The organism is Chryseobacterium sp. G0201 (assembly GCF_003815655.1).
GTDB lineage: Bacteria > Bacteroidota > Bacteroidia > Flavobacteriales > Weeksellaceae > Chryseobacterium.
Window position 1 is genome coordinate 3,344,942 of sequence record NZ_CP033917.1, and the last position, 115,343, is coordinate 3,460,284.

General features: G+C 33.8%; 115 protein-coding genes (2 of these 115 running past the window's edge). 66 read left to right on the forward strand and 49 right to left on the reverse strand.

Annotation, left to right across the window (positions count from 1 at the left end; translation table 11 throughout):
* A protein-coding gene (locus tag EG348_RS15040) for a DUF4268 domain-containing protein (protein ID WP_123983812.1) crosses the window boundary here: on the reverse strand, positions 1–31 show its 5' end (the start). It extends 398 nt beyond the left edge of the window; the window shows 31 of its 429 coding nt (coding positions 1–31); it begins with the start codon at positions 29–31; its stop codon lies off the left edge, out of view.
* 142 nt (positions 32–173) lie between these two features.
* On the opposite strand from EG348_RS15040, the gene EG348_RS15045 reads away from it, so the two are divergent.
* The 6 genes from EG348_RS15045 to EG348_RS15070 all read left to right on the forward strand — a co-directional run bounded on the left by EG348_RS15045 (position 174) and on the right by EG348_RS15070 (position 4,895).
* Positions 174–581, forward strand: coding sequence for an RrF2 family transcriptional regulator (locus EG348_RS15045; protein ID WP_123983813.1), 408 nt, complete (start codon positions 174–176; stop codon positions 579–581).
* Positions 582–669: 88 nt separating this feature from the next.
* Positions 670–1,362 carry a phosphoadenylyl-sulfate reductase gene (locus EG348_RS15050; RefSeq protein ID WP_123983814.1) on the forward strand — a complete coding sequence of 231 codons (693 nt, stop codon included), beginning with the start codon at positions 670–672 and terminating at the stop codon, positions 1,360–1,362.
* A gap of 21 nt (positions 1,363–1,383) precedes the next feature.
* The gene (gene cysD / locus EG348_RS15055; RefSeq protein ID WP_123983815.1) at positions 1,384–2,292 is read left to right on the forward strand and encodes a sulfate adenylyltransferase subunit CysD; all 909 of its coding nucleotides are present in this window, start codon (positions 1,384–1,386) and stop codon (positions 2,290–2,292) included.
* A 92-nt stretch (positions 2,293–2,384) separates the two neighbouring features.
* Positions 2,385–3,626, forward strand: a complete 1,242-nt coding sequence (locus EG348_RS15060; protein ID WP_123983816.1) for a sulfate adenylyltransferase subunit 1 — start codon at positions 2,385–2,387, stop codon at positions 3,624–3,626.
* A gap of 1 nt (position 3,627) precedes the next feature.
* The gene (locus EG348_RS15065) at positions 3,628–4,515 is read left to right on the forward strand and encodes a sulfite exporter TauE/SafE family protein (protein WP_123983817.1); all 888 of its coding nucleotides are present in this window, start codon (positions 3,628–3,630) and stop codon (positions 4,513–4,515) included.
* An 89-nt stretch (positions 4,516–4,604) separates the two neighbouring features.
* Positions 4,605–4,895, forward strand: a complete 291-nt coding sequence (locus tag EG348_RS15070) for a putative quinol monooxygenase (protein ID WP_072412514.1) — start codon at positions 4,605–4,607, stop codon at positions 4,893–4,895.
* 211 nt (positions 4,896–5,106) lie between these two features.
* Here the strand turns inward: EG348_RS15070 and EG348_RS15075 are convergent, their stop codons facing one another.
* Positions 5,107–6,378 (reverse strand): T9SS type A sorting domain-containing protein, encoded by a 1,272-nt coding sequence (locus EG348_RS15075; protein WP_123983818.1) that lies wholly within the window; start codon positions 6,376–6,378, stop codon positions 5,107–5,109.
* Between the two features lie 230 nt (positions 6,379–6,608).
* Positions 6,609–7,409: a T9SS-dependent choice-of-anchor J family protein gene (locus tag EG348_RS15080; protein ID WP_123983819.1), complete on the reverse strand. Its 801-nt coding sequence runs from the start codon at positions 7,407–7,409 to the stop codon at positions 6,609–6,611.
* A gap of 94 nt (positions 7,410–7,503) precedes the next feature.
* Here EG348_RS15080 and EG348_RS15085 point away from each other — a divergent pair, with 94 nt between their 5' ends.
* The 9 genes from EG348_RS15085 (at position 7,504) to EG348_RS15125 (ending at position 16,992) form a co-directional block, all read left to right on the forward strand.
* Positions 7,504–9,639, forward strand: coding sequence for a TonB-dependent receptor plug domain-containing protein (locus EG348_RS15085; RefSeq protein ID WP_123983820.1), 2,136 nt, complete (start codon positions 7,504–7,506; stop codon positions 9,637–9,639).
* A gap of 9 nt (positions 9,640–9,648) precedes the next feature.
* Positions 9,649–10,734, forward strand: coding sequence for an HmuY family protein (locus EG348_RS15090; protein WP_123983821.1), 1,086 nt, complete (start codon positions 9,649–9,651; stop codon positions 10,732–10,734).
* Positions 10,735–10,757: 23 nt separating this feature from the next.
* Positions 10,758–11,636, forward strand: coding sequence for a hemin ABC transporter substrate-binding protein (locus EG348_RS15095; protein WP_123983822.1), 879 nt, complete (start codon positions 10,758–10,760; stop codon positions 11,634–11,636).
* A complete protein-coding gene (locus EG348_RS15100; protein WP_123983823.1) occupies positions 11,620–12,660 on the forward strand; it encodes a FecCD family ABC transporter permease in 1,041 nt (346 codons plus the stop codon). The genes EG348_RS15095 and EG348_RS15100 overlap by 17 nt, the downstream gene beginning before the upstream one ends.
* Positions 12,660–13,433, forward strand: coding sequence for a heme ABC transporter ATP-binding protein (locus tag EG348_RS15105; RefSeq protein WP_123983824.1), 774 nt, complete (start codon positions 12,660–12,662; stop codon positions 13,431–13,433). The genes EG348_RS15100 and EG348_RS15105 overlap by 1 nt, the downstream gene beginning before the upstream one ends.
* A gap of 2 nt (positions 13,434–13,435) precedes the next feature.
* Positions 13,436–14,086 (forward strand): class I SAM-dependent methyltransferase, encoded by a 651-nt coding sequence (locus EG348_RS15110; RefSeq protein ID WP_123983825.1) that lies wholly within the window; start codon positions 13,436–13,438, stop codon positions 14,084–14,086.
* A 5-nt stretch (positions 14,087–14,091) separates the two neighbouring features.
* Positions 14,092–15,120, forward strand: coding sequence for a hemin-degrading factor (locus tag EG348_RS15115; RefSeq protein ID WP_123983826.1), 1,029 nt, complete (start codon positions 14,092–14,094; stop codon positions 15,118–15,120).
* 192 nt (positions 15,121–15,312) lie between these two features.
* Positions 15,313–16,185 carry a ChaN family lipoprotein gene (locus tag EG348_RS15120; RefSeq protein WP_123983827.1) on the forward strand — a complete coding sequence of 291 codons (873 nt, stop codon included), beginning with the start codon at positions 15,313–15,315 and terminating at the stop codon, positions 16,183–16,185.
* A gap of 177 nt (positions 16,186–16,362) precedes the next feature.
* Positions 16,363–16,992 carry a peptide deformylase gene (locus EG348_RS15125; RefSeq protein ID WP_123983828.1) on the forward strand — a complete coding sequence of 210 codons (630 nt, stop codon included), beginning with the start codon at positions 16,363–16,365 and terminating at the stop codon, positions 16,990–16,992.
* Between the two features lie 50 nt (positions 16,993–17,042).
* Here EG348_RS15125 and EG348_RS15130 read toward each other — a convergent pair whose 3' ends face one another.
* The 16 genes from EG348_RS15130 to EG348_RS15205 all read right to left on the reverse strand — a co-directional run bounded on the left by EG348_RS15130 (position 17,043) and on the right by EG348_RS15205 (position 28,918).
* Complete coding sequence (locus tag EG348_RS15130) at positions 17,043–17,279, reverse strand: FUSC family protein (RefSeq protein ID WP_123983829.1); 237 nt, start codon at positions 17,277–17,279, stop codon at positions 17,043–17,045.
* A 175-nt stretch (positions 17,280–17,454) separates the two neighbouring features.
* Positions 17,455–17,877, reverse strand: a complete 423-nt coding sequence (locus EG348_RS15135; RefSeq protein ID WP_123983830.1) for an organic hydroperoxide resistance protein — start codon at positions 17,875–17,877, stop codon at positions 17,455–17,457.
* Positions 17,878–18,312 carry a MarR family winged helix-turn-helix transcriptional regulator gene (locus tag EG348_RS15140; RefSeq protein ID WP_123983831.1) on the reverse strand — a complete coding sequence of 145 codons (435 nt, stop codon included), beginning with the start codon at positions 18,310–18,312 and terminating at the stop codon, positions 17,878–17,880.
* A 28-nt stretch (positions 18,313–18,340) separates the two neighbouring features.
* Positions 18,341–18,973 (reverse strand): NAD(P)H-dependent oxidoreductase, encoded by a 633-nt coding sequence (locus EG348_RS15145; RefSeq protein ID WP_123983832.1) that lies wholly within the window; start codon positions 18,971–18,973, stop codon positions 18,341–18,343.
* A gap of 186 nt (positions 18,974–19,159) precedes the next feature.
* Entirely contained in the window at positions 19,160–19,891 is a 732-nt protein-coding gene (lipB, locus tag EG348_RS15150) for a lipoyl(octanoyl) transferase LipB (RefSeq protein ID WP_123983833.1), read from the reverse strand.
* Positions 19,892–19,969: 78 nt separating this feature from the next.
* Complete coding sequence (gene trpA / locus EG348_RS15155) at positions 19,970–20,704, reverse strand: tryptophan synthase subunit alpha (protein ID WP_123983834.1); 735 nt, start codon at positions 20,702–20,704, stop codon at positions 19,970–19,972.
* 179 nt (positions 20,705–20,883) lie between these two features.
* Positions 20,884–22,062 (reverse strand): tryptophan synthase subunit beta, encoded by a 1,179-nt coding sequence (gene trpB, locus EG348_RS15160; protein WP_123983835.1) that lies wholly within the window; start codon positions 22,060–22,062, stop codon positions 20,884–20,886.
* Between the two features lie 12 nt (positions 22,063–22,074).
* Complete coding sequence (locus EG348_RS15165; protein ID WP_123983836.1) at positions 22,075–22,611, reverse strand: hypothetical protein; 537 nt, start codon at positions 22,609–22,611, stop codon at positions 22,075–22,077.
* Entirely contained in the window at positions 22,595–23,119 is a 525-nt protein-coding gene (locus EG348_RS15170; RefSeq protein WP_123983837.1) for a hypothetical protein, read from the reverse strand. The genes EG348_RS15165 and EG348_RS15170 overlap by 17 nt, the downstream gene beginning before the upstream one ends.
* Before the next feature lie 9 nt (positions 23,120–23,128).
* Positions 23,129–23,767, reverse strand: a complete 639-nt coding sequence (locus EG348_RS15175; RefSeq protein ID WP_123983838.1) for a phosphoribosylanthranilate isomerase — start codon at positions 23,765–23,767, stop codon at positions 23,129–23,131.
* Complete coding sequence (trpC, locus tag EG348_RS15180) at positions 23,764–24,540, reverse strand: indole-3-glycerol phosphate synthase TrpC (protein WP_123983839.1); 777 nt, start codon at positions 24,538–24,540, stop codon at positions 23,764–23,766. Before trpC ends, EG348_RS15175 begins: the two co-directional genes overlap by 4 nt.
* Before the next feature lie 20 nt (positions 24,541–24,560).
* Positions 24,561–25,547: an anthranilate phosphoribosyltransferase gene (trpD, locus tag EG348_RS15185; protein WP_123983840.1), complete on the reverse strand. Its 987-nt coding sequence runs from the start codon at positions 25,545–25,547 to the stop codon at positions 24,561–24,563.
* Positions 25,548–25,585: 38 nt separating this feature from the next.
* Complete coding sequence (locus tag EG348_RS15190) at positions 25,586–26,200, reverse strand: anthranilate synthase component II (protein ID WP_123983841.1); 615 nt, start codon at positions 26,198–26,200, stop codon at positions 25,586–25,588.
* A complete protein-coding gene (locus tag EG348_RS15195; RefSeq protein ID WP_262696683.1) occupies positions 26,201–26,539 on the reverse strand; it encodes a four helix bundle protein in 339 nt (112 codons plus the stop codon).
* 52 nt (positions 26,540–26,591) lie between these two features.
* The gene (locus tag EG348_RS15200) at positions 26,592–28,022 is read right to left on the reverse strand and encodes an anthranilate synthase component I family protein (protein ID WP_123983843.1); all 1,431 of its coding nucleotides are present in this window, start codon (positions 28,020–28,022) and stop codon (positions 26,592–26,594) included.
* A 251-nt stretch (positions 28,023–28,273) separates the two neighbouring features.
* On the reverse strand, positions 28,274–28,918 hold the full coding sequence (locus tag EG348_RS15205) for a hypothetical protein (RefSeq protein WP_123983844.1): 645 nt from the start codon (positions 28,916–28,918) through the stop codon (positions 28,274–28,276).
* A gap of 252 nt (positions 28,919–29,170) precedes the next feature.
* Between EG348_RS15205 and EG348_RS15210 the strand changes: the two genes are divergently transcribed.
* Genes EG348_RS15210 through rlmF form a run of 3 tightly spaced genes read left to right on the forward strand, consistent with a single transcriptional unit; the run spans position 29,171 to position 30,692 of the window.
* On the forward strand, positions 29,171–29,392 hold the full coding sequence (locus tag EG348_RS15210) for a hypothetical protein (protein ID WP_123983845.1): 222 nt from the start codon (positions 29,171–29,173) through the stop codon (positions 29,390–29,392).
* The gene (locus tag EG348_RS15215) at positions 29,392–29,763 is read left to right on the forward strand and encodes a c-type cytochrome (RefSeq protein ID WP_123983846.1); all 372 of its coding nucleotides are present in this window, start codon (positions 29,392–29,394) and stop codon (positions 29,761–29,763) included. The genes EG348_RS15210 and EG348_RS15215 overlap by 1 nt, the downstream gene beginning before the upstream one ends.
* A 2-nt stretch (positions 29,764–29,765) precedes the next feature.
* The gene (rlmF, locus tag EG348_RS15220; protein WP_123983847.1) at positions 29,766–30,692 is read left to right on the forward strand and encodes a 23S rRNA (adenine(1618)-N(6))-methyltransferase RlmF; all 927 of its coding nucleotides are present in this window, start codon (positions 29,766–29,768) and stop codon (positions 30,690–30,692) included.
* An 80-nt stretch (positions 30,693–30,772) separates the two neighbouring features.
* Here rlmF and EG348_RS15225 read toward each other — a convergent pair whose 3' ends face one another.
* Positions 30,773–32,368, reverse strand: coding sequence for a beta strand repeat-containing protein (locus tag EG348_RS15225; protein ID WP_123983848.1), 1,596 nt, complete (start codon positions 32,366–32,368; stop codon positions 30,773–30,775).
* Positions 32,369–32,533: 165 nt separating this feature from the next.
* Between EG348_RS15225 and lysS the strand changes: the two genes are divergently transcribed.
* A complete protein-coding gene (gene lysS, locus EG348_RS15230; RefSeq protein WP_123983849.1) occupies positions 32,534–34,234 on the forward strand; it encodes a lysine--tRNA ligase in 1,701 nt (566 codons plus the stop codon).
* Positions 34,235–34,349: 115 nt separating this feature from the next.
* On the forward strand, positions 34,350–35,162 hold the full coding sequence (locus EG348_RS15235) for an OmpA family protein (RefSeq protein WP_123983850.1): 813 nt from the start codon (positions 34,350–34,352) through the stop codon (positions 35,160–35,162).
* Between the two features lie 38 nt (positions 35,163–35,200).
* Here the strand turns inward: EG348_RS15235 and EG348_RS15240 are convergent, their stop codons facing one another.
* Both EG348_RS15240 and EG348_RS15245 read right to left on the reverse strand, forming a co-directional pair.
* Positions 35,201–36,205 carry a cytochrome d ubiquinol oxidase subunit II gene (locus EG348_RS15240; RefSeq protein WP_123983851.1) on the reverse strand — a complete coding sequence of 335 codons (1,005 nt, stop codon included), beginning with the start codon at positions 36,203–36,205 and terminating at the stop codon, positions 35,201–35,203.
* Positions 36,202–37,545 (reverse strand): cytochrome ubiquinol oxidase subunit I, encoded by a 1,344-nt coding sequence (locus EG348_RS15245; RefSeq protein ID WP_123983852.1) that lies wholly within the window; start codon positions 37,543–37,545, stop codon positions 36,202–36,204. The genes EG348_RS15240 and EG348_RS15245 overlap by 4 nt, the downstream gene beginning before the upstream one ends.
* Positions 37,546–37,778: 233 nt before the next feature.
* On the opposite strand from EG348_RS15245, the gene gyrB reads away from it, so the two are divergent.
* The 7 genes from gyrB (at position 37,779) to EG348_RS15280 (ending at position 47,439) form a co-directional block, all read left to right on the forward strand.
* Positions 37,779–39,713 (forward strand): DNA topoisomerase (ATP-hydrolyzing) subunit B, encoded by a 1,935-nt coding sequence (gene gyrB, locus EG348_RS15250; protein WP_123983853.1) that lies wholly within the window; start codon positions 37,779–37,781, stop codon positions 39,711–39,713.
* Between the two features lie 156 nt (positions 39,714–39,869).
* On the forward strand, positions 39,870–40,739 hold the full coding sequence (locus EG348_RS15255; protein ID WP_123983854.1) for a hypothetical protein: 870 nt from the start codon (positions 39,870–39,872) through the stop codon (positions 40,737–40,739).
* 111 nt (positions 40,740–40,850) lie between these two features.
* On the forward strand, positions 40,851–42,743 hold the full coding sequence (locus EG348_RS15260; RefSeq protein ID WP_123983855.1) for a DUF3857 domain-containing protein: 1,893 nt from the start codon (positions 40,851–40,853) through the stop codon (positions 42,741–42,743).
* A 2-nt stretch (positions 42,744–42,745) separates the two neighbouring features.
* The gene (locus EG348_RS15265; RefSeq protein ID WP_123983856.1) at positions 42,746–44,680 is read left to right on the forward strand and encodes a DUF3857 domain-containing protein; all 1,935 of its coding nucleotides are present in this window, start codon (positions 42,746–42,748) and stop codon (positions 44,678–44,680) included.
* A 120-nt stretch (positions 44,681–44,800) separates the two neighbouring features.
* Complete coding sequence (locus tag EG348_RS15270; RefSeq protein ID WP_123983857.1) at positions 44,801–45,628, forward strand: RsiV family protein; 828 nt, start codon at positions 44,801–44,803, stop codon at positions 45,626–45,628.
* A gap of 71 nt (positions 45,629–45,699) precedes the next feature.
* Positions 45,700–46,512, forward strand: coding sequence for an RsiV family protein (locus tag EG348_RS15275; protein WP_123983858.1), 813 nt, complete (start codon positions 45,700–45,702; stop codon positions 46,510–46,512).
* A 75-nt stretch (positions 46,513–46,587) separates the two neighbouring features.
* The gene (locus EG348_RS15280; RefSeq protein WP_123983859.1) at positions 46,588–47,439 is read left to right on the forward strand and encodes a diacylglycerol/lipid kinase family protein; all 852 of its coding nucleotides are present in this window, start codon (positions 46,588–46,590) and stop codon (positions 47,437–47,439) included.
* A 285-nt stretch (positions 47,440–47,724) separates the two neighbouring features.
* Here EG348_RS15280 and EG348_RS15285 read toward each other — a convergent pair whose 3' ends face one another.
* Both EG348_RS15285 and ggt read right to left on the reverse strand, forming a co-directional pair.
* On the reverse strand, positions 47,725–49,005 hold the full coding sequence (locus EG348_RS15285; protein WP_123983860.1) for a dicarboxylate/amino acid:cation symporter: 1,281 nt from the start codon (positions 49,003–49,005) through the stop codon (positions 47,725–47,727).
* Positions 49,006–49,133: 128 nt separating this feature from the next.
* Positions 49,134–50,819, reverse strand: coding sequence for a gamma-glutamyltransferase (ggt, locus tag EG348_RS15290; RefSeq protein WP_123983861.1), 1,686 nt, complete (start codon positions 50,817–50,819; stop codon positions 49,134–49,136).
* 90 nt (positions 50,820–50,909) lie between these two features.
* Here ggt and EG348_RS15295 point away from each other — a divergent pair, with 90 nt between their 5' ends.
* Together EG348_RS15295 and EG348_RS15300 are read left to right on the forward strand one after the other, a co-directional pair.
* A complete protein-coding gene (locus EG348_RS15295; RefSeq protein WP_123983862.1) occupies positions 50,910–51,875 on the forward strand; it encodes an NAD-dependent epimerase/dehydratase family protein in 966 nt (321 codons plus the stop codon).
* Between the two features lie 85 nt (positions 51,876–51,960).
* Positions 51,961–52,713, forward strand: a complete 753-nt coding sequence (locus EG348_RS15300) for a polysaccharide deacetylase family protein (RefSeq protein WP_123983863.1) — start codon at positions 51,961–51,963, stop codon at positions 52,711–52,713.
* A 56-nt stretch (positions 52,714–52,769) separates the two neighbouring features.
* Here EG348_RS15300 and EG348_RS15305 read toward each other — a convergent pair whose 3' ends face one another.
* Entirely contained in the window at positions 52,770–53,975 is a 1,206-nt protein-coding gene (locus EG348_RS15305) for a metallophosphoesterase (RefSeq protein ID WP_123983864.1), read from the reverse strand.
* Positions 53,976–54,042: 67 nt separating this feature from the next.
* On the reverse strand, positions 54,043–55,110 hold the full coding sequence (locus EG348_RS15310; RefSeq protein ID WP_123983865.1) for a 3-oxoacyl-ACP synthase III family protein: 1,068 nt from the start codon (positions 55,108–55,110) through the stop codon (positions 54,043–54,045).
* Between the two features lie 102 nt (positions 55,111–55,212).
* On the opposite strand from EG348_RS15310, the gene EG348_RS15315 reads away from it, so the two are divergent.
* The 8 genes from EG348_RS15315 (at position 55,213) to EG348_RS15350 (ending at position 61,479) form a co-directional block, all read left to right on the forward strand.
* A complete protein-coding gene (locus EG348_RS15315) occupies positions 55,213–55,782 on the forward strand; it encodes a hypothetical protein (RefSeq protein WP_072411544.1) in 570 nt (189 codons plus the stop codon).
* 65 nt (positions 55,783–55,847) lie between these two features.
* Complete coding sequence (gene ubiE, locus EG348_RS15320) at positions 55,848–56,510, forward strand: bifunctional demethylmenaquinone methyltransferase/2-methoxy-6-polyprenyl-1,4-benzoquinol methylase UbiE (RefSeq protein ID WP_410494150.1); 663 nt, start codon at positions 55,848–55,850, stop codon at positions 56,508–56,510.
* 3 nt (positions 56,511–56,513) lie between these two features.
* On the forward strand, positions 56,514–57,296 hold the full coding sequence (locus tag EG348_RS15325; RefSeq protein ID WP_123983867.1) for a porin family protein: 783 nt from the start codon (positions 56,514–56,516) through the stop codon (positions 57,294–57,296).
* Between the two features lie 138 nt (positions 57,297–57,434).
* The gene (locus EG348_RS15330) at positions 57,435–57,737 is read left to right on the forward strand and encodes a hypothetical protein (protein ID WP_072411550.1); all 303 of its coding nucleotides are present in this window, start codon (positions 57,435–57,437) and stop codon (positions 57,735–57,737) included.
* On the forward strand, positions 57,737–58,024 hold the full coding sequence (locus EG348_RS15335) for a cell division protein ZapA (RefSeq protein WP_123983868.1): 288 nt from the start codon (positions 57,737–57,739) through the stop codon (positions 58,022–58,024). Before EG348_RS15330 ends, EG348_RS15335 begins: the two co-directional genes overlap by 1 nt.
* Before the next feature lie 225 nt (positions 58,025–58,249).
* The gene (rny, locus tag EG348_RS15340; protein WP_123983869.1) at positions 58,250–59,818 is read left to right on the forward strand and encodes a ribonuclease Y; all 1,569 of its coding nucleotides are present in this window, start codon (positions 58,250–58,252) and stop codon (positions 59,816–59,818) included.
* A gap of 73 nt (positions 59,819–59,891) precedes the next feature.
* Positions 59,892–61,133 carry an MFS transporter gene (locus EG348_RS15345; RefSeq protein WP_072411556.1) on the forward strand — a complete coding sequence of 414 codons (1,242 nt, stop codon included), beginning with the start codon at positions 59,892–59,894 and terminating at the stop codon, positions 61,131–61,133.
* A gap of 160 nt (positions 61,134–61,293) precedes the next feature.
* Complete coding sequence (locus EG348_RS15350; RefSeq protein ID WP_066759412.1) at positions 61,294–61,479, forward strand: hypothetical protein; 186 nt, start codon at positions 61,294–61,296, stop codon at positions 61,477–61,479.
* Between the two features lie 91 nt (positions 61,480–61,570).
* Here EG348_RS15350 and EG348_RS15355 read toward each other — a convergent pair whose 3' ends face one another.
* The 4 genes from EG348_RS15355 to EG348_RS15370 all read right to left on the reverse strand — a co-directional run bounded on the left by EG348_RS15355 (position 61,571) and on the right by EG348_RS15370 (position 64,832).
* Positions 61,571–62,506: a YeiH family protein gene (locus tag EG348_RS15355; protein WP_228414756.1), complete on the reverse strand. Its 936-nt coding sequence runs from the start codon at positions 62,504–62,506 to the stop codon at positions 61,571–61,573.
* An 83-nt stretch (positions 62,507–62,589) separates the two neighbouring features.
* Positions 62,590–63,471, reverse strand: coding sequence for a LysR family transcriptional regulator (locus EG348_RS15360; protein WP_123983871.1), 882 nt, complete (start codon positions 63,469–63,471; stop codon positions 62,590–62,592).
* A gap of 9 nt (positions 63,472–63,480) precedes the next feature.
* Entirely contained in the window at positions 63,481–64,353 is an 873-nt protein-coding gene (locus EG348_RS15365) for a sugar phosphate isomerase/epimerase family protein (protein WP_123983872.1), read from the reverse strand.
* Between the two features lie 11 nt (positions 64,354–64,364).
* Entirely contained in the window at positions 64,365–64,832 is a 468-nt protein-coding gene (locus EG348_RS15370; protein WP_123983873.1) for an acyl-CoA thioesterase, read from the reverse strand.
* Between the two features lie 119 nt (positions 64,833–64,951).
* Between EG348_RS15370 and EG348_RS15375 the strand changes: the two genes are divergently transcribed.
* Both EG348_RS15375 and EG348_RS15380 read left to right on the forward strand, forming a co-directional pair.
* Complete coding sequence (locus tag EG348_RS15375; RefSeq protein WP_123983874.1) at positions 64,952–65,305, forward strand: arsenate reductase family protein; 354 nt, start codon at positions 64,952–64,954, stop codon at positions 65,303–65,305.
* Positions 65,306–65,350: 45 nt separating this feature from the next.
* A complete protein-coding gene (locus EG348_RS15380) occupies positions 65,351–65,692 on the forward strand; it encodes a hypothetical protein (RefSeq protein ID WP_123983875.1) in 342 nt (113 codons plus the stop codon).
* Positions 65,693–65,861: 169 nt separating this feature from the next.
* Here the strand turns inward: EG348_RS15380 and gcvT are convergent, their stop codons facing one another.
* The 5 genes from gcvT to EG348_RS15405 all read right to left on the reverse strand — a co-directional run bounded on the left by gcvT (position 65,862) and on the right by EG348_RS15405 (position 69,331).
* The gene (gene gcvT / locus EG348_RS15385; protein WP_123983876.1) at positions 65,862–66,938 is read right to left on the reverse strand and encodes a glycine cleavage system aminomethyltransferase GcvT; all 1,077 of its coding nucleotides are present in this window, start codon (positions 66,936–66,938) and stop codon (positions 65,862–65,864) included.
* 8 nt (positions 66,939–66,946) lie between these two features.
* Positions 66,947–67,420 carry a hypothetical protein gene (locus EG348_RS15390; protein ID WP_123983877.1) on the reverse strand — a complete coding sequence of 158 codons (474 nt, stop codon included), beginning with the start codon at positions 67,418–67,420 and terminating at the stop codon, positions 66,947–66,949.
* Positions 67,417–67,929 (reverse strand): isopentenyl-diphosphate Delta-isomerase, encoded by a 513-nt coding sequence (gene idi, locus EG348_RS15395; RefSeq protein ID WP_123983878.1) that lies wholly within the window; start codon positions 67,927–67,929, stop codon positions 67,417–67,419. The genes EG348_RS15390 and idi overlap by 4 nt, the downstream gene beginning before the upstream one ends.
* Before the next feature lie 75 nt (positions 67,930–68,004).
* The gene (locus EG348_RS15400) at positions 68,005–68,607 is read right to left on the reverse strand and encodes a Pr6Pr family membrane protein (RefSeq protein ID WP_123983879.1); all 603 of its coding nucleotides are present in this window, start codon (positions 68,605–68,607) and stop codon (positions 68,005–68,007) included.
* Between the two features lie 82 nt (positions 68,608–68,689).
* Positions 68,690–69,331 carry a hypothetical protein gene (locus EG348_RS15405; RefSeq protein WP_123983880.1) on the reverse strand — a complete coding sequence of 214 codons (642 nt, stop codon included), beginning with the start codon at positions 69,329–69,331 and terminating at the stop codon, positions 68,690–68,692.
* A gap of 264 nt (positions 69,332–69,595) precedes the next feature.
* On the opposite strand from EG348_RS15405, the gene EG348_RS15410 reads away from it, so the two are divergent.
* Both EG348_RS15410 and EG348_RS15415 read left to right on the forward strand, forming a co-directional pair.
* Positions 69,596–69,997 carry a phosphoheptose isomerase gene (locus EG348_RS15410; protein ID WP_066750468.1) on the forward strand — a complete coding sequence of 134 codons (402 nt, stop codon included), beginning with the start codon at positions 69,596–69,598 and terminating at the stop codon, positions 69,995–69,997.
* A gap of 103 nt (positions 69,998–70,100) precedes the next feature.
* Complete coding sequence (locus EG348_RS15415) at positions 70,101–71,060, forward strand: D-2-hydroxyacid dehydrogenase (protein WP_123983881.1); 960 nt, start codon at positions 70,101–70,103, stop codon at positions 71,058–71,060.
* Positions 71,061–71,112: 52 nt separating this feature from the next.
* On the opposite strand, the gene mscL (EG348_RS15420) is transcribed toward EG348_RS15415, so the two are convergent.
* Together mscL (EG348_RS15420) and mscL (EG348_RS15425) are read right to left on the reverse strand one after the other, a co-directional pair.
* Positions 71,113–71,493, reverse strand: a complete 381-nt coding sequence (gene mscL / locus EG348_RS15420) for a large conductance mechanosensitive channel protein MscL (protein WP_123983882.1) — start codon at positions 71,491–71,493, stop codon at positions 71,113–71,115.
* Between the two features lie 107 nt (positions 71,494–71,600).
* Positions 71,601–71,981, reverse strand: a complete 381-nt coding sequence (mscL, locus tag EG348_RS15425; RefSeq protein ID WP_123983883.1) for a large conductance mechanosensitive channel protein MscL — start codon at positions 71,979–71,981, stop codon at positions 71,601–71,603.
* Between the two features lie 218 nt (positions 71,982–72,199).
* Between mscL (EG348_RS15425) and EG348_RS15430 the strand changes: the two genes are divergently transcribed.
* On the forward strand, positions 72,200–73,714 hold the full coding sequence (locus tag EG348_RS15430; protein ID WP_123983884.1) for an NAD(P)H-hydrate dehydratase: 1,515 nt from the start codon (positions 72,200–72,202) through the stop codon (positions 73,712–73,714).
* 61 nt (positions 73,715–73,775) lie between these two features.
* Here the strand turns inward: EG348_RS15430 and lgt are convergent, their stop codons facing one another.
* Both lgt and yidD read right to left on the reverse strand, forming a co-directional pair.
* Positions 73,776–74,564, reverse strand: coding sequence for a prolipoprotein diacylglyceryl transferase (gene lgt / locus EG348_RS15435; RefSeq protein ID WP_262696722.1), 789 nt, complete (start codon positions 74,562–74,564; stop codon positions 73,776–73,778).
* Positions 74,565–75,075: 511 nt separating this feature from the next.
* Positions 75,076–75,318, reverse strand: a complete 243-nt coding sequence (gene yidD / locus EG348_RS15440; protein ID WP_066750451.1) for a membrane protein insertion efficiency factor YidD — start codon at positions 75,316–75,318, stop codon at positions 75,076–75,078.
* Between the two features lie 195 nt (positions 75,319–75,513).
* Between yidD and EG348_RS15445 the strand changes: the two genes are divergently transcribed.
* Positions 75,514–76,791 carry a replication-associated recombination protein A gene (locus EG348_RS15445; protein WP_123983885.1) on the forward strand — a complete coding sequence of 426 codons (1,278 nt, stop codon included), beginning with the start codon at positions 75,514–75,516 and terminating at the stop codon, positions 76,789–76,791.
* 46 nt (positions 76,792–76,837) lie between these two features.
* Here EG348_RS15445 and EG348_RS15450 read toward each other — a convergent pair whose 3' ends face one another.
* The 5 genes from EG348_RS15450 to EG348_RS15470 all read right to left on the reverse strand — a co-directional run bounded on the left by EG348_RS15450 (position 76,838) and on the right by EG348_RS15470 (position 82,132).
* Entirely contained in the window at positions 76,838–77,275 is a 438-nt protein-coding gene (locus EG348_RS15450; protein ID WP_123983886.1) for a hypothetical protein, read from the reverse strand.
* 107 nt (positions 77,276–77,382) lie between these two features.
* Positions 77,383–79,614, reverse strand: a complete 2,232-nt coding sequence (locus EG348_RS15455) for a DUF2339 domain-containing protein (RefSeq protein ID WP_123983887.1) — start codon at positions 79,612–79,614, stop codon at positions 77,383–77,385.
* Between the two features lie 111 nt (positions 79,615–79,725).
* The gene (locus EG348_RS15460) at positions 79,726–80,463 is read right to left on the reverse strand and encodes a hypothetical protein (protein ID WP_123983888.1); all 738 of its coding nucleotides are present in this window, start codon (positions 80,461–80,463) and stop codon (positions 79,726–79,728) included.
* 313 nt (positions 80,464–80,776) lie between these two features.
* Positions 80,777–81,625 carry a prephenate dehydratase gene (pheA, locus tag EG348_RS15465; protein WP_123985095.1) on the reverse strand — a complete coding sequence of 283 codons (849 nt, stop codon included), beginning with the start codon at positions 81,623–81,625 and terminating at the stop codon, positions 80,777–80,779.
* A 96-nt stretch (positions 81,626–81,721) separates the two neighbouring features.
* Positions 81,722–82,132, reverse strand: coding sequence for an acyl-CoA thioesterase (locus tag EG348_RS15470; protein ID WP_066750433.1), 411 nt, complete (start codon positions 82,130–82,132; stop codon positions 81,722–81,724).
* Positions 82,133–82,267: 135 nt separating this feature from the next.
* Between EG348_RS15470 and dnaA the strand changes: the two genes are divergently transcribed.
* From dnaA to EG348_RS15490, 4 genes are all read left to right on the forward strand, one after another.
* On the forward strand, positions 82,268–83,722 hold the full coding sequence (gene dnaA / locus EG348_RS15475; protein ID WP_072411595.1) for a chromosomal replication initiator protein DnaA: 1,455 nt from the start codon (positions 82,268–82,270) through the stop codon (positions 83,720–83,722).
* 116 nt (positions 83,723–83,838) lie between these two features.
* The gene (locus EG348_RS15480; RefSeq protein ID WP_123983889.1) at positions 83,839–84,297 is read left to right on the forward strand and encodes a low molecular weight protein-tyrosine-phosphatase; all 459 of its coding nucleotides are present in this window, start codon (positions 83,839–83,841) and stop codon (positions 84,295–84,297) included.
* 39 nt (positions 84,298–84,336) lie between these two features.
* Entirely contained in the window at positions 84,337–85,035 is a 699-nt protein-coding gene (locus EG348_RS15485; RefSeq protein WP_123983890.1) for an SAM-dependent methyltransferase, read from the forward strand.
* A gap of 72 nt (positions 85,036–85,107) precedes the next feature.
* Positions 85,108–85,485 (forward strand): hypothetical protein, encoded by a 378-nt coding sequence (locus tag EG348_RS15490; protein ID WP_123983891.1) that lies wholly within the window; start codon positions 85,108–85,110, stop codon positions 85,483–85,485.
* Positions 85,486–85,538: 53 nt separating this feature from the next.
* Here the strand turns inward: EG348_RS15490 and EG348_RS15495 are convergent, their stop codons facing one another.
* Complete coding sequence (locus EG348_RS15495) at positions 85,539–86,393, reverse strand: DUF4349 domain-containing protein (RefSeq protein WP_123983892.1); 855 nt, start codon at positions 86,391–86,393, stop codon at positions 85,539–85,541.
* A gap of 158 nt (positions 86,394–86,551) precedes the next feature.
* Here EG348_RS15495 and EG348_RS15500 point away from each other — a divergent pair, with 158 nt between their 5' ends.
* Complete coding sequence (locus EG348_RS15500) at positions 86,552–87,619, forward strand: DUF2891 domain-containing protein (RefSeq protein ID WP_123983893.1); 1,068 nt, start codon at positions 86,552–86,554, stop codon at positions 87,617–87,619.
* 86 nt (positions 87,620–87,705) lie between these two features.
* On the opposite strand, the gene EG348_RS15505 is transcribed toward EG348_RS15500, so the two are convergent.
* A complete protein-coding gene (locus EG348_RS15505; protein WP_123983894.1) occupies positions 87,706–88,179 on the reverse strand; it encodes a DUF962 domain-containing protein in 474 nt (157 codons plus the stop codon).
* Between the two features lie 70 nt (positions 88,180–88,249).
* On the opposite strand from EG348_RS15505, the gene EG348_RS15510 reads away from it, so the two are divergent.
* From EG348_RS15510 to EG348_RS15525, 4 genes are all read left to right on the forward strand, one after another.
* Entirely contained in the window at positions 88,250–89,095 is an 846-nt protein-coding gene (locus tag EG348_RS15510; RefSeq protein WP_123983895.1) for a helix-turn-helix domain-containing protein, read from the forward strand.
* Between the two features lie 89 nt (positions 89,096–89,184).
* A complete protein-coding gene (locus tag EG348_RS15515; protein ID WP_123983896.1) occupies positions 89,185–90,495 on the forward strand; it encodes a TolC family protein in 1,311 nt (436 codons plus the stop codon).
* A gap of 25 nt (positions 90,496–90,520) precedes the next feature.
* Positions 90,521–91,648 carry an HlyD family secretion protein gene (locus EG348_RS15520; protein ID WP_123983897.1) on the forward strand — a complete coding sequence of 376 codons (1,128 nt, stop codon included), beginning with the start codon at positions 90,521–90,523 and terminating at the stop codon, positions 91,646–91,648.
* A gap of 90 nt (positions 91,649–91,738) precedes the next feature.
* Positions 91,739–93,331 carry an MFS transporter gene (locus tag EG348_RS15525; protein WP_123983898.1) on the forward strand — a complete coding sequence of 531 codons (1,593 nt, stop codon included), beginning with the start codon at positions 91,739–91,741 and terminating at the stop codon, positions 93,329–93,331.
* Positions 93,332–93,523: 192 nt separating this feature from the next.
* On the opposite strand, the gene EG348_RS15530 is transcribed toward EG348_RS15525, so the two are convergent.
* Both EG348_RS15530 and EG348_RS15535 read right to left on the reverse strand, forming a co-directional pair.
* Positions 93,524–94,978: a sigma 54-interacting transcriptional regulator gene (locus EG348_RS15530; RefSeq protein WP_123983899.1), complete on the reverse strand. Its 1,455-nt coding sequence runs from the start codon at positions 94,976–94,978 to the stop codon at positions 93,524–93,526.
* A 192-nt stretch (positions 94,979–95,170) separates the two neighbouring features.
* On the reverse strand, positions 95,171–96,313 hold the full coding sequence (locus EG348_RS15535; RefSeq protein WP_123983900.1) for a vWA domain-containing protein: 1,143 nt from the start codon (positions 96,311–96,313) through the stop codon (positions 95,171–95,173).
* Between the two features lie 298 nt (positions 96,314–96,611).
* Here EG348_RS15535 and EG348_RS15540 point away from each other — a divergent pair, with 298 nt between their 5' ends.
* From EG348_RS15540 to EG348_RS15550, 3 genes are all read left to right on the forward strand, one after another.
* Positions 96,612–97,160, forward strand: a complete 549-nt coding sequence (locus tag EG348_RS15540) for a hypothetical protein (protein WP_228414757.1) — start codon at positions 96,612–96,614, stop codon at positions 97,158–97,160.
* A gap of 15 nt (positions 97,161–97,175) precedes the next feature.
* The gene (gene glsA / locus EG348_RS15545) at positions 97,176–98,186 is read left to right on the forward strand and encodes a glutaminase A (protein ID WP_123983901.1); all 1,011 of its coding nucleotides are present in this window, start codon (positions 97,176–97,178) and stop codon (positions 98,184–98,186) included.
* Positions 98,187–98,267: 81 nt separating this feature from the next.
* The gene (locus tag EG348_RS15550; RefSeq protein WP_123983902.1) at positions 98,268–98,972 is read left to right on the forward strand and encodes a class I SAM-dependent methyltransferase; all 705 of its coding nucleotides are present in this window, start codon (positions 98,268–98,270) and stop codon (positions 98,970–98,972) included.
* Between the two features lie 106 nt (positions 98,973–99,078).
* On the opposite strand, the gene metG is transcribed toward EG348_RS15550, so the two are convergent.
* On the reverse strand, positions 99,079–101,112 hold the full coding sequence (gene metG, locus EG348_RS15555; protein WP_123983903.1) for a methionine--tRNA ligase: 2,034 nt from the start codon (positions 101,110–101,112) through the stop codon (positions 99,079–99,081).
* 338 nt (positions 101,113–101,450) lie between these two features.
* Here metG and EG348_RS15560 point away from each other — a divergent pair, with 338 nt between their 5' ends.
* From EG348_RS15560 to EG348_RS15610, 11 genes are all read left to right on the forward strand, one after another.
* The gene (locus EG348_RS15560; protein ID WP_123983904.1) at positions 101,451–104,171 is read left to right on the forward strand and encodes a SusC/RagA family TonB-linked outer membrane protein; all 2,721 of its coding nucleotides are present in this window, start codon (positions 101,451–101,453) and stop codon (positions 104,169–104,171) included.
* Between the two features lie 13 nt (positions 104,172–104,184).
* Positions 104,185–105,777 (forward strand): RagB/SusD family nutrient uptake outer membrane protein, encoded by a 1,593-nt coding sequence (locus tag EG348_RS15565; protein ID WP_123983905.1) that lies wholly within the window; start codon positions 104,185–104,187, stop codon positions 105,775–105,777.
* A 19-nt stretch (positions 105,778–105,796) separates the two neighbouring features.
* The gene (locus EG348_RS15570) at positions 105,797–106,873 is read left to right on the forward strand and encodes a SusE domain-containing protein (RefSeq protein WP_123983906.1); all 1,077 of its coding nucleotides are present in this window, start codon (positions 105,797–105,799) and stop codon (positions 106,871–106,873) included.
* Positions 106,874–106,972: 99 nt separating this feature from the next.
* The gene (locus tag EG348_RS15575; RefSeq protein WP_123983907.1) at positions 106,973–109,135 is read left to right on the forward strand and encodes a glycoside hydrolase family 97 protein; all 2,163 of its coding nucleotides are present in this window, start codon (positions 106,973–106,975) and stop codon (positions 109,133–109,135) included.
* A gap of 89 nt (positions 109,136–109,224) precedes the next feature.
* Positions 109,225–109,467: a hypothetical protein gene (locus tag EG348_RS15580; protein WP_123983908.1), complete on the forward strand. Its 243-nt coding sequence runs from the start codon at positions 109,225–109,227 to the stop codon at positions 109,465–109,467.
* Positions 109,468–109,604: 137 nt separating this feature from the next.
* Positions 109,605–110,783: a radical SAM protein gene (locus tag EG348_RS15585; RefSeq protein WP_164463307.1), complete on the forward strand. Its 1,179-nt coding sequence runs from the start codon at positions 109,605–109,607 to the stop codon at positions 110,781–110,783.
* Entirely contained in the window at positions 110,780–111,610 is an 831-nt protein-coding gene (locus EG348_RS15590) for a hypothetical protein (protein ID WP_123983910.1), read from the forward strand. Before EG348_RS15585 ends, EG348_RS15590 begins: the two co-directional genes overlap by 4 nt.
* 3 nt (positions 111,611–111,613) lie before the next feature.
* Positions 111,614–112,489 carry a hypothetical protein gene (locus EG348_RS15595; RefSeq protein ID WP_123983911.1) on the forward strand — a complete coding sequence of 292 codons (876 nt, stop codon included), beginning with the start codon at positions 111,614–111,616 and terminating at the stop codon, positions 112,487–112,489.
* Between the two features lie 14 nt (positions 112,490–112,503).
* The gene (locus tag EG348_RS15600) at positions 112,504–113,661 is read left to right on the forward strand and encodes a retroviral-like aspartic protease family protein (protein ID WP_228414758.1); all 1,158 of its coding nucleotides are present in this window, start codon (positions 112,504–112,506) and stop codon (positions 113,659–113,661) included.
* Positions 113,662–113,835: 174 nt separating this feature from the next.
* Complete coding sequence (locus tag EG348_RS15605; RefSeq protein WP_228414759.1) at positions 113,836–114,885, forward strand: succinylglutamate desuccinylase/aspartoacylase family protein; 1,050 nt, start codon at positions 113,836–113,838, stop codon at positions 114,883–114,885.
* A 145-nt stretch (positions 114,886–115,030) separates the two neighbouring features.
* Positions 115,031–115,343: the beginning of a glycoside hydrolase family 13 protein gene (locus EG348_RS15610; protein ID WP_123983913.1), read on the forward strand. 1,544 nt of this gene lie beyond the right edge of the window; 313 of the gene's 1,857 nt are visible here — the first part of the coding sequence; it begins with the start codon at positions 115,031–115,033; its stop codon lies off the right edge, out of view.

Below are 115,343 nucleotides of genomic sequence, written 5' to 3' on the forward strand. Positions count from 1 at the left end.
TTATTTGTTGTGCCTGTTGTTTACTGAACATGGAGCAAAAATAGGGATTTTGGATGGAAGTTGGAAGTCAGATGTTGGAAGTAGATAATTCAGTTTAAAGGCTTCCAGCAATCATCTTCCAACTTCCAACATCAATATTACACATCTCAAACTATTTTCTTATTTTTGCTGTAATGCTATCTAAAAAATCTCAATATGCTTTTAAGGCGCTTTCATATCTTGTAGAAAAAAGAAATGACGGCCCTGTTCTTATTTCCGAAATTGCGGAACGAAAAAAGATTCCATTAAAATTTCTGGAAAATATTTTGCTTGAATTAAAAAAAGCCGATGTCCTTGATAGTAAAAAAGGAAAAGGAGGCGGATATTTTTTACGGGAACATCCTGAAACAGTAAAACTTGCGAAAATCATTCGTTTGGTGAATGGTCCGATTGCGCTTTTACCTTGCGTAAGTTTAAATTTTTACGAAAAATGTGAAGACTGCAACGAAGATCACTGTAGTTTACATGATGTTTTGATTGAAGTTCGAGACGCTTCGCTTAAAATTTTAGAAGAAAAAAGTTTACTGGATTTGATCGATTGATCTGATCCATTTTTTTTGAATAATTAGTCTACTTATTTGGTAGGATAATTATTTTATTAGATATTTGCATGACTTCAAATGAATAAATATGATTTCAACAGAAGATGCAGATACACTAAAACAGCTTTCAGTAGAGGATGGATTGAAATTTATCTCAGAAAAATTCTCAGACGGAGTTGTTTTCTCAACATCGCTTGGTCAGGAAGATCAGGTGATCACGGATATAATTTTTAATCAAAAATTACCGATCAAAGTTTTCACTTTAGATACAGGAAGGCTTTTCTATGAACATTACGATCTACTTTCAAAAAACAATTCAAGATACAAGATCAAAACGGAAGTTTATTTTCCGGAAAGTTCTGATGTAGAAAAATATGTGAATGAAAAAGGAATCAATGCCTTCTATCATTCCATTGAAAATAGAAAAGAATGTTGTTTTATCCGAAAAGTAAAACCTTTGAATAGAGCATTGGAAGGGGCAAAAGTGTGGATCACTGGTCTTCGTTCGGAACAATCAGAAAATCGTGAAAATATGCCGATCATCGAATGGGATGAAGATCGTAAGTTGTACAAATACAATCCGTTAATTCACTGGACATATCAGGATGTTTTAGATTATTTAGAACAACATAAAGTTCAGGAATTGTCTTTACATAAAAAAGGATTTATCAGCGTTGGATGTCAACCTTGTACAAGAGCGATCGAAGAAGGAGAAGATCCTCGCACTGGACGTTGGTGGTGGGAAAGTTCACACAAAGAATGCGGTCTGCATACGCATTAATTTAAATTTTAAGTAGTAAAAATGAGTACACATAAACTAGACTATCTGGAACAGTTGGAAGCCGAAAGCATTTACATTATGCGCGAAATCGCTGCCCAGTTTGAAAAACCTGCTTTACTTTTCAGTGGCGGAAAAGATTCTATTACATTGGTTCATTTGGCGAAAAAGGCTTTTGCTCCGATGAAGATTCCGTTTCCGTTGGTTCATATCGACACGGGACATAATTTTCCGGAAGCATTACAGTTCAGAGATTATTTGGCAGAAAATATAGGCGCAGAATTAATTGTAAGAAAGGTTGAAGACACCATTAAAGCAAAGAATTTGACCGAGCCTAAAGGAAAATTTGCTTCCAGAAATTGGTTACAAACGCATACTTTATTAGATACGATTGAAGAGTTTCAGTTTGATGCCTGTATCGGAGGTGCGAGAAGAGATGAGGAAAAGGCCAGAGCAAAAGAACGTTTTTTCTCTGTTCGTGATGAATTTGGTCAATGGGATCCGAAATTACAACGTCCAGAATTATGGAATATCTACAACGGAAGAATCAATAAAGGTGAAAATGTACGAGTTTTCCCGATTTCCAACTGGACAGAACTTGATGTTTGGAGCTATCTTAAAAAAGAAAATATTCAACTTCCGCCGATTTATTTTGCGCATGATAGGGATGTAATTGAATATGAAGGACAATTAATTGCAGTTTCCGATTTTATTCAAATTGATGAAAATGATACAATTGTCAATAAAAGAGTTCGTTACAGAACCGTTGGCGATATGACATGTACTGCCGCAGTTGAAAGTTCAGCCGAAACTTTAGATGAGGTGGTGAAAGAAATTACTGCTTCCAAAATTTCCGAACGTGGCGAAACGAGAATTGATGATAAAGTAACAGAAGCTGCAATGGAAGACAGAAAAAAAGGAGGATATTTTTAACATAAATGATAGAATATAATTGATAAATGATTTTAGGTATGCGCAAAGAAGGAATGATTTATCATTGATCAATTATCATTAATAAAATAAATATGGATATATTAAGATTCATCACTGCGGGAAGTGTAGACGACGGCAAAAGTACGTTGATCGGAAGACTTTTGTACGACAGTAAAAATATATTGATTGACCAACTTGAAGCGTTGGAAAAACAATCAAAAAATAAAAACGAAAACGGAATTGATCTTGCGATTCTTACCGACGGTTTAAGAGCTGAAAGAGAGCAGGGAATTACGATTGACGTTGCTTACCGATATTTTTCGACTCCGAAAAGGAAATTCATTATTGCAGATGCGCCGGGACATATTCAGTATACAAGAAATATGATTACGGGAGCTTCAAACTCACAGTTGATCGTGATTTTGATTGATGCAAGACAAGGTGTGATTGAGCAAACAAGAAGACATTCAATCATTGCTTCATTGTTAAAGATGAAAAATGTGGTTGTTGCGATTAATAAAATGGATTTGGTAGAGTATTCCGAAGAAGTTTATAATGATATTAAAGCTCAATATCAATTGGTTGCTGAGAAATTGGGCTTACCGAACGTGAGTTATTTCCCAATCTCGGCTTTTAACGGTGATAATATTGTTGAAAAGTCTGATAAAACAGCTTGGTATAAAGGTTCCACGCTTCTTGATTTTCTTGAAAATGTTGAAGTTAATCAAAATAAAGACGTTGAAAAACCTAGATTTCAGGTGCAATATGTCATTCGTCCACAAACTGAAGAATTACATGATTATAGAGGGTATGCTGGACAGGTCATTTCTGGAATGTATAAAAAAGGCGATGAAATAACGGTTCTTCCTCAAAATATTCAAACCAAAATCTCAAAAATAGAAACAGGTGGAAAAGAAGTGGAATCTGTTTTCACCAATCAGCCTGCCGTTTTGCATATTGAAGATGATATTGATATCAGCCGAGGAGATTTTTTAGTAAAAACTGACGATCTTCCGAAAGTTGAAAATGAAATAGAAGCCGTTGTCTGCTGGCTCGATAAAAAAGAACTGAACGAAGGAAATAAATACTTCATTCAACATAAAAGCAAAGTTTTAAAAGCGATCATCAAAGAAATTGAATATAAAATTGATGTCAATACACTTGAAAAAACACCAATTAATGAAAGTATTAAACTAAATGAAGTGGTAAAAGTTCGCTTGAAAACGGCTTCACCATTGGTTTTTGATAGTTTTGAAGATAGTCGTGATACCGGAAACGCTGTTTTGATCGACGAGACAAGTAATTCAACGGTTGGAGCAGTAATGATTTTATAATATGGTAATTTCCAGGAAAGTTCAGATCAGGTTAAACGTCCTGTTGATAACCGCTGTAATAGTTGCTATTGCAGTTTTTTCCATGTATGAATTTGGTTACCTAGATGAACTTTTAACCATTTTAGAAAAGGATAATCATATTTTTTACTGGATGCTTTTAGTTGGTGTTGTGGCAGAAATTGTAGCCGGATCAATGGGGATGGGTTATGGCGTGATTTGTACGACGACTCTTTTATTTCTGAATATTCCGCCGCATATTGTGAGTGCAAGTATTCATTCTGCAGAAAGTTTTACAACAGCTGCGGGAAGTATAAGTCATTTTAAATTGAAGAATATAAGCGTAAGTTTGGTTAAAAAGTTAGCCATTCCTGCGATTATAGGAGCTGTTATCGGAGCTTTGAGTCTGACGTATGTGGGTGAATATTATTCAAAAATTACTAAAACCGTTATCGCTTTTTATACCTTATATCTTGGAATCCAGATTTTGTCAAATGCTTTTAAACCTAAACAGAATAAAGCTTTGAAAAGAAAAACCAACTTAACAAGATTAGGATTAATCGGTGGTTTTATAGATTCTTTTGCCGGTGGAGGATGGGGACCTTTGGTTACCGGAACTTTAATTAAAAATGCTTTTACGCCAAGATTTGCTGTTGGAAGTTCAACGGTGGCCAAATTTATTTTAACCATAACTGCTGCGATCACTTTCTTTTTTACATTAGGAATTCAACATTGGAATATTATTTTAGGTCTTTTGATTGGTGGGATTATCACAGCACCTTTTTCGGCGATGCTTACCGCGAAACTTCCGGTGAAAAAAATGTTCATTGTGATTGGAACTTTGGTGATTGTGATGAGTTTTATTACAATTTATAAATCTGTTTTCAGTTAAAAAAAACTGTTGATTGTGGAAAACTAAAATAGGTAAAAATGTATTTCAATTTTGAAAATACTTTACTTTTACACCATAAAAAACAGAACATGAATTTACACGTTGTTGCGCTTTTTAAGTTGAATGAAAATTACTTAATGGATGCGGTAGAATTATTTCAAACTTTGGTAAGAGAAACCAGAAAAGAAGAAGGTTGTCTGCAATATGATCTTGTTGAAGATAAAGACAATAAAGGAACTTTTCTAATGGTCGAATTATGGGAAAGCGAAGAACACTGGAGCCGTCATAACGGGCAGGATCACCTTTTGAATTTCAGAAAAGATATTTCTAAAATGCTGGAAAGCTCAACTCAGGTATATAGAGGACGCAAGATTTTGTAGCAGATTTGTAAAGATTTTTGCGGATAGTTTTAAAACTAATTTCTAATATCTAGCTTCTAATATCTAAATTAAAATAAATTTTAAAAGGCTGCTTACAATTTGTAGGCAGCCTTTTATTAGAAAAAATAGAAAGTATTAAAATTTTATTTTTGAAAGTGAATAGTGAATTCACTTTGTTGTCAATTTTTAAATTTCACAATTCACTTTTGCATTATTTTACAATCAGTTTTTTGGTTTCTGTGTTTCCTCCGAAAGTTATTTTCACAAGATAATTTCCTGCGGTAAGGTGAGAAAGATTCAAATCTTGCTTGTAGAAACCTGTCTGATTGGTTAATTCTGCCGTGTATACTTTTTTACCCGAAAGGTCGTATACTTCTACATTACCTTTATTATTCGCTTTTTCTTTAACATCGAATAAGACGGTAACGTGTTTATCAGCAGTTGTCGGGTTTGGATAAATACCGAATGAAGCTTTTTTATTAGCCATATCCGTAACTCCCAATGTTGAAGTGATATTTTTGTATTTGAAATACATATTACCAGTAGATTGACCTCCGTTTGAGACAAAATACATTCTGTAATAGTCATTTCCTTTTTTAATATAGTACACTACATCACTGTAAACTCCTGAAACAGGCTTCCATGAGTGACCGATTGATGTAATATTGCTTGAAAAATTAACTGCTGCAGGAGCCGTAAAAGTAGATGTTGCCTGAGTTTCCGGCTGTACTTTTGCAACTGTGATGCTCGGATTTTGGATAACTCCTGAAAGCGGATACATCATGATGTTATTATAGAAAGTATAATACTTTGTAAACATCAAATCCCAAGCATTTTTTGCAGGTTCCAGATTAGCTACTTTATCATTCGTTGTGAAAGAGAAATAGTTGAAAAAAGCATCGTCTGTTCCGTTTGCCAATGTTTTTGTTTGGGTAGCGTCCCAGGTTGTTCCGTTCCATTTAGAATATTTGAAAGTATAACCTCCAAAATAATCCTGAATGGCAAATTTTATATATGTGTTATTTGGATATTTTAAAACAAATATAATTGTTCCTTCAATGTGGTGATTTGCCCCATTGTACTGTCCCCATCCGTATGGAGCAGAGCCTTGCTCAAAAGCACCTTCCTGAATAGTAGTTGTATTATCCGGATTATAAAGTGGTTCTCCCCAAGTTGATAAATTAGCGATATTGATATTATCCCAGTCTGCAAGGTTGTTTGAAGCCTGATACACCATAATATCTTTAGCATCATTGATTCTTGTTCCGAAATTCATTGCCGAATTTCTAAAAAATGCCACATCCCATGAATTGGCAGGTTGAGAAACAATATTATTTCCGGGTAAACTAAAAAATACACGGTTCTGGTATCCTGAACCCATAGAAAGATCTACCTGTGTATATCCGTTAGCATCTGTTTGAGCCAACACGGTTTGTTGAACTGATAGAGCAAATAGAGAAGATAAAAGTAGTTTTGTTTTCATAATATCTTAATGTTTATTTTTCCTTATTTAGAATGATTCCACAAAACTATATAAATTATTTTAACTATTCTAAATAAAAACATGATATTTATCGTGTTTGCTCATTAATAAATATGAAAACTCATTTAATAATGATCTTTAACAACTTATTTTAATTTTTGTTCATAAAAAAAGCTGATCTATGAAATTCATAAATCAGCCATTTTAAATGTAAGTTAGTCTAATAAATCTTACTTTTTAATAAATTTTGATTTCACTACTGAACCTTCTGCAGTTTCAATAATGATATAGTAAACGCCTGTTTGAAGAGCGCTGATATCGAATGTTTGTCCTTTTAATTTACCTTCAGCTACTTTTTGGCTTCCGGCAGAATAAACCTGAATATTTTTAGGATCTTTCTTAGTTACAAACTGTAAAGCAGTGTTTTCAGCGTTTACAGCGAATTTGATTTCTTCTTTAGATTTTGCAGCATCAGAAACAGCTAGAGTAGAAGCGGTGTTGTAAACTACATTATCGATTTGAAGTGCTGTGTGAGCAGCAGTTGGAGTAAATTTAAAAACAATATATGTAGAAGAAGATGCAGGAACAGGAACTGTTACGTTCTGATACGTTTCACTTGTTAATGAAATTGGAGTTCCTAAAGATACAAATGTTGTCATATCTGTTGGGCTTGATGCCAAACCTACTTCAAGAGTTCCGTTACCTCCTGATCCTGTAGCTTTTGCAGCAACAAAAGTTAACGTTTTGTTTCCTGTTGGAGCAACGATCTGTGGAGCGATCAAATATGAAGGTGCACTTGTGTTGTTTCCAGAATATGCCTGAACTGCTTTATCAGTTGCATTGGTAACGATCATTAGTGGTCCGGGAGGAAATGGCAGAGGATTTGGCGCTATAACAGCTGTCCATCCGTTTTGAGGGAAAGTTGTACTTCCTGCAGTAAACCCGTCAAAGTTCTCATTAATAGTAGCTACTTGTGCATTAGCTGTCATAGCCGTAAGCATTAAAGTTCCAAAAAGTAGTCTTAATTTCATAACGTTATCTTTATTTAGAATTATTCTACAAAAGTAATAAATTATTTTTAATTGTTCTAAATAAAGCCCTATATTTGTCGAAAATTTTGCATCTATGAAGAAGAAAGTGCTTTCTATACTGTCTTTATCCACTGTTTTTTGGATGAGCGCACAGGAAAAAGATTCTCTTAATCAGAAAAAAATAGAAGAAGTTGTCATTACCGGACAATACATGCAGCAATCTATTAATAAATCTATCTATAAAGTTGAGGTTATTGATGCTGAACAGATTAAAAATATGGCAGTTACAACTGCAGCAGAAGTTTTAAATCAAAATCTTAATATATTAATTGAGCCAAGTAGCGGAAGTGGAGATTCTAATGCCAGTATCATGGGGCTTAGCGGCGCTTACACAAAAGTACTTATTGATAACATTCCGGTTGTAAACGACAGAGGAATGGGAAACCAGGTAGATCTTAGTAAAATCAATGTAAATAATATTGAACGTATCGAGATCGTGAAAGGTGCAATGGGTGTAGAATACGGGAATAATGCTGTTGCAGGTGTTATTAACATTATTACCAAGAAAAATTATTCTAAAAAATTCAATGCTACCCTTTCTTTACAGGAAGAAACGATAGGAAAAGATTACGATTGGTTCAAAAAAGGAAATGGACGACATGTTCAATCTTTAAACTTAGGATATAAATTATCCGAAAACTGGACCATCACAGCAGATATTAATCATAATGATTTCCAGGGATATAAGGGTAAATATAACGGGTACAAATATTTCACAGAAGGAAACGACGGAAACAGAGGTTATGAATGGTTACCAAAAGATCAAGTCACAGCCAACGCAGCGATACGTTACGCTAAAAATAATACAACTTTCTATTATAAGGTCAATTATCTGAACGAAGAAGTAAATTTCTACAATCAATTAATAGAAGATTTACCTTTAGGTGGAGGAAACAGAACGTATATTTCTAAAGACAAAGATTATTTTACAAACAGATGGATTCATCAGTTTAATATTCAGACGAAATTAGGGTCAAGAATCAACTATAACGGGGATTTCTCTTACCAGACCCAAGAAAGAAAGTCTCAGGATTATATTTATGATGTCCCAAACAGACAGGAGATTTCCAGAGCAGACAAATCTACTTATTTTGATTCTAAAGTGCTTTATTCAAGAGGGATGTTCAGTAATTTCCTTGATAGCGATAAAATAAACTTTCAGGTTGGTTACGAATTAGACAGGACTAGCGGTTTTGCTAATAACTCGGTTTTCGCAGGGAATACAAATCTTGACAATGTAAACAGAGCGATTTTTAATTATGCAAATTTCGTTTCAGCGGAATGGAGAGTTAATAATTGGTTCTCATTACGTCCGGGAGTAAGATTAGCTTTAAGTGATAAATTCGACAGCCAGTACAATTATTCATTAACTACAAGATTCAATACTACTGCAAATTCTGATCTTCGTGTTGTTTTTGGTTCTTCAAACAGATTTCCGACTTATGAGGAACTTTACACTTATGTAGTTGACAACAACCACGACATCAGAGGGAACGAAAATTTAAAGCCCGAAACAGGATATTCTCTAGGTGTATTCTGGGATTATAAAACGACAACGGCAAATTCTTGGAATTTCAATTTCAGTGCATCGGGAATGTATCTTGATGTGAAGGACAGAATCGAGGAGGTGATCATCAGCAACAGTCCTTTAAGATATACTTATTTAAATATAGATAAATACAGATCTCTGTTATTTGGAGGAGGAATTACTGCTAAAAAAGATCAATTATCTCTAAATGCAGGAGTTTCGGTAATGGGAATTTCTCAGGTTCTAAATGCCGGCGACATTGTATCTCCAAATGATTACAATTTTTATACAGAAGCAAATTTATCTGCAAACTATACTTTAGCCAAAACAAAAACATTATTTGCCCTTTATTACAAATATACTGGAGTCAGAAAACAATATGTTCAGGAAGCTTCATCCAATCTTGCAGCTGATCCGAAATTTATTTTAGGTGAGGTAGGAGATTTTAATATGATGAATTTTACTGTAACACAGCCTTTCTTTAATAATCATTTAGAATTAAGCTTAGGTATTAAAAATATTTTCGATGTGTCAACTGTAAGAAACTCGGTGATCAGTGGTAATGCACATAATGCAGGTGCAAATGATCAAAACCTTTTGTATGGAAGAAGTTATTTCGCACGATTAAATTATAATTTTTAAAATTTTAAAATGAAAAAAATACTATTTGGTCTTTTGATAGGAGCATCTTTTATTTCACAGTCTTGCATTAATGATAATGAAGATCCTGTTGCAGTGTCTCCGATAGAGGGTTCAATTGTAAGTCCGCTAGTAGGTGGTGCTACAGAGCCGAATCAGGTTTGGTTTGATCTGAGTGAAGGAAAAGAAGTTCTTACAAAAAGAACAGATTGGGATCTTGCATTTTATTCAGGAAGCAATTTCAAAGTAGTTTTGAATTCATCAATTATGATTGCTGCAGGAAAAATCCCGAGTGCTACCAATATCGATCAGGTTACAGAAGCTAGTGTGGCTACTTTGAAGACTCAGGTTCAGGTTGCGAATTTCAATCCTGCGAACGAAATTTATATTGATAATGTTAAAGGTAATTTCCCTACAGATTATACAGCGATCGAAGATGTAAAGGCTGTCGATTCTGAAAATGCTATCTACTTAGTAAACATGGGAAAAGAAATTTTCACAGGTGCCGTTCCGATAGGCTCTGTTTCAACAGGTGGTGACAGCAGAGGCTGGATGAAAGTTCAGGTTGTAAGATCCGGAGACGGCTACAAAGTAAAATATGCAGAAGTAGGCGCAACGACTCATAAGGAATTGATTATTGCAAAAAATGCAGCTTACAATTATAATTTTGTGAGTTTAAAGAATAATAAAGAAGTATTTATTCAGCCGGAAAAAAAGAAGTGGGATATCTGTTTTACTGTATTTACTAACATTATTACAGGTGCAGGAAGTTATATCTATGCAGATTTTGTAACTCACAATAATGTAGGTGGAGTTGGAGCATATGAGGTAGTAGTTACTTCGGGGTCAGGTGTAGAAGCTTACAATAATTTCAAATCTTCAAATATCGATCAGTCTAAATTTATTTATAACGATCAGAGAATAATAGGATCAAATTGGAGAAACCCTGTTGGTACAAACGGATTAGAAGTGTATGGTGATCGTTTCTATGTTATTAAAGATACAGATGGGTATTACTTTAAATTGAGATTTACAAGATTAACCGATAGTAAAACTGGTGAACGTGGTTTCCCGCAATTCGAATACAAACCCTTATAAAATAAATCAAATAATAGTATATCATGAAAAAATTCATTCTTGCAGCTTCTGTGCTTGTTGCAGTGTATTCTTGCAAAAAAGAAGAAGGTGCTAAAAAAGAAAATTCTACGGAAGTAAGTTCTGAAACTCCAAAATCTACTCATAAAATTGTTACTCTTAATGGAGGAATTACTGAAATCGTAAGCGCTCTGGGTCACGAAAAAGAAATCGTAGGAACTGATGTTACAAGTACTTACCCGGAATCTTTAAAGGCTACGGCTAAAGATCTAGGTCACGTAAGATCAATGACGATTGAGCCGATCATGGCGGTTTCTCCAACATTAATTTTAGCTTCAGATAAAGATATTAACCCAGATTTAATGGGTAAAATCAAGTCTTCAGGAATCAAAGCTGAAGTTTTTAAACAAGAATTTACAGTTGACGGAACTAAAAAATTGATCGCTGAGGTTGCAAAAGCAATCGGTAACACAGATTATCAAAAATTAAACGATAAAATCGATGCTGATTTAAAACAAGTTCAGCCTATCGCTAAAAAACCAAAAGTATTGTTCATCTACGCAAGAGGAAATATGTTGATGGTTTCAGGTACAAAAACTCCAATGGATGCATTGATAGGTTTTGCAGGTGGTGAAAATGCGGTGAAAGATTTCGAAGATTTCAAACCATTAACTCCGGAAGCGGTTGTTAAAGCTAATCCAGATGTATTATTCTTCTTCTCAAGCGGTTTACAAGGTGCCGGAGGAAACGAAGGTGCATTGAAAATGCCTGGTGTTTCTCAAACAAATGCGGGTAAAAACAAGAAGATTATTGCTATGGATGGAGGCCTGGTTTCAGGTTTCGGACCAAGATTAGGAGAGGCTGCTGTTGGATTAAACAAATTATTAATTGAAAACACAAAGTAAATTATACTTTTATCTTACTATAAGTACCATACTGCTGGTTATCATAGCAGTATGGTCACTTAATACAGGGGTTTACGACTTTGGAGGTAAATCCGCGTTTGAAGTTTTAGGAAAAGTAATACAAGGAGATTCGGGTTTATCATTAAGTGATAAATATGTAGTTTGGGACGTAAGAGCTGCCAGAATTATCATGGCGATTCTTATCGGAAGTATGCTCGCAGTTTCGGGAACGGGATTGCAGGGATTGTTTAAAAATCCTTTGGCGACGGGTGATTTGATAGGATTAACTTCGGGTGCGACATTGCTTGCTGCAATTGCTATCGTTTTAGGAGGGCATTTCAAACAATATCTTCCTGAAGCTGTACAATTTTCACTGGTGGGAATTTCGGCTTTTATAGGAGCTTTTTTATCAATGATGCTGGTGTACAGGATTTCGACAAGCGGAGGAAAGACAAATGTTGTCATGATGTTGTTGACCGGGGTTGCGATCACAGCAATCGGCTTTTCGATTACAGGTTTTTTGATCTATATTTCAAAAGACGACCAATTAAGAGATTTAACGTTCTGGAATTTAGGGAGTTTAGCCGCTGCAACATGGACGAAGAATATTATTTTGACAGTAGTTTTAATCATTTCCTACATCATTTTAATTCCAAAAGGAAAAGCATTAAATGCGATGATGTTAGGTGAAAAAGATGCACAGCATTTAGGAATTAACGTTGAAAGATTAAAGAAACAGATCATTATCATGACTGCATTAATGGTCGGAAGCTGCGTTGCATTTTCAGGAACGATTGGTTTTGTAGGTCTTATTGTACCTTATATTTTAAGACTTTTATTTAAATCAAATTACGCTTTCATTTTGCCGCTGTCAGCCATTTTCGGAAGTATTTTGCTGTTGACGGCAGATACTTTCAGCAGAAGTATTGTTGAGCCTTCAGAACTGCCGATCGGTATTTTGACGGCATTAATGGGAGGTCCGATTTTTATTGCAATTTTGGTTAAATTCAAAAAATCAATGTAATGATTAAAGCAAACCAAATTAATTATAAACATAAAGAATTCCATATTCTGGAGGGCGTCGACGTCTCTTTGGAATATGGGGAGTTCTTGGCAATTGTTGGTCCTAATGGAGCCGGAAAGTCAAGTTTATTAAGTGTTTTGGCGAATGAAGTAAAATCTGGTAAGCAAAATATTTTATTTAAAGATAAACCGATTACGGCTTGGGATATTAAAGAATTATCGAAGCATAAAGCCAAATTTTCTCAGCACAACAGCAATGACATTCCTTTGGAAGTGAAAGACGTTGTCATGATGGGACGTTACCCGTATTTCGATGCACAGCCAAGAAAAGAGGATCTTGAAGCAATGAATAATATGCTGTATGAAACAGATGTTTTTCATTTGAAAGACAGGGAGTACAACACTTTATCAGGCGGGGAAAAACAACGTGTTCATCTGTCAAGAGTATTGGCGCAACTGCAAAATGAAATTGCCCACAAATTACTTTTCTTAGACGAACCATTGAATAATTTAGATGTAAAACATCAATATAAAGCTTTAGAAATAATTAAAAAATTCACTCAAAAGGCTAATTCTGCCATTGTTGTTCTTCATGATTTAAATCTTGCAGCACAATATGCAGACAAAATATTATTAATGAAATCAGGAAGGGTAGCAGCATACGGAACACCGGAGGAAGTTTTCACTGCAAAAAATATCAGTGAAGCATACAATTTCCCATGTACTATTTGCGATCACCCGATTACCAATAACCCAATGATCATTTTTGGATAACCATGGAAAAAGATGAACTAAAAATTCTGGCTAAAAATCTTGCCAATCCACAGGGAGAAAAAGGCAAAGAGATCGGTGAAATGATGAATGCCACCAACATCGGAATGACATTAGAAAGTATCAAAATGCTTTTGATAGAAGACGATGAACACATCCTTGAAATAGGCCACGGAAATGCAGGACACCTGAAAAGTATTTTAAATGTTGCTAATAATTTAAAATATACAGGAATCGATATTTCTGAAACAATGCAAAATGAAGCTATAAATTTAAATAAAGAATTTAAAGATCAGGCCGATTTTGTATTGTACGAAGGTGAAAAAATTCCTTTTGAAGATGAGATTTTCGATAAAATATTTACCGTGAATACCGTCTATTTCTGGAAAAAACCTGTTGAGTTTTTAAATGATATTTACAGAGTTCTGAAAGATAAAGGAACTTTTGTTCTCACTTTCGGACAGAGAGATTTCATGGAAAAATTACCTTTCACACAATTCGATTTTACATTGTATAATACGGATGAAATGGAAGAAACGGTTTCCAAAAGTCATTTTAAAAGAATGAAAATCTCTGAAAAAGAAGAAGAAGTGAAAAGCAAAACAGGAAACGAAACAATAACGAGAAATTATACAGTTTTAACCATAAAAAAATAAAATAAATGAGCACATTAGTAAACGATCTAAAAGGAAAATGGGACGCTCTGAAAGCTGAAAACCCACATTTAAGAATAAGAAATGCTGCCGTAGAGCTGGGCGTAAGCGAAGCTGAATTATTAGCAACAAACATTGGCGAAGGCGTAACCGTTTTAAAGCCGGAATTTAAAGATATTTTAACTGAAGCAGAAAAATTAGGAAAAGTAATGGCTCTTACGCGTAACGAAGAGTGCGTTCACGAGAGAAAAGGGACTTATCTTAATGGAGATTTCAGCAGTCCTCACGCTCAACTTTTTGTAGGTGAGGATATCGATTTAAGAATTTTCCTTAATCACTGGAAATTCGCTTTCGGAGTGGTAGAAGGTGACAAAAAAAGTCTTCAGTTCTTCGGAAAAGACGGATTGGCTTTACACAAAATTTATTTGACAAAAGACAGTAATGCAGAAGCTTTCGATGCTATCGTTGAAAAATTCAAAGCTGAAGATCAAAATCAAGTATTAGAGTTTGAAGCAGTTGCTCCAAAAGCTCCCGAAAAAGCTGATTCTGAAATTGATGCTGAAGGTTTCAAAAAAGCATGGACAGAATTAAAAGATACTCACGATTTCTTCATGATGACACGAAAATTCGGAGTGAGCAGAACTCAGGCGTTGAGATTGGCTCCTGAAGGATATGCTAAAAAAATTGACAGTGCAAAAGTGGTAACAGTTCTTGAAGATGCTTCTGAAAACGGTCTTCCGATCATGGTTTTCGTTGGAAACAGAGGAATTATCCAGATTCATACAGGAGACGTTAAGAAAACACTTTGGCATCAACAATGGTTCAACGTAATGGATCCTGATTTTAATTTACACCTTGATGTAACGAAAATCGCAGAAGCTTGGATCGTTAAAAAACCAACTGAAGACGGTGAAGTTACAGCAATTGAGGTCTTCAACAAAGAAGGCGATTTTATCGTTCAGTTCTTCGGAAAAAGAAAACCAGGAATTCCTGAATTACAAGAGTGGAAAGACCTTGTAGCAGAATTAGAAAAATAATAATTAGATGATTTTTTTAAGGCCGTTTTGGAATTTTCAAGGCGGCTTTTTGTTTCATTTAAACACAATTAACACAAATATTTCCTTACTAATCACACTAATTTTAAAGTTATGTTTAATATTATTTGTGATATTTGTGAAAACAATTCGTGACATTAGTGTCTAAAAAAAATTCATTAAATTTAAATAAAAATGAAAAATATTTTCATAGCTATATTTTTGATAAGCTTCAGTATTATCAATGCTCAAAACTTCAAAGCCTATCAATTTTATGATCAAAAAGGAAAAGAAATCAATACTGATAAGTTAGTTAAAGAGCTGGCTGAATACGATGTTGTTTTCTTTGGTGAAAATCATAACAGTTCGATCAATCACTGGCTGCAATTAAAGATTACTAAAGCATTATATCAATATAAAAAAGGTCAGCTTATTTTAGGGGCTGAGATGTTTGAAAGAGATAACCAATCTCAATTAAATCAATATTTAAACGGAAAATTTGATGCTAAAGCATTGAAAGATTCAGCGCGTTTATGGAATAACTACGCAACAGATTACAAACCGTTGGTTGACTTTGCGAAAGATAAAAAGTTGAATTTTATTGCCACGAATATTCCAAGAAGATATGCTTCTCAAACTTCAAAAGAAGGCTTGGAATCGTTAAATAATCTTACAGCTAAAGAGAAAATGTACATCGCTCAATTGCCGATCAAAGTAACATTGGACACTCCGGGTTACCCAGAAATGAAAAAAATGATGGGTGATCATGCAGAAGAGATGAAAGTGATGAATTTCATTTCGGCACAGGCAACAAAAGACGCTACAATGGCTGAATCTATTCTAAAAAATATTCAGTCCGGAAAGACCTTTATCCATTACAACGGAAATTATCACAGCAAAGAATTTGGCGGAATTTATTGGTATATCAAACAGAAAAATCTAAACCTGAAAATGGCAGTAATCTCTGTTTTTGACTCCGAAGATCCTGAATTGAAAGTTCCTGAGAAAGATTATATACCAACGAATTTTAATCTGATTATTCCGGGTGATATGACGAAGACTTTTTAAAATATAGTGTTTTAATCAATAAAAGCGGGCTTTAGCACGCTTTTTATGCATAATGTTTGTCATTCTGAATGAAATGGAGTGAAGAATCTACTTTAGGAATATAGATTATTCCTTCGTCAGAATAACAAACGCTGTGTTTGAAAGACATTAGCTATATTTGTTTTATATTATTCAAAAATGAAAAAACTATCCTTTCTATTCATACTTTTCATCGGTTTAATGAATGCTCAGAAATTAACTTCAACCGAAATTTCCATTATTAATCAAGGGGATAAAAATTCTGCTTTACCAATTTATCAGACCACGGATTCTGATCAACATAAAACTTTGTTAAGTCTTTCTACAGAAATTGATCCCAAAGATCCCAACACCGCAACTTTGGTTAAAAGAATGAAAGAATCGTTACTTTCAACTGACGGTGGAGTAGGAATTGCCGCGCCTCAAATAGGAATCAATCGAAAAATAATCTGGGTTCAGCGTTTTGATAAACAAGATGAACCGTTGGAATATTTTATTAATCCTATGATCGTTTGGAGATCGGAATTGCAGAATCTTGGCCCGGAAGGTGACTTGTCGATTCCTGAATTTAGAGATCAGTTTTACAGAAGTAAAGTGATTCAATTAGAATATGTTGATCTGAAAGGACAGAAATATTCAGAAATTGTGGAAGGTTTTACAGCAGTGATTTTCCAGCATGAAATAGACCATCTTTTCGGAATTTTAATATCAGATAAAAAGGAAGAAGAGAAAAATAATTCTTATAAACCGGTTGATGCTTATAAGAAAAGTGATTCGATGACGAGATAATAATTATATTTTTAATTGTATAGTTTAATATTTAATTCTTATTTCAAATTTCAGGATTTAATTTCCTTTTCAAGTTCTTTGCTCTCATTTTGGTTTTTTACGATGAAGTAAACGAAAAGTAATGGCAAAAATGTGACAAATCCGAAACCATTTTTTATGACGCTGTAAATTACAACTCCTATTAATACGCCAATAATTACAGCATTTATTATATTGCTGGATTTTAGTTGTTTCTTTTTTGCTAATAATTCCTGATCGCTTAATTGAGCAAATTCATTTTCTTTCATTTATCTAAATGTTTAATTGTTTCAGGTTATTTGTTTTTTTAATTTTTGTTTAAAAGCTCTATAAAATTAAATATTTTCAACTTAATATTAGTTTTATTTTCTCTTTTATATTTAAAAACAAAAAAAATCTGCTTCGAAAAGAAACAGATTTTATTTATAATTAAAAGATTAAAACTTAGTTATTGGTAACTGAAAGTTTTATTTCAATATTATTTCTTGTTGCATTAGAATATGGGCAGATCTGATGAGCCTGATCCGTTAATGATTGAGCTTCTTCAATCGTTACTCCCGGAATATTAACGTCTAATTCTACAGCCAGTCCGAAACCTCCGTTTTCGATCTGTCCGATGCTTACTTGAGCCGTAACAGTTGTTTCACCGGTTTTTGTTTTAGTTAAACTGATAATTCTGTTCAATGCACTGTCAAAACACGCTGAATATCCTGCTGCAAAAAGCATTTCTGGATTGGCAAAATCATCGTTTGCCCCACCTAAAGCTTTCGGCATTTTAACTTCAAGATCTAGAACTCCGTTTTCGCTTTTTACTTGTCCGTTTCTGCCACCTTTAGCAGTAACTTTTGTTGTATATAATGTTTTCATTTATTTTTCTATTTTGTTTAATATTTTTTGGATGCTTTCTTTAAGTTGTATCAGATCTTCCGGTTCAACCCCTATTTTTTCCTGAATTTTACTTGGAATTTCACAAGCCTTTTGTTGTAGCCCTTTTCCAAGTTCTGTAAGAAAAGCTTCTACAACTCTTTCATCTTCTTTTTTTCTTTTTCTTGCGATAAATCCTTTTGCCTCAAGCCTTTTCAGCAGAGGAGTAAGAGTACCGCTGTCGAGGAATAATTTATCTCCAATATGGCTCACGGGAAGTCCGTCATTCTCCCAAAGCACCATCATCACGAGATATTGAGGGTAAGTAATGTCTATCTCATCAAGAAAAGGTCGGTATAATCCCGTAATTTCTTTTGCAATCGCATACAATGGAAAACAAATCTGGTTTTCTAATTTTAACTGCTTTAAATTTTCCATAAGGCTAAGTGATTTGATTGATAAAATATTATTTTTTAATGATAAATTCCTCCATCGGAACTCTCACTTTCTTCATTGTAGAAAGCCAGTCTTTTTCGGCATCTCTGTAACCAAGATATAAAAGGCTTACACTTTTTAGTCCTAATTCTTTAAGGTTAAGAATTTCATCAACAACTTCATTACTGAATCCTTCTGCAGGTGTACTGTCAATTTTCAACTCAGCAGCCTGAGCCATCGCTAATCCTAAAGAAATGTAGGTTTGACGGGCTGTATGCGCAAAGTGTTCTGCAGGAGTCTGAGCTCCGTACAATTTTTTCAGCATATCGGTATAGCTGTTGAAACGTCCTTTTGGCAGATCTCTTACATCTGTATGATGATCGTAAACTTTATCAATTTTTTCGTTAGAATAACTGTCCCAAGCGGCAAATACCAAAACATGAGAACTGTCTCTCATTACTTCAGGGTTTAATGCACCTTGTACCATCTTTTCTTTCAATTCCTGATTTTCTACAACGATAATGCGGAAGGGCTGAAGTCCTGATGAAGTAGGAGCCAATCTCGCCGCTTCTAAAATTTTATATAAATCTTCCTGTGATACTTTTTTTGATGGATCATATGCTTTTACTGCATGTCTCCAGTTTAAATCTTCTATTAATGACATTGTTTGTTCTTATTTTAAATTTCTGTCACAAAGGTATAACAAAATTAAATTGTATACAATTTAATTTTAATAAATATATTTTTGATAAAATCTATAATATATATAGAACTAATGTTGATGCAGAAAAAGTATAAGCCTAACATGTTTAGACAAAAATAAAACCCATTGTAAGAATGGGTTTAAATATTATTTTTTGAATTTTAATTCCGCTTCAAAAACATCTGCAAAATGCTTTCTGATCTTACCTTTAATATCTTCCATTTCTTCGGGGGTCAATTCTCTTTCAAGTTCTCTTTTTAAAGAAGTTACCTGTTTGTCTTTGATACCGCAAGGAACAATGTATTCAAAATAGCGCATATCAGTATTGATATTCAAGGCAAAACCATGTAAAGTCACCCAACGGGAAGCTTTTACACCCATTGCACAAATCTTTCTTGCGTAAGGTTTTCCAACATCCAGCCAAACGCCTGTTTCTCCGGGAGAACGCTCACCTTTCAAACCGTATTCATTGATTGTTCTGATGATTACTTCTTCAAGATTTCGCATGTATTTGTGAATATCCGTAAAGAAATTTTCAAGGTCTAAAATAGGGTAGCCAACGATTTGTCCGTAACCATGATACGTAATATCGCCGCCACGGTTAACTTTTACGAAAGTAGCATCGATTTCCTTTAACTGATCTATTCCGGCCAGCATGTTTTCTTCATGTCCGCTTTTTCCTAAAGTGTAGACATGTGGATGTTCCACCAAAAGAAAGTGATTGGAAGTGGTGATATGTTGTTCAGTAGGTAGATCGCGGTTTTTTATTTTGGTATCAATAATATCTTTCATCAGCTTTTCCTGATAATCCCAAGAGGGTTGATATTCTTTTACGCCAAGATCTTCAAATTCTACTACTTTATTTTGATGTGTATTCATGCTGTCGATGTCTGTTTTCTTTTAATGATAGGGAATCGTGATTTCATATCATTTTTTGACATACAAATTTAGTGAATTTTAACCTTTTATGGAATTAATAAAATCTATGGCATTTATCTTCCAATCTTTATTTTGCAAAAGAATATTCACGAAAGCAGTCCCGATAATTCCGCCATCGGCTTTTTCAGTGACGTTTTCAAAATCTTGCTTTGATTTTATTCCAAAACCAATCATGACAGGATTTTTCAAAGGAAGAGAAGCTAATTTTGAAAGATAATCTTCATTTTTCAATACAGCATTTTCATTTCCTGTTGTAGATGAGGAACTTACCGCATATAAAAATCCTGAACTTAAAGAATCCAGATAAAGAATTCTTTCGTCAGAAGTTTCAGGAGTTACTAAAAACGTGAAATTCAGATTGTATTTTTCTAAAATTTTATGGTATTTTTTTTCGAATTCAATAGGCGGAAGATCCGGAATAATTAATCCAGAAACACCACTTTCTGAGCATTCTTTACAGAAATTTTCAAATCCAAAACTTAAAACAGGATTGATATATCCCATTAAAATTACAGGAATTCGAATTTCATTTTTGATCGATTTTAACTGTGATAAAAGTTTTTCGATCGTCATTCCATTTTTCAACGCCAGTTCATGAGCTTTTTGAATAACGGGTCCGTCTGCAACAGGATCAGAATAAGGCATTCCGATCTCCATCATATCTGCTCCGGCATTTTGAATAAGTTGTATAATATCAGCGGTATCTTCCAGTTGCGGAATTCCTGCTGTGAAATATATGTTTAGTTTTTTCATTTAAATTGTTTAAAAAATTAAAGAAAAATAAGTTTTTAAGTTAAAATTTTTCTTCCTGAAAGTTATTTGAATTGACAAAAAGTTGTTTTGAATCCTACCATGCGATCCGGCTTGAACGGAGCTCTTTTTACGAAGTAAAAAAGCGGGAGTGGAAGACGGAATTTATCGCCAAAATGAATTTATAAATTCTTCAAATACGTCTCCATATCCTTGTCGCCGCGACCACTTAAACAGATGACAACAATGTCATTTTCGTTGAATTTCTTCTTGTCTAAAACGGCCAAAGCGTGGGCACTTTCCAAAGCGGGAATGATGCCTTCTAATTTTGTCAGTTCAAAAGCACATTTTAAGGCTTCATCATCATTGATACTGAAAAACTCAGCACGGTTTTCTTTGAATAAATGCGCATGGAAAGGCCCGATTCCCGGGTAATCTAATCCTGCGGAAATTGAGTGGGGCTCGATGACCTGTCCATCCTCCGTTTGCATCACCAAACTTTTGCTACCATGCAAAACGCCTAAAGTTCCGAGAAAAGTTGTCGCTGCCGACTTTCCTGAATTGACTCCTAAACCTCCGGCTTCTGCGGCGATAATTTTCACATTTTCTTCATTCACAAAATGGTAAAAAGTTCCTGCTGCATTGCTTCCGCCGCCAACACATGCAATTACATAATCGGGATTTTGTCTGCCGATTTGTTCGTTAAGCTGTTCTCTGATTTCCTTTGAAATAATGCTTTGAAATCTTGCCACCAAATCAGGAAAAGGATGCGGTCCAACCACGCTTCCGATCACATAATGAGTCGTTGTTGAATTGTTGATCCAGTCTCTTAATGCTTCGTTTACAGCATCTTTTAAAGTTTTTGAACCTGAAGTTGCCGGAATAACTTCTGCACCCAGCATTTTCATTCTGGCAACATTCGGAGCTTGTCTTTGAATATCGATTTCACCCATGTAAACGATACATTCCAAACCTAGTAAAGCACAAGCCGTAGCGGTTGCAACGCCGTGTTGACCGGCTCCGGTTTCAGCAATAATTCTATTTTTCCCGAGACGTTTTGCCAATAAAACCTGCCCTAAAGCATTGTTAATTTTATGAGCTCCGGTATGATTGAGATCTTCTCTTTTAAGATAGATTTTGGTATTGTATTTCTGACTTAAATTTTTCGCAAAATACAATGGAGTAGCACGTCCTACATAGTTTTTCAAAAGATCTTGATATTCAGTCTGAAAATTTTCTGATTCTATGATTTCAAGGTAGTTTTTTTGTAATTCTTCAACATTCGGATAGAGCATTTCGGGGATAAAAGCACCTCCAAATTCTCCGTAATATCCATTTTTATCAGGATTTTTATAGTCCATTTCTTCTTCTTTTTATTGTATTAAATAAGCATTCTTTTCAGAACTTAACTGATTTAAAAGTTCTTTTTTCTCTTCAGATAAATTGAAAATCAAAATATCGTCATCATCGGATGACACCCATTCGGAGCCGCTTTTTTCTTTGATTAATTTAGCTTTATGCAAAATACTGATGTCACATTTGTCATAGAAAGGTCTTAATTCAGACATGCAAAAACCAATAGTTTCCAGATTTCTTTCGGTAATATTATGAATGATATATTTAATCAATTCTTTGCCATGACCTTTTTTCTTTTGCCCAGAAACCAATCCAACTGCTTCTGCAAAATGATATTTTTTGTCTGAAATCTGTAAAATGAAATCAAAGTTAAGGCGCATCAAAGCCAATATTTTTTCCTCTGAATCAATAAGAAAATGAAATTCTGAATCTTTAAAAAAAGATCGGAAATATGAAGGTTCCATAGAATCCCAATCTGAAATATCCCAAAGATTCAATATAATTTCTATTTCGTTTTCAGTTAATTCATCTGGCTTTTTAACTTGATATTTCATCCGTTAGCTTTTTAATAAATTCAATATTGTAATTATATTGTTGCTTGGTTATGAGTTTTTTATAATGTAATAAATTGATTTTGCTGATCAAATCAAATAAGGTGGTCTTATCTAATTTTGAGTTGTACATGGTAATTGCAATCTCCAGATTATCAATTAAAAAGTAGGAGTCAAAATTTTCATACAGTAAAAAAATCTTAGCATAAATGTTTCCAAAATCATAGGTAACATTTGATTTAACTCTATTATCTAAAAATTTATCGGAAATAATAACAAGATAATAACTGTTCCATAAATTGATTGTATCGAAAAAATGCTGTGTATCTTTTTCATCATAATGTCTAATGATATTGATAAAATCAGTTAATAAGCCATCGAGTTCCCAATGCTCGAAATTATTATCATTTTTAGACACAAAATTATATAAAGCCTGAACTCTTTCGTTTTCAAACTTTGGCGGAAATAATCTTTTATAGAAATTTTTTCTTATTAAATGTATGTTCATCATCCCGTTTTTTTACATTTTAGCTTTAAATAAGCTTATTTTATCTAAATCTTTATTCCCTGCTTTCAATTCAAACTTTGAATTGATATCTAATGCAATGGGTTTTTGATTTAAAATTTTAATATTATCTATATTTTCGTCTGAAATTCCGCCGCTCAAAAAATAGGGAAGTGGAATTTCAATTTGATTTAAAATATTCCAGTCGAACTGTTTTCCTGTTCCTCCGAAAGCTTTGCTGTCTGTATCAAAAAGTAAATAGTTGCTGGTATTTAGTTGGTGGTTGATCGTTTCCTGAATGCTACTTGCGCTTTCCGGTTTCTCATTTCCAATCCTTAAAACTTTTATGATCCCAATTTCAGAATTCAGTTTTTCTTTTAATTCAGAAATAAAATTTTCGCTTTCATCGCCGTGAAGCTGTATAAAATTCAAATTTGCTTTTTGTGCGATTTCAATTATTCTGCTAATCTTTTCATTTACAAAAACGCCAACTTTTCCTCGATGGTTAACATTTGAAATATCTTCTAAACTTAAATGATTCAAAACATATCTCGGTGATTTTTCATAAAATATAAAGCCAAGAAAGTCTGTATTCATGGAAATTAATTCCTGAATCTGATCCAATTTTGTTAATCCGCAGACTTTAAGTTTCATGAAACTGTTTTTATAAATTCTTCAAACGTATTTGCGGGGTTTTTATTTTTCATAAAATATTCGCCCATTAAAAATCCGTCAAACCCTTTTTCTTTTAAATAATTGAAATCTTCAATATTGTAAATTCCGCTTTCTGCGACGGATAAAGCATCTTTTGGGAGTAGATTTTTTAAATTCACAGAATGCTGTAAATCGACTTTAAAATCTTTTAAGTTTCTGTTGTTAATTCCAACCAAATCAATTTTTGAGTTAAAATGTTTCAATTCTTCTTCGGTGTGAATTTCCAATAACACTTCCAAACCCAATTCATGAGAAAGCTCTGTAAATTCCTGAACCTGATTGACTGAAAGACAAGACGCAATTAATAAAATAACATCGGCTCCCATACTTTTTGCTTCATAAAACTGATATTCATCCACCATGAAATCTTTTCGTAAAATTGGAATGTTGATGTGATTTCTTACACTTAAAATATCTTCAAAACTTCCACCGAAAAAATCCTTATCCGTCAAAATAGAAATTCCACTCGCCTCAAATTTTTCATAAGCCGAAGTAACATCTAAAGATGACACCTGATCATTAATAATTCCTTTTGAAGGAGATTGTCTTTTAAACTCGGCAATAACTCCGCTTTTACTTTTTATAGATTCTTTTAAGGAACCAGTACTTCTTCCAAAGAACTCGGAATTCTTCAATTCTTCAATAGAAATTTTTGATTTTGAAGCTGTAATTTCTTCCTTTTTCCTTTCTATTATTTTATCTAATATCGTCATTATTTTGCATTTAAAAGTAATTACTCCAACAACAACTCCAAGCTTTTCAATGCTTTTCCGCTTTCTAAGCTTTCCTGAGCCAACAAAAGACAGTCGTCATAACTTCCGAATTTATTGGTATGATGTAAAGCAACCGCAGCATTAGCTAAGATCACAGAATTTTGCTGTTTTGTTCCTCTTCCTTCCAAAATATCTCTAAAAATCTTGGCAGATTCCTGCGTTGTTTCGCCAGCTTTTATACTTTCTTGGGAGATGGAGTCAAAACCTAAATCTTCCGTTGAATAGATTTCTTCTCCATTTTTAGTGATAATTTTGGTATCGTGGGTCAAACTTATTTCATCATATCCGTCTAAACTATGAACCAAAATGAAATCTCGCTCATCTTTTTGTAACAGATATTGGTAAATTCGGGCAATTTCAAGATTGTAAACTCCGATCATTGAAAATTGTGGCTTCGCAGGATTGACCAACGGACCTAACAAATTGAAAAATGTTCTCAAACCTAAAGACCTTCTCAATGCTCCCACAGATTGTAATGCGGGATGAAAGTAGGGTGCATGTAAAAAGCAGATATTGGCTCTTTCAAGATCTCTATTCAGCATTTCGGAGTCATTTTTAAAGATATAACCCAATTCCTCCATAACATTTGATGCTCCTGTGGTAGTTGATGCTCCGTAATTTCCGTGTTTGGTTACTTTTTGTCCAGCTCCGGCTACTACAAAACTGGCTAGTGTTGAGATATTGATGGTATTTTTACCGTCACCTCCGGTTCCAACAATATCTATTGCGTCATCGGCATCCAGATTTACAGTAGCTGCCATTTGTAGCAAAGCTTCTCTGAAACCTTCCAACTCCTTCAAAGTAATATTTCTCATCAGAAAAACACTGATAAAAGCAGTTACTTCAATCACATTGAATTTATTTTGAGCGATCTCAATCATAATCGCCTTAGCTTCAGATTTTGATAAGGTATGATGATTGAACAGGTATTCCAAGATTTCTTTCATTTGTGGGATTTTTATGGTTGAGGGAAATTCTATTGTTTTCAATTTAAAAGAAAATTTTTAATTATTGCTTCTCCGTCTGGAGTTAAAATACTTTCAGGGTGGAACTGAACACCATGTACATCATAAGTTTTATGTTGTAAAGCCATGATCATTCCGTCTTTGTCTACTGCGGTAATTTCCAGTTCCTGCGGGAAATTTTTGGGATCTACAGCCCAACTGTGATATCTTCCGACTGCTAAACCACTTGGGATATTTCTAAAAAGTTTAGTGTCATTTTTCACTAATTCTGCCGAGGTTGCCACACCGTGAAAAATCTCAGAAAGATTAATTAAGCTTCCTCCAAAAGCTTCTGCAATGGCCTGTTGGCCAAGACAAACGCCTAAAATACTTTTTGTAGGAGCATATTTTTTAATAACTTCCAACAAAATTCCCGCTTCTTCAGGAATTCCCGGGCCTGGAGACAGAATTATTTTATCATATTTATTGATTTCTTCCAAAGAAATTTGATCATTTCTAACCACATCAACTTTTTGATCTAAAACTCTTTCGATGATTTGAACGAGGTTGTAAGTAAAGCTGTCGTAATTGTCGAAAACTAATATCTTAGTTGATGGTTGATTGTCTATTGTTGATTGTCTTATAGTGTTTTCCATTTATTTGTTTCTGTAATAATTAATAAATCCGTTTAACAACTTTTTGCAAATGATTATTTGATTTAAGATCGTTGTAAATTTTTCGTTGTTTAAATAATTTTGGTCTGATGATAAATAAAACTGAGTTTCCAATTCATATAAAGAACCTCTTGCAATAAAAAGAAAATGTATTGTTTCTTTCGATGTATTTCTTCCACAGCCTTCAGCAATGTTAGATGGAACAGAAATGGCACATCTCCTAATTTGATTTGTTAGTCCAAATAATTCTTCTTTAGGATAATTTTTAGTTGAATCATAAACTAGATTAGTAAGCTTTCTTGATTCAATCCAAACATCCAAATTTGTGTATTCTATATATTGTGTTTTTACGTGTAGTATTAACTAACAACAATCAACCATTATCTATCACCAAATTACTTGCTTTTTCAACTGCTTTTTTCAGAGCGTTCAGTTTATTGTTGACTTCTTCCAATTCACTTTGTGGATTTGATTTTGCAACCAATCCGGCTCCGGCCTGATAATATAAAGTATTGTTTTTGCTTAAAAAGGTTCTGATCATGATGGCTTGATTACAGTCACCATTCAACCCGATCATTCCGATGCAGCCACCGTAATATCCACGGGAATCTTTTTCATATTTATTGATTAATTGTAGCGCTTTGTGTTTCGGGGCACCGCTTAAAGTTCCCTGTGGGAAAGTGGTGGCAACCATTTCAAAAGGATTTGTATTTTCAGGTAAATCCGCGGTAACTTCGCTTACCATGTGAATAACGTGTGAGAAAAGCTGGATTTCTTTCAGTTTGGTAACGGTTACATTTTTTCCTAGTTTTCCCAGATCATTTCTTGCAAGATCTACCAACATTGTGTGTTCTGCATTTTCTTTAGCATCAGCTTTTAATTCTTCAATGGATTGAAGATCAGTTTCAAAATGTCCAGTTCTTTTGAATGTTCCTGCAATTGGGTGAATGATCGCTTTGTTGTTTTTAATAATTAACTGACTTTCAGGGCTTGAACCGAATAACTTGTAGTTTCCGTAATCGAAAAAGAATAAGTAAGGGGAAGGATTAATATTTCTTAAAGCGCGATAAACGTTGAACTCATCTCCCTGAAATTTCTGTTCAAATCTTCTGCTTAATACCAATTGAAAAACGTCTCCTCGCATGCAGTGCTTTTGGGCTGTCTCTACTAATTCAAGGTATTCTTCATTAGTAATATTTGAGGTTTCTGCTCCGTTTTTTTTGAAAGGATAAACAACAGAATTTTGATTTTTAATGATGCTTTCCAATAAATAAAGCTCGGATTTCACGCCTTCAATCTGATTTTCAATAATGTACATTTCATCGTTGTAATGATTGATGGCAATAACATATTGATAAAGTCTGTAACGGAGAATTGGAATCTCAACTTCAGGACTTTGAGCTTTAAAATTAACATTTTCAAAGAACTGTACTGCTTCAAAACTTGTATATCCAAAAAGGCTTTGAGCAGTTTGCTCAACAGGATCATTTGTTTTTTCGCATTCGAAAATTTTAGTGAAATCTTCAAAAATGTCAGCAACTTTATGCTCTATAATGAATTGCTTGATGGGTTCCTGTTTCGGAAGTTTTATTTCAAATTCGTTAAGATTTTTGATTTCGATTCCAGCTACAGCGTTGATGGCTATAAATGAAAAGTTATTGTCAATATTCTTAGAATCCGAACTTTCCAAAAGAATAGTATCTCTGAACTTATCACGAAGCTGCAGATAAATATTCATGGGTGTTTTCAGATCTCCCAGCGTTTTTTTGGAAACGGTTTTTATCTTTATTTTTTTGTTAAACATTTGCAGTTTTATTTTTTTTGAATTGATTGTAAATAAAAAAAGACTTCAACGAAAATCGTCAAAGTCTTATATATTGTAGTATATTATTTCGGCTGTTGATTTAGCAACATGATAATAACTTCAGACCCGACGAAGAGTTTGAAAGCCACCACCAAATATTGTTGCTCATATTAAACATGGGACAAATTTAGAAAAAAAATTAATACAAAAATCAAAAAAAGAGAAAATAAAAAAACTTAAAATGGTTGCTATTATTTTAGTTGTTTTAATTCTTTCTTTAATTCATCGATTTTAATTTTATAATTTTCGTCTTCATAAGATTTTAGATAATATTCTAAAGCAAAAATGTATTCTTCTAAGAATTCTTTATTTGTTGGGTCTGCTTCATATTTTATCTTAGCTTTTTGTATTGGGGCTTCTTTTTCGTATTTATTTTGCATTTTTCCTTCATCAGATTGATAATAAAGAATCACAATATTCTTTTCGTATCCGGGAATATACTTTACAGGAAAGGTTTTATTCACTTGCGGAATTCTTATTGCGTTTTCTATAGGATAAATTGCTGCCGTTGTTGTGGAGAAAAAAGTATCAATGTATTTTCCGTCCTGTTTTTTTACAATAGCTTCATAATCATGAATATATTGTTCATTTAACGTAGAATTTGTTTCAACATCGGAAGTGATAATTGCCGTACTTTCAATTCCGTATTTATTTAAAAACCATGCGTTTAGAAATTGTCCGCCAAATCCATTTAAAATTGCCAAAGGAATTATTGGGATCAGAAATAATGCTTTTTTTGTAAGCCAAGAGACTAATCCAAAAAATAAAAAGAGAATGATCACAGTATAAAAACCATGATGACTCGCAAAAAACAGAATTTTTGAAATGATTATCATAGTTTAAATTTAATATTATCTTGGAGATAAATTGTCATCATATATAATTTTTCTATTATTAATTGATGGTAAATGAGAGAATAATCAATAAGTTAATTCAAAATTTACTATAAATATCTTAAAAAAGTGGATATTTTTTTTAATGTTGCTTTTCATTTTCAAAGTATCATCCATAAGAAATATCTTTAAAGTAGAGATTTGTCATTAGCTTGAAAGGTTATTTTTTATATTTTTGCTCTAAATTAGAAAACAATGAAAAAAGTATTAGCAATTGCATTTATCGGAAGTTTATTTGTAGTAAACTGTTCTAAAAAAACTGACCATTCTTTACAAGACAGCAACACAATGCTTGAAGAGCCGGAAGCAACAACTGTAGTAGATTCTACGGCTAAACCTGCTGCTGCACCCGCTGTAACTCCTGCAACAACACCTGCTCCTGAAGCTGCTAAAACAGATTCTACAGCGAAAAAATAATGAAAAAATTATTTTTAACAGGATGCGTAAGTTTACTTATTCTTTCCTGTTCTAAAAAAGAAACTCCAGTTGATGCCACATCTTCTGAAACAACTACCGTTTCGGAACCTGCAAAAACCAATCTTTCGGGCGATCAGATCATCGAAACGTTGGATTGTTCGGGGTGTCACAGTGTGAATGAAAGAATGATAGGACCTTCTTACAAGGAAATAGCAGAAAAATATTCTGAAAAAGATATTGAACTGCTGGCTTCCAAGATCATAGAAGGCGGAAGCGGAGTTTGGGGAGGCGTTCCGATGTCACCTCATCCACAGGTATCTAAAGAGGATGCCAAGAAAATGGTAGAATATATTTTAAGTCAGAAAAAGTAAATATGACTACTGAAAAACTCAGTCTGCACGCAAGAAATCAGCATCGTGATCCTTATGATTTTGGTGAGCTCATTTCCTGCGTGCCAGAACTGAAACAGTATGTTTTTATTAATTCTTATCAAACTGAAACGATTAATTTCAGCATTCCAAAGGCGGTAAAGTTGCTTAATAAAGCTTTATTGAAACATTTTTATAATGTGCAGAATTGGGATATTCCTGACTCAAATCTTTGTCCGCCCATTCCGGGAAGAGCAGATTATGTGCATTATGTTGCAGATTTATTAGCCGAAAAACAAAATGAAATTCCCACCGGAACTTCCATAAAAGGCTTGGATATTGGGACAGGAGCCAATCTTGTATATCCTTTAATTGCCAACAGATCTTATGGATGGAAGATGTTGGGAACCGATATCAATAAAGATTCTTTGGAAAATGCACAACAGATTTTAGATCACAATCCTGATTTATCATCTGTTATTCAATTAAAAAAACAGTCTGATTCTCATTTTATCTTCAAAAATATTTTAGGTCCAAAAGATAAATTCACATTTTCTATGTGCAATCCTCCTTTTCATGATTCTGAAGAATCGGCGTTAAAAGGAAATCTTAGGAAAACAAAAAACATTAACAAATCCAAAGTTCAAAAACCTCTCCTTAATTTTGGAGGACAACAGTCTGAACTGTGGTGTGAAGGCGGTGAATTGGCTTTCATCTCAAAAATGATCGAGGAAAGTTCTCTATATTCCTCACAAATTCTGTGGTTTACGTGTTTGGTTTCTAAAAAAGATAATTTACATAAGCTAACTTCTATTTTAAAGAAAGTCAAAGCTTTAGATTTCAAAACCATTGATATGGCTCAAGGGCAAAAAATAAGCAGAATATTAGCATGGACATTTATTCCTCAAAAAGATCGTAAAGATTGGTTCTGATCAATTTAAATTAATTTTTTTTGAATAAAAAAGCCCTACAAAATTTATCTGTAAGGCTTCTGATTTTTAAATATTTAAGATCAATTATATTCAGCTTTTAAATATAAATTATCTGTTCCGGAACCATAAGTTGCTCGCACAGATTGTGAACTTGAACAAGATACCGAACCGAAAATATCAAGTCTATAGGTTCCTGCCGGAAGATTAATATGAGGATTGGCAGAACTATAATATGCTCCGGTTAAATTTGAGGTAACACTCACACTATTTGAATGTGAAACCGATGATAATCCCATATTATCCTGAATAATAGTAGCTCCCGTAGAATCTGAAATTCTTGCCCAGGTAAATGAAATTCTTGGAGTTCCGTCGGCGATTACGGTTCCTGTTGCTGTTGTAAATGTTGTTGACATTGAGTAAAACATTGAAACAACGGCCGGACGTGTAATGGTAAATGTTGTATTAAATAATGATCCAATTGTAGAACCTATCGCAGCTGCAGTAGCCGTTACAGTTAAGTTTACAGGAGTTGCATTAGGAATAGCATTAGTGTTTGAAATTAGAAGTTCTGAAGATTTTCCTTGATAAATATCACCTGTTGCGGTATCTAATACTAAAGGAACGGAAGTCGCCGGCGTTGTTGGAGTAACGGCCTGTAAATTTGATACTCTTATAGGAGCAGCAGCCGCATTTACATCAAGTTTTCTTGCAGGAGCAGGTTGATTTATTCCTATATTTCCTGCAGGAGCAGTTACAGTTCCATTCATTCCTGTTCCAAAAAGCAAGTTTCCAACATTCATCTGATTGCTTGTTGTTGCAGACTGTATTTGGGTTGTATTTCCTATGGCAATATTATTCCCTCCTGTGGAAATATTATTTCCTGCTGTATCGCCTAATAAAGTGTTGTTTACACCTGTTGTGATTGCGGCTCCTGCATTGATGCCAATTGCAATATTAGAATTTCCTCCTGTATTTGCCAGTAAAGCATTGTCTCCAATGGCAATATTCCTTTGTACTGCAGAAGCACCGGTATTAGAAAGGGCATTTCCTCCGATGGCAATATTGGTGCCTCCGGTTGTAATTCCTCTTCCTGTATTAATGCCTATTCCTACGTTTCTTATTCCTGAAGTTACGGTGCTTAAAGAGTTGTTTCCTAAAGCTGTATTTCCGGATCCTGTTACCGCTGTTGGAATTGAACTTACGCCAAAGGATGTATTGGTTGTGGTTAATAAACCTGCCTGTACATTATTTCTTTTAAAAATAAGGTCTTGATTGTCTGCTGTTCCTAAATAATTGGTAGAAGAATTTGTTCCGGTGTTTCCTAAAATATTCCATGCTAAAGCATTAATAGAGGCGGGGGTTGTTAATTTCTGCCAAACACCGGCTTCAAAATAATAGTAACCCACTGATGTAATGTTTACGGCTTGTCCTGCGGCGGTTCCCGTTGCTGGATCGTTAATGTAAATTAACGTCCCTGTAGGAATGGCAGACATGACCTGCGCTCTTTGCCTGTCTACCCTCGGAGCAATTAATCCGTCTACATTGGTGGTAGTTCCTGTAGCATTTTTTGCTACAATGTCTAATGATGACGTTGGATTTGATGTGTTGATACCAATTTGCGCATTGATGGATCCTGTAGAACCAATTAATGAGATTGTTATAATAATTTTTTTCATAAAATTGAATTAAATGATGTTGGTTTAATAGAATCTATAATTCATATAGATGGGATATAAATATAGCATTATCTTGGCATATACGATATTTTTAATCTGATGGATTTTTTATTGACTCATAAGGCTAAAAACAATTATCTTTGCACGTTATTGAAATATAGAGAAATGCAATTATCAGAACAGGAAATAATACGAAGAGAAAAGCTTAATAAACTTGTTGAAATGGGGATTAACGCATTCCCTGCGGAAGAATATACAATCACAGACACTACAGAATCTATAAAACAGGACTTCGCTGAAAGTAAACACGTGAAGATCGCTGGTAGATTGATGTCCCGCAGAATTCAAGGGAAGGCTTCTTTTGCTGAATTGCAGGATTCTACAGGTAAAATTCAGGTATATTTCAACAGAGACGAGATCTGTACAGGAGAAGATAAAACGTTATATAATGAAGTATACAAGCACCTTTTAGATATCGGTGATATTATCGGTATTGAAGGAGATTTGTTTACAACTCAGGTGGGTGAGAAGACAGTTTTGGTTAAAAACTTTACGCTTCTTACCAAAGCTTTACGTCCGCTTCCTCAAGCTAAAACTGACGAAAACGGAGTAGTGCATGACGCATTCAACGATCCTGAAATGAGATACAGACAGCGTTATGTAGATTTAACGGTAAATCCTCATGTGAAAGAAGTTTTCGTGAAAAGAACAAAATTGTTCAATGCCATGAGAAATTTCTTCAATAATGCAGGATATTTTGAGGTTGAAACTCCAATTCTTCAGTCGATCCCTGGTGGAGCTGCTGCAAGACCGTTTATGACGCATCACAATGCGTTGGATATTCCATTATATTTAAGAATTGCGAACGAATTATATCTGAAAAGATTGATCGTTGGTGGTTTCGACGGTGTTTATGAATTCTCAAAAAACTTCAGAAATGAAGGGATGGACAGAACGCACAACCCGGAATTTACAGCAATGGAGATTTATGTAGCCTACAAAGACTACAACTGGATGATGGATTTCACAGAAAAATTATTAGAATTCTGTGCAACTCAGGTTAACGGAAGTACAGAATCAACTTTCGGCGAACATAATATCAGCTGGAAAGCTCCTTATCCAAGAGTTTCTATGACGGAAGCTATTCAGAAGTTTACAGGTTTCGATATTACAGGAAAAACTGAACAGGAATTGTTTGATTTTGCTAAATCTATCGGAATTGATGTAAACGAAACCATGGGTAAAGGAAAATTAATCGATGAAATTTTTGGTGAAAAATGTGAAGGAAACTTCATTCAGCCGACTTTCATTACAGATTACCCGATCGAAATGTCGCCTCTTACTAAAAAACATAGAAGCAAAGAAGGTCTTACAGAGCGTTTTGAATTAATGGTTTGCGGTAAAGAAATCGCGAACGCTTATTCTGAGCTTAATGACCCGATTGATCAAAGAGAACGTTTTGAAGAGCAGTTGAAATTATCTGAAAAAGGTGATGATGAAGCTGGTCAGTTCATTGACGAAGATTTCTTGAGAGCGTTGGAATACGGGATGCCGCCAACGTCTGGTTTAGGAATCGGAATGGATAGATTAATTATGTTCTTAACAAATAATGCATCTATTCAGGAGGTATTATTCTTCCCTCAAATGAAACCTGAAAAAGCAGTCGTTCAAATTGAATTGGGAGAAGATGAAAATGCAATCCTAGACATTTTAAAAACTCAGGAAGAAGCATTTTCTCTAGCTGAAGTGAAAGAAAAAAGCAAACTTTCCGGTAAAAAATGGGATAAAGCTTCTAAAGTTTTAACTAAAAATAATTTGGTTAAAGTTGAGAAAGTTGATGAAAATGTTTTCATGAAATTGGTTTAAAAATTTAGATCACTAAAAATAAATTATAAAAAAATCCTGAAATTTTTCAGGATTTTTTTTGTTTTTAATAAACTATAAAGTGATATTTTCCGTTTTTCTACAAAACCTAAAACTGATGAAACTCATTCTGTTTTGCCTTCTGATTTTCTCTTCTGTCGGGATTGATGCGCAAATGCTCACATCGGTTTATTTTGAGCATGACAGTTCGGAACTTAATGAAGAATCTAAAAAGAAATTGGATAGTCTGGCTCAATTAAAAACCAATTTAACATTCAGCGTTTTTGGGAATTGTGATCCTTCGGGAAGTGTAGGATATAACAAGGTTTTATCCGAAAAAAGAGCCAATACAGTCAGTAAATATTTACAGGAAAAAATCGGAAATACTATCAATTTGAAAAGTACTGTTGGCTTAGGCGATGAAAAGCAGATCAATGACAGCAGTACAGATGAATTGCGAGGAAAAAACAGAAGAGTAGATGTATTTATTGAACAGGGACAGGAAATTTCACAAAAAGAATTTCCTAGTTTTTTGAATACAAACATTTCAGAAATGAAAGTGAAAGAAACATTTTCGTTGCCTAACGTTAATTTTATTGGAAACCGTCATGTCTGGCTTCCAAACGGTAACGAAAGTGTTAAGCAGCTCTTAAAAATAATGAAAGAAAATCCGACATTGGAGATCGAATTACAAGGTCATATTTGCTGTGATTACGAAAATTTTGATGGTAAAGATATTGATTTGGGAACCTTTAATCTTTCCTGGACGAGAGCTAATGCAATTAAGGAATTTCTACAAATGCAAGGAATCGATTCTAGCCGAATAAAAGCCGTTGGACTAGGTCATCTTAATCCATTAATTTATCCTGAACGTACAGAAGCAAATCGTGTTAAGAATAGGAGAGTGGAAGTTGTTTTGATTAAAAAATAAAAAAACCGCCAAAGTTTGACGGTTTATATCGTGAAATATTATTTTCTCAACTTACTAAATGAAGCCATCAGATAAAACAAAAACGGCAAAATAAATAACGAACCCAGCATCAAAGCCCAACCCAATGCTGAAATTGTTTTTGGGGCAGCTACATGCTGTAGTAATGAAAGATATTGTCCGTTTCCTAATAAAATAATGTTGGGATTATGCTGATAAGTTGCAGCAACTAAGATCATGATAATTTGAAATCCTGCCAAAGCCCTTACCGGAAGCAGTTTTCTGTTGTGCATGGCTTTTAATATTAAGCCTAAAGCAACTGTTGCAAAAACGGTGGCCATAACTCCTAAAGGCTTTGAGAAAACCCACGTTACCAAAGGAATGTCTGAAAGATAAGCCGTTAAGAATACCAAAGCTCCGGTAATCACTACGAAGATCATCGTTTGGTGTGATTTTTTGATCATTAAACCTAATTCCAGTCTGTCGGTTGTTTCTCTCAAAGAAAAAATAGACGCCAGATAGGCACAAAGTGAAACGGTAAATAAACCAACCGCCACTCCAAACCAATTCAGCCAGCTGAAAATATACAGATCTAAAAATGTCGTTGCATCGGGATTGATAGATCCGGAAACCGTTGCAGCAGCAATTAATCCTAAGAAAAAAGGTGTTAAAAGACTCGCATAATAGAAGATCTGAGTGTATAAAACCTGCCAATTATCTTTTACTGCATCATAATGTCTGAAAGTAAAAGCTGTACCCCTTGCAATGATCCCCAAAAGCATTAAAACCAATGGAATATGAAGATAAGTTGACATTGTTGTATAAATCTCAGGAAAACCTACAAAAAGTATCACAATTGCGATAATCAGCCACATATGATTCGCTTCCCAAACAGGTGCGATAGATTCATACATGATTTCTTTGGTTTTGTCACGGGCTCTTTTTTTGGTGAAAAGTTCAACAATTCCTGCTCCGAAATCGGCACCTCCTAAAATCACATACAAACAAATGGATAGCCAGAGAAAGCCTATAACTACGTAAATCATGACTTCATATTTTTATCGTTAAACTGAGTATCGGTAGGGTCATACAGCTTCGGAACCATTTGTATTTGTCTTCTCAAAAGGAAAATAATAATTAATGATAACGAAACGAAAATTGCGGTAAAAAAGTAAAAAGAATACTGTATTCCCGGCATTGGGGTAACGGCATCAACTGTTCTCATAATTCCATAGATGATCCATGGTTGTCGGCCGACTTCAGTTACTGTCCAGCCCGCTTCCAATGCGATATATCCGAAAGGGGTGGCGAAGAAAAATGTTTTTAACAACCAGTTTTTAGTAAGCCATTCCTTTTTAAAGAAAACAGCATATAAATAAACTGATCCTATACATATCATGACAACTCCAAAGAAAATCATGATTTGAAAAGCATAATGAACAACGGAAACCGGTGGCCATTCATCTCTTGGAAAATCATTAAGACCTTTTACTTCGGAATTAAAATCGTTACTTACTAAAAAGCTCAATACTTTTGGGATCTTTATGGCATATTTCACTTCTCCTTTTTCTTCATCCGGAATTCCTCCCAAGACAAAAGCCGCGCCTTTTTCTGTTTCGAAATGGGCTTCCATTGCGGCTAATTTAATAGGTTGTCTTTCTGCGACTGACTTTGCGGCAACATCTCCCGTCAATGGAGCACCAAAAGCACCGATCAATGCAAAAGCAGCGGCAATTTTAAATGCTTTGGTATGAAACTCTACATTTTTCTTTTTCATGATTAAATAAGCATGAACTCCCGCTACCACAAATCCTGTCGCACAAAATGCCGCAACCGTCATGTGTAAAGCCTGCGGAAACCAGGCATCATTAAACATCGCTTTTATAGGATCTATATTGACATATTGTCCATTAATATAATCAAAACCTGAAGGGGAATTCATCCAGGCATTGGCTGCAACAACCAAAATTCCTGAAGCTAAACCACTTAAGCCGACTAAAAATCCGCAAAACCAATGGAACCATTTGTTAAATTTATCCCATCCGTAAAGGAAAAACCCAATGGCGATGGCTTCAATAAAAAAGGCGGTTCCTTCCAATGAAAATGGCATTCCGAAAATAGGTCCGGCATGTTTCATAAATCCGGGCCATAGAAGTCCTAATTCAAATGAAAGCATTGTCCCGGAAACGGCTCCGGTCGCGAATAGAATAGCAACCCCTTTGCTCCAGGCTTTTGTGAGACCTTTATAGATCTCATTATTGGTCTTTAGGTATTTCCAGTGAGCAAAAGCCATTAAAAAAGGCATAACCATACCAACACAAGCAAAAACAATGTGGAAACCTAGAGATATGGCCATTTGTGCACGAGCTGCAAGAAAATCGTCCATAATAATTAATTTTTGAGTAAATAAATTTAAGCATAAATTATTGATGTTTAATATGATTTAAAACAGTATGGTCTGTGCGGAAATTGCTATAACTTTGTTTCTTTTTAATTAAAAAAATCCTGTCCGTTTTTGTTAAAAACTCTACTTTTTTTTGACACTTTTTAACTTTGATAAATCGAAAAAAATCACGATATTTGTAGGTCTTTGCATATAGCAAGATTTTAATATTTAATATGAGTCAAAAACAATATACAGCTAGCAGTATCCAAGCCTTAGAAGGGATGGAACACGTTCGACTAAGACCATCTATGTACATTGGTGATGTAGGAGTAAGAGGTCTTCATCATTTGGTTTATGAAGTAGTAGATAACTCTATTGATGAGGCTTTAGCAGGATACTGTGATACTATTAAGGTAACAATTCATGACGGAGAAAGTATCTCTGTAAAAGATAACGGGAGAGGTATTCCTGTAGATTTCCACGAAAAAGAACAAAAATCTGCTCTGGAGGTTGTAATGACTAAAATTGGAGCCGGAGGAAAATTTGATAAAGATTCTTACAAAGTATCCGGTGGTCTTCATGGGGTTGGAGTTTCTTGTGTGAATGCACTTTCTACTTTATTGGTAGCTACAGTAAGCCTTAACGGTAAATTATATCAACAAAAATATTCAGAAGGTAAAGCGTTGGCAGATGTTGCTGAAATAGGAACTACCGAGGAAAGAGGAACGGAGGTTTTCTTCCAGCCGGATGCTACGATTTTTCAGGAAACAGTTTACAACTATGATACTCTTGCAACGAGATTGAGAGAATTGGCTTTCCTTAATAAAGGAATCACCATAACTCTTATCGATGAAAGAGAACCAAACGAAGACGGATCTTTCCCAACAGAAATTTTTCATTCTGAAGGTGGATTAAAAGAGTTTGTTGAATATATCGATGGAAACCGTGAATCTATCATGGAGAACGTAATATTCATGGAAGCAGAAAGAGATGACATTCCTGTTGAGGTGGCGATGCGTTATAACACGTCATTCAGCGAAAATCTTCACTCTTATGTTAACAATATCAATACACATGAAGGTGGTACTCACTTGGCAGGTTTCAGACGTGCTTTGACGAGAACTTTGAAAAAATATGCTGATGATTTGGGAATTCCTGCTAAAGAAAAAGTAGAAATTACAGGGGATGACTTCCGTGAAGGATTAACAGCCGTGATTTCTGTAAAAGTTATGGAGCCTCAGTTTGAAGGACAGACTAAAACAAAATTAGGAAACTCTGAAGTTTCCGGAGCAGTTGATAAAATCGTTGGGGAGATGCTTTCCAATTTCTTGGAAGAAAATCCTAACGAAGCAAAAATCATCGTTCAGAAAGTTGTTTTAGCGGCAAAAGCTAGACAGGCAGCGAAAAAAGCTCGTGAAATGGTTCAGAGAAAATCTCCAATGGGAGGTTCTGGACTTCCGGGAAAATTATCTGACTGTTCATCTAAAGATCCCGCAGAATCTGAACTATTCCTAGTGGAGGGAGATTCAGCAGGTGGAACTGCGAAACAAGGTAGAGACAGACATTTCCAGGCTATTCTTCCGTTAAGAGGTAAGATCTTGAACGTAGAAAAATCTATGCTTCATAAAGTATATGATAACGAAGAAATCAAGAATATTTACACTGCTCTTGGAGTTTCTGTAGGAACTGAAGAAGACAGTAAAGCCTTGAATATGGCTAAATTAAGATACCATAAAGTTGTGATCATGACCGATGCCGATATTGATGGATCTCACATTTCTACGTTGATTCTTACATTCTTCTTTAGATTTATGAAAGAATTGATTGAGAACGGATATATCTATATTGCTCAACCTCCTTTATATCTATTAAAAAAAGGAAACAAAAAAGTATATGCTTATAACGAAAAAGAACGTGAAGAATTTACTTTAGAAATGTCTCCGGACGGTAAAGGTGTTGAGGTTCAACGTTACAAAGGTCTTGGAGAGATGAATCCTGAACAACTTTGGGAAACAACCCTAAACCCTGAACACAGAATCTTGAAACAGGTTACGATTGATAATGCTGTTGAAGCAGACAGTGTTTTCTCAATGTTGATGGGAGATGAAGTTCCGCCAAGAAGAGAATTTATCGAGAAAAATGCAAAATATGCTAAGATTGATGTATAATTGATCTTGATTTAAATAAATTTTAAAGACTTCAGAAATGAAGTCTTTTTTTATGCATTTTAAATATTTTAATATCGATTTATATCTATTAAAAATTATTTCTTCATAGTATGAAAAAAGTTATATTTGTAGCTGAAAAATACAAATATTACAAACATGAAAAAAATTATTATGCTCGCCTCTTTAGCGGGTTTATTTACGGGTATGAATGCTCAGGTAGGTATTAATACTCCAAACCCAAAAGCATCATTAGATGTTATAGGCAAACCGACTAATCCTTCAAGTTTAGATGGTATTATCCCTCCAAGAATAACAGGAGATCAGTTGAGGGCTAAGACTTACACAGCTGCTCAGACAGGAGCACAGGTGTATGTAACAGCACCAGATAGTGCCCCGGCAGGGCAAACTGTGAATGTGAAAAGTATAGGAAACTATTATTTTGACGGAACTGTATGGAAGTATACAGCGGGAACTGATAATAATTTACCTAATGGTACAGGAACTCTAATTATGATTAATGGAGTTGTGCAGGTAGCACAGGAGATGTCGATGAGATTGGCTAAAGACTGGACAATCCCTACTAGTTCTGACAATCCTGCAGGAGGTGTCAATCGAAATCCTATTGGTCAAATGACTGTTGAATTAATTGATAATTACAATACTTTTACAGGAACTGCAACTACAAATTCATTTAGGGTAAATGCTGATGGTACCTATTTAATTAGTATGAATTTCCCGATACAGGTACAAAGTAATGGCCCATTAAGCGGAAATTTATATTATGGGATATTTAATGTCACAGATAATACATGGAATTCTTTCGGTTTAGATACGGTAAAAGATTTGGGTAATGGGGAAGTGAAAAATTATAGCTATTTAGTAGCAATGGATTTACAAGCTTCTAAAACGTATTCGTTTTATGTAGGACAACAAACCAGTAACACATCTACATTATTAATGAGAGGTTTATCAACATTAAATGGTAATAATTCACTAACATTTTTCTCTGTAAAAAGATTAAAGTAAAACATCTTAAATATCAATTAAAAGGCTTTAGAAATGAGGTCTTTTTTTATTTTTAAAATTTATTTTTAACATTTATTAAGATTTTGTTACCTTTGCATAATTTTAATAACTATGATGAAAATACTTTATATTGGAGCCTTTTCTATAGCTTCCCTATACTACGCACAAAACTATCCTGCTTCTGCAATTCCTGAAAATTTAAAGAAAGATGCAAATGTTGTTATCCGAAAAGATTTTACAACAATTCAGATTAATAAAATTGATGATGTAAAATATCAGTATAACAGAGCTACAACTGTTCTGAGCAAAGACGGAGATGAAAAAGCTGTTGTCTATATTCCTTATGAAAAAGGTGATCAAATATCTGATGTTAAAGTAATTGTTTACGATGAATCAGGGAAGAAAATAAAATCATATTCAAAATCTGATTTTGGTGATTATGCGAATAATTCGCAAGGAGTGTTCTATTCTGATGACCGATTTTTAGGCTTAGTATATACTCCTGCTCAATATCCGTATACGATTGAATATTCTTATCAGATCTCTGATGAAAATACGATTTTCATTCCGGATTTTATGCCTTTTTCAACAACCAATACATCTGTTGAAGAAAAGCAGTTTAAGATCATTAATAAATCGGGGATCGATCTCAGAACAAAAATTTATCCTTCAAAATATAATTACGCGTCAGTAATTGAAAATAATAACGGAACAGAAAAAGTGTATACTTATAAAAATGTTCCTGCAATTGATGAGATTAATTTACTGCCTCAGCCAGAAAAAATATTACCAAAAGTAAGTTTTTCATTGGCGAAATTTAATCTTGAAGGTAAACAGGGAAATCTTACAACCTGGTCGGACTTCGGTTCGTGGTACTACAATAGTATCCTGCAACCGGTTTCTGTGTCTACACCAACCATTAAAGCTGAGATTGCAGGCCTTAATTTGCAAGGTTCTACAGAAGAAAAGGTGAAGAAAATATATCAATATATGCAGACGAAGACCAGGTATATTGCGGTAGCTTTAGGTATCGGAGGCTGGCAGCCAATGACTCCTGATGAGGTTGATAAAAAAGGATATGGAGACTGTAAAGGTCTTACCAACTATATGAGAACTCTTTTAAATGAGGCGGGTATCCCGTCTTATTATTCGGTAATTAATTCAAGTCGTTCTGATATTTCTTTCGATCCTGATTTTCCAAAAATGGGAGGAAACCATGCTATTTTAATGGTTCCTACAGAAAAAGGAAATATTTGGCTTGAAAATACCTCTCAACAGATAGCTTTCAATCATTTAAGTTATAATACAACAGATAGAAATGTGCTTTCAATCAAAAAGGATGGGATTGAGCTTATCAATACTCCTGTTTCTTCAGCAGACAAGAATAAAGAAAAGCAGATTTTAAAAGTTAAAATTAATGAAGATAACAGCTTAACGGGCGTAGGTGAATTTACTTATACAGGAAGTCAGTATGATTATAACATGGGATTTGCTAGTTTATCCCCAAAAGAAAAGAATGAAGCGATAAAAAAACGATTGGATGTTTTGAATTGCGAAAAAGTAGAAATGAAAAACTTCGTTAACGATCGTGATAATGCTTTTGCAGCCTATAATGTTGATTTTAAATCAAATAATTATTCTAAAAATGCAGGAAGTAGCATAATATTCAGAGCTGTGCCGATATTTTCAAATAATATTTATAAAACAGAAGAAAACAGGGAATTGCCTTTTGAAATCGGACAGTCTTTTGAAGATGAATATGAAATTAATTTTACCATTCCGAACAGTTTCAAAATAGACGAAGTTCCTAATGATGTAAACCTTACTTCTGAATTCGGAACTTACAAATTAAGCTTTGTAAAAAATGGAACTGAGCTGAAAGTAAGTAGAAAAATCCGTGTTAATAAAGGAATTTTCCCAAAAGAAAAATACAATGATTATATCAATTTCAGAAAAAAAACTATAGGTAACGATAACTCAAAAATTTTAATTACTAAGATCTAAACATGAGAAAAATATTATTAATCGCCTTTTGCTCAATGAATTTTGTTTTTATTGATGCACAAAAACACGAATATCTAGATCCTCCAAAATTTAATGATGCAGATCTATCAAAGCAAAAATCAGCATTAGATGAAAATGCTCCTGCTGAAATTATATATAGATCTGTACATTTTATGATCGATAATGCTACAGGACAGCTTAATAAAAAATATTTTTATAGAATTAAAATTTATAATAAAGATAAAGCCGAGGATTGGTTGAATCTCGAAATCCCACTCTATCAAAATTCGATTGGAGAGGAAAAATTAAATAAAATAAAAGCTTTTACGTATAATCTTGAAAACGGATCGGTAGTTACAACTAAGGTTGAAAAAAACTCAAAATTTAAAAGCAAAGAAAGTAAGTCTGTTTCAATTGCTAAATTTGCATTTCCGAATGTTAAAGACGGATCTATTATAGAATATCAATACGAAATAGCTTCTCCTTTTTTATATAGAATACAGGAAATCTTAATAGAAACAGACGCACCATCATTATATACGGAATATGTATTAGATACTCCGATTAATATTTCATATAATATCAATTATACAGGGTCTTTGTCTCCCAAATATAAAGAAGTTGAAGAAACAAATTTATATGGTGCGCAGTATAAGACATATAGATTTGCATATGATAATCTTAAGCCTTTTAAGACAGAGAAATTTATTAAAAATGACAGAAATTACAGGACTAAAATAAGTGCAGAAATTCATTCTACAAATAATTATGGCCAATTAACAATGTATTCGTCATCTTGGGAGCAAATAAAAGATAGACTTTATGAAAATGAATATTTCGGTGGGGAACTTAAAAAAGGAAAGCTGGCAAAAGAAAGCATTCCTTCAAGTATTTCAAGTATAAAAAATGATATAGAAAGAGCGAATGCAATTTTTGAATATGTAAAAAAAACATATACCTGGAATAAAAATAGGGATATTTATACTGATGATGGAATTAAAAAATTAATAGATACAAAGACGGGAAATGCAGCTGAAATAAATCTTTTATTAGTTTTAATGCTTCGTGAGTCTGGAATTAAGGCAGAACCTGTTGTTATTTCTACAATTGATAATGGATTAATTAATATCATAGCTCCTAATGTTACAAATTTAAATTTTGTAATTGCCGCTATTGAAACTAAAGATGGTTATCATTTATATGATGCCACTTCCAAGCAATCATCAATGGATCAATTACCTCCAAGAGACTGGAATAGTTTTGGAATCTTATTATCAAAAAGCGAGGTAAAACACATACAGATGGTAAATGCAAAACCAAGTTTTACTTACCTTACGGCCAATGCAAAGATTAATGAAGACGGAAGTATTTCAGGAACTTATTCCGACAAAGATACCGGAAGTTATGCGATGTTCGCAAAGGAAAGTTATGATGATAATAATGACAAATACAAGAAGCAATACAAAGAAAATTTTGCCATAGATTTTACAGGAATCGATTCTAAAGTTCTTGAAAGTGGCGATTTTGAAAGTACAATGAAATTCTCTTCTGATAATCTTATTGACCGAGTTGGGAAGAAGATGATTATTAATCCGATGTTGTTTTTAAACAAAAATTCAAATGAATTTGATCAGACGGAAGAAAGAAAATACACAATCGATTTTATTTCCCCTTATACAAGAGTGAAAAAAGTTGTATTAGAAATTCCTGAAGGATATACAATTGAAGAACTTCCAAAGAGTAAAAAGATTGTTACAGATGACAAAGAAATAGCCTATAGCTATGTTATTGAACAGAAAGGAAATACGCTTGAAATCATCTCAACAACTTCTGTAGGAAGCGCGGATTATCCAAAAGAATATTATCCTGCCTTCAAACAAATTTGGGGAGTAGCTTCAAAAAGTGAAAATCAGGTTATAAGCTTAATTAAAAAGTAAGTATTTGTAAATCAGTTTTTTAATTAAAGTTTTATAGCTAAAATTAATAAAATTTCAAAATTATTTTAAAACCATTCATTTTTTGAATGGTTTTTGTATTTAATAGAAAAAATTAAAATTATGAAAAATACGATAGCTATTGTAGCGTTATCTTCTTTCTTTGTTTTTTCGGCCTGCAAAAAGACAGAGACAACAAATCCAAGCGGTGAGAAAACAGAAGTAATACAACCTGAAAAATTTACGGTTGATTCTGTAAAGGTAGAAGATTCAATAAAACTGACTGATTCTTTACAATTAAAATATAGTTCAAAAATGTTGGTATTTCCTTCAATTAAGGATAAAAAATTATTAGACAGTATTTATTTTGCAAATAAAAATATCAATGATTTCTCTAAAAAAGGGATAGAAAATTTAGTTAAAAAAGAAAAAGACGACTTTTATAATTCTATTAAAAAAGATTCAAAAGACTGGATTTCCGATATAAAGTACTCTCAGGAATGGTATACAAGTTCTTCTATGGATCTTAAATCTAATGTAAATGATTTTATGCATATTCAATATATTTGGGGATCATATGAAGGTGGAGCACATGATAATTATGGCTATAATGAGAGGGTTTTCGATTTAAAAAACAACAAAAAAGTTGAACTGAAAGATATTACTTCAATGCCCAAAAATAAACTTGAGACACTGCTTATGAAGAATATCAATAAAATCAACAGCGGTACAACGGATGAAAATGGAAAAGTAAATAATTCGGACATGCTATTAGTAGACATGATTCCGGCAACAAATAACTTCTATTTTGATGATAAAAATCTATATTTCCATTACAGTCCTTATGAAATAACTGCTTTTGCGGCTGGAGATATTATCATACCAATTTCATGGGAAGAGTTAAAAGGAACTTTAAATCCAGAATTTAAAAATAGAATGAAAATCAAATAATATCAAAGCTCTCTTTACAGGGAGCTTTTTCTTTGGAACATTTTTTGACCTACATAGCAAAACACAGTCGTATGAAAAATGCAGCAATTATTCTGGTCACTTTAGTATTTCTAACGTTTTTCTCCTGTAAAGAGATAGGATTTAAAAATAAACACATAAAATCCAATATTCCGGTAAATTTTACTATTGATTCTGTTATTGAGGAAGATTTTACAAAACTTTTGGACTCTATTACTGTGAAATATTCTTCACAGTTATTGGTATTTCCAACTTTAAAAGATCAAAAACTGCTTCATACCATTTATGAAAAAGACAATATTAAGGACTTTTCAAAAGAGGGCTTGAAAAAATATTTGGAAGCAAAAAAGAACGAATTGTATTCTAAACTTAAAGGTTCAAATAAACTAATTCATTTAAAGCATCTTCAAAAATGGGAGAAAACCTCTCAAATGAATCTTAAATTCAATAAAAACGACTATTTACACATCCAATACTATGAAAGTCTGTTCATTGGGGGAATCTGTAATTATTATACCTACTCTGAAAAGGTTTTTGATCTCAATAATAATAAAAAGCTGAAACTTAAGGATATCACTTCAATTCCGGAAGATAGACTTTCTGAAATATTAAGTAATAATATTGATAAAACAACGATGATGCAGCAGATGAAAAAATACGATGTTGATGAATATAATGCACTATTAGCAGAGAGAATTCCTTTAGCTGAGAATTTCTATTTCGATGAAAATAATCTGTATTTTCATTATAATAAGGATGAAATTAAAAAAGGATATTCAATTGGTGATATTATTATCCCTGTTTCTTGGAATGACCTGAGCGGAACCTTGAATATCGAATTTAAAGACCGAATGATGCTTAAATAACGGGTAGTATTAGATTATAATTAAATAATTTTAAAATACTTCTCAATAACAGCACAATTTTTTACTTTTGTACCAATGGAAAAAGTAGCCTTTATCATCAACCCTTTTTCGGCCAAAAAAAATTACCAGCCATTTCTTAATGAACTGATAAAAAAGGTTGGAAATCCGCTGTATTATGTTTCGGAATCTATTCAGGGAACAGATGATTTTATTCATGACAACTTTAATACAATTGATATTTTTGTAGCGATAGGAGGTGATGGAACGATTTCTACGGTAGCAAAAAACCTTATCAGTACAGAAAAAATTCTGGCTATTTTTCCTGCCGGTTCAGGAAATGGTTTTTCCAATGAAACAAAGTTCAGTAAAAATTTGGATGAACTTTTAGGGAAAATTAAAGAAAAAAAATCAAGAAAAATAGATACATTTACTGTGAATGACAGGCTTTCGATCAACGTTTCAGGAACAGGATTTGATGGAAAAGTAGTCAAAGAATTTGAAAAAACCGACCGCGGATTCAAAAACTATATCAAAGTTTCACTTAAAACTTTCTTCAATTACAAACCGATTAAGGTTAAATTTTCAGATGAAAAATATCAGCAATATAACGGTAAATATTTAATGCTGAATATCGCCAACACACGCCAGTTCGGTAACAACGCATATATTGCCCCAAACGCAAGTAAAAGTGACGGCTTGGTAGATATGGTTTTGGTTAAGAAATTTCCCCTGACTTATTCTGCACTCTTCGCCTACAGAATGTTTACAAAGAAACTGAAAGATGATGATTACGTCACTTATCTCCCTGTTTCTGAAATTGAATTTAAAGTAAACACCAAAAACTGGCATTTAGATGGAGAATTCAACAAAATAAAATCTCCAATCCATGTAAAAGTTCAGCCCTCAAGCTTGAATATTTTGATTTAGGTCATTGCGAGGAGCGAAGCGACGAAGCAATCTCAATAATAAATTTTTACCATAATGTTTGTCATTCCGGAGGAATCTAGACGTGAATCTTTCCATATTATCTTCTAATACTATGGTTAGATACTTTCAGGATGACAAAGTATGTGTTAAGTTTTTATGACGATAATTTAAATTCCGACCAATATCTAGCCCCGATTGGAACGATATCCTTTTTCTGAAATGGTTTTGAAAAAAAAGCGTTGGCGAAAAAAATATAGTGGAAAGCGGGATTAAGCTCCTTAAAAATCAAACTTCCAATTTCTTCTCAATCTCATTTGGATGATCCAGACAATATTGTAACTGATCTTTATCCAATTGCTTTTCCCAATTGGCAACAACTACAGTTGCTACAGAATTTCCGATCACGTTCGTCAAAGCACGACATTCACTCATAAATTTATCAATTCCAAGAATCAGAGTCATTCCTGCAATCGGAATTTCAGGAACAACAGCCAATGTAGCGGCTAAAGTAACAAATCCAGCTCCTGTAACTCCTGCGGCACCTTTTGAACTTAGCATAGCAACCAAAAGTAAAATTAATTGTTTCTCAATTGAGAGATCAATATTTAAAGCCTGTGCAATGAATAATGATGCCAATGTCATGTAAATATTGGTTCCATCAAGATTAAAAGAGTAACCGGTCGGAACTACCAAACCTACAATTGCTCTTGAACAGCCTGCTTTTTCAAGCTTTTCCATAATTCCTGGAAGAGCAGATTCTGAAGAACTTGTTCCTAAAACCAAAAGCAGTTCTTCTTTCAGATAATACATTAATTTGAAAATACTGAAACCATTGTACCACGCTACGGCTCCCAAAACTAAAACCACAAAAAGGGAAGAAGTAATATAAAAGGTTCCGACTAAAAATATTAGATTCAAAACAGAATGAAGTCCATATTTTCCGATGGTAAAAGCCATTGCTCCAAAAGCTCCGATTGGCGCTAGTTTCATCAACATATGAACGATTTTAAAGATCGGAGTAGAAAGATCCTGTAAAAAATCTGTTATTTTTTGGCTTTTTTCTTTCGTTAAAACTAAGGCAGTTCCCATTAAAATGGCCACAAGAAGAACCTGCAAAATATTTTCTCCAACCAACGGACTGAACAACGTTTCAGGGATGATATTCATGATAAAGCCTGTTAAGGTCGTTTCATGAGCTTTCTGCTGATATTGTGAAACATCGCCTGAAAGAGTAGCAGGATCAATATTTAAACCATGTCCCGGCTGCAAAATATTCCCAACAATTAAACCAATAATTAAAGCCAAAGTGGAAAAAGTAAAGAAATAAATCATTGCTTTTATGGCAATCCTTCCCACTTTTTTGAGATCGGTCATATGAGCGATTCCTAAAGTAAGTGTAATGAAAATTACGGGAGCAATGATCATTTTTACCAATTTGATAAATCCGTCGCCTAGTGGTTTCATTTTTTCACCCAGTTCAGGATAGAATCTGCCTAAAAGAATACCTGCAATGATTGCTATAATAACCTGAAAATAAAGCTGCTGATAGATTTTTTTTGCTTTCAAAACGAAAAATTTATGATTTTAAAGGCGGAAAATTAAGCAAATTTATCTTTACAGATGATAAAAGTCATGAAAAGTTTCGGCGGGGCTGAAAGCCCCGCCGAAACAGATATATAATATGGTATCGTAAATTATTCAATCGCTACAGAATCATCGCCACGGCCATCTGCAACAGCATGAATCGTTCCATTGTCATCAATGACGATCATTTCTGTCTTTCCTATATATTTTACTTTTTCAATAACATAATTTTTAGCTTTTAACTCTGAAATGGTAGCTTCCGGGAAATTATTTTCGACAGAAACCGTTTCAGGAAGCCATTGGTGATGAAATTTCGGAGCATTCACGGAGATATTGGCATTTAATTTAAAATCAACAACATCTACGATAGATTGATATACAGAAGTTGGAATTGTAGTTCCTCCAGGAGTTCCAACCACCATATAAGGCTTTCCATTTTTTAGGATAATAGTTGGTGTCATGGAAGAAAGCATTCTTTTATTAGGCTGGATAGAATTAGCTTCACCACCTACAGCTCCAAACATATTGGGAACACCCGGTTTTACGGAGAAATCATCCATTTCATTATTTAAAAAGAATCCGGCACCTGTTACTAATACTTTGCTGCCATAATATCCATTAAGAGTTGTTGTTACTGCTGCTGCATTTCCATCTTTATCAATAACTGAAATGTGCGTTGTTTCGGTTGATTCTTTCGGTTGTTTAATGATTTTTCCAACCTCTGAACTTGGAGTTGCTTTATTAAAACTGAAACTTTTCCATCTGTTTTTTAAATAATCATTAGAAATCAAATAAGAAGTTTTATCCTCAATAAAGTCAGGATCGCCCATATATTCGGCTCTGTCGGCATAGGCTCTTCTTTCAGCTTCTACCATGATCTGTACGGCAGGAGTGGAGTTTTGCTGATATTTTTCTAAGTTTTCAAAAGCAGCCATTCTCAACATTTGAGCTAAAAGAACTCCTCCGCTTGAAGGTAAAGGCATGGTAACGACATTGCTTCCTTTATAATCAAATTCCAGAGCTTTTCTTTCGGCAACTTTATAGTTTTTTAAGTCTTCTAAGGTGATAATTCCGTTTCCTCTTTTCATTTCGGCAACCAAAAGATCGGCTGTTTTTCCTTCATAAAAACCTTTAGCACCTAATTTCTGAATTAATTTTAAGGTTTCTGCCAATTCTTTCTGAACCAAAAGATCTCCGGCTTTCCACGGGGTATCTTTTACAAAAAGGATTGAAGATTTATTATGTTTTTGAAAATGTTCTTTTTGGGAATTCAGCATATCTGCTTCATGATCTGTGATCGCAAATCCTTTTTCAGCCAAATCAATTGCAGGCTGAATGATTTGACTCATAGGAAGTTTACAGTATTTTAAGGTCGCGAAAAATCCGGCAATACTTCCGGGGATTCCAACTGCCAGTCTGCCGTTTTGGGATAAATCGGTGTTTGCTTTACCGTTTTTGTCAAGATACATATCTCTTGAGGCTTTTTTGGGAGCTGTTTCACGATAATCGAGAGTAAATTTTTCTCCATTATTTTTAACTCCGACTAAAAATCCGCCGCCACCGATATTTCCGGCTTGTGGATAAACAACAGCTAGAGCGTATTGCGTGGCAGTAATTGCATCGTAGGCATTTCCACCCATTTTAAGGATTTTTGCACCAGCTTCACTCGCCAATGGATGTGCGGAAACAACGACGCCTTTATTTTTTACTTTAACTTCTTTTACAATGTTGATATCGATGTATTGTGCTGAAACCGAATGAGAAAACAGGATAAGCGAAATAATTAACTTTTTCATTTTTAAAAATTATAATCGAATTTACAATTTTGTTTTAGAATAGGGTCTAAAATTTCTATTTTTGCTTTTGATCATAATAAAAAAGTAAAAATGGAATCCTATACGGAAAGAATACTAATTACGGGTGCTCTGGGACAGATCGGCACCGAGCTTACGAATAGACTTGTAGAGATCCACGGAGCGGAAAATGTAGTTGCTTCTGGATTAGACAGATGGCAAAAAGGCATTACTGCTGCAGGCCATTACGAAAGAATGGACGTTACGAATACTCAGTTGGTAAAACAGGTCATCAAAGATTACGACATCACAACTGTTTATCATTTGGCTTCATTATTGTCGGGAACTTCTGAAAAGCAGCCAATTTTTGCATGGAAATTAAACCTTGAACCTCTTCTTCAGTTTTGTGAAATGGCAAAAGAAGGTCTTCTTAAAAAGATATTCTGGCCAAGTTCTATCGCTGTTTTCGGGAAAGGAATTCCTAAAGAAAATGTTGCGCAGGATGTTGTTTTGAATCCTACAACGGTGTATGGAATTTCTAAAATGGCAGGTGAAAAATGGTGCGAATATTATTTCGACAAGTATGGAGTAGATGTAAGAAGTATCAGATATCCGGGATTGATTTCATGGAAAACTCCGGCAGGTGGAGGTACTACAGATTACGCTGTTGAGATTTTTTATGAAGCAATTGAAGAAGGAAAATACACAAGTTTCATTTCTGAAAATACAGGAATGCCGATGTTGTATATGGACGATGCGATTAACGCAACATTGAAATTAATGGAAGCTCCAAAAGAAAGTTTAACGGTTCGTTCTTCTTATAATTTGGGTGGAATGTCTTTCACTCCAAAAGAATTGGCAGAAGAAATTAAGAAAGAAATTCCAGAATTTGAGATCGATTACAAACCGGATTTCAGACAGGCAATTGCAGATTCTTGGCCGGCATCGATTGATGATTCTGTAGCGAAAAAAGATTGGGGATTAACCTATGATTTCGGAATTTCTGAAATGTCTAAAGACATGATCAAGAACCTTAAAGTGAAATTGAGTAAAGATTAATTTACCTAAAGTTAAACTTTAATTAAAATACATTTTAACATCTGATTATTAATTAAATAGAATTGTTATCTAAAACTTAGTTTAAATGATATTATTCACTTTTAACATTATAAATATTGAAGCAGGAGTGAAAAACGACCTTCAAATCACTGATGAAGAAAGACTGAAAATTACAGAAGATAATACAAAAGCTATTCTTAGAATTTTAGATATTCATGATGTGAAAGCAAGTTTTTTTGTTGAGATTTCCATTACTGAAAAACTTAAAAATCTGATAAAAGCAATTTCATCCCAAGGGCATGAAATTGCTTTTTATAATAAAAATTCCAGTCTTCCGGAAATTGAGGAAGCAAAAAAAAATACACAGGATCTTCTCGAAAAACAAATCCGCGGAATACGCCAAAAAGATTTTAAGCAACCTCAGGAAAGTTTAAAATTGTCGGAATTTAATTATGTTTCCAATATCGATAATGCAAATATTCTTTTCCCGTTTAAACGTCTAAAAAGAAATACAGAAATCACAGAAGAGGACGGATTGAGTATTATTCCTGAAAGTATTTCTCCTTACTTTCAATTGCCGTATAATGATTTTATGTTTCAGATCTTACCGATGAAATATTATAGAAATATGGTTTTTGAAACATTGAAGAATGATGACTTTGTTTTGATCTATCTTAATTCCTGGCAGTTCACCGATTTCAAGAAATATCAGTTTGATATTCCGTATTACAGAAGCTTATTTTCGGGCAGAAAAATGGAGGACAAATTAGATGCCCTCCTTACCTGGATCAACGAGAATGACATGGCCACTTCTCGTATGAAAGATTATATATTTTAATAGGTTGCAGGAATTAGGTTTTAGGGCTTAGGTAAAAACTCTGGACTTTAAATATTTTAAGCCAATTCAAAAAGCGTAATTTCCGGCAAAACTCCAACTCTTCCGGGATAACCTAAAACGCCGAATCCTCTGTTTACATAAAGCATTTTTCCTTCGCTTTCATACAAATCAGCCCATTTTGGGTAACGATATTGTACAGGTGACCATTTTATGTTTTTTAGATCCAATCCAAACTGCATTCCGTGTGTGTGACCAGAAAGTGTCAAATGAACGTCTATCGGGTGTTTTTTAACCACGTAATCGAAATGAGTAGGGTCATGGCTCATTAATATTTTTGTTGCTGATTCCGGAACTCCTTTTAAGGCGTCATCAAGCTTTCCAAATTGAGGGAAAGGTTTTAATCCCCAGTTTTCAACTCCCAGAATGTAGATTTTTTCGCCGTTTTTCTCGATTATCCTATGCTCGTTGCGAAGCATATCAAAACCGGCTTGTTTTTCGTAATCGATTAGTGTATCAAGATTTTTCTTTTTGGCATCTAATGAAGTCCACGTTACATAATCTGCATAATCGTGATTTCCGAGTACGGCAAACTTACCATCCTTCGCTTTAATTTTTGAAAATAAATGAATAAACGGTTTGAATTCATCTGCAACATTATTTACCATATCTCCTGTAAATAAAACTAGATCAGGATTTTGCTCATTAATTAAATCAATCGCATGTTGCAATTTACTTGGATCAGAGAAACTTCCGCTATGAACGTCTGAGATTTGTATGATTTTATATCCTTTAAAGCTTTTCGGAAGATTAGTGAAATTTATTCTCACTCTTCTTACTTTATGGCGGTATTTTCCGAATGTAATTCCATCAATAAACAAAGCTGAAAGTACACCTCCAAGACCAAGTCCCATAATGCTTAGAAATTTTCTTCTTTCCGGGAAAAAGTTCTCAGTTGGTCTCGTTAGTCCAATTAAATAACCTCCTGTTCTGAAAATATCATCAATCAATAAAAACAGAACGATGAAAATTTTAGGCAAAATAAAGATTAAAAATAGCGAGATCATGATTTGTGCTCTCATCGTACTTCTGTCTGATCTTTGGAAGTGGGAAACTTCATAAGCGAAGAATCCGTATATCGCTAAAGATATTACCCAATACCCAATTCTTATCCAGAGATTATCTGTTAACGTTCTTATTGCCTGATAGATATAAACTTCTAAAAATAAGAAGATCGCGGCAATAAATAAAAAATTTCTTTGCATAATAATGTTTAAAAAAAGCACAAAGAATAACTTCCCTGTGCTTTTTATATTTTTTAATTAAATATTCTTAAGGAAATCTATAAACGATAGCATTGATGTTCATTCCGGCACCAACCGAAGCCATAACAATGTTACCTTTATCTTTAAACGAATGACCCTCCATTTTTCCTTTAATTATTAAATCAAATAATGTAGGAATTGTTGCTACAGAAGAATTTCCAAACTTCTGGATCGTCATAGGAGAGATAGAATGGTCGTAATTTTTTACATTATAAAGCCTGTGAAGTCTCTCTATCATCGCGTAATCCATTTTAGCATTTGCCTGGTGGATCAATACTTTGTCGATATCTTCAATAGAAAGTCCGGCATCATCAATTGTTTCTTTGATCGCTACGGGAACATTTTTAAGAGCGTACTCATAAATTTTTCTCCCAAGCATTCTGATATAGAATTTTTCTTGATTCGCTTCTTTGTTAAGAGATCCTCCGCTTACTAAATAATCGAGTTCAGGACCGTTATCACAAATTGTATTGTGGTTAATGATTCCTACATTTTCTTCTTCAGTAGCTGTTACAACAACTGCTCCGGCTCCATCTGCAAAAATCATTTTATTTCTGTCGTAAGGATCTGTAACGCGGCTCAAGGTCTCGCTACCAACAACAAGGATCGTCTTGGCAACGTTAGCTTTAATTAAATTATCAGCCAAAATCATTGCTTCCACCCATCCCGGACATCCGAAAATCATGTCATAAGTAATGCACTTTCTGTTTCTGATGCCTAAGTGGTTTTTTACTCTCGCTGCCATTGTTGGCATGAAATTCACAAGACCAGCTGTACTCACCTCACCAAAATTACTAGCGTAAATGATGTAATCAATTTCCTCGGGATTTACTTTTGCATCTTCAATGGCAATTTTGGATGCCTCGTAACCAATCCTTGAGTTAGAATTATCGTCTTCAATATATCTACGTTCTTCAATTTCTGTAATTTCTACAAATTTTGAGATGATTTCTTCTGCAGGTTTTTCTATTTTTTCACCTTCATCCGTATAGAACTCAGCATCCATGAAATAGTCTCTACCAATAATTCTATTAGGAATATAAGATCCGGAACCAATAATGATCGTATTCGGCATTCGTTTAAATGATTTTTTTTAAAGACGCAAAGTTAATAATTAATATTAATAAGAAAGAATTAAAAATATTATTAAATTTGCAAAAATTGTACTTTACAATCTATGAAAAATAATCCATCTTTAAAAGGTTTAGCGATTGCTGTTGTGGTGTTTATGATGGCCTTTGGGATTTACTTCTTCTTTTTAGCTAAGAAAAATTATTACTTAGTAGATAATCCGACTCCCAATACCTATTATTACAAGATCAACAACGGTTCCGAAGGAATTATTTCTGCAGGACAGTTTGTGCATGTAGATCTTAAACAGGGTAAAAATGCTATTAAAGTTTTTGATCAGAATAAGAAATTACTCTATGATTCTGCATTTGAAGTGAATAAAATTCGTGGGCTTTTGAATATTGCTCATGAAGATTATTATGTTAATCGTCAATATTATGGATACAATCTTAAAAAAGATTCATTACTTTTGGCACTGGATAAGACCGTTATAGACGGAAAACAGTATTTTGGAGCGCCAAAACGCTTCAATAAGCTTTATACAGAAGATTTTTACTACAATGTGGATGAAGATTATGACAAAATGATCAAAAACATCCAACAGGTAGAATCAAGATCAAAGATCTTCAGAAAACAAGATTTCCTTAATTATTATAAAGAATATTACAAGTTTTGACAAACGATATCAACAAAGTGACGCCCTACAACTCTGAGGCTACAAAGAAAAGCCAGGTAGAGGATATGTTCGACAATATTGCACCGAAATATGATCTTTTGAATCATGTTTTATCCATGAAAATTGATGTTTTATGGAGAAATACATTGGTGAATATGATGAAAAAAGATAACCCGCAGGAAGTGCTGGATGTGGCTACTGGAACGGGAGATCTGGCAATTACCATTGAAAAAGGAACCGGTGCTAAAGTAATTGGTTTGGATTTATCGCAACAAATGTTAAATGTTGGCGTTATTAAAATAAAAAAACTTAAATTAGACGGCAAAATTTCCATGCAAAAAGGGGATGCAGAAAATTTACCTTTCGAGGACAATAGATTCGATGCTGTTTCCGTTGCATTTGGAGTAAGGAATTTTGAGAACCTTACCAAAGGTTTGGCAGAGTTAAGAAGGGTAGTAAAGGATAACAAGAGTGTTTACATACTGGAGTTTTCAAAGGTTGAGGGGTTTTTAGCACCATTTTATATGTTTTATTTCAAAAATATATTACCTGCCATCGGCAGACTGGTTTCTAAAGATAATAGGGCATACACATACCTTCCGGATTCTGTGAATGCTTTTCCTTTCGGGGAAAAGATGAGACAGATTCTTTTAGATACAGGATTTAAAAAAGTTGAATATAAAAAACTAAGTTTAGGTATAGCCACAATTTATAAAGCAACAAAGTAACCTATGAATAAATTTCTATTAAAAGCACTGGTTTTAGCCTCAGTAAATATTGCTGTTTTTGCAGACGCGCAATTTAGAACCCGAAACAGAATGGACAAGTTGGAAGATTTCGACCAGCAGGTATTCAGTTGGGGGTTTTATTTAAATGGTAATATAGTAGACTACCGTATAGTTCTTAATCCAAGATACGGTATGGACGGAAACCAAAATCTTGTTTCATCTAAAAATAGTAAAAGTTTCGGGGCGGGATTGATCGCAAAATGGAGACTTAACGATTATTTAGATCTTAAAGTTGAACCAGGCTTGCAATTTGCTCAGAGGGAATTAACTTTTAATACACAGTCAAACGACCAGTACGCTGCAGGAACTTTGACGAATTCACCTTTTATTCCAATTCCGTTGAATGATAAAGACAAAACAAGACAGATTAAATCTACTTTGGTGGATATCCCTGTAATGTTGGAACTTCATGGTCAAAGATGGTATAATTCAAGACCTTACGTTGCTGCCGGTGTGAACTATATTGTAAATTTACAGTCTAATTCTGATTCTACGGATGATAACTTGCAACAAGTGTTCAGATCTACAACGCATAACTTTGCATGGTCTGCTGAGATGGGTATTCAGTTTTATTTCAATAAATTTAAATTGACTCCCGCGATTAGAGGAACATTCATCATGAACAACGAGTTGGTGGCAGATAATGCCAATACACCTCCTTATTGGACGGCTGCAATGTCTACACTACAAACAAGAGCTGTATTCTTTGTATTGAAATTTGAATAAGAAAAATAAGCTTAAAAAATATAAAGGAGGTGTGTTACATCTCCTTTTTTGTTGGAAAATCAAAATATAGGGACTTTTATTTTTGTTACTGTCATTATTTTTTTATTTTTGCTAATAGTTAGAATATAGAAACCTGAAATGCTTCAAGATTTAGAAAACAATTTTTCAGAATTAGAGAAAAAGATTTTGAATTTACAAAAGAACTATCAAAATCTTAATGAAAGATTAACAGAACTAAATACAGAGCATGAAGAATTGAAGAAGAAATACGACGAAGAGAGAAAAAAAAATCAGGTATTAGCAGAAGAACAAAAAAATATAAAACTTTATTCAGCAATATCAGGAAACCCTGAACACAATAGGTTAATGAAAAATCACATCAACAGATTGGTAAAAGAGGTAGATTTCTGTATTGCTCAGCTTCAAAACAGTGGATTATAATGGAGGTAAGAAGAATAACCATCAATATCGCAGGAAGAGTGTATCCGCTGAATGTGCCCGCAGCAGAAGAAGAAACTTTGCGCAAAGTGGGGAAGCAAATTGAGAATATGATTAAAGATTTTGAACAAAACTTCGATGTAAGAGATAAACAAGATGCTTTGGCGATGTGTGCCCTGAAATTGGGAACAAATGCTGAAGTGGTATCTCTGAACTACGAAAAAAATATAAATTCAACCAACGAAAGATTAGTAAGCATTAATCAATCGTTGAATGAAATTGGAAAATAGATTTTTTTTTCCAGAAAACCTGCCTACAATAATTCTAACACATTAAAGGTAAACTCAACGCTAAAAAATTACCGAACAAACATCCATCGAATGGCGCGCCGGTTATCCGGATTACAGACAGTGGAGATCAGTTCAAATCGTGTTGATTAGGAGTTTACTCTATATCACTGGATTATTGTAGGCTTTTTTATTTTAATATTAACATAGACAATTAAAACTCAATATATGACAACAGCCATTATAGTCGGCGTTATTTGTTTAGTAGTTGGTGCAGTGCTGGGAATGCTTTTCTCTAAAAGCTCACTGAATACTAAAGCAAAATTTATTATAGATGATGCACAGAAAAATGCCGAAAACCTTATAGAAAAAGCTAACGTACAAGCCGAATCGATAAAAAAAGAAAAGAACCTTCAGGCTAAAGAAAAATTCCTTGAATTAAAATCTCAGCATGACGCAGATATCCAATCGAGAGAGAAGAAAATGCAGGAGGGTGAAAAAAGGATCAAAGACAAAGAAAATAAGCTTAATGACGAGCTTAGCAAAGCAGGGAAGCTTGAAAAAGACTTGGACAGACAGATCGCTGATTATGCCAAGAAAACCGAAATTCTAGATAAAAAACAACAAGAATTAGACGTAGTTACTTCTAAAAAAGTTGAAATTCTTGAAAAAATATCCAACTACACAGCAGAAGAAGCTAAAGCTGAATTGGTAGAATCAATGAAAGCTGAAGCTAAAACAAGAGCTCAGGCTCACGTTCAGAGCATCATGGAAGAAGCTCAGTTGAATGCTAAAGGTGAAGCGAGAAAAATCGTTATACAAACGATCCAAAGAATCGGAACTGAACAGGCTATCGAAAATTCAGTATCAGTTTTCAATATTGAATCTGATGAAGTAAAAGGTAGAATTATCGGTAGAGAAGGTAGAAATATTCGTGCTTTAGAAGCGATAACAGGCGTTGAAATCATCGTTGATGATACGCCGGAAGCTATTCTTCTTTCATGTTTCGATCCTGTAAGAAGAGAGATTGCAAGATTATCACTTCACAGATTGGTAACAGACGGTAGAATTCACCCTGCAAGGATTGAAGAAGTTGTTGAAAAAACAAGAAAACAAATCGAAGAGGAAATTATTGAAGTTGGTAAGAGAACCATCATTGATTTAGGAATCCACGGTTTACACCCGGAATTGATCAAGATTGTTGGTAGAATGAAATACCGTTCTTCTTACGGACAAAACTTATTACAGCACTCTAGAGAGGTAGCAAATATCGCTGCAACAATGGCTGCTGAACTAGGATTAAATGTAAAATTAGCAAAAAGAGCTGGTCTATTACATGATATCGGTAAAGTTCCGGAGCAGGAGTCTGAACTTCCTCACGCTTTATTAGGGATGCAGTGGGCTGAAAAATACGGTGAAAATGCAGAAGTTATCAATGCAATTGGAGCTCACCACGACGAGGTAGAAATGACATCTTTATTATCTCCAATCATTCAGGTTGCAGATGCTATTTCAGGAGCAAGACCGGGAGCAAGAAGACAGGTTCTTGAATCTTACATCCAAAGATTGAAAGATCTTGAAGCTGCAGCGTTAAGTTTTGAAGGAGTTTCAAGTGCTTATGCGATCCAGGCGGGTAGAGAGTTGAGAGTAATGGTAGAAAGCGGAAGAGTAAATGACGAAATCGCTTCTCAGTTATCTTACGACATTTCTGAAAAAATCCAGAACGAATTAACCTATCCTGGACAGGTAAAAGTAACAGTAATCAGAGAAACGAGAGCTGTGAATATTGCAAGATAATAATCGATCAAAGATATTTTATAAAAACCTTTCAAGAAATTGAAAGGTTTTTTATTTTTATCAAAATTTAAAAATGCAAGAACTGTCATTATCTTCAAAACTGAAGTACATTTTTTCTATTCCCGTAATCATTGCTGCTCTTGGCTATTTTGTGGATATTTATGATCTGCTTTTATTTGGGATCGTTAGAATTCCGAGTTTAAAGGCTTTAGGCTTAAATCCTGATGTAGACGGGACTTTCATCCTCAATTGTCAAATGATTGGATTGTTAATCGGAGGTATTTTCTGGGGTGTTTTCGGAGATAAAAAAGGACGATTATCTGTATTGTTCGGATCGATCTTGGTATATTCTTTAGCGAATATTGCCTGTGGATTTTTACCACATTTTCCAAAAGAGCATTTGGTGTATTCTTATGCCGGATTAAGATTCATCGCAGGAATTGGGCTTGCCGGCGAACTTGGAGCGGGAATTACACTGGTTTCTGAAAGCTTACCAAAGAGTTTAAGAGCGATCGGAACTTCAGTCGTGGCCGGTTTTGGATTAATGGGAGCTGTGGTAGCTCAATTAACCGTAGAATTAGCCGGAGGTTGGAATATTTCTTACATCATCGGTGGAGTTCTCGGAATTATGCTTTTATTTTTAAGAATAAGTGTTTCAGAATCGGGTATTTATAAAAATATTGAGATGAAATCTGTTTCCAAGGGAAATTTTCTCTCTTTCTTCACTAATAAAGATCGGTTCATAAGATATATAAAATGTATCGCTGTCGGGTTGCCAACTTGGTATTGCATCGGGATTCTAGCTGTGTTAGCGAACCAATTTGCCCCTGAATTCGGAATTAAAGATCTCAACCCGGGAAAAGCGATAATGTGGGCGTATGTAGGTATTTCCGTTGGAGATTTAGCGAGTGGATTTATTTCTCACGCATTAAAATCTCGTAAAATGGCTATTTTCTACATGCTGATGTTCACTTTGCTCGGCGTTGCAATTATGCTCTTCGGAAATACGGATACCGAAACAAAATATTACCTTTTCTGCGTCTGGCTTGGTTTAGGAACCGGATATTGGGCGATGTTTGTGACATTAGCGGCAGAACAGTTCGGAACGAATATCAGAAATACGGCGACAACTACGGTTCCGAATATGGTAAGAGGGTTGGTTCCGGTCATGATTTTGGCTTTTGATCTTTTTAAAAATAATTTTTCAGTGATCGTTAGTGCTGCGATTGTCGGTGTCATTGTTTTTGCTTTGGCACTGTATTCTGCATTGACGATTTCCGAGACGCACGACAAAGATTTGGATTTTACAGAATAAGGTGTTTAAATAATATTTCTCTATTTTTATCGTTATTTAAATAGTAATTCAATTGATATCAATGGATTATTAAATAAAAAATAAATTATGTTGCAAATAATATATTTTTGTTTAACTTTGAGATGATTAAACTATATTGTTAACTTCAAAACCAAATCACATGTCAAACAACATTTTAAAAAACGCCAAGAAATTAAGAAAAGATGATCTTAAAAACATCATCGGAGGAATCGGTAAAATAGGAACTCCGGATTTATCGCTTTGCGGATGTAGCTGCACAGGAGCAGTGACAGGACCTAAATATTGCTCACAATATATCGGTTGTCCGCAGGTAATTACTTGCTAAGCAATTTTTAGAATTATTTCAACAAGAAATAAACATTTCCACATTTAATACGCAAGAGCCTTCTGGAATTTTCCAAAAGGCTTTTGTATTTTTAATGGATGATATACAATAAACTACCCACACTTATGGTGATCCAGAGCATGATAGCAACCGCCAAAGGCTTTATCCCAATTGTTTTTAATGTTTGAAGGGATAGGGTAGAACCAATGAAGAACAGCGTAAGATTCAACCCGGATTTTGCTAAAACAGTTATTACAGAACCAAAACTTTCAAAAAAAGGAAAATAGGTATTCAGTAAAATCGCAAGAATAAAGTAGCCGATGAAATAAGGGATTTTAATTTTCGATTCTTTATTTTTAAAAATAAACATCGTCATAATTGATACCGGAATAATCCATAAAGCACGAGCCAACTTTACCGTTGTGGCCATTTTTAAAGCCTCATTTCCATATTTACTTGCTGCTCCTACAACAGAACTCGTATCATGAATTCCAACGGCGCACCACAGCCCGAATTGCTCTTGTGAGAGATTCAGAAAATGTCCGATCGGAGGATACACAAAAAGTGCGACAGAATTTAATGTAAAAATAATGGCAAGAGCCAACGAAATTTGCTTCGTACTAGGTTTGATGATTGGAGAGGTTGCAGCAATAGCGCTTCCGCCACAGATCGCGGTTCCGACAGAAATTAAATAAGATAATGATTTATCCAGCTTAAAGATTTTTCCTAAAAAATATCCTAAAATCATGACGGTTGCAATACTGATGACTGTTAAAACCAATCCTGTTTTTCCGGCTTGTAAGGCTTCATTTAATTTTAATCCGAAACCTAATCCTACAATGGAGATCTGCAATAACAGATGAATATATTGATGCAAATTTTTTTCAAACGGATTGCCTATAAAAACAGCTAAAATAATTCCTAAAGCCAAAGCGATCGGAGATGAAACAAATGGGATCAGACAAAGTATTGCCAATCCAACGAAAATTATTCTCTGCGAAGTTTCATTTTGAATGAAATTCTTCATATTGTAAAGTCTTGAAATCATGCTTCAAAATTCCACAATATATTATTACGATGTAAATCGTATTTTGTTATTAATGATAACTTTTAGTTATAACTAATGAATTTTAAAAACAGTTGAATCAATTCAGATTGTTCACCTTTTGGAAGTATAAAATGGAAGTTCCTTTCGATACTGAAATTTTTAATATCAATGATAGTTAAGATGTTGTTTTTCAATTCGTTTAAGATAGTGCTGATGGATAAGAAAGCAAGACAGTCCGAGTGTAAAAGGTAATTTTTAATACTTTCGCTGCTTCCCAATTGAATGACGGTTTTCAAATCATCAATATTAATTCCTTTTTCTTTTAAACGATTTTGAATAAATTCCTGTGTTCCGGAGCCTTGTTCACGAAAAATTAAATCTAAATTATATAAATCTTTCAGACTTAAGGTTTTGTTGGCTAAAGGATGATTGGTTTTGGCAACAAGTACAATTTCATCGGCTTTAAAAGGTCTATATTCAAAATAAGAAGACTGAGATTCTCCTTCAATGATGCCTAGATCGATCTTACCATTTTTCAAAAGCGCGGAAATACTTTCTGTGTTATGAGTAATCAGTTCGATCTTGATGTCTTTATAATAAGAATTAAATTTCGCCAGAATTTCAGGTAAAATATATTGAGCAATCGTTGTACTTGCCCCAATAATGAGTTTTCCTTTGTGCTGCTGATTGATTTGATTAATCTCAAACTCCAGATCACGATAAATATTTCTGATCTTTTCTGCATATTCGTATAAAATTTTTCCGCTTTGAGTTATTTGGATGGAAGTTCCTTTTCTGTCAAAAAGTTTGGTATTGAGTTGATTTTCAATTTCTTTAATATGTTTGGTTACGGCAGGCTGAGAAATATTCAGCTCTTCCGAAGCTCTTGTAAAGCTCAGTCTGGAAGCAACGGTATGGAAAACTTTTAATCTGTAATCAAACATATCGGGAATTTATTTAAAGAAAAAATTGTGATTATGGATATAATCTCTGCTCATTTTAATGCTTTCAAAAATATCTTTATCACTCGAATCCTGCTCAACAAACCAGTGTTTTAAGCCTGCTTTTTCTCGGGCTTCAAAAATTCTTTTAAAATCAATAATTCCGTTTCCTATTTCAGCAAAATCTTTTGTATCCTTTTTCATGTCTTTCACGTGCCACAAAGGAAAACGGTTGGGATATTTTTCAAAATACAATAAAGGATCAAGCCCAGCTTTCGAGATCCAGTAAAGATCGAGTTCCATTTTCACAAGATCGGATGAAGTTTGATTTAAAATAAAATCATACACACTTTGATTTTCATCGAATTTTTCAAACTCAAAATCATGGTTGTGATACGCAAACTTAATTCCGCTTTTTTTAGTTGTTTCTCCACATTTTTCAAATAATTCGGGCAACTTTTTATAGTTTTCGATGGTTCTTTCTTCATCAAAAAGATAAGAACAGACTATGTATTTTGAGCCGATGAACTGTAAATCTTCAACCGATTTTTCCCAATTGTGTAATAATGTTCCTTTTTCATGATGAAGAATTCCTGTTGTATGATGCGAACTGATAACTTTTAGTCCAGTATTTTTTAGAATAGACTGAAATTCGGCTCTGCTTTTTCCAAAAAAAGTTCCGTTGTAACCATAAATTTCCAAGTCTTGAAAGCCTAAAGCTGCAAGTTTTTCCAAAGCCTTTTCCAGATCATCTGAAATTGCATCACGAATGGTGTAAAGTTGTATTGCCAATGGTTTTTTATTCGTTTTAACAAGAGGAATTCCGCAGGAAAATAATCCTAAAAGTCCAAATGAAGAAAGTTGTATGAAATCTTTTCTAAGCATTTTCTAGCAAACTATAAAAAAGGTTTCATTTCATCTTCGATCTGCGTTCTGAGATCCATCAGGCGTTTTGCATATTGTTCCTGCTGTTTTTCGTGTTCAGTTTCAGGAACCCATTTTGGGACAGGAAGTTTTTTCCCGTTCTCATCTACCGCCACAAAAACAATGATACAGTGTGTTTTCTTATCGAAAGTAGGCTGTTTTAAGTTTCTTGAGAAAACATTGATCGAAATATGCATACTTGAAGAACCTGTGTAAATTACTTGTGCTTCCACCTTTACAATTTCCCCGATTTTGATAGGTTCATAGAAACGTATTCCGCCAACATACACTGTTACGGAATAATTTCCGCTCCATGTGGTTGCGCAAGCGTATCCGGCTTGGTCGATCCACTTCATTACACTTCCTCCGTGAACATTCCCTCCATAATTAACATCTGAAGGCTCAGAAATAAACTGAAAAGTGATTGGCTTGTTATCCATTATTATAAAATTTTAATAAAGGTATTTAATAATTCTTAAAATGGCAGATTAAATCATACTTTTGGAGGTTGGAACTTTCGTAAGAGTTTCATTTAACAAAAAATAACTTAAAAAAATAAATGAAAAAAGTATTTTATCTTAATACATGTGACACTTGTAGAAAAATATTAGCACAGTTTAGTCTTAAAGATTGGGAACTTCGTGAGATCAAAAAAGAGCCTATAACGATTGAAGAATTAGAAGCGATGCATAAAATTGCAGGATCTTACGAAGAATTATTCAGTAAAAAATCTACTCAGATCAAATTGAGAGAGCTAGATCTGAAAACGTTGGGAGAGGAAGATTTTAAGGAGCTTTTGCTTGATCATTATACGTTCCTTAGACGTCCTGTATTCCTTACTGATAAAGAGATCTTTATCGGAAATGATAAAAAAAATATTGGAGAATTGAGAGATCATTTTCACTCAAACTAATATCATTACATCATCATTTGCTGTTCTGATTAGATAAGAATTTCAATGAAGTATTTGGTTTCCATATTGATTTTTATTTCGTTTAGCCTGAGTGGGCAAACGGTTTATAAAATACCTTCAGGGGCAAAATATCATCTGTCTACCTGTAAAATGGTTAATAATTTTTCTTCACATCTTGATGTGGCTCAGGCAGTGAAAATGGGTTTGGAACCTTGCAAAAAATGTCATCCGCCAAGACCATCTGTGTATGGAATTGTTTCTAAACCTAAAAAAGTAAACGGAACCAATAAAGGAAATCGTTGTCTCGGAACCACAAAAAGGGGAACGAGATGCAAATATGATACTCAAATAGGAAACGATTATTGTTTTCAGCATGCACCTAAATAATGTCAGTCTCTCAGACTGACAGCAATTTTCTTGTGAAAAAGATTAATTTTTTAATTAAGAGTTTAAATAAACATCTTAATCTTAAAATTTGCAATGTATTTTATAGAAAATAAAAAACAAAAAAACCGCAGAGCTTTCTGCGGTTTTTATTATTAAGCATATCTTTTAATTATACAAAAGGAGTTTTCACCACTTTTGCAGGGATGTTTTTATTTCTTACCTGAATAAAGATCTCTGAACCTAGTTTGAAGTGAGGCTTGTCAACATAAGCCAATCCTAAACCGATCTTCTTCATTGGAGACTGAGTTCCGGAAGTTACTTTCCCGATCACGTTTCCTTCAGCATCTACAACAGGATAGTCGTGTCTTGGAACACCTTTATCCTGAAGTTCAAAACCTACTAATTTTCTTGTAATACCTTCTTCTTTTTGTTTTGCGAAAAAATCTTTAGACACGAAATCTTTATCAAATTTTGTGATCCATCCTAATCCTGCTTCAATTGGAGAAGTAGTATCATCGATATCCATTCCGTAAAGACAGAATCCTTTTTCAAGTCTCAAAGTATCTCTGGCAGCCAATCCACAAGGAATAATTCCTTCAGATTCTCCGGCTTTAATGATCTCGTCCCACAATTTTTCAGCGCTTTCATTTTGGAAATAAATCTCAAAACCACCGCTTCCCGTATAACCTGTGTTAGAAATAATGACATCATTTACACCTGCTACAGATCCAACTGTGAAGTTGTAGTAAGGAATCTCAGAAAGGTTTGTATCTGTCAGTTTTTGAAGAATTTCAGTAGCTTTCGGCCCCTGAATTGCCAATAACGACATATCATCAGAAGCATTCGTCAATACAGCATCAAAATTGTTGTATTTTACGATGTGATTCCAGTCTTTTTCAATGTTTGAAGCATTTACAACCACGAAATACTTTTCATCTTCCATTTTGTAAACGATAAGATCATCTACAATTCCTCCATTTTCGTTTGGAAGACAAGTATATTGAGCTTTTCCGTTCTCTAAAGCATCTACGTTGTTGGTTGTAACCAATTGCAGAAGATCTTTAGCTCCGGGACCTTCAACGAAAAATTGTCCCATGTGAGATACGTCGAATAATCCTGCTTTTTCTCTTACCGCAAAATGCTCTTCTGTAACTCCGGAATATTGTACAGGCATTTCAAAACCTGCGAAAGGTACTATTTTCGCTCCCAGAGAAGCGTGTTTGTCGTACAAGGCTGTTTTCTTCATATTTATTTCTATTTCTTTATTTTAAAACTGTTAAAAGTATCATTAAAAAGGGTCATGTAATTTCCGTTCCAGTATTTCTGACCACAGTTGATGGAAACAATATACAGATCTTTATCTTTTTGAAAAACTTTGGTGATCCAGAATAATTTTTCTTTTTCATCCAAATATTCGTAAAAATATTCAGTATATCCTTTCTTACCGTTCTTACTTTTTATTTTGCTTTCATCATCACTCGATTTGTAAAGAGCAAGAATGAATTTTTTTGTTCCTGCTTTTGGAAGGTTGAGATCATGATATTCTGAGATCGTGATCGCGCCAATTTCGTTGGTCGGGAAAATGTTGACGATATCGCCTTCATTCATTGCTTTCCAGCCGTCAGGAAGATTGATGGAGTAATTTGGAGCGTCATAAATCTTCTGCTTTTGAGCAAACGAAAAAAATCCCAACAGTAATGTTATGATTAATATTGATTTTTTGATCATTTTAAATTGTCTTTATATTCTTCAAGAATGATTTTAAACCATTCTGTGAAATTTTCAGGATTTTCGGCTATTTCTTTGTTGAGATCTTCCAATGAAATGTATCTCACTTCTTCAACTTCGCTTTTATTTAAATTAAAATCAGATTCGTAGTTTCCTACAAAAACGTGGTCAAGCTCATGTTCCCAAAGTCCACCGCCAACATCTGCTTTATAAATAAAATTAAATTTTTCTGAAAGTTCGGTGTCTATCCCCAATTCTTCTTTTACCCTGCGTTTTGCGCCTTCCAAATAACTTTCGCCATTTCTGGGATGTGAGCAGACTGCGTTGGTCCATTGGTTGGGAGAGTGGTATTTTTCTGATGCTCTTTTCTGTAAAAGCATCTCACCTTTAGAATTAAATAAAAAAACGGAAAATGCGCGGTGTAGCAAGCCATTAATGTGAGCCTGCTGCTTTTCCATTAAGCCTAAAACTTCATCCGCCGGATTTACCAAAACTACGAATTCTTCCATTCCTACAAATGTAAGTTTAATAAATGTATTTTGGAAATTTTTGGTGAAACATCATATTAATCTGCAAGTGGACAATTATTTTTTCAAAGCTTTTCCGATCCTGATATATAAAAATGATATAATGAAAAATAAGATCGTAACAAACAAAGAATTAATTAAAACCTTTTTTAAACCTAAAGCAGTAACATCCACAAAAGGATAAGGATAAAATCCTGAAAAATTCCCTCTGATTAACATAATGATAAGATAAACGATCGGAAATATAGCCCATTTTAAAATTTGACTGTATTTTACATTGGTTTTATTTTCAAATAAATACCAGAAAATTATCGTGAGAACAGGCATTACGCTGTGTAGTAATTCATCAACGATTCTTTGTAGACCTGTCGGCTGCCAAGTTCCTCTCAGTATGATTTGATAAGTGGCTCCCACAATAGTAATATAGACCGTAATTGCTGTTAAATATCCTAAACTTTTTTCCTCAACTTCCTGCTTTTTGAAAACTGTACTTGTGAAGTAAATGGTGACAACTAAATTAACCAGTATCGTAAAATAAGTGAAAAATCTAAAGTTGGCTTCCAGAATAGAACTTGTCCTATTTTCTATGTGTAAATAATATTGAGCAATTAAAGAAAACCAGCCAATCAGTGCAAAAATTAGGGCGATATTTTTTTTCATAGTTTGTAATTAGTTGATATTAATATAAAACAAAAAAGCCATTTTACAGGGCTGTAAAATGACTTTATGTTTTGATATGCTGTTATTTAACGTCTTTCCAGATATTTCTGTTGACTGTTTCTATGATATTTCCTTTGATGACATATTTGTCCGGACCTTTGATGTTGGTACTTTGTCCGTGATTGTATATCAAAAGATCATAATTAACAGTTATTGTATCACCATTTTGTTCAAAAGTAAGATATTCATAATCTGAAAAATTTGAAGCTGTATTAGGACTTTGGTAAAAATCCTGACTGATTAACTGTTCCGCTGCTTTATTATTTGAAAACCATTTTTTCACCAGATCTTTTTGTGCTTGTGATCCTTGTTTTCCTAAACCTAGGGCAGTGGTAAGTTCACAATTTTCTCCACTACAATTTGAACCTCCCAATCCGCTGTATAATGCTGCGATTGCTTTTAAAGGCTCAGAGAGTTTATCGATGTCAGCTTTATTAATATCGCCGGGAGTCTGTTTTGATTTTTTAATTAGTGTAAATTTTTCGTTCATTTCTTTCACCGGAATATTTTCAGGTGATGTAGATTGAGAAGAAAGGCTGTCAGTTTTAGTAATTACAGACAGGCTGTCTGTGTTTTTATTTACAGATTGTGATGTTTTGTTTGATTTATCACATGAAAAAATGATTAGTGATAATACTCCGAGGGTTAAGATATTAAATTTCATAATTTATTTTTTGTGGTATGATCAATAAAGATACCAAATCTGCGTGTAATGTTTGATGGGAAAAGCTTATAAATAATATTCAGTCAATTTTAAAACTTAATATATTGTAAGACGGAATATTTTTAATCACAATTGTAAAAACGATAGGGTAAATGTTTATTTTATTCGGGAAATAATAATTTAAATAGTGTAATTTTAATTTAAACTAAGTTTAGTAACTCTGTTAGATGTAAAAATCGTAACTTTGCAACTCAAATTTTCACGATGGAATTAGAATACAAAGAGCATTTAAGTCCAATTCTAAAGGACGGGGTAAAGAACTATTTAATAGACATCGACGGGACGATTACGGACGATGTACCAAATGAAGAGCCGGAGAGAATGGTTACTTGTGAGCCTTATCCTGACGCTTTAGAAACAGTTAATAAATGGTATGATGAAGGTCACCAGATCTGTTTTTTCACTTCAAGAACAGAAAATTTAAAGCAAATTACTATTGATTGGTTGGATAAGCATGGATTTAAATATCACAGTGTTTTATGCGGAAAACCAAGAGGTGGAAACTATCACTGGATAGATAACCATTTGGTAAGAGCAACAAGATATAAAGGAAAATTCACCGATCTTGTAGAAAAACAAGTTACAATTGAAGTTTTTAAAGATTAAAATTATAATTAGAGGATTTAAAGATTAAACGATTAAAGTGGGTGAGACTGCATGATCTTTTAATTTTTAAATCTTTTAGTTTTTAAATAGATAAAGAATATTTATGAAAGTTTTAGCAAACGATGGGTTGGATCAATCTGGGATTGATGCATTGACTGAGAAAGGTTTTGAAGTAATCACGGCAAAAGTTCCTCAGGAGGTTTTGGTAGATTATATCAACGAGCACAAAATTCGTACTTTATTGGTGCGTAGTGCAACACAGGTAAGAAAAGATATTATTGATAATTGTCCGTCGCTTGGAATCATCGGTAGAGGTGGAGTAGGAATGGATAATATTGATGTAGATTATGCAAGAGAAAAAGGAATTCACGTGATCAATACACCTTCTGCTTCTTCAGAATCGGTTGCTGAATTGGTTTTTGCTCACTTATTTTCAGGATCAAGATTTTTGCAGGATTCTAACAGAAAAATGCCTTTAGTAGGTGATACAGAATTTGCAGGTCTTAAGAAAGCTTACGCTGCAGGTATCGAATTAAGAGGAAAAACTATCGGAATTGTTGGGATGGGAAGAATTGGACAAGAGGTTGCAAGGATCGCTCTAGGTCTTGGAATGAGAGTGGTTGCTGCCGACAACAATGTTGGAAAAGCAAGCATCAAAGTGAAATTCTACAACAATCAGTTTATTAATGTAGATATTGAAACAGAACCTTTGCAGGAAGTTTTAAAGCATTCAGACTTCATCACGCTTCACGTTCCGGCTCAGAAAGACGGTTATATGATCGGTAAAAATGAATTTGAAATCATGAAGGACGGAGTTGCTATTGTAAACTGCTCAAGAGGTGGTGTGATCGACGAGTCTGCTTTAATCGAAGCTTTGGATTCAGGAAAAGTAAGGTTTGCTGGTCTTGATGTTTTCATCAACGAGCCAACACCTTCTAAAGAGATTCTAAATCATTCTAAAATTTCTTTGACGCCTCATACAGGTGCATCTACTTTAGAAGCTCAGGACAGAATTGGTCTTTCTTTGGCAGAACAAATTTCAAGTATTTTACAGATTCAGTAATCTGAATATTATAAAGAATAATAAAAACACCTCCAATTGAGGTGTTTTTGTTTTATATACTGTTTTTACTTTTAAGCAGATCTCTGATTTCCGTTAATAATTTTTGGTCGTCAGTTGGTCCCGCAGGAGCAGGTTCTTGTTTTTTAGTTATTTTATTGGCACCTTTAATGATCCAGAAAAGTACCATTGCAATACATAAAAAGCTGATAACTGATGATAAGAAGTTCCCGTACGTAACCCCATTCCATGATAATTTTGTAATATCATCGGCACCCGCCGCTTTAAGAGCAGGAGTTAATAATAGAGGCGTAATGACATCTGCAACTAATGACGAAATAATCTTCCCAAAGGCACCACCAATTATTACCCCGACTGCCAGATCAATAACATTACCCTTAAAGGCAAATTCTTTAAATTCTTTTAAAAATCCCATAATCTTTTTACATTGTGTTACGGGCAAATATAATGAAAATTTGTTTTGGTAGGGATTCATTTTTTTAGATAAACAAAAACCACTTCAATTCTGAAGTGGTCTGTCTTTTATATGTTGTTTTTACTTTTAAGCAAATCTCGGATTTCCATTAATAATTTTTGGTCTGCCGTAGGTCCGGCAGGAGCCACTTCGTCTTTTTTAATAATCCTATTGGCACCTTTAATGATCCAGAAAAGAACCATTGCAATACATAAAAAACTAATTACAGCAGAAAGGAAATTACCATAAGTAACCCCGTTCCAGGAAAGTTTTGAAATGTTTTCTGCACCTGCAGCTTTAAGAGCAGGATTTAATAATAAAGGAGTAATAACATCTTCCACTAAAGATGAAACTATTTTCCCAAATGCCCCACCAATGATAACACCGACAGCCAGATCGAGTACATTTCCTTTAAAAGCAAATGATTTAAATTCTTTAATAAATCCCATAATTTATATTTTTAAGTATTATTATAAACAAAAATAGGAATTTATGTTATAAAAATTTTTATGATTTATAGTTTTTTATTCAAAAATACAAGTGAATTAATTTTTTATGCGGTTTAATTTCATATTGAATTTATTTGTTGTTTAATTTTAAAAAATACTCTGAAATTCTTTGTAAATTGCTGTTAACAGTAATTTGTATAATAAAAACTATAGCAATTATGAAAATTTTTACAGCAGAGCAGATACGTGCATGCGATGAATTTACAATCTCTGATGAACCTGTTTCGTCAATTCAATTAATGGAAAGAGCTGCACAAAGCTGTGTCGACTGGATCTATGAAAACTGTAAAAACCATAGAAATTTCACCATATTTTGTGGCAGTGGAAATAATGGAGGTGATGGTTTTGCTATCGCTAAAATGCTTTATTTAAAAGGTTTTGATGTTGATGTTTTTGTTGATCCCAAGGCGAAATATTCAAGTGATGCTAATGTAAATTTTAAAGAATTAAAAGAAGTTTCAGGAATACTTATTAAAAGTTTTAAAGATGCCGAGCAATATCGTTTTGATAGTAGAACGGTAATCATTGATGCTTTTTTCGGGACAGGATTATCAAAGGAATTGGAGGGAGATTATAAACAACTTGTCAATAATCTGAACTCTAAAAATAATGTCCGAATTTCAATTGATATTCCTTCAGGATTATTTTCAGACGTTATTTCTGATGAAAATTCTACCATTTTTAAAGCAGATTATACCTTAAGCTTTCAGTTTTGGAAGAAAAGCTTTCTGCATCCTGAAACGGGAAAATATACAGGAAAAGTAGTTATTTTAGATATAAATTTAAGTGAAGAATATATTTCAAATACAACGACACCGGATTTTGTTATTGATGATAAAATTGTAGAAAGTATCTTCAAACCCAGAAATGAGTTTTCTCATAAAGGAACTTATGGAAAAGTGACGATCGTTGCTGGAAGTTATGGTAAAGTCGGTGCCGCCGTTTTGGCTACAAAATCGGCTTTGAAAACAGGCACAGGTTTAACTTTTACGTTGGCTCCGAAATGCGGATATGAGGTTCTCCAGACATCTTGTCCGGAAGCCATGTTTATAGAAGGCGGCGACAATTATATTGATCAATTTGATGTTGATGAAACTTCAACCTGTGGAATTGGTCCCGGTTTGGGAACAGATTCAGAGACAGAAAAATCTTTATTAAAGTTTTTAAAACAATATTCAAAACCTCTATTATTAGATGCTGATGCTTTAAATATTATCTCTAAAGATCAAAAAAACTTACAATTAATTCCAAAAAAATCAATCATAACTCCACATCCAAAAGAGTTTGAAAGGTTATTCGGAGCAACAAAAAATTCTTTCGAAAGATTAGAATTGGCTCGTAAAAAATCTAGTGAGCTTCAGATTTATATTGTTTTAAAAGATCATCACACACAGATCATTACTCCGGAAGGAAATGTTTTTTATAATATCACAGGCAATTCAGGTTTGGCAAAAGGAGGGAGTGGAGATATTCTTACGGGGATCATAACTTCATTTCTTGCTCAAGGATATTCTGAAGCAAACGCTGCTATTTTCGGTGTATGGTTTCATGGAAAAGCTGCTGAATTTGCTGCCGAAAAATATTCTAAAGAGTCGATGCTTCCAACGGATATTATTAATGAATTCGGAAATGTTTTTGAAGAACTCAATAATAATGTTGCCATAAAATTATAACAAAATTAAAAAGGCAAATTCGCGTGATGCAAATTTGCCTTTTTAAATATGATAACTAAGCTTATTCCGGTTTCCCGTTTTCTGCTTCAGTGATTTTGAATTTCTTAGAATAGATCATAATCACAAATCCTGCGACCATAAATGGAATTGAAAGGATTTGTCCTGTATTTAATCCTCCAAATTGAATGAATTCTTCTCCTTGAGGCTCTTTTAAGAATTCTACAAAGAATCTGATGGCCCAAAGAATGATGAAAAACAGTCCGAATAACCATCCTTGTTGATATTTTTTATTAGTTCTTCTATATAAGATCCATAATAAAACGAATAAACAAACATAGCCGATCGCTTCAAACAATTGTGTAGGATAACGTGGAATTGTTACGCCGTACTCACTGCTTTGCTGAGGGAAAAATATAGCGAATGGTGAACTGGGATCAACAGGTTTTCCTATAATTTCAGAATTGAAAAAGTTACCCATTCTTACAAAAGCACCTCCTAAAGCAACTACAATTCCTATTCTGTCATATACCCAGAACGGATTTTTCTTGATGATTTTGAAAGAATAGTAAAGGGTTGTAAAGATCAAAGCGATGGTCGCTCCGTGGCTTGCCAATCCTGAAAATCCCGTGAATTTTAATCCGTTTTTAGTACTGATTGGTAAAAATACACTCCAGAAATCTTCTTTGAATAATTCCGGCTGATAAAAAATAACGTGTCCCAACCTTGCTCCTAAAATAGTTCCGATCAACGTCCAGGTGAAAAGTGGTTCCAGATATTTTATGTTTACATTATCGATCTTGAAAATTTTAGCCATTAAAACATAGCCTAATCCAAAAGCGAGAATAAACATTAAGCTATAAAAATGTAGCGTAATTGGTCCTAATTGAATTCCTTTGGAAGGATCCCAAATTTTAAATGGTGTTTCCAATTCTACCTTATCGGAAGCTGTAATTGGCTTGTTAGCTTTTACAGCATATTTAAATGTTGTGATATTGTCCTGTGTAACTCCGGTTTCAATTAATTTAAAATGCTTGTCAAAAAACTGATATTGATTATCTTTAAATCTTGCTAAAGTTTGTGCACTAAAGTTGTAATATGAAGGTTCAAAATTTGATTCATTCAAAATTACCAAAACATTGTTGTTTATTTTTTGGTCGGAAAATCCGCTTAGATCTCCGGCTTCTGTAGTTGCATAAATTTTTACAGGTATTTCAGTTGAATTTACTTTTAAAGTTCCGTCTGATAAACTGCGCTGATTATCCTGTGCAAAAAAGCACTGCGTAATAAAGGCAAATAATACAAGGTAAATTCTGAAAAAAATATTACTCATTTCTATTTTTTTAATAGTTTGTTCGTTGATTTTATTTTTTAGGTGGAACGGGATCATATCCGCTTCCTCCCCAGGGATGACATTTTGAAATTCTTTTCAAACCCAACCAAAAGCCTTTAAAAATACCGTGAACCTGCAACGATTTCACCATGTAATGTGAACATGTAGGCTCGTAACGACAGTTTTTTGGAAGTAAAGGCGAGATAAACCATTGGTAAAATTTTATTAAAACTACCAAAGGAAATGTGATGATTTTATTGAATGTAAGTTTCAAAGCAATGCAAAAATAGGGTAAAAAAATTAAAATTAGTTTAAATTTGTTATAAGTTTCGGGGCGTAAATAGTTGTTTCATCGGATAAATTCCGGCGTTTGTCGATTTTGTATATTTACACATTCAAAATTGAAATATTTGTAGACGCTTTGTCATCTTTATATTAAAAATTTTCACTTTAAATCAAATCAAAAATCTTGAATCAAAATATTCCATTAGCTGAAAAATTAAGACCTAAAACTTTAGATGAAGTTCTCGGGCAGGAACATCTTACGGGAGAAAAAGGAACGATAAGAAAAATGATAGAGAATAATGCTTTGAATTCTCTTATTTTCTGGGGACCTCCCGGAACCGGAAAGACGACTTTGGCTGAAATTATTTCTGAAAAATCAGGAAGAACATTTTATAAACTTTCCGCAGTTTCTTCAGGAGTAAAAGATGTTCGGGATATTATTGATGAAGCAAAAAATCAGAATTTGTTTTCCGGAAAGTCACCGATCTTGTTTATTGATGAAATTCACCGTTTTAATAAATCTCAGCAGGATTCTCTTCTTCATGCGGTTGAAAAAGGCTGGATCGTTTTAATTGGGGCAACTACCGAAAATCCGAGTTTTGAAGTGGTTTCCGCTTTGCTTTCGAGAAGTCAGGTTTATGTTTTGAAGGCGTTGAGCTATGAAAAGCTGGAAGAACTTGTTGATATTTCTTCAGAAAAATTTAATCAAGATGAAAATACTGATTTTAAGATTTTAGAAAAAGAAGCTTTGATCCAATATTCAGGTGGTGATGCCAGAAAACTGATTAATTCTGTGGAACTCGTATTAAATCAATATAAAAATACTGATACCAAAGAAATTATCAACTCAGATGTGCTTGAAGTTCTGCAGGAAACGATGGCGCTCTATGATAAAAATGGTGAGCAGCATTATGATATTATCTCAGCTTTCATAAAATCGATACGTGGAAGTGACCCGAATGGTGCTGTCTATTGGCTTGCGAGAATGATTTCGGGAGGTGAGGATATTAAATTTATTGCCAGAAGAATGTTGATTTTGGCTGCAGAAGATATTGGTTTAGCCAACCCAACCGCTTTGATGATCGCTAATAATTGTTTTCAAGCAATAAATGTCATTGGAAATCCGGAAGCAAGGATTATTTTGAGTGAAACAGCAATTTATCTGGCAGTTTCCCCGAAAAGTAATTCTGCATACATGGCTATTAATGATGCTTTGGCATTGGTGAAGCAAACTGGAAATCTGCCAGTACCATTACATCTCAGAAATGCACCGACAAAGCTGATGAAAGACATGGATTATGGCAAAGAATATAAATATGCCCATTCTTATGAAGGAAATTTTGTGGATCAGGATTTTCTGCCACAGGAAATCAGAAGTTTAAAACTGTATGAGCCCGGAAATAATGCGACCGAAAAGAAGATCTATGATGAGCTCAAGAAAAAATGGAATGATAAATACTAAAAAAAGGATACTCACTGAGTATCCTTTTATATTTTGAATAATAAAATTATTTCACTTTAGTTGTAAAAGTTAAGAATTTTTTACCGTTCTCTTCTTTGATCTGTTTGTTGTTAAGGATTTCTGCGTAAACCTTAGTTTCAGGATTTTTGAACTCATAACCATCGATGAAAACCGGTGTGTCTTTTGGAAGACTGTCCATTTCATTGATTTGAGCAACGGTAAGTTGGTCTAAACCTTCGTAACCTTTGATAAACTTATATTCTACAAGCCCGTTATCTGCAAGATCAGCATATTTTTTTAGGTTTTGAGGTAATGCAGCCTTTGTTCTGGGAATACCTTTGCCTTGAAGCATGTTGCCTTTAGTTGCGAACATTTCTACAGATCCTACAACGTCATTCGCAATGGCAAATTTTGTAGATGTATTTTTCTGAGCAAATAAACTTGCTGAAGCAAATAATAATAAAGAGTAGAGTAATTTTTTCATAGTCTATGGAATAAGTAACTGTTAAAAACTTGATAAATATAAGTATTTTTTATAAAATGTGAATGAATTTTTAGTTTAAATTAAAAATTAACCATCAATAAGGCCTTTTATTGCAATTCCGGATTGTCATTTTCAATCGTTTCATCTTTTTTATCAACAAGATTTTTAATGATATTTTTTAATCGCTGAAACATAAAAGAACTCAATAATAAAATGATACCCAAAATAATAAATGCAACGATTCTTGAAATATTATCCATTTGCCATACGTCATAAGCATATAATTTTAAGATCATTAATCCAAGAAGTGCAAAACCAACCTTATTGAGTTCTGAAATATTTTTCTTTAAACCCATATAAATAAAAATGCTAGCAAGAACAGCCCAAATGATGGGTAAATATAAAATGCTGAAATGTTTTTCAAATTTCCAGACTGTCAATATGTCAGTTGTATTGGCCAAAATATATAAATGATACAATTCACAGCTGATCACTGTAACTAGTGTGATGGAAGCAAACCAGTATGCAATTTCTCTTTTGAAGAAATCCGACTTGGGTAATATTTTCCAAAGTGTATAAATGAATGGAATCCAGTAGAGTAGGTGTATTGCATAAAAATTAATGTCCATTTTCTTTACCAAAATAGAAGTCACAATTCCTGATGCCGAAAATGAAACATTCAACATTAATAAAAACAAAAAGATATAGATTAATCCGTTTTCAAGATGTTTATTGATGTCTAATTTTCTACGGAATAATAAAATAAGGAATAGATAATATATACTGAATAACAGGCTTATACTGAAAATAAACGACCAGGGTTTTTCTGAAATATGATAAATGATTTCCAATAGTAAGGCAACATAAATCACCCCAAAACTTAAAATTTTAAAGGTATATTCGAAAAAACGGTTGTCTAGTTTTTGAGTTTCCGGGAGTTTTTTCAGTAAAATCAAGTTTGCAAGAGTGGTAATTACGGTAACAGAACTTGTTAAAAATACAGGATTAAAGACAATATTGAGGTTTTTTGCCGTGTAATATTCTGCCCAAGTCACCATTTGAGTGATGATTACGAGAGGAAACAAAACATAAAAACAAAGTTTGAAAATATTAAGATTAGTTTTCTTCCAGATAAACAGAAGCAACGTTGCTTCAATGGCCCAAACTGTTGTGATCAAATGGGTCTTAAATTGTAACGCAAATGCAATGGTAACAAGGCTTACCGTAATTCCTGTAAAAACAGAATAACTAATTCCGAAGACCTTTTTATTGTATTCTTTAAATAATAATAAGCTGTTAACTAAAGCAAATATAATAGGAAATATAATAACCGGCTCATATTCTAATTCATTAAAAATATACACGATACCAAGAATACTTGAGAAATTGATCAACACTAGCATTAAAATATCATAAGTAGAAAGTAAATTCTTCTTGATATAACTCTGCAGGGCAAATGCGTAGAAAATTATGTAAGCGATAATATAAAAATAGATGCTTAGAATTTCAGGTTTCTCAACAGTCCAGTAAAAAAGGTAAATATTGGTAAAAATAAAGGCGATCCAACCTACACTTTTCCATTGTTTGAGATATGCAATGATGAGCATTCCAATGTTTAAAACCATGATATAAGTGAAAAGAAAAGGGTAATTGCTTTGTCCGGTACTGATCATTAACGGCGCTAAAAACCCACCAAATAAAGAGAAGATAATTAATGTTTCACTCTTATAATAATAGGATAGAAGTATGGAAATCAATGTGATAAAGCAGGTAATGATAAAAGCAAGATTTTGTGTAAATAAATGATATTCCCTAAAAGCAATGGTTGTTGTGAAATATAAAATTGCAATTCCGCCACCTGTGATAATTGATGAAAATACTGCGTAATTTTTTCTTAAAAAATGGGCAGTCAGCATAATTCCACCTCCGATTATAAAACCAATTCCGGCTCTTGAAGTTTCTCCAATCCAGTTTTTATCAATTGCATATTTTACAAAATACCCGATACCCAAAACCAGAGTAAAAATTCCAATGATCGTCAGAACGTTCTGCTTCAAAAAATCAAAAATTGGGGCTAACCAATCTTTTTGCGGAGGAATTTCTTCAGGAATGTAAGGGGTTTCTTGCACCGGTTTAGCTTCCTGAATATTTTCATTTAGAGTAAATTTTACTTCAGAAGATGTTTTTTCTTCCTTAGATTCAATTGATTTCTCACTTTTAGTTGTGTTTTTTCTTAACTCAGAAATTTCATCCTCAAGATGACTGATCTTTTTATTCAGCGTATAATATGCGAAAATTAAGGCAATAATTAATATGATGATCAGGGAAGAGTTTTCCATTTGGTGTTTTATTTATCAAATATAGAAAATTCGGAGAGGTTACAAAGAATTAATCCATCACACAAAACGTATAATGGATTAATTTTATAGAGTGAAAGTATAAGTGAAATTTTAGTTCGATACTTTATAAATAAAGAATGAGCCTACGCTAGTGTCTATTAATCCGGCATTAAGCAATGAAGATCCTGTAAGTCCGAAGGAAATCTTATCCCCAGATTGTAGCGTATAAAGAGAGTTTAGACTTGTTTCCGAGATCGTTAAGCTTAATACAATAAGATTCGCCCCACTGAAGGCTCTGCTGTCAATAATAGTTGCAACGCCGGCACGTGTTCTTAAAATTCCTATCCCCGGAGTGTTTGTTAAAACGGCAGCTTGAAGTCCTGTTCCGTATCGGAAAGTAAACCCAATTGCATACACTCCATTTGTAGGAACGGTATAAGTATGATCTGTATCGTTAAATAACGCTGCGGTTCCTAAAGTTCTTTCAGTCTGTAAAAAATCTACGACTCTAAATCCCGTTGGGAAAAGCCCTAGACTTAACAAAGTAATACCTGATGTTTTCTTAGCAGCATAAACACTAGTGTTAGAACTATTGACATTAATAGTATTAACAGCGGCATCAATAATCATCTGAGGATTCACTTGGGCAACCTGAAAGTCACCGCCAATATTTTGGTTTACTGCCAAGATCTGATATCCTGGGAGTGCCGGAGCAGCAGGTGTTGACCTGATTTTCATTGTTCCGTTGACGTCTAGCATTGCTAAAGGAGTTGGAGTTCCTATTCCGACTTGTGAAAAAGCATTAATAGCAATTAGGGATAAAATTGCACTACAAATTTTAGTTTTCATGTTAAAAAATTTAATTAGTTATGGTCAAATCAGTTAGTTTTCAACTTTTTTTATAGCAAAAATCATGCCCTCTTAATTAGGTATTTTTCAATATTAATTGATAATTAATAAAATATTTTTAATCATATGTTTAATATTTGTTTAAAAATTACATGTATTTTGCTTATAAATGTGGATGTGGAAAATGGAATATGCTTTTTAGGTTGAAAAAATTCAATTAATAAATCACTAAGTAGTTAATTATTTTAATTTAAAAAAATAATACTGTCATAAAATGTGACAGTATTACTTATAAATAAGAAAATTTGTGACTTTAGCTTTCCAGAAGAAACTCTTTATAGCTTCCCAGAAAATCTACATTGGCGTTAATTGATATTAATTCTTCCAAAGCATTTTCATGTAATATGGCATTCCACTGTCCTGCAACATTAATGAAGAAAAAATAATTTCCAAGACCTGTTTTTAATGTTCTCGATTCTATTTTGCTTAAATTCATTTTTCTCCATGCAAAAACAGATAATACCTGATGCAGCCCTCCCGCATGATCTTCCGGTAGTGTAATCAGTAACCCAGATTTTTCACCAATAACCTCAAGTTGATCATTATTGTAAATATTCTGTTCTTTTGATATAATAATAAATCGGGTATGGTTTTGTTCAAAATCCTGAATATTCCGATTAATAATTTTCAAACCATACAAATTGGCTGCAAATTGATTGGCAACTGCTGCTCTTTTAAGTTCAGGATGCTCAGAAATATATTTTGCAGCTGCAGCAGTGGAAGAAAAATCCTGTCTTTGCACCTCTTTATAATTCGTATCCAAAAAATGAAAACTCTGAGCCAAGGCTTGAGGATGAGAATAAATTTTCTCAATATCATTAGCGTTATTGTCCGGGTGAATCATCAGGTGGTGGGCAATGGGCATCACTGCCTCTGCTTCAATTTTTATCGAAGAAGTTTTATATAAATAATCCAGCGTCATAGAAACTGTACCCTCAATTGAATTTTCTAACGGAACAACTGCTTTGTCTACTTCCCCTCTCTCAACAGCATTAAAACAGTCTAAAATGTTAGCCTGTGGCAAAAGTTCTTCATTTGGAAATAATTGAGCAGTGGCAAGCTGTGTGAAACTTGCATGAGGACCCAAAAATGCAATCTTCATCATATTTTTTATATTAAATTCTATATTTTTTTTGAATCAAAGTTCAAATATGGCAATAAAAATTTGAACTCTGGTTATTTAACTAAACCCTAAACTTTAAGGCTTCCAGTTTTCTTCAATAAGTTTCATAAGAGCATCCGGACACTTTATAATTTTATTCATTTTTGCATCTAAAAAGAATAAAGTGGTAGATGCCTCGGTGATTTTAATATGCTCTGCATTGTAAATTTCGTAAAAAAATTCAATTTTCACCCCGGGAATTTTTTTTATGAACGTATGAATTTCTAATTCCTGGTCATACAAAGCAGGCTTCAAATACTTAATTTTATACTCCGAAACGGGGAGCCAAATTCCCTGGTTTTCAATCTCATCATATGACATTCCTATGCTTCGAAAAAGTTCAACTCTGCCAATTTCAAAGTATTCTGCATAGTTGCCGTAATAGACGTATTTCATAGGATCTGTTTCTCCGTAACGTACTCGTATTGTGTGTGTTGTGTGTATCATTTTTAATGCTTAATTATACATACAAATATATTTTTAAATAATCAATACCTCCAAAATTTTTTTATCAGATAAAAAATTCGACCTTTGTCTTCCTTCTAAAAAAAGTACTAACCAAGAATTAATCGGGGCATAAAAATGGATGACAATTTAATGATGATATGGCAGAGGTGCCTTCAGTTTATGCGTGACAATCTTAACGCAGCTGAAGATAGTTCTGACCTAAAAAAACTTGAGAAATCTTTCGACTTATTATTTGATAAGGTACAGCCAATTTCGTTGGTTGATAACAATCTTACATTGATGGTTCCGAGTGATTTTTACAAGGAATATATTGAGGATAATTACCTATCCTTACTTTCTGCTGCCCTGAAAAAAAATATAGGTAAAGGAGTAAAATTATGGTATTCTGTAATGGAAAATAAGCCAAATGGTTTAGAAAAGCCCGTTACAATGAACATGAAAGGGAAAAGCGTTCCTACTCCGAAAATGCAGGAAACAATGCCTCAGGGTTTTTCTTCGAATATTGTAAACCCTTTCGTGGTTCCTGGAATCAAGAAAATAAACATTGATTCTAACTTAAAATCTGATTTTTCTTTCGATAATTATGTTGAAGGAGAAAGCAACAAATTTGCTGCAACAGTAGCAAGATCTATCGCAAAAAGACCTGGTGCAACAGCTTTCAACCCTTTGTTTTTATACGGAGGTTATGGAGTGGGGAAGACTCACTTGGGACAGGCAGTTGGATTGGAAGTTAAAAGCCAGTTTCCTGATAAAGTAGTTCTTTATTTATCTTCTGAAAAATTCATCCAACAGTTTATTTCAGCGGCAAAAGCGCACAAACAGACGGAATTTGCAAACTTCTATCAAATGGTGGATGTTCTGATTATTGATGATATTCAGTTCCTTTCCGGAAAATCTGCTACACAGGACAGTTTCTTCCATATTTTCGACTATTTGCATCAAAATGGAAAACAGATTATCCTTACTTCTGATAAGGCTCCTGTTGATATTATGGATATTCAGGACAGAATTGTTTCCCGTTTCAAATGGGGACTTTCTGCAGAAATCAAATCTCCGGATTTACAGACGCGTAAGAAAATTATAGTTGATAAATTGAGCAGAGACGGGATTGTTCTTACAGAAGATATGTTGGATTTCCTTGCTGCTGAAGCTAAAACCAACGTAAGAGAGCTTATTGGAGTTATCAATTCTGTAATTGCTTATTCAACGATTTACAAATCTGAGTTAAGTCTTGAATTATTAAAAGATACAATCAATAAGATCGCTGCAAACCAGAAAAAAATCATCAATATTCCTTATATTCAGGATGTTGTATGTGATTATTTTGGAATTAAAAGAGAGCAGCTTTTATCTAAGACAAGAAAAAGAGAGATTGCACTTCCAAGACAATTGGCGATGTATTTTGCTAAAGAATTGACCAACGCTACATTCACTAAAATTGGTGAAGAAATGGGCGGAAAAGATCACTCTACCGTAATGTATGCCTGCGACACGATCAAGGATGTTTCTAAGATCGACAAGGAAGTTAAAAAGTACGTTAAGGATCTTGCGGAAAGAATCAAACATTAATATTTTTAATTAAAATAAAGAAAATGAAGAATAAAAATTATTCTTCATTTTTTATTTAGTTTTGTCAGAAGAAAATAGTGTACGCATTAAATTTTTCAATCTTTAAATTCAATAGCATGAAAATACTGATGGTCTGCTTGGGGAATATTTGCAGAAGTCCTTTAGCAGAGGGAATTATGAAATCTAAACTTCCTGAAAATTTCTTTGTAGATTCTGTAGGGACAATTTCAATGCACGAAGGGGAACATCCTGATAAAAGAGCTATAGAAACTGCGGCCAATCACGGTGTTGATATTTCAAAGCAAAGATCAAGACCCATTGCAAATTCAGATTTTGAAACTTTTGATAAGATCTATTGTATGGATACTCGGGTATATGAAGATGTGGTTTCAAAATCAAAAAATGAAGAACAGCGTCAGAAAATTTCATTATTTTTAGACAGTACAGAAAATAATCTTAAGAATTCTGAAGTTCCCGATCCGTATTGGGGCGGTATGAATGATTTTGAACATGTTTTTCAATTGATTGATAAAGGTTGCGATGCAATTCTCAATCAACTAAAAACAAACAATTAGCAACAAACTTATAATTAATAACTCATAATTCTAATAAAAATGCTTTTTTTACTACCGGCTTATTTATCTGAAAATACTTCAATTAATCACTTTTCGCCAGTCTTGAAGGATTACATCATGCAGACGGACTATTTCTTCGTTGAGAACGAGAAGACTGCAAGAAAAGTTGTCAAATTCTTTGCTCCTGAGAAAAAACAGGCTGATCTGAAACTATTTTTATTAGATAAATATACAGAAAGTAAAGACATCAAAGAAGCTCAGGAATTGATGCTGAAAGGTCAGGATTTTGGATTACTTTCTGAAGCCGGACTTCCATGTATTGCCGATCCCGGCAACCTGATTGTGAAATGGTGTCACGAAAAAAACATTCGTGTTATCCCAATTTCAGGGCCTTCATCGATTATTTTGGCTTTAATTTCAAGTGGTTTTAATGGGCAGGAATTTAGTTTTAATGGATATTTACCGATTGAAAAGGGCGAAAAGAAAAAGCAGATTTTACAGTTGGAAGGCTTAGTTCAGAGAACAGGATATTCACAAATCTTTATGGAAACTCCTTACCGAAATAATGCCCTTTTTGAGGATCTGACTAAGTTTCTTTCTCCCAATACTAAGCTTTGCATCGCAGCGAATATCAACGATACTGAACATGAATTTATCAAAACTAAAACCATTAAAGAATGGCAGAAACAAAAACCCGAACTGCATAAAATTCCGGCTGTTTTTGTTTTAGGTAAATAACTTTAACATGCGTTAACGTAAGCTTAGCATCATTCTTGTGTATTAAACAGCATAACATCAAAAAATTAAATTATGTCTGAAAAAAAATTAGCAGGACTTTGGATCGACAGTGAGAAAGCTGTGGTAGTAAAAAATCATGATGCTCAAAATGCATTTAAGTTTTTCCTTTGCAACCCTGTAAAAGCTGAAATCCAACATGGGAATTCAAGCGAGAATGCGGGAAACAACGCTGAGAGAACGAATAAAGTAAAATTCTTTAAAGAAGTAGAACACTTGCTTACCAATTCTCAGGAGGTTTATATTACAGGTCCCGGAAAAATTCAGGAAGAGTTAAAGCACTATCTTCATGATACAGCTCAATTCAAAAATCTGGATATTACTTTGGATACTGCGCAGCAGATGTCTGATGAACAGGTTTTAGAAACGGTGAAAAACCATTTTAATGCTTAAGTTTTAAATTAAAAATATAAAAACCGAATATTAATCAATATTCGGTTTTTTGTTTATTTTTTTCTTCTTGCTTTCCATTTTCTCCAAAGGAAAATAAGTAGTGGAATTAATAAAAAGAAAGGCCAGAAAGAAATGATTCCGAGCACGAAGCTTACAAAACTATTCCAACCTTCGGTAATTGAATCTCCAAAACGGCTTCCAAAACCTATTTTCGAAGTAGCAGAACTTCTTACTTTTTCTTTATACAAGTTTAAATTTAAAGTGCTGTAATTCACTCGGTCATCGATGAAACGAAGTCTGCCTTCCGAAACATCAATTTCATCTTCCAGGTCACGGATGTTTTCCTGAATTTCAAGAATATCCTTTGTCGTGGCTGCGCTTTTAAGCATATCTCTATACTTTTCAAGATAGATTTTCTTATTTGCTAATTTTATAGAAACGTCTGTATATTCTTCAGTGACATCATCGGATGAAATGTTTTTAGACAAAACAGAACCCATTTCATCTGAAAATGAATTAATTAATGCATCAAAATTCTTGTGTGGGACACGAATTGTTAGGCTTAAATTTTCATCAGTATCAGTGTTTCGAAATTCTTCTTTTTGAACATATGCTTGGTTTTTATTTAAAATTTCTGAAGTCTGATTCTGAGCTTTTTTAATATCTCCAACCTGAATTCTCATCTCACCACTTTTAATAATTTTCTTTGAAATTGTGTCAGCTTTTCTTGAAAAATCTGATTTTTCAGGTAGTAGTTTTTCAGAAATAGATTTTGGAGGTGCAACTTGATAGACTGATGATTTGTCTTCTTCTATAAAATCTATTGAGCTAGCGTTTAAAGATTGTGTTTCGTTTTTTTTACAATGAATAAGTATAAAACAAAATAAAGGAATCAGTAATTTTCTCATGAATAAGTTTTGATGAATCCTATCAAAAACTATGCTTAAAAATATAAATTGATGTGATATTTTCAATAATTGATATGAATTTGTGAAAATATTTTGGTTTTGAAGGTTTTTATTTGTTTCAGTCATTAAAAAATCAAATTATTTTATATTTTTATTGAATGAAAAAGAATCTTTTAGCAATTGTATTTTTTCCATTTTTAATATGCGCACAGGAAGTTCCGAAATTGACTGACGAAATGGCGATGAAATTAGCGGACAAACCCCTTCATTGCATTAATCAGGAATATCCGAATAAGACAGCACATATCATTAACAATGAAAAAGAAGTTCCTTTAACTCCAAAAGATCTGCATCCCAGTTTTTATGGCTGCTTCGACTGGCATAGTTCTGTTCATGCTCATTGGATGCTGACCAGATTACTAAAAACAAAACCAAACCTACCCAATGCAAAAGAGATTGAAAAGATTCTTGATCAGTCATTTCAAAAAGAAAAGCTTCAGACAGAAGCAGATTATTTTACAAAATTTGAGTTAACAGCTACATTTGAAAGAACTTACGGATGGGCTTGGGTGTTAAAGCTTGATGAGGAATTAATGACTTGGGACAATCCAAAAGCAAAAATATGGCATCAGAATTTGAAACCTTTAACGGATAAAATTTTAAATTCCTGGAAGGCTTATTTGCCTAAACAAACGTACCCAAATAGAACCGGAGTTCACCCAAATACAGCTTTTGCAATGGTTTTTGCACTCGATTGGGCAAGAGCGACAGGTGATAAAGCTTTTGAAGCTCAATTAGTAGAAAAAGCAAAATATTTCTACTTAAATAATACCAGAACACCTGCTTATTTAGAGCCAGACGGTTCCGATTTCTTTTCGCCAAGTTTAGAAATAGCGGATTTGATGAGAAGAGTTCTTCCTCAAAAAGAATTTGTAAAATGGTTAAATAATTTCTACGAAAAACGAAGTGTAGAGAATATTGAAAAAATTCCTGTGGTAAGTGATTTGTCTGATTATCAAACGGTTCATTTGGTTGGACTTTCTTTCACTAAAGCTTGGTGTATGAAGGGAATTGCAAAATCTCTTCCCGACAATCATCCATTAAAAAAGGAATTCCAAAAAACTGCAACTATATTTTTAAATAATGGTCTTCCGCTTCTTTTCCAAGGGAATTATGGAGGAGATCATTGGTTGGCGAGTTTTGCAGTATATGCTTTGGAAGATTAAGCCTTAAATATGGAAGATAGAAGTTTTTCACACTGCATAAACTTCTCTCTTCCTGCATCCAGCTTCCAACCTAAGAATAAAGATTTTTAGTACTTGATTCCCAGTTTTTTAAGTACAAAACTTAAAAGCCAGATAGGTCCGATTAAAAGAAATTGTAAGTCTTTTAAGAAAGATGGTTTCTTTCCTTCAATTTTATGCCCTACGAACTGTAAAATCCATGTAATGACAAAGACTGCAAGAAAAAACATCCATGATTTTTTTCCAAAAGTAACATTGGTTAATGATACAAAATGTTCCATTAAAAGCATAATGAAAACCATTATCAATGCAATTCTCCAGGATAATCGGAAATAAAAAACAGTAACCAAAATTAATGCAATGAAACTTGCAACACTTAGAAAACCAAAGTATTTTAAATAGATATTCGGAGTTGGAATATATGAGATAAAGCCTAAAATCGTCCAAAAAATCAAAGGAACACAAATCCAGTGAATCAGTTTATTGGTCGAATTTCTGTGGCTTTCGCCATATTCAGCAAGAAGTAAATCAATCTTTCTCATAATAGGAATTTGTAAACTCCTAAATTAATAAAATTTTGTAATCGCAAAGCAGATTGCTTACATTTGTGCTATGTCTGCCTTAGAAAAATTTGGAGTAGAGATTTTTACACAACATAATATCTTCGAAAGAATATCTGTCGATAAGCCTTTCCGACCCGATAATCCTGCTTTTATTTTCATTAAAACTGGGACTATAAAACTTCGTCAGCATTTCAGCGATCTTGAGCTTTCCGAGAATATGTTCATGGTTACGGATCCACAAACAATCTATGAAATGGTTTCTGTAAGCGATGATTTTCAGTCGAGAATGGTTTCTTATAAAAGAGAGTTTATTTCTGCTTTGTCATTGAAATTCAATAGATTAATTACGTATCGTTATTTTAGACAACAGATGAATATTGGTGTTCCTTTTCAACAGGATGAAATGGATGTTGTCTGGAAAAGTGTCAACTTTCTGAAATATATTCTAGATTCTCCAACTGAAATGACCTACAAAAAAGAAATTGTAGAACATTTATTTTCAGTGTTTTGCTATCAAATGGCCGGTATTATTTCTAAAGAAGATAATAATTCTATGAGCCAGATGTCTAGACAGGAAGAAATCGTTTTTAACTTCCTTACAGATCTTGCGGAATACCATCTTACGGAGCGAACAGTTGAGTTTTATGCCGAACGTCAATCGATTACAACCAGACATCTTTCTTCGGTGGTGAAGACCATTACGGGGAAGTCGGCAAGCCAGATCGTTGCTTTAATTGTAATCAATGAAGCTAAGGTTCTTTTAAACTCTTCAAATAAGCCTGTTTCAGAGATTTCATCAATTTTGGGATTTAGTGATCAGTACTCATTTTCTCACTTTTTTAAGAAACATTTGGAGGTAAGTCCAAGCCAATACAGAAATCAGTTCGAAAGTTAAAATCCTACATTTGAACATCTTTTTCCAATTCTCAAACATTTGTTTGACTTTATAACCACCGTAACTTTGTACTCGTAAAACAAGGTAAAATGGTTAAGAATATAAAAACAGCACTATCACTCGTGATAGCATTATTTCCTGCGCTGTTTTTTTCACAAGAAATTAAACAGTTGACAGCGAATGAAGTTGCCGAACTGGCGGTACAAAATCATCAGCAATTAAAAATTTCGGCGCAGAATATCGACATTGCAAAGCAAAATACGAATGTTACAAAGTTGCAGAAGTTGCCCACAATTACGGCTTCTACAAGTCAGTTTTATTTGGGAAATGTTTTAGCAATCGATAAAGATTTTTCAAATTCTACAAATATTCCGATGCCTCATTATGGGAGTTCTTATGCGGTTCAGGCGACTCAACTGATCTTTAAAGGTGGATTGGTAAATAAGTCTATTGAATTGGCCGGACTTCGTGAGCAATTATCAGAATTAGATTTAGAGAAAAACAAACAGGATGTAAAATTTTTAGTAATCTCTAATTATTTGGATGTTTATAAAATTTTAAATCAGCAATCAGTTTTTCAAAACAACAAAAAACTGGCTCAGGAACGTCTGAAAAACATTCAAAAATTCTATCAGCAAGGAATGGTTACCCGAAACGAGGTGATCCGTGGAGAATTGGCGATCAAAAATTTGGATCAGGGAATTTTAACATTAGCGAACAACAAAAAAATACTTAATTATAATTTAAGTATCGCTTTAGGTTTACCGTCTGATACTGAGATTATTCCGATCGAAAGTTTAACCAACAAAGAATCTGGAATCGGGATGGATTATTATTTTGATTTAGCACATAACAGTAATCCGCAAATGAGATCTGCAAAGACCAATATTGATGTTGCCGATAAAAACATAGAGATTATTAAAACCGATAAAATGCCTACAATAGCAGGTTTCGGAGGATATACTTTACAAAGACCGATAACTACCAGAAATCCTGTCTTGGATATGTATTCCGGAGGTTGGCAGACTGGTATTTCTTTGAGTTATAATATTGATAATTTGTATAAAACGAAAGAAAGAGTAAAGCTAGGAGAGTTACAGAAAAATCAGGCTAATGATGCCATGACGTTGGTTCAGCAAAATATTGATATGGGTGTGAATGCTGCGTATGTTAAATATCAGGAATCAATTCAACAGGCTGAAATTCTGAATGATGCTAAATTGTTAGCTGAAGAAAACTACAAAATTACAGAAGCTAAATATCTGAATCAGTTGGCTGTACAGGCTGAAATGATCGATGCTCAAAACCAAAAACTACAATCTGAACTGGATTTTGCGAATGCAGAGATTAACGTTTTGTATCAATATTACAATCTTTTGAAATCTACAGGAACGCTTTAATTTTTTAAAACTGAAAATCAAGACAATGGAAAACAAGGAACAAAATACTCAAAATATTGCGCCACAAACGGTTCAGGCTCCTGAAAAACCAAGTGCAGCTCAAAAAAAGAAAGAAAATAAAAAGAATAAAATCAGAGCCATTATTTCAAATACGATCGTCTTTTTACTGATCGGTTTCGGACTGTTCTGGCTGGTACGGGAATATTTTCATATCGGAGACAAAACGTATACCGAGTCGGCTCAGGTAGAGGAATTTATCAACCCAATCAATACGAGAGTTTCAGCTTATATCAAAGAAATTAAATTTATTGAACATCAACCCGTAAAAAAAGGGGATACGCTGGCTATTCTGGATGATCGTGAGATTATCACACAATTAGGACAGGCAGAAGCGGCGTATCAAAATGCTTTGGCACAACGTTCAGCGACTTCTTCTTCAGTCAATACCGTTTCCAATAACGTAAGTGTTATGGAATCTAATATTGCCGGAGCAAAAGCAAGACTTTGGAATGCCGAACAGAATTTAAACAGATATAAAAATCTTTTAACTGCAGAAGCGGTAACAAGACAACAGTACGATCAGATAAAAACGGAATATGATGCTCAAAAAGCAGCGTATGAAACGTTGGTTAATCAAAAACAATCTGCCAATCTTTCAACTACGGAAGTTAAAAGCAAATTAGGGATCAATGATGCTGAAATCAAAAGAACAAAGGCTGCTTTGGATATGGCAAAGATCAATTTGTCTTATACCGTAATTACGGCTCCTTATGATGGCGTGATGGGAAGAAGAACGATCTCGGAAGGTCAGTTGATTCAACCGGGTCAGCAAGTTGCAACGATCGTTTTGAACGGTCAAAAATGGGTAACGGCTAACTTCTTAGAAAGCCAAATGCCAAGCATCAAGATCGGAGAGAAAATGATGATGACCGCAGATGCATTGGGCGGACAAAAATTTGAAGGAACTGTAACGGCAATTTCTGCAGCAACAGGTTCAAGATATTCAAGTGTACCAACGGATAATTCTACCGGAAACTTTATTAAAGTTCAGCAAAGAATTCCTGTAAGAATCGAGTTTACGAATGCTAATAAAAAAGAAGATATCGCTAAACTGAGTGCGGGGATGAATATGAATATCAGTATTAATAAATAGTCAATTGTGAATGGTGAAAAAGTTAATTTGAATAGGAAAATTCACAATTGATTTATTGACAATTCACAATCAAAATAATTAATTATTAACATGTATAACAAAGGACTATATCACAATTGGGTACCCAAACCCATACAGCTTTTGCTGATTGTATTGCTGCTTGCTGTGGTGATGCCGCTGGGTGGTGTTTACACAGGGAATATCAGTTATGTAGTGAGCGGTACCGGTGCGATGACCGAATATTTCATGTGGGCAAATTATGCTACAACGATCGGAATGGGAGCGTGTATGCCTATTGTGATGAGAATGAAAATGAGGTTTAAAGTTCGTGATAAAATGATTGTTTTGTTGGTTCTTTTAGGCTTGTTAAGCTATCTGAATGCGACTACTTTTGATCCGATGATCTTTATTTTTACCTCTTTAATTATCGGATTTCTAAAAATGATGGTGACCATAGAATTGTTCTTACCATTGATGGCGATGATCGGTAACAGAGGAATGTTTTACGGAGCATTTTATACGTTTGTTTTAGTGATGAATCAGGTGGTAGCCTATTATGCGGTGGAAGTTTCCATTCAATATAATTGGCAGCAATTCTATATTTTGATCTCGGTTTTCTGTTTTATTTTGGCTCTTTTACACTGGATTTTTATGCATGATAAATATTTTGCGTTAAAAGTTCCGTTGCATTATATTGACTGGTTGAGTATCTTACTTTTCATTTCAACATTCATGTTCTCGGCATACGTTTTTTCTTTTGGAAAACAGCAGGATTGGTTGAATTCAAAAAATATTATTAATGCTAGCATAGGTGCTTTTGTAAGTTTTGCTTCGTTGGTATTGAGACAATTAACGTTAAAAAGACCTTATTTATCTTTCATTATATTTTCAAAAAATAATGTTCAACACGGTTTATTTATGTTGTTGTGTCTGGGTATGTTTTTAGGAACGACGTCTATTCAAAATACATTTGCTGTCGGAGTGTTGGGGTATGATCAATTAACGAATGCTAGACTAAATTTATTAATGATTCCCGGACTGATTTTATCAGGAGTAACAGCCATATTTTGGTTTAAAAAGGAAATTCCCTTGAAAATGTTCATCTTTTCTGGCTTTTCAGCGATGATGGGCTATGTGATTATTATGTACTTTTCGATGGTCTTAGAATTCAGTTATGACGGATGGTATTTACCAATGTTCCTGAAAGGGTATGGAATGGGTTCATTGTTCATCTCGGTCTGGTTTTATACATTGGATAAACTAGAGCTAGACGACATGATGGCCGCCATCGGATTGGTATTGGTATGGAGAACATTTTTTGCAGTAGGACTCTTTTCGGCTTTGTATTCTTGGTTTCAATATCAGTTTCAGGTCGTTGCCATTGGAGACTTAGCAGTTTACATGGATGGAATGACCATTACGCCTCAAAACGTTGCCGCCAATATGAAAGCCATTCAGCTGAATGCGATAATTGCCGCTAATAAAAAGATATTCGGATATATTATTCTTGCTGGTTTTGGAGTGTTGGCTTACATTATAACGCATCATTTTGGAAGAGAACAATTTACGTATGTTCGATTCGTAAGAATGTTGAGCGGAAAATCGGTAATTGCAAGAAGAAGATTAAGAGAACGAAAAAGATTAATAGAAGATATAAAAGACGCAGCCGGACCTGCGATATAAAGATACCTTGTTTTTCATTTGTAAAACTCCATTTTATTATAAGATGGGGTTTTACTTTTTTAATGATTACATCAAAAAAGGTGTAATAAAAAAACGTTAGGTTTAGATTGATTGATATTGCCTAAGATTATTAAAATAAAAGGTTGTTCCAAAATATTTGAAACAACCTTTTTAAGTTATATATTTTTAATCTTAATTTCTTAAAAACTGACCAATGCCCGTAGAATCAAACGTGAAAGTATTTTGATTTTCAGCTTTATCTAATTTTTTACTGATCGTTAATGCCCATAAAACTAATTCTTTACAGAAGTTTTGATCTTCAGCGCTTAATTCGGTAGTATTTTCTTCAACAACTTCTACCAAAGGCGTGATGCTGTTGAGTTTGCTGTAGAATTCTTCGTCTGTATCAGTGTAATTAAGTTCAAGGTGATTTTTATTAAACCATTTAATTAAGTCAGTGTACGGAGTTTTAATACCTTCTTTTTCAAGTTTTGAAATACGTGGAAATAGATTTTCAAACTGTATCATAACAGCTTGGTCAATCAATATTTTCGCTACATAATCTGCACCTTCCTGTTCACCTTCATAAACAAGCTCAATTTTTCCTGTAATGGATGGAATAATTGACATGAAATCAAGCAAACGAACCGTCGTCTTTTCAGCGCCGGATTCAATTAATCTTAATTTTGCTGCAGCAACTAAATTTTCCATCGCACTGATGGTAAGTCTTGCACTGACGCCACTTTTGGCATCTACATATTCGCTGTCACGTGCTGCAAAAGCCACTTGTTCTAGAAGGTCTTTTGCTAAATTTGGAATGTAAATCTGTGATTGATCTTCAGGTGAAATGGCAGCTTCCTGTTCGGTAATTTGTCGGGCAAGGGCAATTGTTTTGGGATAATGGGTAAAAATTTGTGATCCAATTCTGTCTTTCAGAGGAGTAACGATGCTTCCTCGATTGGTATAATCTTCCGGATTTGCTGTAAACACAAATTGAATATCAAGAGGCATTCTCAATTGAAATCCACGGATTTGAATATCACCTTCCTGCAGAATATTAAATAAAGAAACCTGAATTCTTGCCTGTAGATCGGGTAATTCGTTCAATACAAATATCGAACGGTTGGCACGCGGAATCATTCCGTAATGTAAAACACGCTCATCGGAATAAGGCAGTTTTAAAGTTGCTGCTTTTATGGGATCGATGTCACCAATTAAATCTGCAACATTTACATCCGGAGTCGCCAGTTTCTCAAAGAAACGGTTGGAACGATGAACCCACGAAATTGGAGTTTCATCACCAAGTTCTGCAATTAGATCTCTTGAATATTTTGAAATCGGGTGGAACGGACTGTCATTGATTTCAGACCCTTTCACGATCGGCATATATTCGTCAAGAAGATTGACCATGCTTCTTGCAATTCTGGTTTTTGCCTGTCCGCGTAGACCTAATAAATTAATATGATGCCCTGCTAAAATAGCTTTCTTCAATTGTGGAACCACAGAATCTTCATAACCCCAAAGTCCTTCAAATACAGGTTCTTTAGCTTTAATTTTTGCAATTAAATTAGCCTGAATTTCTTCATTGATCGTTTTATCTATGTATCCTGATTTTTTTAATTCCTTGAATGTAATATCGTTTTTCATTTTAAATTTTTATTATTTCTAATTGATAGAGAAATGTTTAATTTTTAACAATTAATGTTGACGTTTAAAATTTGATGTTTAGAATTTGGTTTCTTCCGGGTTATACCCGAGGCTATTATTGTTGAACCACTTCGTGGTTCATTGCGCGTTTTATTAACCTCCAGCTTCAAACTTCCAACTTCCAGCTTTTATCTATATTCTTTTTATTCTGTTTTTTTCGTAATCTTCAAATATCATTTGTCCCAAGCCTGAAAGACCTGTTAGAAAGGCTTTCCCTTTATTCTGCGCAGTGAATGCATTGACAAATTGACGAAGATAAGGATCCTGTGCAATCATAAATGTTGTAATCGGAATTTTTAATTTCCTTGCCTGTGCAGCTTTGTTGAGACATTGATTCACAATGGTTTGGTCCAAACCTACACTGTTCATATAATATTCTCCATTGGGTAATTTTATGCAGCTTGGTTTCCCGTCTGTGATCATAAAGATCTGCTTGTTGGTATTTCTTTTTCTGCGAAGAATATCCATTGCCAATTCCAACCCGGCAACGGTATTGGTGTGATAAGGTCCCACCTGTAAATAGGGAAGGTCTTTGATCTTGATCGGCCACGCTTCGTTTCCAAAAACAATAATATCGATGGAATCTTTGGGATATTTTCTTTTAATTAATTCCACCAATGCCATGGCGACTTTTTTGGCAGGCGTAATTCGATCTTCACCATATAAAATCATAGAGTGACTGATATCGATCATCAACACGGTGCTCATTTGAGCCTTATGTTTGGTTTCCTCTACGATCAGATCGTCTTCTGTCATGCGTAAGTCTGAAATCCCGTTGTTGATCTGTGCATTTTTTAAGCTTTCGGTCATATTCACAGCGGACAGATCATCTCCATATTGGAAATTGCGATTTTCACCGTCCCGTTCATCGCCAACTCCAGTTTTGTTCGTGCGATGATTTCCTATACCACTTTTTTTGAGTTTTCCAAAAATTTGATCTAAAGCATATTCACGTAAAGCAGCCTCAAGTTTGGCAGTTAAGATATTTTTGCCTTTTCCAGATCCTGAATTTCCATCTTCTGAATCATCTTCTTTTTTGATGTAACCTCGTTTTCTTAGGTCTTCTTCAAAATCCTCAAGAGAATATTCATCACTAAAAATATCATATTCTTTATCAAGCATATCGAGCCACTCAAAGGCTTCCTCAATATCACCGGAAGTGTGTGTCAGTAGATCTTTGAAAACATCAAATACCCAATCAAAATGCGATATCTCTTCCGGAATGTGTTTACTGAAAGTATATCCTTTTTGATAATTAAAATCTTTATTTGTCATAAGATGTTGATGATGTTTAAAACACTACAAGTTATGGAAATATTTTTGCAAGATTACGACGTAGAAAATAGAAAATACTAATGATGGTGATAAGAATGAGAGTATAACATAAGATCTCCAATTTAATGGAATCGAGGAATAAGACTATATTTGGTTGTTAGACAAAGTAAAATTTTAATTATGAAAATTGATTTAACCTCCGATACTCCGAGTGCAATTCTTTGATCATATGAAAGAGGTATAATAAAACAGAAATGAAAATTTTAATTAATTATATTTGTACTCAACAAACATATCAATGATGAAAAAAATAGTATTGTTAGCTTCTGCGGTTTTAGTTTTAAATTCTTGTGTGGTATCTACTGCTGCAAAAGTTGTAAAAGGAGCTGTAAACGTAAGCTACAAAGCCGTTAAAGGAACTGTTAACGGAATTAGCTGGGCAGTCCGTAAAGCCAACGGAAAAATTGATGAAGACCGTTTAGACGGCACCTGGAAAGTAGTAGGAGTGTACCGCGGCTCTTTTGAAGACTTTACAAAAGATCAAAATCCTGAAAGTTCATTTACTTCTGACTGTACAGATAGTTTTGATCAGATCATTTTTAAAACTAATAGGTCTAAATTTCAACCCGTTCACTGCAGTTCAGAGAAAGAAGATTGGGTGAAATATTCTTTAGAATTCGGAAAAAACCCGATAACGAAAGAAAAGGAAAATTATATAGAATACAATTCTAGTAATTATATTTCCGTAATTGATGTCAATAATAAAACGATGGTTTTAGAAGGAAATTTGATGCCTAAACTAGCATTTTCCGGTGCTAAATTATATCTTTTAGAAAAAGTGAAATAGCGATTATATTCAACTATGAAAAAAAACATTTTTTTATCTGCAAAGGGAATTCTTTTTGCAGCTTTTCTTTCTTTAAATACGGTGATCTATGCTCAGAAAACAGAAAATATTTCAACGATTTCGGAAAAAACATTAAACAGTATTCTCGAAAAAAACAGATCGTATTATACGCAAGGTAAGGTTGCTGACTATATTCCTGAATTAGGAAAGATGGATGCCAAAGCGATTGCTTTTTCAATAGTAGATAAAAATGGGAAAGTTTTTAGTACAGGTGATGTTCAGAAGAAATTTACGATGCAAAGTATTTCCAAGATCATTGCATTAATGGTTGCTGTGAATGAAAGGGGAGAAGCCAATGTTTTTGATAAAATGGGATATTTCGGATCTGATAAACCTTTTAATCATTTCTCAAATCTTGAAACAACAGGCAAGCCGCTTAATCCTATGATGAATGCGGGTGCAATTCTTACGACTTCTTTAATTTCCGGAGATGGCGAAAAACCATTTCTTAAAATTTTGGATATGGTAAGGTATATTACGAAAAATCAGAAAACTGATTACAGTAAATCTGTTTATGAATCAGAAAAAGCTACAGGAAATCGTAACCGAGGAATGTTTTATCTGATGAAAAATAGCGGGTTGATTTCCGGAAATGAAGATCAACTGGATAATTATTTCAAGCAGTGTTCTATTGAGCTGACCACTGAAGATTTGGCTAAAATAGGTTATTTCTTTGCCAATCAATGTGTACGATTTGATGGGGATACTACCCATAAAAATAAGGAAATTGCAAAATTAGTTGAATCGCAAATGCTGACTGCCGGGATGTATGAATTCAGCGGTGAGTATTCCCGAAACGTTGGCTTACCAAGTAAATCTGGTGTTGGAGGCGGAATTACGGTAAGTGTTCCCGGGAAAATGGGCATTGGTGTTTTCAGTCCGGCTTTAGATCAACATGGGAATTCTTTAGCGGGGTATCACATGATTTTAGATTTAGTGAAACAATATGATTTGAGCGTATTTTAAATTATTGTCCTCTAATTTATCATGATAACCGGCTTCTATTTTCTCTTCTAAACCCTTATCTTTGCCCTATTAAAATATGACATGAAAGATTTAATGGGTAAAGCGATCTGGGATTATTTTCACAACGAAAATCCTGAAGATCTGCAGACTGAAACTTCAATTTCTGAACTGGATGAACTTCCGGTGGAATATCTTTTCAGAGACTTTGAAGAGATGAATGAGATCGAACAAACAGCGTTGGAATTATCTCAAGGAAAAGTTCTGGACATCGGAGCGGGAGCTGGTTCGCATTCATTATATCTTCAAAATGAAAGAAATCTTGATGTTTTGGCTTTAGATATTTCTCCAAAATCTGTTGAGGTTTGTCAATTAAGAGGAATTAAAAATGCAGTTTGTGAAAACATTGTTGATTTTTCAGGTCAGACTTTTGACACGGTCTTGTTATTAATGAATGGAACCGGAATTTTTGAAACCCTTAAGAAAATTGATATTTATCTTAAAAAACTTCAGTCTTTATTAAACGAAAACGGTCAGATTCTCATCGACAGTACTGATATTTTATACATGTTCGACAAAGATTATGATGGTGGGGTTTATATTCCTGCAGGAGGATATTATGGTGAACTAGATTATATTGTTCATTATAAAGGCGAATCAGAAGATCCGATAAAATGGCTGTATCTTGATTTTTTCACCTTACAAAATGCTGCTGAAAACAATGGTTTCAATATTGAAAAAGTGATGCAGGATGAGGATTCTTATTTAGCAAAACTGACTAAAAAATAAATGGATTTTGTCAGTACAGGCTCGCTTTACTCCTCGCAATGACTGACAGTAAAACAAAAAAGACGCATAAAATCTATGCGTCTTTCTTTATCTAAAATATTGAAGATTATCCTATTTCAATACCATTTTCTACAGTCTCATCAGACGTTACAAAAGATAATTTACCATCTGCTTTTGTCGTTAATAATAACATTCCCTGAGATTCAATTCCTCTGATTTTTCTTGGAGCAAGATTTAGTAAAATCATTACCTGCTTTCCGATAACCTCTTCCGGAGTGAAACTATCTGCAATCCCTGAAACAACAGTTCTTACGTCAACACCCGTGTCAACAGTCAATTTTAATAATTTATCAGCTTTCTCAACTTTTTCAGCTTCAATAATGGTAGCTGTTCTTAAATCGATTTTCGTGAAATCATCAAAAGTTATTTCCTCTTTCATAGGGTTTGCGTTAGCGTTTGTTTTTTTATTGTTTTGTTTTGTATCCTCTAATTTTTGAATTTGAGCTTCAATGACATCATCTTCAATTTTTGAGAAAAGAAGAGAAGATTCGTTGATTTTATGACCTGTTTCAATTAAAACATTTTTAGTTTCAACATCACTCCAGTTTGATTTTTCAATATTGAACATATTCAATAACTTTTCAGAACTGAAAGGCATAAATGGTTCACACAATTGAGCTAAAGCAACGGCAATCTGAGCCCCAACAAATAAAGATTGTGCCGCTTTTTCAGGATTGTCTTTAATAGTTTTCCAAGGCTCTTCTGCTTGAAGATATTGGTTTCCAAAACGTGCTAAATTCATCAAAGCAGTTAAAGAGTTTCTGAATTCATAGTTCTCTAAGAATCCTGAAATTTCTTTTGCTGATTTATTGATTTCCTTTAATTCAGGGGCGTTTATATCTCCTTGAGGAACAATTCCATCATAATATTTATGAATAAGAACCGCAACTCTGTTGATGAAATTTCCAAAAATTCCTACTAATTCCGAATTATTTTTAGTCTGAAAATCTTTCCAGGTGAAATTATTATCCTTTGTTTCAGGAGCGGAAGAAAGCAATGCATATCTTAATACATCTTGCTGTCCCGGGAAATCCTGAACATATTCATGTGCCCAAACCGCCCAGTTTCTTGACGTTGATATTTTATCGTTTTCAAGATTCAAAAATTCAAAAGCAGGAACGTTGGTTGGCATAATATAGTCTCCGTGAGCTTTCATCATCGCAGGGAAAATAATACAGTGGAACACAATATTATCCTTTCCGATGAAGTGAACTAAATCGCTGTTTTCGCTCTGCCAATAATCTTTCCAGTCTTTTCCGTTTTTTGCAGCCCATTCTTTCGTGAAAGAAATATAGCCAATCGGGGCATCAAACCAAACATACAATACTTTCCCGTCTGCATTTGGAAGCGGAACAGGAACTCCCCAGTTTAGATCTCTAGTCATAGCACGAGGTTTTAAGCCGTCGTTTAACCAAGATTTAACCTGTCCGTAAACATTAGGTTTCCAGTCGTCTTTGTGACCTTCAATGATCCATTCGTTTAGGAAATCTTCATATTCATTTAATGGAAGATACCAGTTTTTTGTTTCTTTAAGAATTGGAACATTTCCGCTTAACATTGATTTTGGATTGATCAATTCTGATGGAGAAAGGGTAGAACCACATCTCTCACACTGATCTCCGTATGCATTTTCGTTTCCACAATTAGGGCAAGTTCCAACGATATATCTGTCGGCCAAAAATTCGTTAGCCTGTTCATCAAAATACTGTTCAGAAACTTCTTCCGTGAATTTCCCTTTTTCGTAAAGAACTTTAAAGAAATCCTGACTCGTATCGTGATGATTTTTAGATGTTGTTCTGGAATATTCATCAAAAGAGATCCCAAGATCTGAGAACGATTTTTTGATGATCTCATGGTATTTGTCTACAATATCTTGTGGAGTAACTCCTTCTTTTTTTGCTCTGATGGTAATAGGAATTCCGTGCTCATCCGAACCACAGATAAACGCTACATCTTTTCCTGATCTTCTGTGAAATCTTGCGTAAACATCCGCAGGAATATAAACACCTGCCAAATGTCCTATATGAACCGGTCCGTTTGCATAAGGCAAAGCTGCCGTAATCATCTTTCTGTTTGACATTTATAGTAAAATTTTATCTGCAAAGATACGGATTATCTCCCGAAAACTTGTGATAGTCTATGCTTAAAAAGCTTTAAAATTGTTTAGGAAGTTTGAAATATTACATTTAGTTAAACAAATGTTTAACTTTTTGTTAAACCTAGCTTATTGTTATGTTTTGCATAATTTATCGTAAATAAATGAAAAACAGTGGTTTGATTTAAAATACACAAGCAATTTACATAATTTTATCTTAATTTTCATTAAATTTATGATAATTCTTTTTTTTTTATAAATTGCAAGTCTGGCTCTATGTCAAAAATTATTATAAAAACAAACTATATAAAAGAAACAATATTGTGAAAAATTTTACAACGGTATTAAAAATTGCGCCTGCATTTCTACTGGCAAGCACAATGATACACGCACAAACAAATGACTCTATTACTAAGGAGAAAAAAATAGAGGAGGTTGTTTTGATTGGATATGGGAAGCAGAAAAAGACGGATCTTACGGGATCGATCACTGCTATTTCGGCAAAGGATTTTAATGAAGGAAGTATCAACTCTCCTGAACAATTAATTCAAGGTAAAACTTCTGGAATTCAAATTACTTCTAATGGTGGAGCACCTGGTGCAGGATCTACAATTAGAATTCGTGGAGGATCTTCTCTAAATGCATTAAACGATCCTTTAATTGTTATTGATGGTGTTCCTGTAGACACTAATGGAATTAGTGGTGCTTCAAATCCTTTGGCATTAATTAACCCAAATGACATTGAAAGCTTTAGTATTTTAAAAGATGCGTCTGCCGCTGCAATTTACGGGAGTAGAGCTTCTAATGGAGTTGTAATTATAACAACGAAAAGAGGAACTTCAGGAAAGTTGAAAGCAAATTATACAACAACAACATCTGTATACAATAAAATGGGTAATATTGATATGCTATCAGCAGATGATTTCCGTAAACTGGTAAAAGAAAAAGCAACAGCTCCATATCAAGATTTATTAGGAAGTTCTAATACAAATTGGCAGAACCAAATCTATCAAACGGCAGTAGGTGTTGATAATAATGTTTCCCTGTCAGGAGGGATCAAAGGATTACCTTATCGCTTATCTTTAGGCTATTTGAACCAAGAAGGTATTATTAGAACTAACACAATTGAAAGAACAACGGGCTCATTAAATATAAATCCTAAATTTTTTGATAAACATCTGGATATCAGTTTTAATTTAAAAGGGACATATGTAGAAAATAGATTTAAAGATGATGGTTCTATAGGAGCGGCTGTAGTTTTTGATCCAACACAGAATGTTTATGACTCTTCTATTCCAGATTATGGAGGCTATTATGAATGGGAACAAACTTCTGGTGGATTAAATAGTAATGCAACCAAAAATCCTGTTTCGATGCTTAATCAGAGAAAGGATTTGTCTTATGTGAAAAGATTGATAGGGAATGTTCAGTTTGATTACAAATTTCATTTCTTACCTGAGTTAAGAGCAAATTTAAATTTAGGTTATGATTATAGTGATGCTAATGGTAATACAACGGTTTTACCTACAGCAGCTATTGCTTTTAATAATAAAGGGAGTTATAGAAGATATTCTCAAGAGAAAAAAAATAAGTTATTAGATTTTTATTTAAATTATCTGAAAACTTTTGAATCAATAAAATCTACAGTGGATATCACTGCTGGTTATTCTTACCAAGATTGGCAGAGATCTGAACCATTTGCTCCAACTCTCTTTGGTACTGGAGTACAAAATCCTTTAACAGGAAATGACTTTTTTACTCAGAATACAATCATTTCTTATTTTGGTAGATTAAACTATACTTTTAATAGCAAGTATCTATTGACTGCTTCATTAAGAAGGGATGCATCTTCAAGATTTAGTGAAGATAACAGAGTAGGTTATTTCCCTTCTGTAGCATTAGCATGGAGAATTGACCAAGAAGGTTTCCTTAAAGATTCTAAAACTATTTCCACCTTAAAATTAAGAGCAGGATGGGGAGAAACTGGTCAGCAGGAAATTGATAAAAATGACTATCCTTATTTACCGCGTTATATTTTATCAGATAGCGGTGCTCAGTATCAATTAGGAGATGATTTTTATAGTACTTATAGAGCTCAGGGTTATGATAAAAATATTAAATGGGAAACTACAACCACAACAAACTTAGGACTTGATTTTGGATTTTTAAATGATAGAATTACTGGAACTATTGATGTGTATCAAAAAGAATCAAGAGATCTAATTAGTTTTATTCCTATACCTGCATTATCTAATCTTACAAATTATTTACTTACCAATGTTGGTAATATGCGTAATCGTGGTATTGAAGCAAATGTTAATGTAAAGGCAATAAAGACAGATGATTTTTCATGGGAGTTTAATGTTAATGCAACTCATTTTAAATCTGAAATTACAAATCTTAATTCATCACAGGTTTTACTTAATTCTATTGGTGGGGCTACGGGTACTACAATTCAGGTTCATACAGAAGGTTATCAGCCTAATTCATTCTATGTTTACCAACAGGTTTATGATAATGGTGGAAGACCAATAGAAGGGGCTTATGTAGATAGAAACGGCGATGGTGTAATTAATACAGATGATTTGTATAGATATAAATCTCCTGCTCCAGATGTACTTTTAGGTTTCTCATCTAAATTCAATTATAAAAATTGGGATTTAGGTTTTACAATGAGGGCAAGTATTGGTAATTACGTATACAATAATGTTGCTTCTCAGTATGGTACAGAGCAGGGACTTACGCTTAATAATTATCTTCAGAATGTTCATACCAGCTATTTGGATACTGGATTCAAAAGCACTCAACTTTTATCAGATTATTATGTTGAAAATGCATCGTTTGTAAGAATGGATAATATCAATTTGGGATATAATTTTCCAAGATTTATAAAAGATTCAAAACTAAGAATTTTTGGATCAGTTCAGAATGCATTTGTAATCACAAAATACAGCGGATTAGATCCTGAAGTATTTAATGGGATAGATAATAACTTATATCAAAGACCAAGAGTGTATTCATTAGGATTTAATTTTCAATTTTAATTAAATAGAAATCATGACATTTAAATATATCAATAAAACAATATTTGCTGCTAGTCTTACGGCAGTACTATTTCTTACTTCTTGTGAGAAAGATTTAGATAGATTACCAGAAACCGAAGTGACATCAGCATCTGTGTATGCTGACTTTAATAATTATAAAGGTGTTTTGGCTAAAATATATGCAGGTTTAGCAATGAGTGGTCAAAATGGAGGAGATGGTGATCCTGATATTAGTGGAATAGATGGAGGTACATCGAATTATATCAGACAATATTTTCAATTACAAGAGTTATCAACGGATGAAGCTGTAATTGCATGGGGAGATGGATCTTTACCAAGTCTTCACAGTATGACATGGTCTGCAAGTAATGAATTTGTTGCAGCATTATATTATAGAATTTATTACCAGGTTGGGCTTGCTAATGAATTTATTAGAGAAACAACAGATGAAAAGTTAGCTTCTAGAAATATTTCGGGTACAAATGCAGAAGAAGCAAGGATGTATAGAAATGAAGCTCGTTTTATGAGAGCATTAAGCTATTCTCATGCAATAGATCTTTTTGGTAATGGGCCATTTGCAACAGAAACGAGTGAAGTTGGAACAACTCCACCACCAAGAATTGAACGTAAAGAGCTTTTTAATTATATAGAATCAGAGTTAAAAAGTTTAGAAGGATTATTAAAAGATCCAAGAACAAATGAATATGGACGTGCTGATAAAGCTGCCGTTTGGATGTTATTATCAAAACTATATCTTAATGCTGAAATATATACAGGACAAGCTAGATATTCTGATGCTAGAGTGTATGCTGAAAAAGTAATCAATGCGGGATATTCATTAAAAGCTAATTACGGAGAATTATTTTTGGCAGACAATAATTTAGATAATAATGAGACAATATTTTCTGTAAACTATGATGGGACTCATACCAGAACATTTGGAGGTACCACTTATATTATTCATGCGGGTACAGGAGGATCTATGAATCCTGCAAATTTAGGAATTAATAGTGGTTGGGGCGGTTTAAGAAGTACTAAAAATATTGCAGCATTATACCCCACTACAAATGGTTCTATAGATAAGAGAGGTAATTTTCATACAGATGGGCAAAGTTTAGAAATCAATAATGTCGCTACTTTTACAGATGGATACCCAATTATTAAGTTTAAAAATGTTAAAAGGAATGGGCAGCCTGGTTCAGATTTAGCTGGAGATTTTGTTGATACAGATTTTCCTTTATTTAGACTTGCAGAAGCATATTTAACCTATGCAGAAGCTGTTTTGCGTGGAGGTGGTGGCAACACTGCTACAGCAATTCAATATGTTAATTTGTTGAGACAAAGAGCGTACGGTAATAGTTCGGGTAATGTGTCTTCTATTAATCTAGATTTTATATTAGATGAAAGAGCACGTGAATTATCTTGGGAAGCAGTAAGAAGAACAGATTTAATTAGATTCGGAAAGTTTACATCAGGAAGCTATTTATGGCCTTTCAAAGGAGGAGTTAAAGATGGTAAAGCTGTAGAAGATTTTAGAAAGCTATATCCAATTCCTGCAAGTGATTTGAATGCTAATCATAATCTAATTCAAAATCCTGGTTATTAATTAAAAAAACACTATTAAAATGAAACATTTATTGAGAATATTAGCAATAGCTTTTATAGGTTTTCTGGTTATTTCATGTGAGAAAGATGAAGATCAGGCTATAATTACAGAGACAACTAAAAGTAAAATTTTAACAGATAAGACAACTATCCTTTTGGATAAAAATAATCCGGATAATGTTGCATTAAATGTTACTTGGAGTAAATCTGCTTTTGATGTAGCTGTAGTTGCAACCCAGCAATTGCAGTTTGGAATTAAAGGGAAAAATTTTGAAGGAGCATCTAATGTTGAAGCAGTAACTTCTCCTCTAACATTTACAAATAAACAACTTAACAGTATAGCTTTAAGTTTAGGAGCAAGTCCTAATGTTGTTACTGAGATTGAAGTAAGATTAAGAACTCTGATTGGAGCAGCTCCTTTTTATTCTGATGTAACTACTTTAACAGTTACACCTTATCTTTTAGGTCCTGTATACAATTATGCAGATTTATTTTTAATTGGTGATGCTACAGCGGGAGCTTGGGATAATTCTGCTACAAATGCGAAAATTTATCCATTGCAAAAATCAAGTACATCCGGTATTTATTCTTATACAGGTTATTTTGCTCAAGGAGGTTTCAAAATGATAGCAAAGCCAGGAGAATGGACAATTCAGTATGGTTTAGGGTCTTCTGCGGGAATTTTAAGCACTGATGGAGGTTCAGGAAATATTAGTGTTGCCACAGCAGGCTATTATAAATTAACAGTAAATACGACAGCATTAACTTACACTTTTGCTCCAGCTACACCTCCGACAGTTACTTATACATCAATCTCAATGATTGGAACAGCGTCAGGTGATTGGAATACAGATGTAGATATGCTGCAGTCAACATTTGATCCGCATGTTTGGGTTAAGAAAAATGTACTATTAAATTCTGGAGAATTTAAATTCAGAGCTAATCATGCTTGGTCAACAAGTTGGGGAGTTGCTGAAGAATTTTTTGGAATTGCTACTACAAGCGGTGGCAATATTCCATTAACCACTTCTTTTACTTACGACGTTTATTTTAATGATATAACAGGAGCATATTCAGCGATTCCTTATTATCCATAAAAAAATAAGCAATTAATATTAATATACATTGAATTTATAAAGTAAAGTGTTGCTTTTTAGCAGCACTTTCTTTATTTTTAAAACTTATAATTAGTTATTATGAAGAAAATTACAGTTGGGGCATTTTTGCTGTCAATGATGTTTGTGGGAGTGAATGCACAATCTTTAAAATCGCCGGACGGAAAGTTTGAAATGAGCTTTCAGTTAAAAGGAGGAGTACCTTATTATAACCTAAAATATAATGGGGCGACAGTGGTGGAAGATTCCAAATTGGGATTGAGATTATTTAAAGATACTTCGATAAAATTTGCATCGGAGATTGCAAAACCGGAAGATGCAAAATTTGATCTTAACAATGGTTTTACGAAAACTGACGAAAAAAGAGATTCTAAAAATGAAACTTGGCAGCCTGTTCTTGGCGAAAAGAAAAGTTATATCAATAATTACAACGAATTGGCGGTTACGCTTAATCAGGCGTCGGCAGACAGAAGTATTGTTGTAAAATTCAGATTGTTTAATGATGGGTTGGGATTCAGATATGAATTTCCACAGCAGAAAAACCTTAATTATTTCACCATTCGTGAGGAAGATTCTGAAATCGATTTCCCAACAGACATGAAAGCTTGGTGGATGGTTGCAGATTACGATTCTCAGGAATACCAATATCAGGAAACAAAGATTTCCGAAATTCCTGCAAGATGGGATAAAGCTTTTGATGCCAATGCGTCTCAGTCTTTAGTTAAAAATGCAGTTCAATCTCCATTAATGCTGAAAAAAGAAGGCAAAGATCCTTTATATATCAACGTTGCGGAAGCTGCTGTTTTAGATTATCCGGCTTCACATTTGGAAGTTGATGCTCAGAATTTCAAGTTTAAAACGCACCTTACTGCAGATAGACAGGGAGCAAAAGGATATATTCAGACACCTTCTGTAACGCCTTGGAGAACAATTATTGTTTCGCCAAAAGCAGAAGAAGTGATGGCTTCAAAAATGATTTTTAATCTTAATGAGCCTACAAAATATACCGATACATCTTACATTCACCCTACAAAATATATGGGCGTTTGGTGGGAAATGATCATCGGGAAATCTCAGTGGGCGTACGCAGAACCAGAGTCAAACGTTCGTATCGGGCAAACCGATTTTTCAAAATTAACACCAACCGGAAAGCACGCTGCAAACAATACAAAAGTTAAAGAATATATTGATTTCGCAGCAGAAAACGGTTTCAAGGGCTTATTAATTGAAGGTTGGAATATCGGTTGGGAAGATTGGTTTGGTCATTCAAAAGAATTTGTTTTCGATTTTATCACGCCATATCCGGATTTTGATATTAAAATGTTGAATGAATATGCTCATTCTAAAGGGATTAAGCTAATCATGCACCACGAAACTTCAGGTTCTGCAACGAACTACGAAAGATGGTCAGACAAAGCTTTCCAGTTGATGAACAAATACGGCTATGACGCTGTTAAAACAGGTTATGTAGGCGACATCATTCCAAGAGGGGAGCACCATTATTCTCAATGGACAATCAATCATTTTTATAGAATTGCTGAAAAAGCAAATGAGTATAAAATCATGATAAATTCTCACGAATCCGTTCGTCCGACAGGAGAAAGCCGTACGTATCCAAACTATATTTCCGCAGAAGCTGCTCGTGGAACTGAATACGAAGCATTTGGAGGAAATAATCCTGATCACCAGACAATTTTACCATTCACAAGATGGATGGGAGGTTCTATGGATTACACGCCGGGAATTTTCCAGACAAAATTAGATTATTATTTCCCTGGAGATAAGCGTTTTGTAAAAACTACGCTGGCAAAGCAATTGGCTTTGTATGTTACAATGTACATGCCTCTTCAAATGGCGGCAGATTTACCTGAAAACTACAAAAAGCACATGGATGCTTTCCAGTTTATCAAAGATGTAGCGGCAGATTGGGATGATACAAAAATTTTATCGGCAGAACCGGGAGATTATGTAATCACAGCCAGAAAAGCTAAAGGTACTGAAAATTGGTTCGTTGGAGGTATTACGGACGAAAACAAACGTGATTATACGGTAGATTTTTCTTTCTTAGATAAAGGTCAGAAATATGAAGCAACGATCTATGAAGATGGAAAAGATGCTGATTATATTGATAATCCTCAAAGTTATAACATCTACAAAAAAGAAATTACCAGTAAATCTAAGATTAACTTCAAAATGGTAAGAAGTGGTGGGTTTGCAGTAACGATTAAGAAGATTAATAAGTAAATTTTTAAGTAAAAATGTTTTTTCTTGTGAATTTATTTTTCTATATTTGGTGAGATAAGTAAAATAATAACCTATTTAACTCATTTTTTATGAAAAAGAAATTTAAAATCACGAGTAATCTCGAACAGAAAGAAATTCTAAAAAAATCAATTCAGAATTCTGAAAATGAAAACGTAGATCTTTACAAATCTATTTTCGGAGGAATCAATAATTTAGGCTCAAACCCTGGAACGCTTACTCCCGGTACACGTAACCCGAGTACTTGTGATGTTGTGGCTATTTCAGGTGCATCTGCTGCTTATGACAGAGTAGATCAATTTTTAAGAGCTTAAAAATTACTGATTTTTTTAAAAACATTAGTTCTTCGTTAGTCAAATAACGAAGAACTTTATTTATTGATATAGATATGGTTACTTCTTTTGTTCTGAAGGTTGCAAGCAGATGCAACCTCAATTGTTCGTATTGCTACATGTATAATTTAGGGGATAAAACTTATCTGAAGCAACCTAAATTTATGTCGATGCATACGATAAAAACTTTCGCAGATAAATTATCCCATTATAGCAAAGAAAATGGTTTGAGGTCTTTTCAAATTGTTTTTCACGGAGGTGAACCTTTATTATTACCAAAAGAATTTTATAAGGAAAGCGTAAGGATTTTTACAGAAACACTCACCGATTCTTATTTTGACTTTGTTATTCAGACTAATGGTGTTGGTCTGGATGAAGATTGGTATGCTCTTTTTAATGAATTAAACATTCGTGTCGGAATCAGTATGGACGGTCCCAAAGAATACCACGACAAATACCGTGTTTTTCATAACGGAAAAGGGTCTTATGATGAGGTTCGAAACGCGATACAAATTGGTTTAGACAAGGGTATGCATGGGGTATTATCTGTTGTGAATCTCAATATTACTCCGCTTGAATTGTATGAGGAATTTAAAAATCTTAATATTCCGAGTTTTAATCTTCTCTTGCCGGATGGGCATTTCGACAAACTTCCGGATGATTTTTTAAAAGAAAAAGTAAATACTCATAACTATACTCCATATGCAGATTGGCTGATAGACTTATTCACCATATGGAAAAGTGATCCCGACAGACCTAATATGAGGTTTTTTAAAACACTGATTCAACTTATTGCGGGTGAAGAAGTTGGTGATCAAATGGTTGGACTGAAAAAAAATGGAGTAGCTGTAGTAGAAACCAATGGAAATCTGGAAGTAGCGGACTCTATCAGAGCTTGTTATGAAGGAATTACAAGAAACGACATCAATATTCACACCCACGAAATAGGCTCCATATTAGAAGATCCGCTTTTTGATATTTATATCAATTCTCATCAGATGGTCAGTGAAAAATGTCTTAATTGTCCAATTTATGAAATTTGTGGAGGCGGTTTTCTTTTAAACAGATATTCTAACGAAAACGGGTTTGATAATCCTACGATTTACTGTCATGACATGATAAAACTGGTAAGTTATATCCAAAATGATCTTATCAACAGCTTGCCTGAAGAGGTTTGCAGAGAAATGGAACTCACAAGGGTTTCATATCACGAGATTGTAGAAGAATTGGAAAACAGAACTTCTGTTTCCGTTCAGAAAAATATTAAAGATAAATTATTAGCCTATAGTTTAGCATGAGTTTAAGAAAAGGTATCAGAATATATGATCGTCATATTAAAAATATAAAAGATCAAATCAGCATCAACACGGGGGTTACTCCTGTAAAGAATACAAATCCTGAAATTGAATATTACAGTAACGCCTATTTGCCTAATATGGACTGGCGTACCCTTACAGATTCGGAATATAGAAAAATTTCTACAGCAGATGCCGATCGTAAGATATTTAATACTTTAGGAGTGGGTGTAATTCCTGATATGTTAAAAGATTTGTTTAAAAAATTGGATCTGAATGAATGTGAATCTCTTTTTGATGTTCCAAAAAAGTTTCAGGAAAACGAAAGTCTGATAAAACAGATTAACGAAGCAACAAATATTTTTTTGGATGAGAAATCTTTAGAAAGTAATTATAAATTTCATCGCATTGCCCGATCTCTTCCCGATATGCAGAGTACGACTTTCCATCATATAGGTGAGAATGCTTTTAAATATACAGGGTTGCATATTGATAAAAGCATCTTTTTTACGCCACATACTGCCCATAAGTCAGGGAACAGGATTTCTATCAATATAAGCACAGAATCCCGTTATTTATATTTTATTAATTTAACCCTGAGACAGATTTATGGTGAAGTACAGAAAAAATTTACGGACAAAATAACTTCTGAAAATATTGTTGAACAATTTTTCAATCTTTATCCTGAATATCCTGTTCTAAGACTGGAAATTAAACCTTACCAATACTATATTGCGCCTACAGATAATTTTATCCATGACGGTACAACCTTAGGAAATAAAGGTTTTGATGTTACCATGGTATATGTGGGAGTATTTGATAAATATTAAGATATGCAAAAACTAAAACCAGGAATCAGAATATACTCAGAAAAGGACACAGGAATCATACAGATTAATTCCGGAATAATTCATCATTCAAAACAGGTTCCCAATGAAATTATTTTCAAAAATGAAAAATTTATACAGTGCTATGAGCCTGAAGCCCATCTGCCTAAAAGAGATTGGCGTAAATTAGATGCGGAAGAACACAACATTATTGCAGGAAATCATCAGAATAAAAAAGACTATAATTCAGTTTTTACAGGTGAAATCCCTGATCAGGTAAAAGATCTTTTCCGTAAATTGAATCTGTATACAGCTCATTCTGAGGAAGAGGTATTAGATAAATTCAAAGAAAATCATCAACTGGTAAACGAAATAAATATCAAATTAAATGAGTTTTTGGAAAGTATTTCTCTGGCTCCGTTTAAGTTTATGAGCCTTACAACAAACTATGCAAATAGCGAAATTGTATCATTAGATAAAAGGAAATTACCGGCAGGTTATACTATTAATGATTTAAAGTTTATTGGTGTTCATAAGGACAGTTCAAAAAACATGACGTTGCATACGGCTCATAAATTCGGAAACAGAATTACCCTGAATCTTGGAAAAGAGTCAAGGTATTTATTGCTGATGAATCTATCTATGCTTCAGGCTTATAACATGATTAAAAAAGAAATAGATGTAAAAGAAAATGAAGTGAACAACAAGAATATTACATCTTATTTCATGAAACTGTTCCCGGATTATCCTATGTTGAAAATAGAACAGAAACCTTATCATTATTATATTGCGCCTACAGACAACTGTTTCCATGACGGTTCTACTTTTGGAAGCACTTCTCTGGATATTGTCATGACTTATCTCGGGAAATTTTTAATTTAATCATCACTATTACTATGAAATATATCTTAGCTTTTTTATTGTCAATTTTTTCGCTCATTCAGATCATGGCTCAAAAAAAACTTCCTGTTATAAAGGCTAATTCACCCAAAGCTATCTTCATTGAAGAAGATAACGGACTAAAAACGGACTGGAATATAGATCCTTCTATAAAACCTGATGCTTACATTGTTTCTAAAATAAGTAAAGGTTCTAAAACGGTAAAAATAAAAACAGACATCGATTCCATCAAAATAACGGTGAAAAAAGGAGAAAATAAAGATTTTGTGATTCTTCTTAAAGATAAAGATTCTTGCCTGACGAGAATTGAAAGCCAGGCTCCTAAAAATTTCAGTACCGTGAAACCCGCTTTTCATGACAGCATCCGTTTGGGTATTAATGAGCAGAATACAATGTTTGTAAAGGCAGCTTTAAACAAAACAGATTCTCTTATACTTAATTTTGATACGGGAACGAGTAATCTTTCCCTCACTGCAGAGGCTTTAAAAGATAAAATTAAACAATCCCTGAAAGCAGGAGTAAACGTCCTCTCAATCGGAAACAAAAAATATTATGGCTTCAAAATTTATAAAGTGGAGTTATCGGGACACGGAACAGACGGAAGATTTGGCTGGGACTTGTTTGACGGAATGGTGGTAGAGCTTAATTATGATCATGGAACAATGGTGGTTCACTCTCAACTTCCGGAATACGTGAAAAAAGATAAAGCTTATGAACCATTAAATATAAAATATTTTAATAAAGTGTTTTTTGTTGAAACAACAATAAAACAGGGTTCTAAAACAAATAAAGACTGGTTCCTTTTTGATACAGGATATCAGCGTACAGCCATGTTGGACGGGCCTTTACTCAGGGAACAGAATTTTCCTACAGATCAGATGAAAATTATAAAAAAAGTGATCATGAAAGGAGGTCAGGGAAATGAAATCCCTGTCATAACGGCCAATCTCGAATCGCTGAGTCTGGGTAAATATAATCTTAAAAATATTCCGGCTCAACTGCTCTCCGAAAGTAGACCCATAATGGATAAAAAAATGAATATCCTTGGAAATGAAATCTTAAAGAGATTTAATATTTTTCTTGATTTTCAAAATAATGTAGTCTATATAAAGCCCAATAAACTATTTAATGACGAGTATATTGAAAAGCAGTAAATACTGTAAAATAAATATTTCTTAACTTTATAATCCTTGAAGCTTTCCTGTCTTTAAGGGTTTTTATTTTAGAGATTGTTTGTTTTTAATGATGTTTATGATAAAAACTTTTAACAAGTAAAATTATATGAAGAACTTCAGATATTTATAATTTATTTAATTATCTTTAATTCTATGAAAAAAATGAAGAAAGCGGTTTTATTATTATTGGTTTTAATGGGTGGAATGGTTAATGCTCAGGAAATCAAGCGAATAATAGATCGAAACGAAGCATTCAGAAAAGATACTGTGTTTACCATTAAAAATGATTTAAAGGAAACCTATTTGCCGGTAACTGTCATTAAAGGGAAAGAAAAAGGTCCTGTTTTCAGCATTGTTGCGGGCATTCACGGTTACGAATATCCACCGATTATTGCCGTTCAGGAATTACTAAATGAGATTAAACCTGAAAATATAAAAGGAACGTTAATCATTATTCCAATCGCCAATGTTGAGGCTTTTCAAAAAAGAATACCTTTCCTTAATCCTTTAGACCAAAAAAACTTAAATAATACTTTCCCGGGCTCTCAAAATGGAACACCAACCGACCAGATTGCGAATATTATTACAAAAGAAATTATATCAAATTCCACTATATTTTTAGACATTCACGGAGGCGATGCCAATGAAGATTTGCTGCCGTTTGTATGCTATTACGATAGAAAAGATACACCAGAAAATAAAAAATTAGCTCACGATCTGTCTGTCCAGTCTCAAATCGATCATATTGTTTCTTATCCATACAATCTTACGCCTACAGAACCTGCAAAATACGCTTTCAAGCAGGCAACCCAGCAGGGAATTACAGCTTTAAGCATTGAAGCCGGAAAATTAGGAACTGTTCAGAAAGAAAATGTAGACATGATCAAGACTGCCGTTTACAACATGCTTGAATCTTCCGGAAATTATATAAGGAATAAATCAAATATCAAAAAACTTAAAGCAATACTTCTTAATCAACAAGATTATATAAAAGTTCCCGAAAACGGAATTTTTTACAGCGAGTTGAAAAGTGGAGATAAAGTAACAAAAAATCAAGTTTTAGGCTATATTACAGACGAATTTGGAAGCAAAAAACAGAATGTTATTTCAAAAACTGATGGAATTATTTTATACAAAATAGGAACTCCACCCGTGAATAAAGGCGAAACTTTATTTTGTATAGGGTATTCAGACAAAAAATAAAATCTAAAATGTCAAAAGCTTTGAGTTCTTTGCTGAGTAGAACGCCTTTGCGAACTTAAAAGCAGTTAGTAGTCAAAAAAACTTTGTGCTCTTTGCGTTAAAAAAAATAAAAGCACCTATTTTAATTAAAATTAAAACAAAAAAAATGAAAAAATTATACACAATTATTGCGCTCTCAACCGCGGTAATCGCCTTTTCTCAAAAACCTTTAGACAAAGTAGAACCTGCCTTTTGGTGGAAAGGAATGAAAAATCCTGAGCTTCAGATCTTGGTTTACGGAAAAGATATTGCCAACAATGAAATCGAACTTTCAGACGGAGTTAAAGTTAAAAACATTGAGAAAGTTGAAAACCCCAACTATGTTTTTGTGACGGTCAATACGAACGAAATCAACGTTCCGAAGTTTAAGATTAATATAAAAAATGGCAAAAAAAATATTGGTTCTTATACTTATGAAT

Coding starts and splice junctions, on each gene's coding strand:
- EG348_RS15540 (WP_228414757.1), top strand. CDS start 96,612: ATGATGAAAAAAATAGTATTGTTAGCTTCTGCGGTTTTAGTTTTAAAT.
- EG348_RS15585 (WP_164463307.1), top strand. CDS start 109,605: ATGTATAATTTAGGGGATAAAACTTATCTGAAGCAACCTAAATTTATG.
- EG348_RS15190 (WP_123983841.1), bottom strand. CDS start 26,200: ATGGAAAACACTATAAGACAATCAACAATAGACAATCAACCATCAACT.
- EG348_RS15450 (WP_123983886.1), bottom strand. CDS start 77,275: ATGAAAAAATTACTCTACTCTTTATTATTATTTGCTTCAGCAAGTTTA.
- EG348_RS15510 (WP_123983895.1), top strand. CDS start 88,250: ATGTCTGCCTTAGAAAAATTTGGAGTAGAGATTTTTACACAACATAAT.
- lysS (WP_123983849.1), top strand. CDS start 32,534: ATGCAATTATCAGAACAGGAAATAATACGAAGAGAAAAGCTTAATAAA.
- EG348_RS15050 (WP_123983814.1), top strand. CDS start 670: ATGATTTCAACAGAAGATGCAGATACACTAAAACAGCTTTCAGTAGAG.
- EG348_RS15090 (WP_123983821.1), top strand. CDS start 9,649: ATGAAAAAAATACTATTTGGTCTTTTGATAGGAGCATCTTTTATTTCA.
- EG348_RS15300 (WP_123983863.1), top strand. CDS start 51,961: ATGATATTATTCACTTTTAACATTATAAATATTGAAGCAGGAGTGAAA.
- gcvT (WP_123983876.1), bottom strand. CDS start 66,938: ATGAAGAAAACAGCCTTGTACGACAAACACGCTTCTCTGGGAGCGAAA.
- EG348_RS15280 (WP_123983859.1), top strand. CDS start 46,588: ATGGAAAAAGTAGCCTTTATCATCAACCCTTTTTCGGCCAAAAAAAAT.
- EG348_RS15605 (WP_228414759.1), top strand. CDS start 113,836: ATGAAAAAAATGAAGAAAGCGGTTTTATTATTATTGGTTTTAATGGGT.
- pheA (WP_123985095.1), bottom strand. CDS start 81,625: ATGAAGATTGCATTTTTGGGTCCTCATGCAAGTTTCACACAGCTTGCC.
- EG348_RS15365 (WP_123983872.1), bottom strand. CDS start 64,353: ATGCTTAGAAAAGATTTCATACAACTTTCTTCATTTGGACTTTTAGGA.
- EG348_RS15415 (WP_123983881.1), top strand. CDS start 70,101: ATGAAAGTTTTAGCAAACGATGGGTTGGATCAATCTGGGATTGATGCA.
- EG348_RS15135 (WP_123983830.1), bottom strand. CDS start 17,877: ATGAAAACATTATATACAACAAAAGTTACTGCTAAAGGTGGCAGAAAC.
- EG348_RS15480 (WP_123983889.1), top strand. CDS start 83,839: ATGAAAATACTGATGGTCTGCTTGGGGAATATTTGCAGAAGTCCTTTA.
- EG348_RS15125 (WP_123983828.1), top strand. CDS start 16,363: ATGAAAAAACTATCCTTTCTATTCATACTTTTCATCGGTTTAATGAAT.
- trpD (WP_123983840.1), bottom strand. CDS start 25,547: ATGAAAGAAATCTTGGAATACCTGTTCAATCATCATACCTTATCAAAA.
- EG348_RS15590 (WP_123983910.1), top strand. CDS start 110,780: ATGAGTTTAAGAAAAGGTATCAGAATATATGATCGTCATATTAAAAAT.
- EG348_RS15430 (WP_123983884.1), top strand. CDS start 72,200: ATGAAAATTTTTACAGCAGAGCAGATACGTGCATGCGATGAATTTACA.
- EG348_RS15305 (WP_123983864.1), bottom strand. CDS start 53,975: ATGCAAAGAAATTTTTTATTTATTGCCGCGATCTTCTTATTTTTAGAA.
- EG348_RS15120 (WP_123983827.1), top strand. CDS start 15,313: ATGAAAAATATTTTCATAGCTATATTTTTGATAAGCTTCAGTATTATC.
- EG348_RS15255 (WP_123983854.1), top strand. CDS start 39,870: ATGAAAAAAATTATTATGCTCGCCTCTTTAGCGGGTTTATTTACGGGT.
- ggt (WP_123983861.1), bottom strand. CDS start 50,819: ATGAAAAAGTTAATTATTTCGCTTATCCTGTTTTCTCATTCGGTTTCA.
- EG348_RS15460 (WP_123983888.1), bottom strand. CDS start 80,463: ATGAAAACTAAAATTTGTAGTGCAATTTTATCCCTAATTGCTATTAAT.
- EG348_RS15600 (WP_228414758.1), top strand. CDS start 112,504: ATGAAATATATCTTAGCTTTTTTATTGTCAATTTTTTCGCTCATTCAG.
- EG348_RS15375 (WP_123983874.1), top strand. CDS start 64,952: ATGAAAAAAGTATTTTATCTTAATACATGTGACACTTGTAGAAAAATA.
- EG348_RS15330 (WP_072411550.1), top strand. CDS start 57,435: ATGCTTCAAGATTTAGAAAACAATTTTTCAGAATTAGAGAAAAAGATT.
- lipB (WP_123983833.1), bottom strand. CDS start 19,891: ATGAATACACATCAAAATAAAGTAGTAGAATTTGAAGATCTTGGCGTA.
- mscL (WP_123983882.1), bottom strand. CDS start 71,493: ATGGGATTTTTAAAAGAATTTAAAGAATTTGCCTTTAAGGGTAATGTT.
- EG348_RS15570 (WP_123983906.1), top strand. CDS start 105,797: ATGAAACATTTATTGAGAATATTAGCAATAGCTTTTATAGGTTTTCTG.
- EG348_RS15565 (WP_123983905.1), top strand. CDS start 104,185: ATGACATTTAAATATATCAATAAAACAATATTTGCTGCTAGTCTTACG.
- EG348_RS15580 (WP_123983908.1), top strand. CDS start 109,225: ATGAAAAAGAAATTTAAAATCACGAGTAATCTCGAACAGAAAGAAATT.
- EG348_RS15200 (WP_123983843.1), bottom strand. CDS start 28,022: ATGTTTAACAAAAAAATAAAGATAAAAACCGTTTCCAAAAAAACGCTG.
- EG348_RS15245 (WP_123983852.1), bottom strand. CDS start 37,545: ATGGACGATTTTCTTGCAGCTCGTGCACAAATGGCCATATCTCTAGGT.
- EG348_RS15495 (WP_123983892.1), bottom strand. CDS start 86,393: ATGAGAAAATTACTGATTCCTTTATTTTGTTTTATACTTATTCATTGT.
- EG348_RS15070 (WP_072412514.1), top strand. CDS start 4,605: ATGAATTTACACGTTGTTGCGCTTTTTAAGTTGAATGAAAATTACTTA.
- EG348_RS15045 (WP_123983813.1), top strand. CDS start 174: ATGCTATCTAAAAAATCTCAATATGCTTTTAAGGCGCTTTCATATCTT.
- gyrB (WP_123983853.1), top strand. CDS start 37,779: ATGAGTCAAAAACAATATACAGCTAGCAGTATCCAAGCCTTAGAAGGG.
- EG348_RS15295 (WP_123983862.1), top strand. CDS start 50,910: ATGGAATCCTATACGGAAAGAATACTAATTACGGGTGCTCTGGGACAG.
- EG348_RS15260 (WP_123983855.1), top strand. CDS start 40,851: ATGATGAAAATACTTTATATTGGAGCCTTTTCTATAGCTTCCCTATAC.
- EG348_RS15095 (WP_123983822.1), top strand. CDS start 10,758: ATGAAAAAATTCATTCTTGCAGCTTCTGTGCTTGTTGCAGTGTATTCT.
- EG348_RS15265 (WP_123983856.1), top strand. CDS start 42,746: ATGAGAAAAATATTATTAATCGCCTTTTGCTCAATGAATTTTGTTTTT.
- EG348_RS15405 (WP_123983880.1), bottom strand. CDS start 69,331: ATGAAATTTAATATCTTAACCCTCGGAGTATTATCACTAATCATTTTT.
- EG348_RS15085 (WP_123983820.1), top strand. CDS start 7,504: ATGAAGAAGAAAGTGCTTTCTATACTGTCTTTATCCACTGTTTTTTGG.
- glsA (WP_123983901.1), top strand. CDS start 97,176: ATGAAAAAAAACATTTTTTTATCTGCAAAGGGAATTCTTTTTGCAGCT.
- dnaA (WP_072411595.1), top strand. CDS start 82,268: ATGGATGACAATTTAATGATGATATGGCAGAGGTGCCTTCAGTTTATG.
- EG348_RS15530 (WP_123983899.1), bottom strand. CDS start 94,978: ATGAAAAACGATATTACATTCAAGGAATTAAAAAAATCAGGATACATA.
- EG348_RS15345 (WP_072411556.1), top strand. CDS start 59,892: ATGCAAGAACTGTCATTATCTTCAAAACTGAAGTACATTTTTTCTATT.
- EG348_RS15410 (WP_066750468.1), top strand. CDS start 69,596: ATGGAATTAGAATACAAAGAGCATTTAAGTCCAATTCTAAAGGACGGG.
- EG348_RS15165 (WP_123983836.1), bottom strand. CDS start 22,611: ATGAAATATCAAGTTAAAAAGCCAGATGAATTAACTGAAAACGAAATA.
- EG348_RS15400 (WP_123983879.1), bottom strand. CDS start 68,607: ATGAAAAAAAATATCGCCCTAATTTTTGCACTGATTGGCTGGTTTTCT.
- idi (WP_123983878.1), bottom strand. CDS start 67,929: ATGGAAGAATTCGTAGTTTTGGTAAATCCGGCGGATGAAGTTTTAGGC.
- EG348_RS15140 (WP_123983831.1), bottom strand. CDS start 18,312: ATGGAAAATTTAAAGCAGTTAAAATTAGAAAACCAGATTTGTTTTCCA.
- trpA (WP_123983834.1), bottom strand. CDS start 20,704: ATGAAAAAACTAAACATATATTTCACAGCAGGAATTCCGCAACTGGAA.
- EG348_RS15210 (WP_123983845.1), top strand. CDS start 29,171: ATGAAAAAAGTATTAGCAATTGCATTTATCGGAAGTTTATTTGTAGTA.
- EG348_RS15370 (WP_123983873.1), bottom strand. CDS start 64,832: ATGGATAACAAGCCAATCACTTTTCAGTTTATTTCTGAGCCTTCAGAT.
- EG348_RS15550 (WP_123983902.1), top strand. CDS start 98,268: ATGAAAGATTTAATGGGTAAAGCGATCTGGGATTATTTTCACAACGAA.
- EG348_RS15110 (WP_123983825.1), top strand. CDS start 13,436: ATGGAAAAAGATGAACTAAAAATTCTGGCTAAAAATCTTGCCAATCCA.
- EG348_RS15505 (WP_123983894.1), bottom strand. CDS start 88,179: ATGAGAAAGATTGATTTACTTCTTGCTGAATATGGCGAAAGCCACAGA.
- EG348_RS15205 (WP_123983844.1), bottom strand. CDS start 28,918: ATGATAATCATTTCAAAAATTCTGTTTTTTGCGAGTCATCATGGTTTT.
- EG348_RS15315 (WP_072411544.1), top strand. CDS start 55,213: ATGAAAAATAATCCATCTTTAAAAGGTTTAGCGATTGCTGTTGTGGTG.
- EG348_RS15355 (WP_228414756.1), bottom strand. CDS start 62,506: ATGAAGAATTTCATTCAAAATGAAACTTCGCAGAGAATAATTTTCGTT.
- EG348_RS15235 (WP_123983850.1), top strand. CDS start 34,350: ATGAAACTCATTCTGTTTTGCCTTCTGATTTTCTCTTCTGTCGGGATT.
- EG348_RS15325 (WP_123983867.1), top strand. CDS start 56,514: ATGAATAAATTTCTATTAAAAGCACTGGTTTTAGCCTCAGTAAATATT.
- EG348_RS15215 (WP_123983846.1), top strand. CDS start 29,392: ATGAAAAAATTATTTTTAACAGGATGCGTAAGTTTACTTATTCTTTCC.
- EG348_RS15470 (WP_066750433.1), bottom strand. CDS start 82,132: ATGATACACACAACACACACAATACGAGTACGTTACGGAGAAACAGAT.
- EG348_RS15380 (WP_123983875.1), top strand. CDS start 65,351: ATGAAGTATTTGGTTTCCATATTGATTTTTATTTCGTTTAGCCTGAGT.
- EG348_RS15500 (WP_123983893.1), top strand. CDS start 86,552: ATGAAAAAGAATCTTTTAGCAATTGTATTTTTTCCATTTTTAATATGC.
- EG348_RS15525 (WP_123983898.1), top strand. CDS start 91,739: ATGTATAACAAAGGACTATATCACAATTGGGTACCCAAACCCATACAG.
- ubiE (WP_410494150.1), top strand. CDS start 55,848: ATGTTCGACAATATTGCACCGAAATATGATCTTTTGAATCATGTTTTA.
- EG348_RS15310 (WP_123983865.1), bottom strand. CDS start 55,110: ATGCCGAATACGATCATTATTGGTTCCGGATCTTATATTCCTAATAGA.
- EG348_RS15390 (WP_123983877.1), bottom strand. CDS start 67,420: ATGATCAAAAAATCAATATTAATCATAACATTACTGTTGGGATTTTTT.
- EG348_RS15485 (WP_123983890.1), top strand. CDS start 84,337: ATGCTTTTTTTACTACCGGCTTATTTATCTGAAAATACTTCAATTAAT.
- EG348_RS15275 (WP_123983858.1), top strand. CDS start 45,700: ATGAAAAATGCAGCAATTATTCTGGTCACTTTAGTATTTCTAACGTTT.
- EG348_RS15225 (WP_123983848.1), bottom strand. CDS start 32,368: ATGAAAAAAATTATTATAACAATCTCATTAATTGGTTCTACAGGATCC.
- EG348_RS15520 (WP_123983897.1), top strand. CDS start 90,521: ATGGAAAACAAGGAACAAAATACTCAAAATATTGCGCCACAAACGGTT.
- EG348_RS15455 (WP_123983887.1), bottom strand. CDS start 79,614: ATGGAAAACTCTTCCCTGATCATCATATTAATTATTGCCTTAATTTTC.
- rny (WP_123983869.1), top strand. CDS start 58,250: ATGACAACAGCCATTATAGTCGGCGTTATTTGTTTAGTAGTTGGTGCA.
- EG348_RS15115 (WP_123983826.1), top strand. CDS start 14,092: ATGAGCACATTAGTAAACGATCTAAAAGGAAAATGGGACGCTCTGAAA.
- EG348_RS15075 (WP_123983818.1), bottom strand. CDS start 6,378: ATGAAAACAAAACTACTTTTATCTTCTCTATTTGCTCTATCAGTTCAA.
- EG348_RS15145 (WP_123983832.1), bottom strand. CDS start 18,973: ATGTCATTAATAGAAGATTTAAACTGGAGACATGCAGTAAAAGCATAT.
- EG348_RS15575 (WP_123983907.1), top strand. CDS start 106,973: ATGAAGAAAATTACAGTTGGGGCATTTTTGCTGTCAATGATGTTTGTG.
- EG348_RS15175 (WP_123983838.1), bottom strand. CDS start 23,767: ATGAAACTTAAAGTCTGCGGATTAACAAAATTGGATCAGATTCAGGAA.
- EG348_RS15130 (WP_123983829.1), bottom strand. CDS start 17,279: ATGAAAGAAAATGAATTTGCTCAATTAAGCGATCAGGAATTATTAGCA.
- metG (WP_123983903.1), bottom strand. CDS start 101,112: ATGTCAAACAGAAAGATGATTACGGCAGCTTTGCCTTATGCAAACGGA.
- EG348_RS15335 (WP_123983868.1), top strand. CDS start 57,737: ATGGAGGTAAGAAGAATAACCATCAATATCGCAGGAAGAGTGTATCCG.
- cysD (WP_123983815.1), top strand. CDS start 1,384: ATGAGTACACATAAACTAGACTATCTGGAACAGTTGGAAGCCGAAAGC.
- EG348_RS15080 (WP_123983819.1), bottom strand. CDS start 7,409: ATGAAATTAAGACTACTTTTTGGAACTTTAATGCTTACGGCTATGACA.
- EG348_RS15350 (WP_066759412.1), top strand. CDS start 61,294: ATGTCAAACAACATTTTAAAAAACGCCAAGAAATTAAGAAAAGATGAT.
- EG348_RS15490 (WP_123983891.1), top strand. CDS start 85,108: ATGTCTGAAAAAAAATTAGCAGGACTTTGGATCGACAGTGAGAAAGCT.
- EG348_RS15065 (WP_123983817.1), top strand. CDS start 3,628: ATGGTAATTTCCAGGAAAGTTCAGATCAGGTTAAACGTCCTGTTGATA.
- EG348_RS15105 (WP_123983824.1), top strand. CDS start 12,660: ATGATTAAAGCAAACCAAATTAATTATAAACATAAAGAATTCCATATT.
- EG348_RS15360 (WP_123983871.1), bottom strand. CDS start 63,471: ATGTTTGATTACAGATTAAAAGTTTTCCATACCGTTGCTTCCAGACTG.
- trpC (WP_123983839.1), bottom strand. CDS start 24,540: ATGACGATATTAGATAAAATAATAGAAAGGAAAAAGGAAGAAATTACA.
- lgt (WP_262696722.1), bottom strand. CDS start 74,564: ATGTTTATTCTCGCTTTTGGATTAGGCTATGTTTTAATGGCTAAAATT.
- trpB (WP_123983835.1), bottom strand. CDS start 22,062: ATGGACTATAAAAATCCTGATAAAAATGGATATTACGGAGAATTTGGA.
- EG348_RS15535 (WP_123983900.1), bottom strand. CDS start 96,313: ATGACAAATAAAGATTTTAATTATCAAAAAGGATATACTTTCAGTAAA.
- EG348_RS15270 (WP_123983857.1), top strand. CDS start 44,801: ATGAAAAATACGATAGCTATTGTAGCGTTATCTTCTTTCTTTGTTTTT.
- EG348_RS15595 (WP_123983911.1), top strand. CDS start 111,614: ATGCAAAAACTAAAACCAGGAATCAGAATATACTCAGAAAAGGACACA.
- rlmF (WP_123983847.1), top strand. CDS start 29,766: ATGACTACTGAAAAACTCAGTCTGCACGCAAGAAATCAGCATCGTGAT.
- EG348_RS15240 (WP_123983851.1), bottom strand. CDS start 36,205: ATGATTTACGTAGTTATAGGCTTTCTCTGGCTATCCATTTGTTTGTAT.
- mscL (WP_123983883.1), bottom strand. CDS start 71,981: ATGGGATTTATTAAAGAATTTAAATCATTTGCTTTTAAAGGAAATGTA.
- EG348_RS15515 (WP_123983896.1), top strand. CDS start 89,185: ATGGTTAAGAATATAAAAACAGCACTATCACTCGTGATAGCATTATTT.
- EG348_RS15170 (WP_123983837.1), bottom strand. CDS start 23,119: ATGATGAACATACATTTAATAAGAAAAAATTTCTATAAAAGATTATTT.
- EG348_RS15060 (WP_123983816.1), top strand. CDS start 2,385: ATGGATATATTAAGATTCATCACTGCGGGAAGTGTAGACGACGGCAAA.